The organism is Parabacteroides sp. AD58 (assembly GCF_023744375.2).
Lineage (GTDB): Bacteria > Bacteroidota > Bacteroidia > Bacteroidales > Tannerellaceae > Parabacteroides > Parabacteroides absconsus.
This window is the reverse complement of record NZ_CP146284.1, coordinates 3345071-3442500: the sequence shown is the minus strand read 5'-3', so window position 1 is coordinate 3442500 and position 97430 is coordinate 3345071. Positions and strand designations below refer to the sequence as shown.

The following is a 97430-nucleotide window of genomic DNA, read 5'->3' as shown; positions in this document are numbered from 1 at the left end:
TTCATTCATACCTCTACTTGATCCTTCGTTTTTTTCTTTCGGAATCTCTCGCTCCAGAAAGGAGGTGTTCCAGCCGCACCTTCCGGTACGGCTACCTTGTTACGACTTAGCCCCAGTCACCAGTTTTACCCTAGGCCGATCCTCACGGTTACGGACTTCAGGTACTCCCGGCTCCCATGGCTTGACGGGCGGTGTGTACAAGGCCCGGGAACGTATTCACCGCGCCATGGCTGATGCGCGATTACTAGCGAATCCAGCTTCACGGAGTCGAGTTGCAGACTCCGATCCGAACTGAGACGTGGTTTGGAGATTAGCTCCTTGTCGCCAAGTGGCTGCTCTTTGTCCACGCCATTGTAACACGTGTGTCGCCCCGGATGTAAGGGCCGTGCTGATTTGACGTCATCCCCGCCTTCCTCACAGCTTACGCTGGCAGTCCCGCTAGAGTCCTCAACTCTACTTGTTAGTAACTAACGGCAAGGGTTGCGCTCGTTATGGCACTTAAGCCGACACCTCACGGCACGAGCTGACGACAACCATGCAGCACCTCGCACATCGCTATTGCTAGAAAATCAGTTTCCTGATTCGTCGCTGTGCGTTCAAACCCGGGTAAGGTTCCTCGCGTATCATCGAATTAAACCACATGTTCCTCCGCTTGTGCGGGCCCCCGTCAATTCCTTTGAGTTTCACCGTTGCCGGCGTACTCCCCAGGTGGATTACTTAACGCTTTCGCTGTAGAGCTTACACTATATCGCAAACTCCTAGTAATCATCGTTTACTGCGTGGACTACCAGGGTATCTAATCCTGTTTGATACCCACGCTTTCGTGCTTCAGTGTCAGTTATGGCTTGGCAAGCTGCCTTCGCAATCGGAGTTCTGCGTGATATCTATGCATTTCACCGCTACACCACGCATTCCGCCTACCTCAAACATACTCAAGTCTCCCAGTATCAATGGCAATTTTATGGTTAAGCCACAAACTTTCACCGCTGACTTAAGAAACCACCTACGCACCCTTTAAACCCAATAAATCCGGATAACGCTCGCATCCTCCGTATTACCGCGGCTGCTGGCACGGAGTTAGCCGATGCTTATTCATACGGTACATACAAAAAACCACTCGTGGCTCACTTTATTCCCGTATAAAAGAAGTTTACAAACCATAGATCCTTCATCCTTCACGCGACTTGGCTGGTTCAGCCTCTCGGCCATTGACCAATATTCCTCACTGCTGCCTCCCGTAGGAGTTTGGTCCGTGTCTCAGTACCAATGTGGGGGACCTTCCTCTCAGAACCCCTATCCATCGTCGGTTTGGTGGGCCGTTACCCCGCCAACTGCCTAATGGAACGCATGCCTATCTATCAGCGATGAATCTTTAACAAATATTCCCATGCGGGACCCCTGTTTCATGGAGCATTAATTCATCTTTCGATGAGCTATTCTCCTCTGATAGGTAAGTTGCATACGCGTTACTCACCCGTGCGCCGGTCGCCGGCAGAGTATTGCTACTCCCCGATGCCCCTCGACTTGCATGTGTTAAGCCTGTCGCTAGCGTTCATCCTGAGCCAGGATCAAACTCTTCGTTGTTGAAATTGTTTTATGTCTTTGCTCAAGATTCCGTCTTTCCTTCAGGTTCAAGTATTATTGACGGTATTCATTCTAAATACTTGTACTACTGTTGTATATGTAATTTTCTCAAAGAACTCTTCTCAATCGGTTTCTTGCGAAACGTGGTGCAAAGGTAAGGATTTTTATTTTTATCTTCCAAATTTTTTCGAAGTTTTTTTCGATTTATTTTTTCGGAAGACCTCCGGGCGGACATCGGATATCTGCTTGGATTCTTCCAACCTCATCCTCTTTCCTCTCCGGGTCCTTAACCCGTTCCATCATGTTGTCTCACGCATCTCTCTCGATTGCGGGTGCAAAAGTACTGCTTTATAACATATCTTCCAAATGTTTTTGCTACTTTTTTCTATTTATTTTTCACCTTCCTTGATTGTCAGGATGTTATAAACACACTTTTTCTTCCCCGTTCTTTTGGCTTGACCCAAAAGAACCAAATTTGCTTTACGCCTTCTCCGTTAGGCCGGTCATTTTTCCCTTTTATTTTCCTCTCTTTCCTCTTATTTTTCCTTCCTTTAATTCTCAATTTTCAATCCTCCATTCTCAATTGACCAAAAGCCGGCGTGTTTTTATCATTTCTCGCCGGCTTTTCTCCAATATACGCCGGCTTTTTTCTATTTCCTGCCTACCTTCTAGAAACAAATGAACGGGAATCGATTTCGATCCTCGGCGGATTTAATTTCGATTCCCGTTTATCTTTCCCGGTATTCTTTCTTATATACCTTATAATAGCAATAGCTAATTTCTTTTTATACCCTTCACACATCTAGACATTTTATTAATAATCAATCACTTTCTGTGAAGGATGTGAAGATGAAAGCAATTTACTCCAGATCACTATCCTCTTCTCCCCCATACACTTCCAACAGATTCATTAATTCTTTAAATGCAGTGATTGAAATGGATTCTTGTTCGCCGGTTGGTGAGAGTAAGAGGAGTTCCTGCTTCCCTAAGAAGAAGGCTTCTTCGTAGATGTATTGGAAAAAAGGCTGATATCGCTGGAATCCTTTCAGGCTTTTCCCGGTCTTTATCCATTCCGTTACGTATTTATATTTAATGAAGCATGCCTGCGCCCGCTCTTTATCGGTTTTGTACCCATCGCCCCGATTGGGTAAGTGGGCATCGATCCGATATAAATAATCCAGGCGCTCCGGATTTTTCTTCCAGGCCTGATAGAAAAGGAGAATGGCTCCCTGCTCTTGTCCGTCTCGCCATAATGTTTCTCCCCGGGAAACCAATAACAGATTTACCCAGGCCGGAGCTGGTTGCATCAGTTGTTCTGCCTGCTTGAACAGACGAAAGGCCTGCTTCCGGTCGTAGGTCATTCCTAAAGCGGCTCCCAACAGCAGGGTGGTTTCAATATCTGTCGTATCACGACTATAGGCTTTTTCCAATAGAGGAATGGATTGTAATTGCCGGCCGGCATAATAACGGGAAGCAGCGGCATATTTCAGATTCAGAAAAGTAGAATCGCCTTCTTGTAACAAGAACTGATACAATGAATCGGCCTCATTGTAGGATTTATGCATGAAACAGGCCATCGCCTTACTTTTGATCAAGACCCGGTTGCCCGGATTATACTTGAGAGCGGTATCACACACCTGCACAGCTGTTTCTATATTCGCATCACCCAAACGAAGCAGACAGTTGACAAAGCCATTGGCTACACCTACATGTTCCCGGTTTGCCATGAAAGCATTATAATAACAGGCGGTAGCTGCCAGCAAAGAATCCATTTTCAAGTAACAATCGGCCAGCTGGCTATATACCAACGGATTGACTTGTGTAGTATCTTGCTGCTGAATCCACTTGTATTGCTTGATTGCTTGCGGATAGTTTCCTTCCATCGCATACAGGCGCGCCAGCTGATAGTTGGCATAAAAATTCGTACTGTCCTGCCGAAGTGTCTTTTGGAAAAACGAACGTGCCTCGCCTGTCTTTCCCATATTCATCGATACACGCGCCATCGCATTGATGGCTTCTACGGAAGTTGAATCCAATGCCAGGCAACGCTGATAAACCGGGTAAGCGGATTGATAGTCCAGGCATTCTTCCAATCGGCGTCCTTCCCGTAGCAATTGTTCCTGTTCGGTTAACGACTGACACCAGCTCTCCCAAGAGAAGAGTCCACACAAAACAAAAATATATACCAGCTGTCTCATAAGGCTTTTTCAATTTAGGTATGAAAGATCATCATTAAAGACGGAAACGGGATGTATCGACTTCTTTTTGTTTCTTTTCTTTATAACCACCGAAACGATACACGAAATGTATAGTCACACTCCGGTTATAAAAGGAGTTATCCATGTCCAGATATTGTCCTTTGAAACGGACTTCTGTTTTGGGATAACCGGTATTCAGCAGATCATTTCCCCGGATAGAGATGGAAGCTTTCTCATGGGCAAAGGTCCACTTGGCGGCAGCTTCCAGGTTAAACAACGGCTGGATATCGAACGTGCCTTGTATGGCAGCCGACTGATACCGGCCGTTTAATTCGAACGACACATGTTTTCCGACCTTGAATGTATTGTCGAGCCAAGTAACGAATACCCACTTCTTCCGGTTAAAGGGAATATCAAAATAATCATCACAACGCTGGTGCATCCGCATTCCCAAAGCATTGTATTTTGCCCGGTACCACGAACCAGCCGAAAAAGGAATATTGGCCACCACACCGTATTGACGCATGTAATCCCAGTTCTGCATTTTGTAAATCAAAGCCAGCCGATCGGACGCCTGATAAGGCGACTGCGTAAAGTAATCGTTTGTATGTTCGAAGAAGGCTGTCAAGAGATATTTCTGCTTCCAGATATACGTACCCGACAAGCCGTATTGATTGGCCGGACGTAAACCGGGTGTTCCGTGAATCTCGGAATAACCATCCAGATAACTGACAGCCGACTGCATCGACCAATAATCCGGATATGTCTTGTCTGACGATAAAGAGACTTGCAGCATGTGTTCCGGCTGAATCATCCAAAGGAACGAAGCCTGCGGATAAAAAGCCCATCGCCGGTAATTGCCCAATTCATAATATTCACCCGTTGTCGAAACAGAAAAGTGAGTGCCGTTTCCGAATTGCTTACCGAGCGATACATACAAATCTGCCGTATGTTCTTTCAGGTCGGAGTGCGTGTCTTGAGCATCTACAGCGCCCTGCACGTCCTGATAGACCTGATAATCCCGACTTCGGGCAAAATCATAAGACAAGCCATAACCCAAGGTCCAGTTTTCAGGTAAGGAATGCGACTGATCGGCATAAACCGTATATTTATCAATCTGCTGGCCACCGGATAGATTGAATGATTTCCGGCTGCCATCGGTATAATCCACCTGCATCTGCTGTGAATTGTCCATTCGATAAGCCGTATAATCACCGCCCAGCTCCAGACCAAAACCGGATGTATAGCGTAAAGAGACATTATGCAGTCGCTTATCGGTCTCTTTATTAAGCAAGCTTTCCTGGAAGTTCCCGGTTGTATAGGAATTTCCTTTATACGACGGCGTATAACTGCCGAAGTAAGATACATCCACCCGGTTCTTGTCATCCAAGTGATATTCGAAGGCTCCACGGAGATGATGTACCCATCCTTTTTCCCGGATTTCTTCCTCATTCCGGATATCATGGACTTGCCCTTGCAACATATGGCGCGAATACAAATCGATCTTCGTCATCTTCTTGTCGTTGGCTGTTCCATACATCACATCCACTGCCAGCTTGGGGGTTGTATAACGAAAGTTTGCATTCGCATTCCCGTCGTTGAAATACTGGTTCCGATAATCGGCCGAGACTTCACCGGAAAAGGAATGATCGGTTGCCTTCTTCAAGACGACATTGATGGCAGCCCCACGAACATGGTATTCAGGCGGCGCGCTATACATCACCTCGGCTTTTTCCACCCGATCGACCGGTGTATTCCGCAATAAGGTTTCCAATTGCGAAGCCGTCATGGTGGTGGGTTTTCCATTCAGTACGATGGTCAGAGACGAAGCTCCCGCCAACGACAATGTCCCGTCCTTCTCCGTAATCCCCGGCAGTTCGGCCAGAGCTTCGAAAGCATTGTTGACGATCCGTTGTTCTGCCAGAACCGACAAATCGTATCCTAATTTGCCGTCTTCCACCTGCACCAACGGGCGTTCGGCCGTAACGACCACTTCCTGCAAGGCACGGTCGTTTGCCGTTAAAGGGATGTCGCCGGTTTGTTCACTCGTGCCTGTCCATTCTTTAGGGGCATATGCCAAATGCTGCAAGACCAAGCGATAAGGAAATACCGCCGGATCAAAACAGAAAATACCCGTTGTGTCGGTCACGACGGCCCCGACAAACGTAGAATCCGAACGCTGTAACACTACCGATACGGCATCCAACGGTTTCCCGGCCTCATCCACCACACGCCCCGAAACCGTTTGTGCCTCTATCGCTCCGGCATAAACCAACAGCCAGCCGGCCACGATTCCCATCATCTTTCTTTTCATCTTCTTTCGTATTTAATCTGTAGCGAAAGTAGAAGTCGTTTTCCGAAGATTGGGTTATCAGTCTGTGATGTATTGTTATTTAGTGTTAGCAGGAATGCAGTTGGTTAATATCCGGAAAGTTGTATCTTTGTGCTCATGAGAATCTTCCTGGCACTTTTAATCATCGCTCTGGGCTGGATCATGCAAGGCTGTACGAATGAAACAGACCGTAACGCTATCCGGCAGATGGAACAGGCAGCTCCTTTGATGCAGTCTGATCCCGAGGCGGCTCATGTCCTGCTGGCAGATAGTGTTGCCCATCCGGAGTTGTTAAGTCCGGAGGTCAATGCCCGCTGGTGCCTGATGTTATGCCAACTGGCTGATTCGATTGGCACGCCGTTGCCCCTTATGGATGATTTGGATCGGGCCCGGTATTATTGGGAAAGGAAAGGGAATTCTCATAAACAAGCTTTAGCCAACTACTATCTGGGCAGGAAACTGAAGGAGGAAAAATTGATAAAACCAGCTTTGAAGATTCTATTGGATGCAGTCAAATTCTGCTCAGAAGGAAACGACATAGAGCTATTAGGTTTTATCTATACCTATATTGCAGAGTTATACTATGAGCAATATGATTTCCAGTTGGCAAAAGATAAGTTCTTAGAAGCTGCCTCTTATTTTGAGAAAGCGGGAAATAAAAGAAGTAAAGCTTTTGCCAAAGTAAATGCAGCCCACATGTATGCGGCAATGGATTCCATGCAGATTGCGTTTGCATATATGCACCAGGCGGATTCAGTCTTGTGTGCATTGGGAGATTCGAGCGATTTATCAACATTGTATAATAATTGGGGAAATATCTATGCGATGCAAGGCGAACTGGATATAGCCAAGGCATATTTACAGAAATCGATTGCTTACTGTCCGGAAGAATCGGCACATACATATTCCGCACTAGGCAGACTTTCTTTAGAAACAGATAGTATCGAACAAGCCGAACAGTATTTTGAAAAAGCGAAAGGACCAACAGAAAACCCTTATACGCATACCGAGTTATACTATCATTTGTCGGAATTAGAAGAAAAGAAAGGGAATATAAACCAAGCATTGGCCTATATGCGGCAATATGTAGATTCCACGAATGCGGATATATTGGCAAGAAAAGAGACGAATTTGCAGGAAGTAGAAACTTTGTTCGATCGCAAACAAATGATGCATGAGAACGCCAAGTTACATCAAAAGTCGAAAAGCATTCGTTCTTATCTGATAGGAAGCCTCTTCTTGTTACTTCTTCTTTCTGTATTTTACGTTTATCGCCTAGGTCGTAAAAACCGGCGAATTATCCAATTGACGGATGAATTGCAGGAGCAGAAAAGTCATTTACTTGAACAACAAATGGCGTTGGATAGTCTTTCCTGCCAACTAAAAGCTGTCCAACAAGACAATCAGGAAGAGCTGCGCCAGAAACAAAGTGAATACAATCAGAAAGCACAGGAAGTGGAACTACTAAAGCAGCAATATATTCAACAACGGCAATATTTACTACAGGAATCAACTATCTACAAGAAGATACAGAAATCAGTATCTACACCAAATCCCGATCATAAAGAACTACTGACTGACAAAGACTGGAAGGCTATTTATAAATGTATAGACACGATGTATCCCAGTCTGTCCGAACGTCTGGTTCTGGCCGGTATTACCCCAACCGAAAAGAAATATTGCTACCTGTCATTTTTCCAATTAGATTCCAAGCAAGAGGCTTTCCTGCTAAACGTAAACATTGATACACCCTATAAAAACCGCACGCGCATCCGCCAGAAGTTGAAAATAACCGGCTCGGAAGAGAAATTGTACGAACATTTAGCCTTATGGGGATAACTCGTTGATAACTAACCAATCTCAACGAAGAAAGAAGAATACGTTGTCCTGTATCTTTCTTTTAACTTCTTGATAATCAAATATACCTTGTCCTGTATAAAAGTACAGAAAACTTTGGCTGTATGCGGATAGAATTGTTCTTTTGTCTATGGTTTAAGCTATGTATAAGATGAAAAGGTTGATTAGAATGAAAAAAGTATTATTTCTTTTGTTGTTGATTTCTTCTTCTGTCTTTGCACAGAAAGTGGAGCATGGATTATTAGTAGGTGGAGGCGTCGGTTTCCCCATGCAAGACGGATCGGTATATAGTCCCGAACCTCGTTATGGCTATATTAATGACGTAAAAGGCAATGGAATGATCGGGTATCGATTCCGTTTCTTACCCCAGCAACAGTCGTTTATTGATTTGGATGCTACGATCGGATTCCAAGGAATGCAGGTCTATAAATACAAAGCTGCTCAACTTGGAGATATCGACAAAGTAAAACCCGGAGATTACGTTATTCCCCCCGGAGAAAGTTTTACTGATTTCATTATGCCCATTTCTGTAACTGCCACATGGAATTACCGGATTACGGATAAGTTTCATGCAGGTTTTGGTGCTGCACCAACGCTCTATGTACAACCTCAAACTGTATTTGATGTCAGTATTGTAGCTAAATTAGGGTATCGCATCAGCAAACGCTGTGAGTTAGGTCTATCTTACCAATATGGTTTATTGGATGTACTGAAACATTTTAATGTCGGACCGGCTATGGGACGACGTGGTCATTTTTCAGACCTGATGTTATCTGTTTACATTCCTTTCTCTATAAAATGAATCCATATACACTGATTTACCCGATGGCTTTGAAAGTAGTATAAAACCACGCTACATAGCGTTGGGTGTCGACGTAGTATTGCGTCGATGCCCGACGCAATATTGCGCTAACACTCGACGCAACGTTACGCTAACACCCGACGCACTATTGCGCTACCGGTTGACGCAACATTACGTTTACATATCATGCTCAATTTCGAACGATAAAATGTTTTTCAAGTATTACTAACTGAGATAGATAAAGAAAGTTTCTATCTTTGTGCCCATGAGAATCTTCCTGGCACTTTTAGTCATCATTCTGGGCTGGATCACGCAAGGCTGCACGAATGAAGCTGACCGCAACGCCATCCGGCAAATGGAACAGGCAGCACCTTTGATGCAGTCTGATCCTGAGGCGGCTCATGTCCTGTTGACAGACAGTGTTGCCCATCCGGAATTATTAAGCCCAGAAGTCAATGCCCGATGGTGCCTTATGCTATGCCAACTGGCCGATTCGATTGACACGCCGCTACCCTATGTGCCCCAAATGAAGCGGGCATACCAGTATGTGAAACGACACGGCACAGTAGATGAACAACTGCAAGCCGCCCTTTATTTAGGCCGTACCTATATGGACGATTTGGATCAGGAAGCCGCCTTGCGGACTTACACCGAAGCCCTGCAACAAAGTATTCTGGAAAATAAGCCGAACCAGTCGGGTTATATCTCCAGTTATATGGGCGATGTGTATCAGTTTCAAGGCATGTACCAGCAGGCTGTCGAGAAATACCTAACGGCTTCCCGTTATTTCCGGCAGGCCGGCAACTATCGAAGCCAAGGTATTGCATATATAGATGCCAGCCGGAATTATACATTACTAGACTCGCTGGATATCGCTTTGACGTATATGCTGCATGCAGATTCAATGATGGTTTTGTATGGTGATTCCATGGATCGGGCTGGAACATTGAATGGATTGGGGAATATCTATACGGAAAAAGGTTATTATCCGGAAGCTGAAATGTATTTAAAATCCGCAATTGATTGGGATAAAGCAGATGTAGCTCCCAGTTATTTAGCATTAGCAAAACTCGAACTGTTAAAACAGAATTATGTGCAGGCTCGTTTTTACTTGAAGCAGGCAAAGAGTCCTACTCATAACAAAGGTACAGCCATTGAAATACCTTATCAATCTTATTTAATTGAAAAACAAGAAGGAAATACCACAAAAGCATTAGCCGAACTGGAAAATTATGTTACCATATCTGATTCCATTTTATGGCTAAGAAACAATGCTGAAATAAATGGTTTGGAAGATAAATACGCATACACAAGAGTTCTTTCTGAGAACATGCATCTGCGGGAAGTCCGTTCAGATCAATTCAAACTCTTGATCATTGCTTTATTGATTATTTTATGTATGGCTTTAGCTTATCGATTATTGATTGTCCGCAAAAATCTGAAAATAGCCCAGCAAGCGGATGAATTGCAAGAGCAGAAAAGTCATTTGCTCGAACAACAAATGGCGTTGGATAGTCTTTCCCGCCAACTAAAAGCTGCCCAACAGGACAATCAGGAAGAGCTACGCCAGAAACAAAGTGAATACGATCAGAAAGCACAAGAAGTGGAAATGCTGAAGCAGCAATATATTCAACAACGGCAATATTTACTACAGGAATCAACTATTTATAAGAAGATACAGAAATCAGTATCTACACCAAATCCCGATCATAAAGAACTACTGACTGACAAAGACTGGAAAGCCCTTTATAAATGTATAGACACGATGTATCCCAGTCTGTCCGAACGTCTGGTTCTGGCCGGTATTACCCCGACCGAAAAGAAATATTGCTATCTGTCGTTTTTCCAATTAGACTCCAAACAAGAGGCTTTCCTGTTAAACGTCAACATTGATACACCGTATAAAAACCGCACGCGTATCCGCCAGAAGCTGAAAATAACCGGTTCGGAAGAGAAATTGCACGAACATTTAGCTTTATGGGGATAACTCGTTGATAACTAACCGATCTCAACAAAGAAAGAATAATACGCTGTCCTGCATCTTTTGTTTAACTCCTTGATAATCAAACACACCTTGTCCTGTATAAAAGTACAGAAAACTTTGGCTGTATGCGGATAGAATTGTTCTTTTGCCCATGATTTAAACAAATATGAATATGCATCAGATGAAAAGATTAGTTGCGTTAATAGTGGTTTGCTTTGTAACAACCTACCTTTCTGCACAGGAAAAAGGTATTGAGTTTACACCGAGAATAGGTTTCTCGATAGGAAATTCTGATATATCAAATGAATTAGGATTAAATCTTGGAGGGCAACTATCTGTTCCTATTAGCCAGCGCTTTTCAATCGATCCTGGTGTGTCATTTATATGTATGAAGTCCAGCACTGAAAATATGAATACATTATTAATTCCAGTTTATGCTTCCTACAAAATTCCTATCCAGCAAGTGAATTTGGATTTGAAAGTTGGACCTTGTGCCCAATTTACTCATTCTATGGATGTAGGCGGATCTGCAGAAATAGGAGTAGCATACCAGAAGTGGGTTATGGCAGTCAATGGATATTTTAATTTTATTGATGGCCAGAATCCATCAGTATTCAGTTTATCCTTCGGATATAAATTTTCTCTAAAATAATTTATTGGCTTTCTACACCATAAAAGGCAATAGAGGCCCAATATCTATTACCGCCGAAGAGAGAATGGAGTGAATATTTTCTATTTAAATAATTGTGCGTATGAAAAAAGTATTATTTCTTTTGTTGTTGATCTCTTCTTCAGTCTTTGCACAGAAAGTAGAACATGGTATTTTAGCCGGAGCCTCTTTAGGTTTCCCGCTGCAAGACAAAAATGAAACACCAGCTCCACCAGCAAATGATTTCTTCTTGTATAATAACGACCTCTTCGGCGGTGGTATGATCGGATATCGATTCCGTTTTTTACCCGAGCAAAAATCATTCTTCGATTTGGATCTTACTGCCGGATTCCAGAGCCTAGGAGCATTTAAATACAAACCGTATATGAACGGTGGAGATCCCAATAACGGATACGGTCACTTTGATGGAGAAGACATCAATGATTTCCTGTTGCCGATAGCCGTGACTGCTACTTGGAATTACCGGATTACAGACAAGTTCCATGCAGGTTTGGGAGTTGCTCCGAAACTTTATGTACAACCACATGCCGCCTTCGATTTATCGGTTGTCGCTAAAATGGGCTACCGGGTTTGCAAGCATTTCGAATTAGGACTATCTTACCAGTATGGTTGTCTGAATGTGATGAAACATTTCAATGATAGTAAATCACAAGGTCGTAAAGGACATTTATCAGACTTGATGTTATCCGTTTACATCCCTTTCTCTGTTAAATAACTCATGCATGGATGACACCGTAAAGAATTGACAATGGTCGATTGACAATTCTCAATTATAAAAAGGCACGGATTGCGCGGAAAACACGGTTTTAAATAATTATTATCCGTGTTAATCAGCGAAATCCGTGCCTAATTTCTTATTAGCAATAATTGTCTATTATCGTTCGTCAATTCTTCAATCTGTACAGATTCAGAGTGTAAACCTAGACTTCTTCCGTTCTTTTGGATCAAGCCAGAAAGAACGATGACACACGACTGTTATTTAGTGTTACCACGCTTCCAACCCTCGCCAAAAGCCGTTACATTTGTCGGCATGAAAATACAGATGCACTTGATTATCCTATTCGTGACCCTCTCTATCTTAGGGATCTTCTTTTTCCAAGGCTATTGGCTCTGGAACCAATATACCATGGAAAGCCGGCAGATGCACGAACGCATCGACCTGCTATTCAAGCAATCCATTGCCGAAGTACTGGCTATTCAAGTAGAAGACATGGGACGCGACACTTCGGCTACTGCCCGCCACGGGACACTCGAAATCGGTATCAGCGCCGACAGCCTGAGCCGTGCTCAAAGTCAGCCGGGCAGACGAGTAGTTCGCTATTACCGCAATACGATATTCAATCCGGAAGAAGGGAGCAACGATGCCCCACTGGTCTTTACCAAAGAATACTACAAGGAAAGTTACGACGCCTTGCGCCTGGCCGGAACAGCCGGTATCTTTGAGATGGTCAATACACTGAAGCCGATACAGATCAACCAGATTGACAGTGTGTGGGGTATTCATCTCCGGCAGGAAGGTATTCAGGCAGTACATTTTGTGGATGCATTGTTTGGCAGAGATACAGTCATCGACTCGTCCCGTCCGCTGAACCTCGAACCCAAACACCTCATCCCGACACAACGTATCAGTACATCCATGACTGAACAATTCGGATTGCAAGGTTATATTGTCAATGCAAACTGGATCATATATAAACAGATGATCTTCTCGTTTGCGGCCTCGCTTCTCTTTGTACTGATCACGTCGGCTTGCTATGCCTATCTGATCCGTACCATCTTACGACAGAAGACGGTGGCGCAAATCAAGAACGACTTTGTCAACAACATGACGCACGAGTTGAAAACACCCATTACCGTGACTTATTCAGCCATTGATGCCCTGCAGACATTCAACCTGGTAGAACAAAAGGAGAAACGCGAGGCCTATTTCAATCTGTGCAAGCAGCAGCTCAAGCATCTGACAGAGCTGGTGGAAAAGATCCTGAGCATGGCGGTTGACGAGCGGAAGAACTTCCGCCTGCAACGCGAAGTATTCCGTCTTGCTCCTCTCATCGAGCAACTGATACGTCCTTTGGAGCTGCGTACTTCCAAACCGGTCCATATCCGATTGACGGATGAAACTGAACCGACTGAAATAGATGCTGATCCGCTACACCTGAAACAGATGTTAGAGAACTTGCTGGATAATGCCGTCAAATATTCGGGTGAGGAAGTCCACATCGACATCTGTATCCGGCAGACGGCGAATGCGACTGAAATACGCGTCACAGACGACGGTATCGGTATTGCCCCCAGTCAGCAGGAACGCATCTTCGAACGCTTTTACCGCGTCGGGAACGGCGACAGACACGACGTGAAAGGTTTCGGCCTCGGACTGAGTTATGCCAAAGACATGGCCGAACGGCACGGAGGCAGCATCCACGTAGAAAGCCGCGAACACCACGGCAGTACATTCACCCTGATAATTCCTTTTAGACATGATACACGTATTACTGGCAGAAGATGAAATCGCCTTGGCCAAGATCATTAAAGACAGCCTCGAAAGCAGGGGCGAGTTTCAGATCAGTATCGCCTCCAACGGCGAAGAAGCCTTGAATCTGTTCCGGCAAGTCCGACCCGATGTGCTTGTTCTCGATGTGATGATGCCGCGCCTCGATGGTTTCAACCTCGCCAAGATGATCCGGCAGATCGACCGGCAAATTCCGATCCTGTTCCTGACTGCCCGCTCTTCCCTTGACGATTTAGTGACCGGATTCAAGTTAGGAGGTAACGATTACCTGAAGAAACCCTTCGAGATGGAAGAACTGATGGTGCGTATCCAGGCATTGGCGCACCGTCCCATCTCCGTACCCGAACGGGAGGAAGTCAAGGAATACGAAATCGGGCGATATCGTTTCCACGTAACTCATCAGACCTTGGAAATAGACGGACAGACCGAAACTCTTTCATTCCGCGAATGTGAAATCCTGCGGATGCTCTGCCAGCAGAAGAACGAAGTTCTGCAACGCCGTCCCGTCCTGCTGGAACTGTGGGGCGACGACAACTTCTTCAATGCCCGCAGCATGGACGTTTTCATCACCAAGCTCCGCAAGAAACTAAAAGCCGATCCCTCGGTACAGATTGTCAATATCCGGGGAATCGGCTACAAGCTAATTGTATAATCATTGATAAGCTATAATGTCACAACAAAGGTTGTCAACGAACGGGCCGGTGCCTGATAGGAAAGCACACCGTTACGGACCTTCACGGCAGGCAGGGCTTGGCAATCTTCCTCCTGACTGGTACGCCAAACTCGGACTTCCGGCTTGGCAGAACGGAACTTCTCCAAAGAGATCGTAGCCGTCTGTTCCTGGTCTGAGGTATTCAGCCAGGTAAAGACCAGTTCCTTTCCTGACGGAGAAACAGCTGCCAAAACTTGATCATGCCCTGACTCGATAAACGTATATCCTTGCTTGAAGAAACGGGTAATCTGCATCCGTACGTAGAAGTTCTTGATCGGTCGATATACCTGCGTCTGGAAATTTCCCCGCAATACACACCATTCATTATTATTCTCTTCCATGATCTGCCAGTCCAGCCAGGCTTGTGGACGCATGATCCGCATATCATCAAAGAGTTTCTGTACGAGTAGCAAATTACTTTCCAGTCCCGAGCCACCCGAAGGTCCAGTCTCCGACTGCCAGAACGGCTTTCCGGCACGGGCAACCAGTTCACGAACTTGCAAGCGTTCTTCATTCGTACCACTATAGGTATGCGTATTCAGCTGCCCCAGTTTTTCCCAAATATCACCGGCTTCTTCATATGCCTGCTGTACCTTGAGGAAATGATTCAGGTTCGTTTCATCGGAAGCCGAGATCACCGTCTTCAATCCCGATTCCTTCAACATCGGATACAACTTCCGGATAATCCGGATCTGCGTCTGCGGTTCAAAATGGCAACCTTCCTGCGAACCCTCAGCATACCAGTAATTCGAATACGATTCATTAAATGGTTCCAATGTCTTGAAATCTATCTGATAAGTATCCTTGTAATGCTTGCAAACATCAATCAGATATTGGCAAAACATCTCTTCATATTCCGGCTTCAGATTGTCTTTCGAAGGATCCGTATATCCTGCCGCGCAACCGCTCACCGTCATCCAATAAGGCGCTGAATTGGAAAAAGCCTCAAACACAGCATCCGGTCTTTTCTCCTTAATCTTGAGCAGGATCTTCCGTTGTGCCGCATCCGCATTCCAGTCATACGGAGCCTCAGGCGATGCCTTGAAACCTTCCATCTCTGCCCTTTTCCCCTTTCCTTTCACCATGTGTCCGTCGGCATGCGACGGATCATCTCCGCCTCCGATATTATACCGGAAGATGTTCATGTTCAACTGATCCGGTGAAGTCAGCATTTCCACAATCGAATCGACCTTTGCCTCATCCCATTTTCCCACCTGAGCAGCCCACCAGCATAACGAACTGCCCCAACCTTCTAGGGATTGATATGTCATTTCAGGCTGTAGTACTACTGTATCCTTCGGTTGCACCACATTCTCTGCCATACCATGTGAGCTGAACCAAGCCAGCCCCACCATCGCCATCACTAATTTTTTCATCTTACTATTATTAGATTTGTATATAGGCAAAGATAAAAAGGTTTTCGAAATAAATTCTTCACAGACAGCAGGTGTTTTACACCTCATACTTCATCTGATACCGCTTATAAAAGATAAAGGCCAAGATAAAACCAATCAAAGCAAATGGAATACCAACCAACGCTGTATATCGATAGTCATGTGTAACAACCAAACCTCCGGCATAGGCTCCAACCGCATTTCCTAAATTAAATGCCATCTGGACGCACGCTCCACCCAACATTTCTCCGCCAGGAGCGACCCGGATAATCAGTAATTGCTCCGGACTTGATACAGCAAACAGACCAGCCGTACACAGGATCATCAACAATACAGACATCCAAGGGTTGGACGCTAAGAAGAAAATAGCCAGCAAAGTCAGACAAATCCCAGCCTGCACAAACATTGTCACGCGACCAGGAGTATAACGGTCTGACATACGTCCGCTGATCAGATTTCCAGCTACCATACCAAAACCGGCCAAAACCATTAATGCCGAAATGCTACTATCCGAAAAACCGGAAACATGAGTTAGTAACGGACTAATATAACTATACCAGCAAAAAACACCGCCGTTGCCTAAAGCCGTTGCTCCCAAGAGAATCCACGGAGCTGGCTTGCGGAGAAAGCGGAATTGCCCCTTAAAGCCCGTATCCTGCAAACCTTCTACAAAAGGGACCCAACGACCGATATAATAGAGAACGATTACACCCCAAAAGGCCACCAACAAAAAGGTTACACGCCACGAAAGCATATGGCTCAATGAAGTTCCCAACGGCACGCCAAACAAATTGGCAACAGTCATTCCCGCAATCATAATGGAAACAGCTTCCGAACTCTTTCCTTTGTCTGCCAACTTCGAGGCAACAATCGAAGCCACTCCAAAATAAGCGCCATGAGGTAAGCCGGAAACAAAACGTCCTAACATCAGAATCCAATAATTAGGAGCCAGCGAAGCACACAGATTTCCGACGATAATCAGCGTCACCAAGGCCATCAAAATCTGTTTGAGTGGTCTTTTCCGAGCTAAGATTAAAACCGGAGCTCCACAACAAACACCTAAAGCGTATGCAGATATAAAATGTCCGGCTTTCGCAATGCTTATCCCGAAATCAGAAGCAACGTAAGGAAGTATTCCCATCATCGTAAATTCGGCTATACCCAGGGCCAATGTACCAAAAGCCAAAGCGATAAGACTCTTTTTCATCTTAATTTCTATCTTTATAACCTAAACAATAACTATCTCTCTTCTATTACAGTCAAATAAAGCCCATCAGACTTTTCTCCTTTTAAAGCCGCAAAATTACACTTATGTTCTTAAACACAAAATCAATCTTTCCTTGTTTTATCAACAATTAACGCATTGAGGGTAAAAGAACAAGATAGGACGTTTTAATAAAAATGTCCAACACACTAGCTTTAGCACAGCTGTCGAAAAGCTTTACCATATATGTCAAAAAGCTTTTTCATATATATCGAAAAGTTTTTCGACAATTGTCAAACAATTAATAGCCGGCGTCTGTTATATTAATTAGTAATAACTAAATTAATTCAATACCCGTATGAGTGCAGAATATGCTTTATTTAAGAATCCGAATCCGAATAAGGACGACGAAAAGACTACGCTCCATGCCAGAATTGTCGGAGGAACAGTGGTCGATACCGAACATATTATTGAAGAGCTGAAAGAGGCCTCGTCTTTCTCGCCGGGAGACATCAAAGGTTTGTTGCAGTCGCTGGCCGATTATCTGGTGCATCATCTGAAACAAGGTGATGAAGTGGATCTGGAAGGTATCGGGCATTTCAGCGTATCACTTTCTTGTTCGAAAAAAGCCGCAACCCCTAAAGAAATCCGGGCTGATGACATTCACTTCAAGGCTGTCAATTTCAGATGTTCCAAGAAAATAACCCAACGGTTAAAAGGAATGGAACTGAAACGCCGCCCGAATACCTCCGACAATCCGACTTACGACCAGAAAACCCGCTTAGCTAATATCCAAAAGTACCTGGAAACGCATGATTCCATCATGAGTTCACAGTGCATGGGTATCAATGCCTGCAGCCGCTACACGGCACTCAAAGACATAGATGAGCTGATCCGTGCGGGTGTCATCAAAAAAATTGGCCGGCAGAAAACGGCTATTTACATTTTATCCGACTCTACTTTATGAAATACGCGCATATTCTGTTTGGGCTTCTACTGGGATTGGTGGCGTCAACCGTCAATGCCCAATATCGTACTGATATGCTGGATGACAATTATCAGCAGCAGACTTTTGTAATGCCCGACGACTATGAGGGGAAAACGGTCTGCACGCTTGTCAGGAAAGCCCAGCCACAAGCAGGGCGAAAGGCCGTTCTGTATATCCATGGTTACAACGATTATTTCTTCCAGGCGCAACTGGGCGACAGTGTGATTGCACATGGATATAACTTCTATGCGCTCGACCTTCGCAAATACGGCCGTTCTCTGCTGTCTAACCAGGATGCTTTTTACTGCAAGAGCTTGAAAGAATATTTTGCGGATATAGATACAGCCATAGCCTGTATGCAAAAAGAAGGAAACCGGGAAATTATCCTGATGGGACATTCGACAGGCGGACTGATTTCGTCTTATTATCTGAAGTATCATCCACAAGCTCCTGTCTGCGGACTGGTGTTGAACAGTCCGTTTCTCGACTGGAATTTCGGCTGGTTCATGGAGTCGATCCTCATCCCGTCAGTATCATTCATCGGCAAGTATTTTCCGGACTGGATCATTCAAGGGACCAGTGGCGATGCTTCGTATGCCAAAAGTCTGTTGAAAGCATTCAAGGGTGAATGGATATTCGATACTTCACTAAAGATGCCGTTGGGCTATCCTAAAAAAGCCGGCTGGATAAGGGCCATTCATACAGCGCAGCAAGACATTCAGGAAAGCTGTGCCATCCAATGTCCTATCCTGCTGCTCTCTTCTACCCGGTCGTATCCGGAGACAGATGAATGGCACGATGAGTATATGTCTTCAGACATCGTCCTTTCGGTTGATGATATCCAAAAGTTCGGAAAGCGGCTGGGACCAAACGTAACGGCCAGGCAAATAGAAGGAGGCATTCACGACTTGATCCTGTCACCCAAACCGGCTCGCGACCATACATATCAGATTCTGTTCGGCTGGCTGGATTCGATAAAATAATTATCTTTGCCGCATGAGCATGAAAAGTATGAAAGGAAAATGGATCAAATACATTCCTCTGCTGGGGCTTTGTCTGCCGGTTTTCGGACAAGCCCAAGAGGAAATTGCCCAGGACGCAACCAGTTACCGGGCTGAATTGTTCGGTTCTTTAGCAACGGGCGACAATACCCCATTCTGGATGACGAGCAACCGGTACGGCATTGTTCCGCTGGAAGGGAATAATGCCTATTTAAAAGCCGGCGTATTTCACCAGCAACATTTCGGGAAAGGATTCAGATGGGGAGCCGGACTGGATCTGGTCGGTGTAACACCACGCGACAAACACGCGTATATCCATCAGCTCTATGCTGAAATCGGATATAAATGTATAGAAGTCAGCCTGGGAAGTAAAGAGCGTTATCTTTCTTTAGTAGATCCATTCCTAAGCAGTGGAGATATGATTTACTCGAACAATGCACGTCCGATTCCGGAGATGAACATCAGTATTCCCCGTTTCACGACCGTTCCGCTGACAAAAGGCTGGTTACAGTTTAAAGGGAACTTCAGTGTGGGCCGTTCGTTCGACAGTGATTATTTATCCGACCGCTATGCCGGGAAATACACGTTTGTGGAACACGTCTTATGGCATCAGAAGTCTGTTTACTTCCAGATAAGCGACACCCGCGGAGATTTTCCCCTTTCAGGAACAGTGGGTGTACAGCACATTGTTCAATGGGGCGGAACATCCACCAACCCGAAAATCGGAGAACAACCGCATTCCTTTAAAGACTTTGTTCGGATCGTGTTAGGAGCCAAAGGTGGAGGCGATGCTTCACTCTCGGATCAGATCAATGTTCTCGGGAGTCATCATATTTCTTTTGACTTCGGACTCAAGTATCAGGCTAAAGACTGGAGCCTGCGTGGCTATTACCAGCATTTGTGTTACGATAAATCAGGTATGGAATTCAAGAACGGAACCGACGGACTTTGGGGATTGGAATTAAACATCTCTACATTCCCGTGGTTAAAACAGTTTGTCTTCGAGTACGTCACCACCCGCAACCAAAGCGGACCGTTCCATTACATCTGGTTTGATCACGACAAACATCCTGGTCGAGGTGGCGGTGGCGATGATTATTATAATAACGGAGAGTATGTAACGGGGAATTCTTATTTCAACCGTTCAGTCGGTTCTCCGCTGCTGGTCTCACCCGAATACAATACAGATGGAGCACCCGGTTTTCAGAACAATCGTGTCCGCGACTTCCATTTCGGACTGAAAGGAGATTTTTCACCCCATGTCAGCTATCGTTTGCTGCTGACAGCCATGAATACGTGGGGAACAGGCACAGCGCCTCTACTCAAAAAGAGAGATGGCATTTCTCTTTTAGCCGATATCCAATATCAGCATCCCAAACTAAAAGGATGGCAATTCGGCGGTTCTGTCGGAGCTGATACAGGTGATGTATTTGGCAACTCAAGTACTGGCTTCAGCTTGAAAGTCAGCAAACGCGGATTATTGAAAGCCTACAAATAAAAAGCCTGGATTCATTTGAACTCAGGCCATAAATCTTCAGCTATGATCTGTTGTGTCTGATCAGCGATTACCTGTAATCCTTTGTGCGATGTATCCATGCCTTCAATCGAGATGGGTTCATGAATCACCATTTCCATAGCATGACGATGTAAATTCAGCGAACCGATCGGCAAAACCTGGAAAGGCCCGTTCAACGTAATCGGGACAATCTCTAAATGCTGGTCGGCAGCCATCTGGAAAGCACCTTTCTTAAAGCGGATCATTTTGCCCGTATAAGTACGTGACCCTTCCGGGAAAATAGCAATAGAAGCGCCCTTATGCAAACATCTCTCGGCTTCTAATACGGAGCGGGCCGCAGCCTTCGGAGTCGAATTATCTACAAAGATAAACCCGGCTGCCCGACAAGCCGTTCCGACAAATGGAATCTTTCCGATTCCGGCCTTCATCACCCATTTGATCGGAACACCCAAAAAACCATAAATCAGGAAAATATCAAATGCGCCCTGATGATTGGCCGCAAAAATATACGACTTTCCTGGCTGTAAATGCTCCCGACCACGGATTTTCACCGGACAAAGAGCCAGATAACAGGCCAGTCTCGACCATAACATACCCGGATAATAAGCAAATATCTTTTCTCCACCCAATAAACACCCAACAATTGTTGTCACCGCCGTCAGAATGGTCAGCACCACAAATACCGGAACGAAAAACAACCATGTGTACAAGACATAAAATAGACGCATCACCAAGAAATTTTGAATTACAGAGCAAAGATAGATGCTAATTTAAAAGGATTCATCATTTTTATTCTAAAATATTTTTTCAATCGGGTTATTATTGCTTTATTTGCAATAGAAAATGAATTTTATAAAACATCTATAACCATGAGCGGATTGATTAAAAATTTAGGAGTTATCGTACTCCTTATCGGTGTAGTTATATTAGCTGTTCCGTTTTTGACAGGTGGTATGACAAATGGTATTTTACTTACTGGTTTGGTAGTTATTATCTTAGGCTATCTGGGCCATATCGTAATCAACAAACGGGTAGAGTAAAACCTATTCTAAGTTAGAAATACCAAAGAGGGTGTACAATTTATACACTCTCTTTTTTATTTGGTCCAATTCCGTATAGCCTCCAGCAAAACTTCATTTTCTTCAGGCCGCTGGGTTGACAACCGGAAATAACGTTCATCCAGTGTCCGGAAATTGGAGGCATCACGAATCAGAATCCGCTTTTCCTTTAATAGATAGTCTTTCAGCTGAGACGCTTTCCGTCCTTCAGGCAGTCTATTCAGGAAAAAAGTAACTGCAGATGGATAAGATTCAATTCCCAACGACCGAATCTGCTCCTGCAGCCGATGCGTCTCATTCAGCCATTGTTCCAAGGGCAACACAAATTGTTCGGGATGCTGCAATATGTACTTTCCTACTTCAATCGCCAAGGCATTCACCGACCAAGGAATCAGATAGGCGGCAATCTGTCGAATCATTTCGGGAGAAGCCACCAGATATCCGATCCGCATACCCGGAATTTTATGAAGCTTGGAGATGGACTGCACGATGATCAGATTCGGATGAGTTTCCACCTCTTTTAAATCCAGCAAATACCCAGGATAAAAATCCGCGTAAACCTGATCAATCACAAATGTAGTCTGTGGGTTCCGCTCTATCAAATCCAACAGTCTCTCTCTGGTAATCAACCGACCGTCCGGATTATTCGGATTACATATCCAGCAAAAGTCCTGCTGACTCAAATCCATACACGAAAGATCCTGCTGATTCGGAAAAAACGTAAGTGTATGCTGATACAACCGGCAAGCATCTTCATACTCGGCAAACGACGGAACCACAATCAGCGAACGCGACTTCTGCCAGGCTTGGGCTATCAGATAAAAAGCCGTAATCGAACCATTTGTTACCAGTAAACGATCCGGGGCCAGCTGATGAGCTTCTGCAAGCATACGCTTCAACGAACCGGCATCAGGTTCCGGATAACGGGTAATTCGGTCAATGTTTGCCGCTAAATATGCTTTAAGAGGTTCTATTTCGGCTCCATACCAAACATTCGAACTGTAATTGATCAGCCGCTCACCGGCCGAACGATAGTAATCATCACCATGTCCAAACAACATATTCTTTCCTTTATGAGAGTTTATCCGACTGCAAAAGTACGAATCTTACGGTTCTTTCCTCTCGATTGCCTTATAAATTGTGTCTTGAATTCGTGTCCGGATATTTAAAGATGAAAGTTTATTATTACTTCTGTCCGGATATACCCGATTGCTCAGAAAGACATAAATCAGCTGATGATCCGGATCTACCCAAAAACAGGTTCCGGTAAAACCGGTATGCCCATAAACAGAAGGCGGAGCCAATGTACCACAAGGAGAAGCTTTTCCTCCCGTTGCCGGCTTGTCAAAACCTAACCCACGGCGACAAGTCGGACTTTTCGTCTGGGTAAACAAACGGACGGTTTCCGGACTTAATAATTGTTCCCCGCCATAAGTACCATCATTCAGATAGAGCTGCAAGATCTTAGCCAGGTCATTCGCATTCGAAAACAGGCCGGCATTTCCCGATACTCCTCCCTGAAAAGCCGCGGCTTCATCATGTACATAACCGCGAATCAGCTGATGCCTGACGACTTTGTCATATTCTGTCGGAACAATCTCCAGTGAATCCATCTTTTCCAACGGATTATATGTCGTATGCCAGGCACCCAACGGTCCTAATAAAGCCGATTCCAACAAATCATCCATCGGACGAAGCAGTTGTTTCTCTGTCATCATCTTGAGCAGGATAAAATTGATGCAACTGTATCGATACCGTTTAGGTCCCAATTTAGAACGCTTAATCATCTGAATGATGGTATCCTGAAAGGATGGCTTCAGATAAATCCCGTCTGCTACTTTCCACGTATATTCAGGAGCGGGTTTTGTAGCCACCAAATCGGGCTTAAATGAGCCCTTTTCCATAGCCTTCGTATAAAAATTAATACTGGGAACCAAGCCCGACTGATGGAACAATAATTCGCGTATGGTAATGTTGCTTTTATTGGAATCTTTCAATTCGGGAATATATGCTGATATTTTATCCGTCAGTTTAAACTTTTTCTCATCATAGGCTTTCATCACGGCCAATAAAGTCCCAGAAGCTTTTGATGCGGAAGCCAGATCATAGACAGACTCGGTCGTAACAGGTTGTTCCCGGTTATATTCATAAGAACCAAAGGCCCGATTATACACAACCCAGCCATCTTTAGCAACTAACAACTGACAACCCGGATAGGCCTTTGCCTTCAAACCTTCTTCAGCTATGGAAGTAATCTCAGCGAGGCGTTCGGCGTCCAGTCCGACAGCTTCTGGCTCATGGTAGCCCAAGCGGACTTTCTCTGTAAAGATTCCCGTACCCGCATAATATAAATCCGGAATAGAAACCGGTAGTTTCCCTTTTGCACCAATGCCTCCAAAAATGACCTGCGCCGCATACTGCTGAGCCAAGGGCGTTCCTTCATATCCCATCACAACCGCTTTCGCACTTTCAATAGATTTCTTATACGACTTGCAGAAATAAGGAATGGTAAAAAAGGCATACACCAGTTTTTTCTGCCGGGCCAGCGTTTGCAATGCCTGGCTTTCTGGAATTCGGACTGTATGAACGGCACAAATGATCAAATCATATTTGTTCAGCTTTCTATAAATCTGTTGGATTTTAGACGCACTGCTACTCCGCGTAATGGTAAAGAAATCAGCCTTCGCATATTTAGAGACAGTTTCCTCAAAATCGGAAGTAACACCACTACCTATAGAAAGAACAGCTATCTTCGTCTGATTGAGTTTCTTTAAAGGAAGTACGTCGTCTTCGTTTTTCAACAAAGTGATCGCTTCAGCATTCAGTTCCGCAGCCAACCAGGCGGCATGAGCCGTATTCAACCTGTCGGAAAGTCCAGGTAGCGAGATGGGCTTATAATGATTCAAACCGGCAACATATTTGTATTGCAAAATCTTCTTACACTTATCTTCAACCAGTTTCATAGGGATAACTCCACTCTCAATAGCTTCCTTGACTGCCTTATAATCAGAAATCGGAGCATAAGGTGCCAGAAGGATATCATTTCCGGCCAATAAGGCTTGAACACAAGGATTATCCGATTTGTCATTTCCTGCACCTTTCATGGCCAAAGCATCAGTAAAGCACAAGCCCTGAAAGCCGAGTTCACCTTGCAGCAAATCCGTTACAACTTTATCAGACAAAGAAGAAGGACGGTTCTTTCGCTTATCTAAGGATGGAATATAAAGATGAGCCGTCATCACTCCGGCAAAGCCTTTCTGTATATACTGCCTGAAAGGCAATAATTCAATGGAATCCAAGCGAGAGCGACTATGATATATTACTGGAAGTGTTTCATGTGAATCATCAGAAGTATCACCGTGGCCCGGAAAATGCTTAGCAACTGCCATAATACCGCCTTCCTCTAATCCGCTTGCATAGGCAATTCCTTTCTCCGCCACAGCCGCCGGATCTTCACCAAACGAACGGATGCCAATCACCGGATTATCTACATTACTGTTTACATCCAAATCGGGAGCAAAATTGATATGTATTCCCATTACCTTACACTGACGGGCAACTTCTTCACCGTATTTGCGGATCAACAGATTATCTTCTATCGCCCCCAACATCATATTCTTGGGAAAACGGGTGGTACCACTCAAACGCATTGACAATCCCCATTCTCCATCCAAAGAAACCAACAAAGGAACTTTAGAGGCAGCCTGCATCCGATTAGTCAGTTTTGCCTGTTCCTCAGGACTGCCTTTATGGAATAAAACACCTCCAATCTTCAGTTCATTCACATAACGCAACAGACGTTGCATATTTTGATTAGTTGTCTTCACATCAGCAATCACCATAAACAACTGGCCAATCCGTTCATCCATACTTAAGGAATTAAAAACAGAGTCCGTCCAAGCCGTCATCTTTTGCTGATCTACTTTCGTCAGCATTGTTGGCTGCTGACCAACCATCGAATAGGATATACTAAGCCAAACCAATATCAATACTATAATCCGTTTCATAAGTTATATACTCCGCCTTAAAAGTAACGAGAATCAAACACAAAAATAACGAAAATCAGTTTGAAAAGTAACGAAAACCGATTATAAACTTCGATGGCAAAAAAATCAGAGTCAAAAACAAAAGAAACTACGTAGCTATTTGGTTATCTCACAAAGAATTTGTTACTTTGCATCCGCTTTACGCAACGCTGGCAGGACAAGCAGCCTGTTAATTGCGTATATTATAAACAATTTTAAAAGACAATTAAAAATGGATTTAATTAAAATTGCAGAAGAAGCGTTCGCAACAAACAAAGAACATCCTTCATTCAAGAGTGGTGACACTGTAACCATCGCTTATCGTATTAAAGAAGGTAACAAGGAACGTATCCAGCAGTACAGAGGCGTTGTAATTCGCATCTCAGGTCACGGAAACAAGAAACGTTTTACAGTTCGTAAAATGTCTGAAAACGTAGGTGTAGAAAGAATTTTCCCGATCGAATCACCGTTCATCGAAAGCATCGTTGTAAACAAAGTAGGTCGTGTTCGTCGTGCAAAATTGTATTATCTGCGTGCTCTTACTGGAAAGAAAGCAAGAATCAAAGAAAAGAGAATGTAATCAATTCCACGATTCGACATACAAAAAGCCATCCGGTTTACCGGGTGGCTTTTTGTTGTTATAAACAGTATTAACAGCTCGAGACAAGTCGAGTAGAACTGATATCCATCAATAACAGAAAACAAAAAATGCAGGTCTCATGGCTTTAAACCAAGAAACCTGCATTCTATTTAATTAACCAACATCCAATAGACTAAGATGTGGTAGATAAATCTTATTCAGCAGCCTGTTGTTCTTCAGTTGCAGTTGTTGCTGCAGCTTCAGCAGCCGGAGCTTCTGTAGCAACAGTTGATTTCTTACGAGAACGGCGAGTTTTACCAGCTTTCTTAGCAGCTGCGTCCTTCTTCATGTTATCGTTGTAATCAACCAGTTCAATGAAGCACATGGCAGCGTTATCACCCAGACGGTTACCAGTCTTAATGATGCGAGTATATCCACCCGGACGATCACCAATCTTCTGAGAAATTTCCTTGAACAATTCAGTTACAGCATATTTGTCCTGCAAATTGCTAAATACCACACGTCTTGAGTGAGTTGTGTCCTCTTTAGACTTTGTGATCAGCGGTTCTACAAACTTACGAAGTGCTTTAGCTTTAGCTGTCGTAGTAAAGATTCTCTTATGTTTGATCAGAGAACAAGCCATATTCGAAAGCATCGCGTCACGGTGAGTGTTTGTACGACCTAAGTGATTTATTTTTCTATTATGTCTCATCGCTTATACTTACTCTTTATCTAATTTATATTTTGAGATATCCATACCGAAAGAAAGGTTCAAACTTTCCAGTAACTCATCAAGTTCGGTGAGTGACTTCTTACCGAAGTTCCGGAACTTCAACAAATCATTTTTGTTGAACTTGACTAATTCACCCAAAGTTTCAACATCGGCTGCTTTCAAACAGTTCAATGCACGAACTGAAAGATCCATATCAGACAGCTTGCTCTTCAGCAACTGACGCATATGAAGTACTTCTTCATCAAACTCTTCATTACCATCACTATCAACAGATTCAATAGCAATTTTCTCATCAGAGAATAACATAAAGTGATGAATCAGAATCTTGGCAGCTTCTTTCAAAGCTTCTTTTGGATGAATCGAACCATCCGTGGCTATTTCAAGAACCAACTTTTCGTAGTCCGTCTTTTGCTCAACACGGAAGTTTTCGATTGTATACTTAACATTACGGATCGGCGTATAGATAGAATCAATCGCAATTACATGAATGTCATCATCAGGTTTGCGATTTTCATCAGCCGGTACATAACCACGACCCTTATTTATCGTTAATTCAATCTGGAAACTTGCGTTCGGATCCAAATGACAAATAGTCAAGTCAGGGTTCAAAACTTCGAACCCTGTTAACTGTTTACCTATATCTCCGGCTTTGAACACTTCCGTACCCGAAACATTAATACTTACTTTTTCATTCTCAATGTCATCAACAATATGCTTAAACCGCACTTGCTTCAGGTTAAGGATAATGTTTGTTACGTCTTCAATTACTCCAGGAATAGTATCAAATTCATGATCTACACCATCGATTTTGATAGACGTAATAGCAAACCCCTCCAATGAAGACAAGAGAATACGGCGCAAGGCATTACCAATCGTAATACCATAGCCAGGCTCCAACGGACGAAACTCAAATTTTCCAAAGAAATCATCCGCTTCCAACATTAATACTTTATCGGGTTTTTGAAATGCTAATATCGCCATGGAATCAATTATTATTTAGAATACAATTCTACGATCAACTGTTCTTTAATATTTTCAGGGATATCAGCTCTTTCAGGCAAATGTAATAATTTACCACTCATTGAAGTCTGATCCCATTCAATCCAAGGATATTTGCTGTGATTGAAGCCAGCCAAAGCATCAGCAATAACTTCCAAAGACTTAGATTTCTCGCGAACTCCGATGATCTGACCCGGTTTTACTGAATAAGACGGGATGTTTACTACCTGTCCATCAACAGTAATATGACGGTGAGAAACCAACTGACGAGCAGCTGCTCTTGTCGGAGCAATTCCCAAACGGAATACTACATTATCCAAACGAACTTCAAGAAGCTGCAACAAAACTTCACCAGTAATACCCTTAGAGCGAGAAGCCTTTTCAAACAGATTTCTAAACTGCTTTTCTAATACACCGTAAGTATATTTAGCTTTCTGCTTCTCACGAAGCTGAATACCGTATTCAGAAGTTTTTCTTTTTCTTGAGTTACCATGCTGTCCAGGAGGATAATTTTTCTTAGAAAGAACTTTATCCGCACCGAAGATAGCCTCACCAAATTTACGGGCAATTCTTGTTTTAGGTCCAGTATATCTTGCCATTTTTCTATTATTTTAAATGTTCTAAAAGAACCTGGAACCGTGCAGCCGCGATTACAGAGAGGATAAGGTCTAAATGCAATCTATTCACAATTCCGGATTCCCTATTCAAGAAACTAAAGTTAATTATACTCTTCTCTTTTTAGGAGGACGACAACCATTGTGTGGCAGCGGAGTAACATCAATAATTTCAGTTACCTCAATACCTGCACCATGAATCGTTCTGATAGCAGATTCACGTCCGTTACCCGGTCCCTTAACATAAACCTTAACTTTACGTAAACCCAGATCGTAAGCTACTTTAGCACAATCCTGTGCTGCCATCTGTGCAGCATACGGAGTATTCTTTTTAGAGCTTCTAAATCCCATCTTACCAGCAGATGACCAGCTAATTACCTGACCTTCGCTATTGGCAAGAGATACGATAATGTTATTAAAAGAAGAATGAATGTGAGCCTGACCGTAAGCGTCAACTTTTACGTTTCTCTTCTTTGCTGCGACTGTTTTTTTTGCCATATCTCAACTCTTATTATTTAGTAGCTTTTTTCTTATTTGCAACAGTTTTCTTCTTACCCTTACGAGTACGAGAGTTATTCTTCGTCTTCTGACCTCTCAAAGGCAAGCCTAAACGATGACGAACACCTCTGTAGCAACCAATATCCATCAGACGCTTAATGTTCAGTTGCACTTCAGAACGCAAATCACCTTCAACCTTATATTCTGCTCCGATAATTTCACGTACTTTAGCAGCCTGATCATCTGTCCAATCCTGTACTTTTATATCGCGATCAATACCTGCTTTTGCCAAGATAGTGTTAGCAGCGCTACGACCAATACCATAAATGTATGTCAAAGCGATCTCACCTCTTTTATTCTGTGGCAAATCTACACCAACTATTCTTATAGCCATATTATTACCTAATTATTTTGCAAAAATAATAAAATTATCCCTGACGTACTTTATACTTCGGGTTTTTCTTGTTAATTACATATAAACGACCCTTTCTTCTAACGATTTTACATTCAGGGGTACGCTTCTTCAAAGATGCTCTTACTTTCATATCTAGTTCTTTTTATTTATATCTAAAAGCAATTCTACCTTTTGATAGATCATAAGGAGACATTTCAACTCTCACCTTATCGCCTGGAAGGATCTTAATATAATGCATTCTCATCTTTCCAGAAATGTGAGCAGTTATCTCATGTCCATTTTCCAATTCTACTCGAAACATTGCGTTCGACAATGCTTCAACTATTACTCCATCCTGTTCAATTGCTGACTGTTTAGCCATATAATAAAATAAAGATTAAATTGCGTTACTACCTAAAACTTCATCTATAAAATCAAATGAAGACAAAATCTGCGGACCTTCTGGTCGAATTGCAATACAATGTTCAAAATGAGCAGAGCACTTACGATCCTTTGTCCGGACAGTCCATCCGTCACGCTCAAAAACGACATTTTTACTTCCAAGGTTAATCATTGGCTCAATACAAATGCACATACCAGATTTCAAAAGTGGGCCGCATCCACGACGACCGTAATTGGGAACTTCTGGTTCCTCATGCATTCGCTTTCCTATACCATGACCAACTAATTCTCGTACTACAGAATAATTATGAGACTCACAATACGTTTGAACCGCATTACTGATATCACCAATTCGCTTTCCTTCAACTGCTGCTTGAATTCCAAGATATAAAGACTCCTTCGTTGTTTTCAAAAGATCTTTAACCTTCGGATCAACCTCGCCAACACAAAAAGTATAAGCAGAATCACCTACATAACCATTCAATATCGTACCACAATCAACAGATATAATATCTCCTTCTTGAAGAATTTTTGTTGAAGATGGTATGCCATGAACAACTTGCTCATTCACTGAAGCACAAATTGAATTTGGGAAACCACCATATCCTAAAAAAGCAGGAACAGCACCATGGTCTCTGATAAACTCTTCAGCGATTTTATCAAGTTGAAGCGTAGATATACCTGGAGCAACATGCTTACCAACCTCAGCTAGCGTTTTCCCCACCAACTGATTGGCCTCACGCATCAATTCTATTTCTTCATCTGTTTTTAAATAGATCATCGAAATTAATAAGCATTTACGCCTGAACGACCTTTAATTCTACCAGACTTTAACAATCCGTCATAATGACGCATCAACAAATGACTCTCTACTTGCTGTAATGTATCTAAGACTACACCAACAAGAATCAACAAAGAAGTACCACCAAAGAACTGTGAAAACGCCATACTCACACCTGCAAGACGAGCAAAAGCTGGCAATATTGCAACTACTGCCAAAAAGATTGCACCTGGCAATGTGATACGATCCATAATCGAATCCAAATAATCTTTGGTTTGTTTACCTGGCTTTACCCCCGGAATGAAACCATTGTTCCTTTTCAAATCATCAGACATCTGAGTCGGATTAATTGTGATGGCTGTATAAAAATAGGTAAACAGAATGATCAATACGGCAAATACGAAATTATACCAGAAACCTGTATTATCCATAAATGCAGCCCAGAAACCTGAACTCTCACCGGTATTAGAAAAACCAACAATAGAGATAGGAATAAACATGATAGCTTGCGCAAAGATGATCGGCATCACGTTTGCAGCATTCACCTTTAAAGGAATATACTGACGAGCTCCGCCGTATTGTTTATTTCCTATAATTCTCTTCGCATACTGTACGGGAACTTTTCTAGTTCCTTGAACCAAAAGGATAGCACCCGCAATCACAAATAACAAGAACAACATCTCGACCAAAAACATAACCAAACCTCCAGTCTTTTCACTTGTTCTTGAAATAAATTCCTGGAACAAGGAATGCGGAAGTCTAGCTATAATTCCGACAAGAATGATAAATGAAATACCATTACCAACGCCCTTATCAGTTATTCTCTCACCCAGCCAGAGGATAAACATACTTCCCGCAGCTAATATGATAGTTGACGAAATCGTAAACCATATTCCAGGAGGCAAAGATGCCCCTACTGCACGCAACTGTACGCTTAAGTTAACCAAATAAGTAGGTCCTTGGAATAACAAAATGGCCACCGTTAAATAACGTGTCCACTGATTGATTTTACGATGCCCGCTTTCTCCTTCCCTTTGCAATTTTTGAAAAGAAGGTACAGCGATGGCCATCAACTGCATAACAATAGAAGCAGAGATATATGGCATAATTCCCAATGCAAAAATGGAAGCATTAGAAAAGGCACCACCAGAAAACATATCCAATAATGCCAGCAAACCACCTTGTGTCTGTTCTTGTAAAGCGGTCAACGCCTTAGGATCAATACCTGGAAGTACTACAAAAGTACCAAAACGATATATTACCACTAATAAAAGAGTGGTGAGGATCCGATTTCTCAGATCCTCAATCTTCCAGATATTCTTTATTGTTTCAACAGCTCTCATAAATTAGAGTTTAACGACAGTTCCACCTACAGCTTGGATAGCAGCTTCGGCAGATTTTGAAAATGCATGAGCAGCAACTTCCAATTTAGCTGTCAAACTACCATTACCAAGAATTTTAACCAACTGAGATGATGAAATGAAGCCTGCATTTACTAACTCTTCGATTCCGATCTTACTCAAATTTTGAGCTTCTGCTAATTCTTGAAGAGTTGAAATATTGATAGCTTTATATTCTACACGGTTAATATTCTTGAAACCAAATTTAGGCAAACGTCTTTGAATTGGCATCTGACCACCTTCGAAACCGATCTTGTTCTTATAACCTGATCTTGACTTAGCTCCTTTATGACCTCTTGTTGAAGTACCACCCAAGCCAGAACCCGGACCACGTCCTATTCTTTTTCTAGTTTTAACAGAACCTGCAGCCGGCTTTAAATTTGATAAATTCATATCACAAATATTTTTTTGATCAATTATTATTTTTCAACTGAAACCAAATGTTTAACCTTCTCAACCATTCCCAAAATACAAGGATTAGCTTCGTGCTCAACAACATGATTCAGTTTTCTCAAACCCAGCGCATCCAAAGTTCTTTTTTGGTCTTTCGGGCAATGAATTCTACTTTTAATCTGCTTAATCTTAATAGTCGCCATAATTATTCCTCCCAATTAACCTCTAAATACTTTTTCAACTGAAACACCACGATTCTGTGCTACATCAAACGGACTTCTCAACTCTCCCAAAGCAGCTATAGTTGCTTTTACAAGGTTATGAGGATTTGAAGAACCCTTCGATTTTGCCAAAACGTCTGTAATTCCTACACTTTCAAGTACGGCACGCATGGCACCACCGGCCTTAACACCTGTACCATGAGATGCAGGCTTAATCAGAACCTGAGCACCACCGAATTTGGCTAATTGTTCATGAGGAATCGTTCCTTTATGAACAGGAACACGGATCAAATTTTTCTTAGCAGCTTCTACACCCTTAGCAATGGCTGTAGTTACTTCACCTGCTTTACCTAAGCCCCAGCCAACAATACCGTCTTCGTTTCCAACTACTACAATAGCAGCAAAACTAAAAGTACGTCCACCTTTTGTTACCTTGGTTACGCGGTTGATAGCAACCAATCTATCCTTCAACTCTAAGTCGTTGGTTGATTTAACTCTGTTATTAACTCCTGCCATTTCCATTAAAATTTAAGGCCGCCGTTTCGTGCAGCATCTGCTAATTCTTTAATTCTCCCGTGATACAGATATCCGTTACGATCGAAAACCACAGTCTGAACACCAGCTTCCTGTGCATTTTTTGCAATCAGTTCACCAACTTTTGCTGCAATTTCTTTCTTCGGAGCCTTTTCTTCCATCTTCAAAGATGAAGCAGAAGCTAAAGTCTTACCTGTAGTATCATCTATTACCTGTGCATAGATTTGCTTATTACTTCTAAACACAGTCAGGCGAGGACGTTCAGTTGTACCTGAAATTTTACCTCTTACACCTGCCTTTATCTTTAATCTTCTTTCTATCTTCGTTGTCATGATAATTTCAGTTTACGTAGATTACTTACCTGCTGATTTACCAGACTTTCTGCGAATTTCTTCACCCACAAACTTGATACCTTTACCTTTATAAGGTTCCGGCATACGGAATGAACGAATTTTTGCACAAATCTGACCCAATAATTGTTTATCAGCAGATTCAAGGATAATCAGAGGGTTCTTATTTCTCTCTGCCTTAGTCTCAACCTTCACCTCCTTAGGTAACAACATATAAATATTATGTGTATATCCTAAAGAAAGATCTAATAGCTGACCTGAGTTAGTTACACGGTAACCAACACCAACGAGCTCCAACTCTTTTTTGTATCCTTCAGATACGCCAACTACCATATTATGAATCAAAGCACGGTACAAACCATGTAAAGCACGATGATTCTTATCATCAGTCGGACGAGTCAAATGAACTACTCCATCTTCAATTGCAACTTGAATATCAGGATTTACAGCCTGTACAAGTTCACCTTTAGGACCCTTAACTGTTACAACATTATCCTTGATAGTAACTGTAACACCAGCCGGTACATGAATTGGTAATTTTCCTATTCTTGACATTCTTCTTCCTCCTAATTAATAGACATAACATAAAACTTCACCACCGATCTTCAGCTCACGAGCTTCCTTATCAGTCATAACACCCTTAGAAGTAGAAAGAACTGCAATACCCAATCCATTCAATACACGAGGCATATCTTTATAGCCAGTGTACTTACGCAAACCAGGAGTAGAAACTCTCTCAAGTTTCTTGATTGCATTTACTTTGTTTACAAGGTCATACTTCAAAGCAATTTTAATTGTACCTTGAGGACCATCTTCTACAAACTTAAAATTAAGAATGTAGCCCTTATCGAAAAGGATCTTAGTGATCTCTTTCTTTAAATTTGACGCCGGCACTTCAACTACTCTGTGCTTCGCTTTAATTGCATTACGCAATCTTGTCAAATAATCTGCAATAGGATCTGTCATATAATAATTAATTAAATTGATCCGGACACCCGGACAATATTTAAACTAAAAAAACTCTTACCAACTTGCTTTCTTTACACCCGGGATTAAACCTTGTGAAGCCATTTCACGCAACTGGATACGAGAAATACCGAACTGACGAACGTATCCTTTCGGACGGCCTGTAATTTTACAACGGTTATGTAAACGTACAGGAGAAGCGTTCTTCGGTAAAAGCTGCAAAGCATCATAATTACCTTCAGCTTTCAGCTGAGCACGCTTAGCTGCATACTTAGCAACTAACTTTGCTCTTTTTACCTCACGGGCTTTCATTGATTCCTTAGCCATAACTACTTAGTCTTTTTTTGCATTTTTAAAAGGCAAACCAAATTCTCTTAACAGAGCATAACCTTCTTCGTCTGTTTTAGCAGAGGTTACAAAGGTAATATTCATTCCCAATATTTTGGTAATATTATCGATATTAATTTCAGGGAAAATGATTTGTTCCTGAATACCGAGTGTATAATTACCACGTCCATCCAATTTACTTTCAATACCCTTGAAGTCACGGATTCGAGGAAGAGCGATACGAACTAATCTTTCCAAGAATTCATACATTTGCTCACGACGCAATGTAACCATCACACCAATAGGCATTTTTTTACGAAGCTTGAAGTTTGATACGTCCTTCTTAGAAACGGTTGCAACTGCTTTCTGACCAGTGATAGCAGTCAATTCACTGATGGCTACATCAATAATTTTCTTATCAGCAGTAGCCATACCTAAACCCTGATTGATTACTATTTTCTTCAACACAGGTACCTGCATAACAGACTTGTAACCGAACTCCTTCGTTAAAGCAGGAACAATTCTGTCCTGATATTCTTTTTTAAGACTGGCAGTATTGCTCATTACTTAATTTCCTCCCCTGATTTTTTTGAATAACGCACTAAAGCACCTTCTTCATTTGCTTTACGACCTATGCGTGTCGGCTTACCCGTTTTCGGATCAACGACATTCAAGTTTGATACATGAATAGGAGCTTCCTTCTTTTCGATTCCTCCTTGAGGATTTTTTGCATTAGGCTTGGTATGCTTAGATACCATATTAATACCTTCGACAACTGCACGGTTTTCTTTTACCATTACCTTCAGGACACGACCTGTTTTTCCTTTGTCTTCACCAGTATTAACAAAAACGATATCGCCTTTTTTGATATGTAATTTGCTCATTACTCTAAATTTTTCAACAATTAAAGTACCTCAGGTGCAAGTGAAACAATTTTCATGTTAGTTGCACGAAGCTCTCTGGCTACCGGACCAAAGATACGGCTACCACGAATATCTCCAGCACCATTTAACAATACACAGGCATTGTCATCAAAGCGGATATAAGAACCGTCAGCACGACGAATTTCTTTCTTAGTACGTACGATTACAGCTTTAGATACAGCTCCCTTCTTGATATCACTAGATGGGATTACACTCTTAATCGCTACTACGATCACATCACCAACAGTTGCATAACGCTTCTTTGTACCACCTAAAACGCGAATACATAAAGCTTCCTTTGCTCCACTGTTATCAGCTACTACTAATCTTGATTCTTGTTGTATCATGTTACTTAGCCCTTTCGATTATTTGAACTAATCTCCATCTTTTAGTTTTGCTCAATGGGCGAGTTTCCATAATTTTTACAGTATCGCCAACATTGCATTCATTCTTTTCATCGTGAGCATGATATTTTTTCGTCTTACTAACGAACTTACCATAAATGGGGTGTTTTTCCTTCCATTTAATAGCAACAGTGATGCTCTTATCCATCTTGTTGCTTGTAACCACGCCCGTTCTTTCTTTTCTTAAATTTCTAGTTTCCATCAGGCACAATTATTTGTTGTTAAGTTCTCTCTGGCGCAATTCAGTTTTCATGCGCGCAATCATCCTGCGTTGCTGCTTAATCTGTGCAGGATTTTCACTCGGAGTAATCGTGTGGTTGATTACTTTTTGTTCGTAAGCTGCCACTTCAGCGTTGATACGCTCAGTCAACTCCGCAGTGCTTAATTCTCTAATTTCTGCAATCTTCATAACAATTACGCATTTTGATTTTGCATATCATAATCACGTCTCACAACAAACTTAGTAGTTACCGGAAGTTTCTGAGCACCTAAGCGCAATGCTTCCTTAGCTACTTCAAAAGGAACACCTTCGACTTCGAAAATCATACGACCAGGTGTAACAGGAGCAACAAATCCTTCTGGATTACCTTTACCTTTACCCATACGTACATCAGCAGGCTTCTTAGTAATTGGCTTATCTGGGAAGATACGCACCCAAACCTGACCTTGACGCTGCATATAACGTGTTACTGCAATACGAGCAGCTTCAATCTGCCGTCCGGTAATCCATTTTGTATCTAATGATTTTATACCAAAAGATCCGAAAGTCAATTGGTTACCGCGCTGAGCATTACCCTTGGCACTTCCCTTTTGAGCTCTTCTGAACTTGGTTTTCTTTGGTTGTAACATTTCTTCTTAAATTCTAACGTTTAACGATTAGCTTTCTTTCTCTTGAAGTTCTTATCTCTGTTGCCACCGGCGTTTTCATTACGACGGCCAGATTCTTTAGATGTAGTAAATGAAGGAGCTAAATCTTTCTTTCCATAAACTTCACCACGACAAATCCAAACCTTAACACCAATCAAACCAACTTTTGTCAGAGCCTCTGCCAAAGCATAATCGATATCTGCTCTGAATGTGTGCAACGGAGTTCTACCTTCCTTATACATTTCAGAACGAGCCATTTCAGCACCATTCAAACGACCAGAAATCTGGATCTTGATACCTTCTGCACCCATTCTCATTGTTGAAGCAATAGCCATTTTGATAGCTCTACGATAAGCAATCTTACCTTCAAGCTGACGAGCGATGTTATTTGCAACAATTACAGCATCCAACTCAGGTCTCTTTACTTCAAAGATATTGATTTGTACTTCTTTATCAGTGATCTTCTTTAATTCCTCTTTCAACTTATCAACTTCCTGACCACCTTTTCCAATTATAATACCCGGACGAGAAGTACAAACAGTTATTGTTATTAACTTCAGTGTACGTTCAATAACAATACGAGATACACTAGCTTTTGCAAGACGGGCGTTCAAATATTTACGGATCTTGCTATCTTCTAATAAAGTATCTCCGTAATTTCTGCCGCCATACCAATTGGAATCCCAACCACGGATAATTCCTAAACGATTACTAACCGGATTAACTTTTTGTCCCATCTACAAATTAATTTTGAGTATCTTTTTTACTAAGTGTATCAACAAACAATGTTACATGGTTCGAACGTTTACGAATTCTGTAACCTCTACCTTGAGGAGCCGGACGCATTCTCTTCAATGTTGTTGCGCAATCAACACTAATTGAAGAGATGTACAATTCTCCAGCTTCTGCTTTACGTTCATTTTTCTGCTCCCAGTTGGCAATTGCTGAACGAAGCAATTTTTCTACTCTTGCTGCAGCTTCTTTGTTTGAAAACTTCAAAACACCAAGTGCACGGAATACTTCCATACCACGTACCATGTCAACTACCAAACGCATCTTACGAGGCGAAGTCGGCACATTACGCAATTTAGCGAAATACATGGTCTTTTGGGCTTCTTTTCTTGCTTCAGCTGATATTCTTTTTCTAGCACCCATTTTTCGATTCTTTTTTTTCAGTTTTAGGTTCCTGCTTTACCGATTATTTTTTCTTGTTACCGGCATGGCCACGGAAAGTACGCGTCGGTGAAAATTCACCTAACTTGTGACCAACCATGTTTTCGGTTACAAAAACAGGAATAAATTTATTTCCATTATGAACTGCAATAGTATGGCCTACAAAATCAGGCGAAATCATTGAAGCTCTTGCCCACGTTTTAACGACACTTTTCTTTCCTGACTCATTCATAGCCAGAACTTTCTTTTCAAGCTTAACGTTAATATACGGGCCTTTTTTTAATGATCGACTCATAGTTTACTTAATTAATCAGATTATTTCTTTCTTCTTTCAATAATATATTTTGAAGAATGCTTCTTCGGAGCTCTAGTCTTCAAGCCCTTAGCATATAAGCCATTTCTTGATCTAGGATGACCTCCTGATGCACGTCCTTCACCACCACCCATTGGGTGATCAACCGGGTTCATTACAACACCACGGTTGTGAGGACGACGACCTAACCATCTAGAACGACCGGCTTTACCTGATTTTTCAAGACCATGGTCTGAGTTACCTACTGCACCGATTGTAGCTTTACAAGCGGCAAGAATCTTTCTTGTTTCACCAGAAGGCATCTTAATAATTGCATAAGCACCTTCTTTAGAAGTCAGCTGAGCAAATGCTCCTGCAGAACGAACTAATTTAGCTCCCTGTCCAGGACGAAGCTCAATATTGTGAATAATTGTACCTACAGGAATATTTACCATTGGTAATGTATTCCCTACTTCAGGAGCTGCGTCAGATCCTGAAACCACTGTCTGGCCAACTTCCAATCCGTTCGGAGCAATGATATAACTCTTTGCGCCATCTGCGTAATACAACAATGCTATGCGTGAAGTACGATTTGGATCGTATTCGATAGCTTTAACTGTTGCAGGAATGCCATCTTTGTTTCTCTTGAAATCGATAATTCTGTACTTCTGCTTGTGACCACCACCGATATAACGCATTGTCATCTTACCAGTGTTGTTACGACCACCTGTACTTTTCTTACCTACTACAAGAGACTTCTCTGGTGTACTTGCAGTGATTTTATCAAATGCACCAATAACTTTGTGTCTCTGCCCCGGTGTTGTGGGCTTTAATTTACGTATTCCCATTTCTTTTTTTAGATATTACTAAAGAAATCAATTGTTTCTCCTTCTTTCAATGTTACGATTGCCTTCTTGAAAGCAGCTTGTTTACCGTTAATGATACCTGACTTTGTATAACGAGTTTTCAGCTTACCTGCGTAGTTGATGGTATTAACATCAACTACAGTTACATTATACAGGTCTTCTACTGCTTTCTTAATTTCAAGCTTATTGGCATCAGGAGAAACACGAAAACCATAACGATTAGCGAACTTTTCTGTAATTGCCGTCTGCTTTTCTGTTACAATAGGTTTAATAATAATTCCCATCTTTTATACTCCTTATGCGTTAAAAAGTTTTTCAATAGCTGCAACAGAGCTTTCTGTCAAAACCAAGTTTGCGGCATCAAGCACACTATAAGTATTGATGTCAGAAACAGTTACAACTTTTGCTTTCTGTAAATTTCGAGCTGACAAATATACAAAATTATTTTTCTCAGGGAAAACCATAAGAAGCTTTTTATCAGCCACTTTAAGGTTTTTAGTAATTGTTACGAATTCTTTTGTCTTAGGAGCTTCCATTGTAAAGTCTTCAACAACTACAATTGCACTATTTTTAGCCTTATAAGACAAAGCAGATTTACGAGCCAAACTCTTAACTTTCTTATTCAATTTGAATTCGTAATCACGAGGTTTAGGTCCAAACACACGACCACCACCTACTAAAACCGGAGAATTGATATCACCACGACGTGCACCTCCACCACCTTTCTGACGGATCAGCTTACGTGTACTACCTGATACTTCACTTCTTTCCTTTGATTTGTGAGTTCCCTGACGTTTATTTGCCAAAAACTGTTTTACATCCAGGTAAATAGCATGATCATTGGGCTCAATGCCGAAAATAGCATCGTTCAAAGTTACCTTTCTTCCGGTATCTTCTCCTTTAATATTAAATACGCTCAGTTCCATTACTTCTCAATTAAAACGATTGAACCTTTAGCACCTGGAACAGAACCTTTAACTAACAAAAGATTGTGTTCAGGCAATACTTTGATAACCTGTAAGTTCTGAACAGTAACACGTTCATTTCCTAACTGGCCACCCATGCGCATACCCTTGAATACTTTTGCAGGGTAAGAACAAGCACCAATAGAACCCGGCTTACGAGCACGATTGTGCTGACCGTGTGTCGTCTGACCAACACCACCAAATCCGTGACGTTTTACAACACCTTGGAAACCTTTACCCTTAGAAGTTCCGATTACATCAACGAAACCTGCACCTTCCAAGTAATCAACAGTGATAACATCACCCAACTTGTATTCAGTTTCAAAATTCTTGAACTCAGCCAAGTATCTCTTGGGGGTTACACCGGCTTTCTTAAAGTGACCCATTTCAGGCTGCGTTGTGTGTTTCTCTTTCTTATCTTCGAAACCCAACTGTACAGCTTCATAGCCATCATTTTCCAAAGTCTTGATCTGTGTAACTACACAAGGACCTACTTCGATAACAGTGCATGGAAGATTTTTTCCCTCGGCACTGAAAACGGATGTCATTCCGATTTTCTTTCCTAATAATCCTGGCATTTCACTAAAAATTTAAATACTTACACTTTAATTTCTACTTCAACTCCACTTGGCAATTCCAGTTTCATCAATGCATCAACTGTCTTTGCTGTTGAACTGTAGATGTCAATTAATCTCTTATAAGATGACAATTCGAACTGCTCACGAGACTTCTTGTTTACGAATGTAGAGCGGTTCACAGTAAAGATACGTTTGTGAGTAGGCAGAGGAATCGGTCCACTTACCACTGCACCAGTAGCCTTTACAGTCTTTACGATTTTCTCGGCAGACTTGTCTACCAGAGAATAATCATAAGACTTCAATTTAATTCTGATCTTTTGGCTCATATTTATATTGTATAATTCAAAATATTATTTGATCAAATCAGCACGTCCCTGTACTTCAGTTAATACTTGCTTAGCAATTGATGAAGAAACCTGAGCGTAGTGAGAGAACTGCATAGTAGATGTAGCACGACCTGATGTAATAGTACGCAAAGCAGTAACATACCCAAATGTTTCAGCCAATGGAACTTTAGCCTTTACAATACGTGCACCTGTGCGGCTAGTCTCCATACCTTCAACCTGACCACGACGTTTGTTCAAGTCACCAATTACATCACCCATGCTTTCTTCTGGAGTTACAACTTCCATCTGCATGATCGGCTCCATCAAAACAGGACCCGCTTTTTCTGATGCATTTTTAAATGCCTGGATCGCAGCAATTTCAAATGACAACTGGTCAGAGTCAACCGGGTGGAATGATCCATCAATCAAAGTTACCTTCAATTTATCCAACGGATAACCAGCCAAAACACCATTCTTCATTGCTTTTTCAAAACCTTTCTGTACAGAAGGGATAAATTCCTTAGGAATATTTCCACCTTTTACTTCATCTATAAACTGAAGCGTTCCTTCAAAGTTTTCATCTGCCGGTTCAAGACGCACGATAATATCAGCGAACTTACCACGACCACCAGACTGCTTCTTATAAACTTCACGCAACTCAACAGGTTTTGTAATTGCTTCCTTATAAGTAACCTGAGGTTTACCTTGATTACATTCTACTTTGAATTCACGACGCAAACGGTCGATAATGATATCCAAGTGCAACTCACCCATTCCGCTGATCACAGTCTGACCTGTTTCTTCGTTAGTCTGAACTCGGAATGTCGGGTCTTCTTCTGCCAACTTAGCCAATCCCATTCCTAACTTATCCAAGTCTTTCTGAGTTTTCGGCTCAACGGCAATACCAATTACTGGTTCAGGGAATTCCATTGATTCTAATGTAATCGGATGGTTTTCATCACACAAAGTATCACCCGTACGAATATCTTTGAAACCAACTCCAGCACCTATATCACCACAACCGATAACTTCCATCGGGTTCTGCTTATTTGAATGCATCTGGAACAAACGAGAGATACGCTCTTTCTTACCAGAACGTGTATTCAACACATAAGATCCAGCTACCATCTGACCTGAATAAACACGGAAGAAGCACAAACGACCTACATACGGATCCGTCGCAATCTTAAATGCAAGTGCTGTTAAAGGTTCTTCGAACAAAGGCTTACGGATAACGATCTTTTCCGGATCTCTAGGATCAGTACCTTCGATAGCCGGAGTATCTTCAGGACTTGGCAAATAAGCACAAACCGCATCCAACAAAGTCTGCACACCTTTATTTTTGAATGAAGATCCACAAATCATCGGGTTGATCTGCATAGACAATGTTCCTTTACGGATAGCGGCTTTGATCTCAGCTTCTGTAATTGTTGAAGGATCATCAAAGTATTTCTCCATCAAAGCATCATCACACTCAGCTAATGTTTCAAGCATTTTGTCTCTCCATTCTTCAGCTTCCGCAACTAAGTCTGCTGGAATTTCTTCAACAGAATATTCAGCACCCATAGTTTCGTCATGCCAAAAAACAGCTTTCATTTTAACCAGGTCAACTACACCCTTAAAGTTCTCTTCAGCTCCGATAGGAATTTGGATAGCACAAGGAGTTGCTCCTAATACATCTTTTACCTGACGAACTACTTCAAAGAAATTTGCACCAGAACGGTCCATCTTATTAACATAACCAATTCTTGGTACTTTATATTTATCAGCCTGGCGCCATACTGTTTCAGACTGAGGTTCCACACCACCTACAGCACAGAAAGCAGCTACAGCTCCATCCAAGATACGCAACGAACGTTCAACTTCCACTGTAAAGTCCACGTGCCCCGGAGTATCAATCAAATTGATTTTATACTTATTATTTTCATAATTCCAGAAAGTAGTGGTAGCAGCAGAAGTGATAGTAATACCACGTTCTTGTTCCTGCTCCATCCAGTCCATTGTAGCAGCACCATCGTGAACTTCACCAATTTTATGTGTCAGTCCCGTATAGAAAAGAATACGTTCAGAAGTCGTAGTCTTTCCAGCATCGATGTGCGCCATGATACCGATGTTTCTTGTGAACACCAATTGCTTATCGTTGTTTGCCATATTCTTTCTAAGCCTTATTATAATTAAAATCTAAAGTGAGCAAATGCACGGTTAGCTTCAGCCATACGATGCATATCTTCTTTTCTCTTGAATGCACCACCCTGATTATTGAATGCATCTATAATTTCTGCACACAACTTATCAGACATAGTTTTACCACCACGCTTATGAGCGAAGATGATCAGATTCTTCATAGAGATTGATTCTTTACGATCCGGGCGGATCTCAGTAGGTACCTGGAATGTAGCTCCACCAACACGACGTGATTTTACTTCCACCTGAGGGGTAATGTTATCTAATGCAGCTTTCCAGATTTCAAGTGCAGACTTTTCTTCATTCGGCATTTTTGCCTTAACTGATTCTAATGCGGTATAGAAAATTTCAAAAGCAGTATTCTTCTTACCGTCATACATCAAATGGTTAACGAATTTCGTTACCTTAACATCACCAAAGACAGGATCTGGCAATACCTGTCTTTTTTTGGGTTTTGCTTTTCTCATTTGTTTTAATAAATTTCGTTTCTTTCTTTGGTTGCCTTTAATTTGTCTTCAACGGTTCCGCCGAACCATTTACTCAACCTATAGCCTATCCAAATACTCAAACCAGCTTTAATACTTAATTTAAATTCTCAGTTTGAAAGGGGATAATTACTTCTTACCTTTTGCAGCAGGCGCAGCTCCTGGTTTAGGACGCTTAGCTCCGTATTTTGAACGACGCTGAGTACGACCATTCACTCCAGCAGTATCCAAAGTACCACGAACAATATGATAACGAACACCCGGCAGATCCTTTACACGACCACCACGAACCAAAACGATTGAGTGTTCCTGCAGGTTATGACCTTCACCTGGAATGTAAGAGTTTACTTCTTTACCATTTGTCAAACGTACTCTCGCTACTTTACGCATTGCTGAGTTAGGCTTCTTCGGTGTAGTAGTGTAAACACGAACACAAACACCACGTCTCTGAGGACATGAATCCAATGCAGGTGATTTACCTTTTTCCACCAAAGTTTCCCTTCCTTTTCTAACTAATTGCTGAATTGTAGGCATTTCTTTTCTTTTTAAAACTTTGAATGTATAATTATTTATTTATTACCTTGTTCTGCAGAAGAGCTTCACGTTATTCATTATAGTTCAACGCATTCCATAATCTCCTCTTCTAAAACGCTGCAAAGGTAGTATTTTATTCTCACTTAATATAATACAGGTATAGCTATTTTTTATTATTTAATATTTATTCAGATACTATAAGGGAATAAAAGGTTAGAAATATCCATAAGGAAAACAAATTATCCATTAAATTATCTCTTTATTATAGCATAAACTATACTAAGTCAAGGTTTTAAGTAAAAAGGGTTAACTTAATTCTCTAAGCTAACCCTTTTTCTTTCTAAAACGGCGGCTACCTACTCTCCCACTGTTACGCAGTACCATCGGCGTGACGAGGCTTAACTTCTCTGTTCGGAATGGGAAGAGGTGGATCCCTCGTGCTATAACCACCTTAATTTCTTTATTTAAATCTTTTGAACCTGCCGTACATCCCGTAAAGTCTTCCGGAAGACCTTTTCTGCTTCGTAACTATCAATCCTTTTTCCGATAAGAAAGTTTCGGGCTATTAGTACTGCTCGGCTTCGCCATTACTGACCTTACACCTGCAGCCTATCAACGTCATCGTCTTTGACGACCCTCCTAAGGAAATCTTATCTTGAGGTTGGCTTCGTACTTAGATGCTTTCAGCACTTATCCTTTCCAGACTTAGATACCCGGCGGTGCACCTGGCGGTACAACCGGTAAACCAGAGGTCTGTCCAACACGGTCCTCTCGTACTAGTGTCAGATCCCCGCAAATTTCCTGCGCCCACGATAGATAGAGACCGAACTGTCTCACGACGTTCTGAACCCAGCTCGCGTGCCACTTTAATGGGCGAACAGCCCAACCCTTGGGACCTTCTCCAGCCCCAGGATGTGACGAGCCGACATCGAGGTGCCAAACCCCTCCGTCGATATGAGCTCTTGGGAGGGATCAGCCTGTTATCCCCGGAGTACCTTTTATCCTTTGAGCGATGGCCCTTCCATACGGAACCACCGGATCACTATGCTCTAGTTTCCTACCTGATCGACTTGTTTGTCTCCCAGTCAAGCACCCTTATGCCATTACACTCTGCGACCGGTTACCAATCGGTCTGAGGGTACCTTTAGAAGCCTCCGTTACGCTTTTGGAGGCGACCACCCCAGTCAAACTACCCACCATACAGTGTCCTCGCTTTCCGCAAGTTAGAACTCAAACAATCAAAGGGCCGTATTTCAACGGCGGCTCCACTAATACTGGCGTACCAGATTCATAGCCTCCGGCCTATCCTACACATCAATTGCCCAAATTCAATGTAAAGCTATAGTAAAGGTTCACGGGGTCTTTTCGTCCCATCGCGGGTAATCGGCATCTTCACCGATACTACAATTTCACCGAGCTCACGGTTGAGACAGTGCCCAGATCGTTACACCATTCGTGCAGGTCGGAACTTACCCGACAAGGAATTTCGCTACCTTAGGACCGTTATAGTTACGGCCGCCGTTTACTGGGGCTTCAATTCAAGCCTTCGCTTGCGCTGAGCTCTCCTCTTAACCTTCCAGCACCGGGCAGGTGTCAGGCTGTATACTTCATGTTAACTATTTCGCACAGCCATGTGTTTTTGTTAAACAGTCGCCTGGGCCTATTCTCTGCGGCCGATCTTCCGATCGGCGTCCTTTATCCCGAAGTTACAGGACCATTTTGCCTAGTTCCTTAACCGTGACTCACTCGAGCGCCTCAGTATTTTCAACCCAACTACGTGTGTCCGTTTGTGGTACGGGTACTTCAATGATTATGTTTAGCGGATTTTCTCGGGAGCCTGGTTACGTCCATGTTGGATTGCACCGGGGTGCGTTCCATACTGTCAGGTTCGGATCTCTCTGCGGATTTGCCTACAGAGATCTGCTCCTACACCCTTCAACCGGCTATTCCGTCAGCCGGCAGGACTGTCACTTCTCCGTCTCCACGTCACTCATTAAAGCAGTAACGGAATATTAACCGTTTCTTCCATCGGCCTCGCCGTTCGGCTTATCCTTAGGTCCCGACTTACCCTGATCCGATTAACGTTGATCAGGAAACCTTAGTCTTTCGGCGAGGAGGTTTCTCACCTCCTTTATCGTTACTTATACCTACATTTGCTTTTCCGGAAGCTCCAACGGAGGTCATCCTCCATCTTCGACGCCGCCGGAATGCTCCCCTACCAATCTTTAAAGATTCCACTGCTTCGGTAAATGCTTTATGCCCGATTATTATCCATGCCAAATTCCTCGACTAGTGAGCTGTTACGCACTCTTTAAATGAATGGCTGCTTCCAAGCCAACATCCTAGCTGTCTTTGCAATCTGACTTCGTTTTCTCAACTTAAGCATTATTTCGGGACCTTAGCAGGTGGTCTGGATTCTTCTCCTCTCGGACATGGACCTTAGCACCCATGCCCTCACTCCATGGAATCATATAATACGCATTCGGAGTTTGTCTGGACTTGATAGGCGGTGAAGCCCTCGCATCCAATCAGTCGCTCTACCTCATATTATACTTCGCACAGGCTGCACCTAAATGCATTTCGGGGAGTACGAGCTATCTCCAAGTTTGATTAGCCTTTCACCCCTACCCTCATCTCATTGGAACACTTTTCAACGTATAACCATTCGGACCTCCAGGTGGTGTTACCCAACCTTCATCCTGGACAAGGGTAGATCACTTGGTTTCGCGTCTACTCACAGTGACTTGACGCCCTTTTCAGACTCGCTTTCGCTTCGGATTCGTACCTGAAGTACTTAACCTTGCCACTGAAAGTAACTCGTAGGTTCATTATGCAAAAGGCACGCCGTCACAGCTTACGCTGCTCCGACCGCTTGTAGGCAGACGGGTTCAGGGTCTATTTCACTCCTCTGTTCGAGGTTCTTTTCACCTTTCCTTCACAGTACTGGTTCGCTATCGGTCTCTCGGGAGTATTTAGCCTTACGGGATGAGCCCCGCTGCTTCGCGCAGAATTCCTCGTGCTCCGCGTTACTCAGGATACCACTAGGCTTCGGCCTTGAGTCGTGTACCGGGCTGTCACCGTCTCTGGCCCATCTTTCCAGATGGTTCTACTTCAAGGCTGTCTTGCCACGTCGTGGTCCTACTACCCCGGCTTTGCCTAGACAAAACCGGTTTGGGCTTTTCCGCGTTCGCTCGCCACTACTTGCGGAATCACATTTTGTTTTCTTCTCCTACGGGTACTTAGATGTTTCAGTTCCCCGCGTTTGCCCCTTATTTCAAGGTGACAGGCCTTCAACCTGCCGGGTTGCCCCATTCGGATATCCCGGAATCAAGGATTATTTGCATCTCCCCCGGGCTTTTCGCAGCTTATCACGTCCTTCTTCGCCTCCGAGAGCCAAGGCATCCACCGTCTGCCCTTACTTACTTTCTTTATCTGGCACTTTACGCGCCGGATTGATATTTACTAAGCTTGCTCTTCTTTTTTACTTTACTGAATGTACAACATGTCAAAGATCTTTCTGAATTGAAAATTGAAAATGGAGAATTGAAAATTGTTTTTCTTTTTTCCCTTTCCAGCATCAATTCTACTCTGTGGAGAATAACGGATTCGAACCGTTGACCCTCTGCGTGCAAAGCAGATGCTCTAGCCAGCTGAGCTAATCCCCCATGTGAGTTTTTTAGTTTCTTAGTTTTTTAGTTTGTGAGTTTTTCTGTCTGTCGACAAACTTGAAAACTTACGAACTGAAGAACTTAAAGACTTACATCGTAGTCCCAGGCAGAGTTGAACTGCCGACCTCTACATTATCAGTGTAGCGCTCTAACCAACTGAGCTATAGGACTGTCAACTTTGCCGGTTTCCCAGCTTCATCTTTTCTCTCTTTTCATCTATCTTTTTTCATATCCAACCTGTAGTACAAGGTATTCTTCATTTATACCTTTACTTGATCCTTCGTTTTTTTCTTTCGGAATCTCTCGCTCCAGAAAGGAGGTGTTCCAGCCGCACCTTCCGGTACGGCTACCTTGTTACGACTTAGCCCCAGTCACCAGTTTTACCCTAGGCCGATCCTCGCGGTTACGGACTTCAGGTACTCCCGGCTCCCATGGCTTGACGGGCGGTGTGTACAAGGCCCGGGAACGTATTCACCGCGCCATGGCTGATGCGCGATTACTAGCGAATCCAGCTTCACGGAGTCGAGTTGCAGACTCCGATCCGAACTGAGACGTGGTTTGGAGATTAGCTCCTTGTCACCAAGTGGCTGCTCTTTGTCCACGCCATTGTAACACGTGTGTCGCCCCGGATGTAAGGGCCGTGCTGATTTGACGTCATCCCCGCCTTCCTCACAGCTTACGCTGGCAGTCCCGCTAGAGTCCTCAACTTTACTTGTTAGTAACTAACGGCAAGGGTTGCGCTCGTTATGGCACTTAAGCCGACACCTCACGGCACGAGCTGACGACAACCATGTAGCACCTCGCACATCGCTATTGCTAGAAAATCAGTTTCCTGATTCGTCGCTGTGCGTTCAAACCCGGGTAAGGTTCCTCGCGTATCATCGAATTAAACCACATGTTCCTCCGCTTGTGCGGGCCCCGTCAATTCCTTTGAGTTTCACCGTTGCCGGCGTACTCCCCAGGTGGATTACTTAACGCTTTCGCTGTAGAGCTTACACTATATCGCAAACTCCTAGTAATCATCGTTTACTGCGTGGACTACCAGGGTATCTAATCCTGTTTGATACCCACGCTTTCGTGCTTCAGTGTCAGTTATGGCTTGGCAAGCTGCCTTCGCAATCGGAGTTCTGCGTGATATCTATGCATTTCACCGCTACACCACGCATTCCGCCTACCTCAAACATACTCAAGTCTCCCAGTATCAATGGCAATTTTATGGTTAAGCCACAAACTTTCACCGCTGACTTAAGAAACCACCTACGCACCCTTTAAACCCAATAAATCCGGATAACGCTCGCATCCTCCGTATTACCGCGGCTGCTGGCACGGAGTTAGCCGATGCTTATTCATACGGTACATACAAAAAACCACTCGTGGCTCACTTTATTCCCGTATAAAAGAAGTTTACAAACCATAGATCCTTCATCCTTCACGCGACTTGGCTGGTTCAGCCTCTCGGCCATTGACCAATATTCCTCACTGCTGCCTCCCGTAGGAGTTTGGTCCGTGTCTCAGTACCAATGTGGGGGACCTTCCTCTCAGAACCCCTATCCATCGTCGGTTTGGTGGGCCGTTACCCCGCCAACTGCCTAATGGAACGCATGCCTATCTATCAGCGATGAATCTTTAACAAATATTCCCATGCGGGACCCCTGTTTTATGGAGCATTAATTCATCTTTCGATGAGCTATTCTCCTCTGATAGGTAAGTTGCATACGCGTTACTCACCCGTGCGCCGGTCGCCGGCGGAGTATTGCTACTCCCCGCTGCCCCTCGACTTGCATGTGTTAAGCCTGTCGCTAGCGTTCATCCTGAGCCAGGATCAAACTCTTCGTTGTTGAAATTGTTTTATGTCTTTGCTCAAGATTCCGTTTTTTTCTTCAGGTTCAAGTATTATTGACGGTATTCATTCTAAATACTTGTACTACTGTTGTATATGTAATTTTCTCAAAGAACTCTTCTCAATCGGTTTCTTGCGAAACGTGGTGCAAAGATAAGGATTTTTATTTTTATCTTCCAAATTTTTTTCGAAGTTTTTTTCGATTTATTTTTTTGGAAGACCTCCGGGCGGATTCGGATATCTGCTTGGATTCTTCCAACCTCATCCTCTTTCCTCTCCGGGTCCTTAGCCCCTCTCCATCATGTCGTCTCACGCATCTCTCTCGATTGCGGGTGCAAAAGTACTGCTTTATAACATATCCTCCAAATGTTTTTGCCACTTTTTTCCAATTATTTTTTGCCTTTCCTGATTGTCAGATATTTATAAATACACTTTTTCTTCTTTTATTTGGAATTACTTTCCTCCGTTCTTTTGGCTTGACCCAAAAGAACCAAAAAGTCAAGGCTACACTTGAGAAGGCTACAAATTCGCTTCACTCCGCTAAAATCCCGGATAACTCGCGCTTCGCGCTCAGACAGCCGGGATTTCTTTACGCTCCGCTCGCAATTTGCTTTACGCCTTCTTCGTTAGGCCGGTCCTTTCTCACTCTTGCTTTCCGTTCTTCCCTTTTATTTTTCTTCCTTTCCTCTTATTTTTTCTCTCTTTAATTCTCAATTTTCAATCCTCCATTTTCAATTGACCAAAAGCCGGCGTGTTTTTATCATTTCACGCCGGCTTTTCAACAAAAGACGCCGGCTTTTTTCTCTTTCCTGCCTACCTTTTTAAATGAAATAAACGGGAATCGATTTCGATCCTCGTTGGATCTGTTTTCAATTCCCGTTTATCTTGGTTGGTATTCTTCTATTATATACCCATTATTACCATAGGCGATTTTTCTTTATACCCTTCACACACCTACTCATTCAGCTCATAGTCAATCACTTTCTGTGAAGGGCGTGAAGACGAGAGCAATTTACTCAACAGGCTCACCAAAAAGGGTAGCCGACGATGCTCTAACAATCTTTACATGGATAAACTGTCCGACATGAAAATTCTTCTTATCAAAGATGACTACTTTATTCTGGCTGGTACGCCCATATAGCTGTTCACGCGACCGCTTAGAAAAGCCTTCGATCAAGACTTCAAATACTTTTCCTATGTCGCGCAAATTACTTTCTTCCGACAATTTATTTTGCAGATCAATCATCTCCTGCAACCGACGGACCTTCACCTCTTCCGGAACATCGTCTGTCAAATGCTTTGCAGCATAGGTTCCCGGCCGTTCTGAATACTTAAATAAATATGCACTATCATAGCCCACCTCACGCATCAGAGAAAGAGTCTCCTGGAAATCTTCCTCCGTCTCAGAATGGAAGCCACAGAATAAATCCGTTGATATGGCACATTCAGGCAATATTCTTCGGATAGCAGCAATTCGATCCAAATACCATTCGCGGGTATACTTACGATTCATGACTTTTAAGATCTTGGAACTGCCAGACTGCGCCGGTAAATGAATATACTGACATATATTAGGATACTTGGCAATCACATACAATGTCTCATCACTCATATCTTTTGGATGAGACGTTACAAAACGAATCCGCATCTGAGGTGCTTCCAAAGCAACCTTTTCCAATAATGACGAGAAATTCACACGCTCACCATCCTGCTCATATAAATAAGAGTTTACATTCTGCCCCAACAAAGTTACTTCTTTAAAGCCTTTATCACGCATGTCACGAATTTCATTCAAAATACTGTTGACTTCGCGACTACGTTCCCGACCACGAGTATAAGGAACAATACAATACGAACAGAAATTATTACATCCACGCATAATAGAGACGAAACCAGAAATATGAACTCCCGGCAATTTCAGAGGCATTACATCTTTATAAGTTTCCTGCATAGAAAGTTCTACATTCATTACCTTTTCCCCATTTTCAGCAGCCGCTATCAAATTAGGCAAATCCATATACGAATCCGGCCCTGCCACCAAATCAACATGATGGTTAGCTATCAGATCTTCTTTGACACGCTCGGCCATACAACCCAGCACGCCCACTAACAGATGCTTCTTTTTTCGCTTCAGAGACTGGAAATACTGCAAACGCCCCAATACTTTCTGTTCTGCATTGTCACGGACAGAACACGTATTGACAAAAATAGCATCAGCATCCTGAATGTCATCCGTCATTTCATAGCCAGCCATTTGCATAACCGATGCGACAACTTCACTATCAGCTACATTCATCTGGCAACCATACGTTTCGATAAATAGCTTCTTTTCATCCTTTTCAGCAGCAGATTTTAAGTCCGCGCCATTTTCTTTCTTTTCCATGTAAAAACAATTAATATTTAAAATATGTGAAATACGAAATTTTATTACAAATATATTTGCACGGTACAAAAACAAGCATTACATTTGCAATACGAAAAACGTAAATTTTTTCATAGTTAAGGTTTTGGTTTGAGTAAGGGTGGCTGTGAAGTTACCCTTATTCGTTTTATATAGGTTACTTTCACTTTATTACTCCAAAACAGAATATCATTCATAAATTCGCCTATTTAAAATTTTCTACGTATATTTGGGAGTGCAAATATAATCAAAAGTTATGGATAATTGGGGAGAAGTCATTTACATTGTCTTAATAACAGCCTTTGTAGCACAAGGCTTACTAACTGTTGTCAAAAAAAGTCTGACAAAGACAGATGATATTTTACCACCCAATCCACCACAAGACAAATCCCTGATGACAGATCCAGAGAATCCAAGCCCTCAGATGAATGAGACTACGTTCCCTCCAGAAAAATCTCTTTTGGAAACAATTTTCCATGAAAAAGAAAGAGAAGAGACTGTTATCAGACAGAATAAAAAGAAAAGAGGCAATAAAAGGCAACCTCATTTACAATCGGCCAATACAACAAAAACGGAACCAATGCCCCCAATAACGGATACGAGCATTGAACCAGAAACGCCGTTGGCAGACATTGCTCCCCTAAAAAATGCAGATGATTTAAAACGAGCTATTATATATGCTGAAATATTAAATAGGAAATACAGCTGATTATCGACGTCTGTTACCGTTATTTTTGTAAGTTTGCAAACAAATTTAGAATATTACCTAAAATATAAATATCATGGCTTTAAAATTTATCACAGCAGAAGAAGCTGCTGCCTATGTACACCACAACGACAACGTCGGATTCAGTGGTTTTACACCTGCGGGATGTCCGAAAGTAGTTCCGGGTGCTATCGCTAAAAAAGCAATCGAAGAACATGAAAAAGGGAATCCTTTCAAAATCGGTATGTTTACAGGTGCTTCTACCGGAGACAAACTGGATGGAGAACTGGCTCGTGCCAATGCCATCAAATTCCGTACACCGTATCAGTCGAATAAAGACTTGCGTGCTGCTTTGAATGCACACCAGGCAGAATATTTCGATATGCACTTGTCTGAATTGGCACAAGATTTACGTTATGGCTTCCTGGGTAAAATTGACGTTGCCATTGTAGAAGCTGCCGATGTAACTGAAGACGGTGAAATTGTTCCGACATGTGGTGTAGGTATTCTACCAACCATCTGCCGTATGGCTGACCGAATTATCGTTGAATTAAACGACAAACACCCGAAGGAAATTCGTGGTATGCACGATATTTATGAACCGGCTGATCCTCCTTATCGCCGTGAAATCCCAGTATTCACTCCATCTGACCGTATTGGTCTACCCTATGTAAAGGTAGATCCGGCTAAGATCGTCGGCATCGTTAAAACAAGCGAACCAAATGAAGGTAAACCTTTTGCTCCGCTGGATGATGTTACTTTGGCCATCGGTAAGAATGTTGCCGACTTCCTAGTAAGTGAAATCCGTGCCGGCCGTCTGCCTAAAGAATTTGTTCCGGTACAGAGTGGTGTAGGTAACGTAGCCAATGCGGTATTGGGTTGCATGGGTGAAAACGAAGAAATCCCAGCATTTAATGTATATACCGAAGTTATTCAGGATGCTGTAATCAAATTAATGAAAGAAGGACGTGTTAAATTTGCCAGCGGCTGTTCTTTGTCTGTCAGCAACGAAGTAATTCAAGATATCTATAGCCATCTTGACTTCTTCAAAGATAAGATTTTGTTACGTCCTCAAGAAATCTCTAACAATCCGGAAGTTGCCCGCCGCTTAGGTTTGATTGCCATGAATACCGCTTTGGAAGCTGATATCTTTGGTAATGTTAACTCTACTCACGTATTAGGCACGAAGATGATGAACGGTATTGGTGGTTCTGGAGACTTTACCCGTTCAGCCATGTTGTCAATCTTTACAACTCCATCTACAGCCAAAGGTGGAAAGATCAGTTCATTCGTTCCGATGGTTTCTCACCTGGATCACAGCGAGCACTCTGTTAAGATTATCATTACAGAATACGGTGTAGCTGACCTGCGTGGCAAGTCACCTATCCAACGCGCCCGTTGCATTATCGACAACTGCGTTCATCCGGATTATCGTCCGTTATTAAATGAATACCTGGCAATGGGTATCAAAGGACAGACCCCACAGAACTTGAAGTGCTGCTTTGCTTTCCATGAAGAGTTTGCCAAGAGCGGTGATATGCACAATGTAAAATGGGAAGAATATAATAAGTAAGCCATTGTATGAACTGAAACAATAGCTTATTGACCAAAAGAGGGTGTGTCGTAATACGCGATTCACCCTCTTTTCTTTATCAACGATAAGAGCGTAGTTAACTTTTTCAGGCAGCGATATTCTGAAGATAATCTCGATTATTTTGTTCCCAATAGCTTAAATGAGCGGTAATAAGGCCGTAAAGGTGTTTAATTGGCCAATTTATACCCTCTTTATTCATCTTGGTACACATCTTTTTTATATTGAAGGCGATGGCCAGGAAGGAAAAGTCCATGAGAACCTTGTCCTTTCCAAAATGACGGAAGCGCTTGTAGTTCATGTTGAATTTTATCTGTCCAAATACAGCTTCCGGTTCTATGCACCTTTGCCCTCTGTGTTTCAGCCCTTCTTCGGAACAGAGAAGTTCCCGGGCTTTCTGTTTGTATATCCAGAGTCGGTGATTCAGTTCTATCGTCCTGTTTCCTTTAGCTTTAAAACACAGACATCTTAACGGACATCCTTCGCATCTGACAGCCCTATACCTGGCATATTCGACTACATATCCGGATTCGGTTTTCGTATGCCTGGTGCCTGCCCTCTGCATCTTTTGTCCCATTGGACAGACACAGTAATCCTGTTCTTCATTGTAGAAAAAGTTTTCGGCTTTATATAATCCGCAAAACGAAATGTTTCGACTTTTGGGAACGAAACGTTCTTTTTCCCAAAACGAAACGTTCTTTTTTTCGCACCCCTACCCCCCTACCCTGCCCTTTTCCACTTAATTTCTCACTTCTAATTATTACTAAGAAATTTGGTAATCTCGCCAAAAATCGCTACATTTGTATAGTATAAATTGGTGTGTTGTGCACTCTCTCACACATACTAAAGCACTATCAAATTTCATTTTCTTAAAACATTTTCGACCGGCTTACGCCGGTATTTATAATAACACGAACGGTGTTCGGAAATCATCCGAACACCGTTCTTTCGTTTTAGTCGCTTCGCTCCACGCTTTGGCGCTTTGCGCTTACAACACTTCGCGAATCGCTTTATACGCTTCCACGCTTTCCGCCCGAACGAGTTTGCCGCAGAAGGCCAGACGCGAGCCGATATTCGCATACGTATACGAAGCATCGTAATGCGCATCCGCATTCGACACACCGCCATACGCGTACGCATAGACGTACCCGCGATAGACCACACGGATGGCTGCGGTACTTATCCAGTATTTATCGCAATAATATGTACTGGACGAGCCGTTAGCTGTTCCTACCGGTACGATATCCATGTATTTACCATGGGCAACACCTGTTATCCACTGGTCACTGGTCGTTTTACCCTTCACCCAACGCACCGTGCCGTCCGGCATCCAAATACGCCATTTACCTTGGTTGCCACTATCGTTGGGTAAATCAACACCGTCCATCATCTCGTACTTATGGCCGTAGATGTCCTCATAGCCCAGACAACTGATATTGTTTACCTGAGTCACGGTCGGAGAACCATACTCGTCCTGGCCACGATACCAAGCGTACTGGTGGATAGAACCGTCCACGATGGAATTCGTGATCTTGTCGTTTATTTTATACGCTTCGTCATAACCGATCGTATCCTGCATACCATAACCGGCTGTACCGCCCGTGATACGATTGTTCGTATGCTGACCGCCTCCGCACTGTTCCTGGCTGTCACGACGGCCATATCTTGCGTAAAACAAGTTCGCTATACGGGAGTGCATCAACGCGTCTATCTGTTGCATACCGCGCTGAACCGAGTAATAATGAAAGTCGATCCAGTTCATGCTGGCCGTCGTGGAATTACCCGTTATGCATGAACGCAATTTGCTACCTACCACGCTACTGCCTACTACCGCACAAAGATGTTCCTCGTTGGCCACCCAATCGGGCTCCATATCCTCGATCTTGTCGGAGTTGGAAAGTACGACCTTGTCGAACTCGGCCGTGTTCAAGATCGAGAAGTGCAAGGCCGTGGCGTCCTCCGGAACATCCGATATCAAGTACATGCCGGCCTCGAACTTCAGACCGATCGTAGGGACCACGATGGTTTTGACCACGTTTCCGGAGCCGTCAACAAATAGACTGCCGACCAAACCCGTACCGGGAACACTCGGAAAACGTACACGCTTATAGCCTTGTACATCCACCTTGCAGACTGAATAGGTCTTGTCCGTGCTATAAGAATCCTTCAACGTGGGTTTGCCACTCAAAAGTTTGCGCTCTGTAAGGAAACCGCCCTGCGTGTCTTTGATGTCGTCCAACGTCAGCACCGTCACATCCGGAACAGGAGGCATATCGTCAGGGCCGTTGGAACTGTAACAGCTGTAATATTTCTCGTTCAGGTAGTCATTGACACCTTTCGACCAAAAGAACGGTTCGTACATCATCCAGTCGCCCTCGCTGCTGTCAAGTTTGGCTGCGCTGCCATCGTAGTATTTATTACTGCTGGTATCATCCAACGGACAATAGGTCATCTCGCCGTCCGGATTGTTCACGTCAACCGTCTGGCCCGCCATCTCCACTTTACGGCTCGTGGGCTTTTTCGTCACCTTGGCAAGCACACGGTGGCGCTTCTTGAGGATCGCCGCCACGTGGGCATTCATGACGTAAGTATTGCCATACTTATAACCGGTCTCGTTGTCCGGGTTGGAAATGTTGGCATCGTCCGGAGCGCTTTCGTCCGACTCGATGATGCTGTAGGCCGGTTGTACGATCTCCAGTTCCGGATACCGCTCACGATACCGGTCGGCCTGTTCGTCATCCATGTACTTTGTCAGGCAGAGCCTGCCACGCAATCCGGAATGACGGTTGTCTATCGCTCCGGTGGAGGTATAGGTACCATAATCGTAGTATTTCCCGAGCAGCCTGCCGTCATCCTCCATATCGATGTCAAGGACAAAACGCTCCAGTTTACCGCTACCGTTCAACTTGGCCTGATGAAGACGTTCCAGCATGGCAAACCCGTCAATGCCCGGACAACCCATGAACCGGTAGCCTCGCACGTTACCGATGCCATCCAGTACCAATCCGCTCTCTGCCAACCTGGGAAGATATTCCAGAAACAGTTCCTCTATCGTTTCCGGCAAGCATAACTGCACAACAGGCGCACCGGTGGCAAGTTTCACGCGGGTAAGCCCCGTGCCTCTCACGTCCAGCTTCTTCAACCGTCCCTGCCAGCTCAAGTCCAAGGTCGTCACGTTGCCGTTATCGCCATTCCGTGCCAGCAGGTTGTTGCGCATATTAAGCTCTTCCAGAAGAAGCATGCCGTTCGTAGAGGCCATGAATGAACCGTTACGATAACCGCTGGCTTTCTCCACGCTCATGTCAAGTTTAACCAATGAGGTAAGCAAGCCGAAATTGAATCCGATGGCGAACGCGTCCTCATGCCACACCAGCTCCTTGATTTTGGCCGCGCCGATAATCTTCAGCGGGTCGTTCTCACCGAAGGCACGGGCCAGCTGCAGGGAGTGGAGCACGTCCGCATCCACCACGCCGCTGTCGGCCTGAACGCCGTTGCTGGTGGAAAGCTGCACACGGTACGGGATGGTCAGCCGGTACTGCATCGGCTTCAGTTTGTATGCCTTGTCCAGCGATGCCGTACTCTGGTAGAACTGGGCGCCCAGCGTAGAGACATAACCGTACTCCACCTGCTTCAGGTCATACCTGCGCTGGATGAAATAGTTACGGTGAGCTTTCAACGAACCCTTCAGACCGTAGATCTGCGGATACGTCTGTTTGGCACCGTCAGCCCCCACCGGCATCTCGTTCAGGAACGGATACACATACTTGAAGATGCCTGATTTGTTGTACAGCCGGCTGCACCACTTCTTCATCTGCTCGGTGTCGAAATGGTCAACGGCCTTCTGGATGCTGAAGGCACTCATGAAGCTGGTACCGCCGTTCACACCCCTGGTCATCACTTCTTCCAGCAGATTGCCCATATTGCCCAGTATCAGGTTCCACAGCCAGCTGTTGTGTCCCTGCATCACATAGGCCCCGTCTCGCTTCGTCTGCCGGTTGTCGTCATACTTCCCGGTCAGGAACGACTTGTTGTCCGAACCCAGCTGGCAGTCACCGTCGTAATAGGTTATCCACCACATCACGCCGTCCCATGTCCGCACCAGCATGTTTTTCGCCAGCTGGTCCACACCCAGGTTGAACTGTACATACAGGTAGTAGGCGGCCAGGTTGGGAAGGTTGAAATACTTCCCGGCTTCCGCCTTGAAGGTCGGGCTCGCCCATTTGGCCGTCGGGAACTTGTTGCCGTCATCCTCATAGTCCACCCCGTCAAAGGTGTGCGTCTCCTTGTTATAGGCCAGATTCTTGCCGGCAGGCGTTTCCCTCACGCATTTATAGAGGAAACTCATCATGCGGTCAAGCGCCTTGTACATCTTGTCGTACTTGTCACCGGTGCCCAGGTGTTCCTTGATGTTCGGTTCTTCTTCGGCATCGCCTCCGCCATCGTTCCAGAACACGTCTTTCGGATGGTTGAACTCGAAACCGCCGTCAAAGTTGAAATCCATGAAGTCCGTATGGTCGGGCTCCGTGGACGGCAGCCAGCGGAACAGGCACAGGTCGTTCGAGTTGTTCAACGTCTCGATGCAGATGGGCAGGTATTCCTTCGGCCGGTCGCCGTTCGCCTGCAGGTAGTTCAGCGTATCACCGGTCCCCCACTGTTCTTCGCCGATGGTCTTGTCCTGGCCGAATATCGGGTAGCTGTCGCTCTTCTCGTTGTTCATGTTGTACTGGCCGTAGTAGGTCAGATCCTCATCCACACTCTTTGCCACAAACAGGTCACAGGGCAAGCCGTCAATGGCCGAGCGTATGTCTTCCTTGCACGTATCCGCATGGTCGGCGGCATACTGCTGGGCAGGGGTCAGGATACCCATTTCCTTCATGCCGTCATGGATGAACTTCGCGCCACCGGTGTTGGTGGTCATGGAGGAGTCCGAAAAGTCACACTTCGCACAGGCGAGTTTTGCCCCCACCGAGTTGTCCCGCAGTCGGAACAGGTTCTTCTTACCCTCCGTAGCTGTCGGGTTGCTCTGCTGCCCGTTACCGTCTATCTCGCCGTAGCTCATCCGTGCCGTGTAACCGCTGGCTGTCTTCTGGAAGTAGAAGCGTAGGTTCTTGCGGGCATAGTTCACCGAACTGGTACCCTGGATACGCAGATAAATGTCACGGGCTATCCAGTCCAGCGCCCGGTTCTCACCGTTGTAGAATCTAACTTCCCGGCACAGCTTGTTGGCCTTCTTGTTGTTCAGCTGGGCCAGCGCATCCATCACGTTCAGCGTGTCGCTCTCGCTTGGCACCTCACTGCCCACGCTGCCCGTGCCTATCAGTACCAGGATCGAGTTCCGCCGCTTCTTCATCAGTCCCATCAGCTTCTCCATGCTCACCGTGTCCCCCTCGTTCAGCACGCGGTTGTCCTCATCCAGCGAGCGCACGCCCGGTTCCCCGTCGGCATCCTCCAGATGATTGCGGTCCACGATGTAGTTGTTAAGCACCTCGTCCGAGGTCAGCGCCTTGTTATAGATGCGCACGCTCTTCACGTTCAGGTCAGCCCCCTCCGATTTAAACTCCAGCTGGCTCCGGATGTCGAAGTTCACCTTGTCCAGCCACTTCGAGGCGGCCGACTCCTCCCCGTTCACATAGAAGCCGATCAGCGTCCGCTGCTCGTTGGTCTCCACGTCCGGGTAGAACACGTAAGTGATACGGATATTCTTACCGGGTTCAAACTTCGTACCCACCGAGTCCTCATAGCGCAGGACCTGACCGGCATCCATCGCCTCCGTCACCACGCCGGTAAGGAACTTCGCCTCCTCCGGGGTCACCACCAGCCCGTAACGGTTGCCGTTTTGCAGGGTGCCCAGACAGGTGATCAGCTCCGCGTCGGTGTCAGTCACGTTGGCCGTGCTGTATTCTATCTCCAACGTCATGCCCACGTCGCGGATGGCAAAACCCTCGGGCTTGTCCGCCTCATTGAACGGGCGGTACCCTCCGTCGGCGGTCAGGGTCATGCCCGCACCGCCGGCCAGCAGCAGGCGGTCCTTGTGCCAGCCGCTTCCTGCGCCGTATTCGTTCACGCTCCACAGCACATCACGGAATTCCATCCGTTTGTCCCCGCTCACCCAGCTTTCCGGGTTGTTTTCCGTGTTGCTTCGCCCGAAGGCATCGAACGTGCACACGGCATCCGGTGCCAGCGTGGCTTCAATGTCGGGGTGCGATGTGGTGTTCACCTGCACCTCAAGCACGGCATCACCGCACGACACACGGTAATCCAGCGGTTCCACGTTCACGTTCGTCCGCCCGTAGCTGCCGGTCTCACCGCGCTGCAGCAGGTCTTCCTTCACCACACTGCCCCGGCTGGTCACTTTCACACGGGCCGTGTACGCATCCCTGTCATAGCCGGCATACGTGAAGTTCCACGCCGTGAACTGCTCTGCCTCCAGTACGGGGTGCTTCCAGTCACGCTGGAACCCCGCTGCCCGGTGGTTGAACATCATGCCGGCATAGGCCGTCACACCTTCCCCGGCTTTCAGCAGGGTCAGGTAGTGTATCTCGCTCACCACGCCGGAGTTCTCGTGCAGCGCATAGGCTTCCACCACGTTCATGCCCTCCCGCATTTCACTCAGCGCAACGGTGACGTTCTTCTGCTGGACACCGGAACCGGCTGACAGGCCAAGCGTATAGGGCTGCCCGCCGTTGATACGGTAGTAGATGTTCTTCTCGCCACTCGTTCCCTTAGCTGTAAATGGGATGTTCACGTCGTTCCGGTATCCCCCATCAGCCAGTCCGTTCCCAACCGAATAAGTGGTACTTAGTTCCATAGCCACCATCGTCACCCTGGCGGTAGCGGTTTTCATCAGCGTACCGCCATCATAACCGGCCTGCGCCTCCACCTGCACGGTGTAGGTCGTGGCATCCTTCAGGTAAGGCGACGCGTCAAAAGTATAGCTCTGACCGGCCGTAACGCCGACAAACTCCGCATCCTGGAATTCCGAAAGGACCGTGGAGCCACGTTTTACGACCACCTTGGCCTTCAGGTCGCTGTAGCCACTCACCTCGCCGCCACCGGCCGTGCCCACGCCAACGGCATATCTCACCACGAAACCGGTACCCAACGACAAATACTGGGAAGCGGGCAAGGAGGAACCCGAAGCATCGGTCAGGTCTATATTCACCACCACCTTGTCATCGTCGCTATACTTGGAAAAGCGCACCTCCCTGTCGCTTTCTCCCCCTTCGCTATCCTTCTGCGTGACTGTCATCACGTACTGAGTGCCGTCCTCGCTGTCCGTCACGTCGATATTCGTCACGGTACCCACCAGCGAGGCGAACACCGCGCCGCTCGTGGGGGCTTTCGTCTCACCGGCGGCCAGCTCCTCCGTAGGGGTGGCCTTGTCATCAATACTTTTGATATAGTTCTCCACCAACCGGCCGCTCACCGGAAGATTACCCGTGGATTCGTCACCGGACCAATCGGTCTTCTGCATATCCAGACCGTCCTCGTCATACACTTTTTTCGCCATATCGTTATTCTTTAAAAGTTATTTCATCAGTTTCCAGCCATCCGTTCGGCTCCAGGGTTTGTCACCGCGCCAAAAGCCCGCGCCGAAACAGCTCCGGATGGCTTGCCAAACCAGCCTGGCCCCTATATAGACCGTCGCCACCACCCGTTCGCCTACACGGATGGCCGTCACTTCTTTGTTTCCAACACTTATCATACCTATTCCTCCTCGTAAATCAGGTAAATGGTCTTGCCGTCCTTTTCCGGGAGACTTTCAAACTCCTCCTCACTCATCTCCTTATGTTTGTAGCCTTGGGCTATCGCATCCTCGGCCTTCTTCGCGGCCGCCTCCGCCTTTGCCGCCGATTCACCCGCCGTTTGAATGGCCTTTTTTGTCTCCTGGGTGGCCGCTTCCATTTCGGGAGCCAATCCCTCCACCCTTTCAGCGGCCTTGATCGCCCGGGCCGCCGCGTCATCGGCTGGCTTGCTCAATAAGGTGATCGGGACGTTCACCAGTTTGTCACCTTTCTGTCCCGGCAGGGATTTGACCCCGCTCAGCGAGCCGACCGTCTCAAGGGATTCGACACTCTTCGATTCCGCCTTGACCGCCTCCAAAACCTGGGCGATATCCGATTCTGTCAGTGCCATATCAAACCCCTCCCTCTATCAGTTCATAAACCTGGCCGTAACCGCCGGCCGTCAGGCTCTCGCCGCATACCTCCTTGATAAGCGTACCCTCCTCGGTGGTGATCTCCAGGATTCCACCGCCCTGGATGATACGCTGGCACAGGACGTAAGCCTTGAACTTCTCATCACGGCCTACCGGTTTGTCTTTTCCGTAATTGAACAGGGCCTCCGCCACGGCGGTGGCGATGTTGTCGCCGCCAAGCTCGTTCCCGTCAAAGCCCCTGAATCTCCTGTTTAAGTCAACTTTCATATCTCTTTGGTTTTAAATGTTTATTCCCCTGTATAGCCGACAATGATGCCGCCCCTCACGATAAGTCTTATTTTGTCAAGGTCGGGATTCTGGGCGGCACCATCCCCCCAGTTCACACCCTCGTTATACACGTATGTACCGTCGGAATTGCGACTCTTGATGTACCGGAACCCTTTCGATGCGCAAACATCACTTGTCAATCCGTTACCGGTATCCCTTACATCTACCGGACCCACAAAGAACCCGGCATAGGTCATACCGCTGGCCGGATAGGTTAAGGAGCCTATCGATGCGTATATAGCGGCCCCACCGGATGTCGCCCCGACTGATTTTACGCCAAACCGACCACTGGTAGCGCCATTGAAGGCCACGTCCACGATCCCCTCCGTCGAGGAACTCGAGACTCCCAGTTTCAAACTCCGGGAATCGTTTCCGAAATAATCGCGGCTCTTCCAATACAGACGGCCGGAATCGATGGTAAAGCCGCCGATCTTACCGCCGCTCGCCTTGACAGTACCGCTGATGTTCGCGTTCCGGGTCTCGATACTCCCGTCCGTGAGGACCTTGAAATAGCCGTTAGCCGTAACAAGCCCCTCCAGTTTGATTTGGTCGGCTTTAATGGTAACACCGGAAACAAGATTGCCGAACTCGTCACGCTTGACATAGACATTCAGTTCCGCCTTCTTTACAAGCCCGTTGCTTGTAACGCCCTCAGCGAACAGCTTGGAAAAATTGGCGGTAGTCACCAACCCGGATTTATTCCGCAATTCCCCGTTCTCATCGAAATGGACAGAAATCAGCCTGTTATATTTGGCCGTCGTGATAATGGAGGATGCCTCCAGCACATTGCCGTCCTTATCGAAATTCGCCGCCGCGATTCGGATCATCTTCTCCGACTGGTCGAAGAACGTGGCATACTTGTACGCCAGGGCATCCGTCCGGTCTGTCGAGAACACCAACAAGGACACTTGGATAACACCCGTGAACGACAGCTTGAAGTCACCGGTCCCGTTCCACAGCCCGGAATGGTTGAATACCTTCTCCCCACCGACCGGCAAATCACCGTCGTAAGCGAACATGTTGAAATTCTCGTATCCGTTCTTGTTGGAATTGACAAACTCGATACGCAGGTGTCCGGCCTCGATCACCTTGTAATGGAAGGACAGGTAGACATAGCCCGGAATGCGAAGCCCGTCCCCGTTCAACTCCTTGAAATCGGGAATCGTGCGGAAATCCCCGTTCTTCTGCATGATATAACTGTTCGTTATCCTGACGTAAGGAACCTTGCCGGTCTTTACGACCTCCACGTTGCCGTTCTCGCTCGATGCTAACAGTTTGTTACCGGCAAGAATCCACTTGCCGCCGAAAGTCAGGAACGCGGCCTTGTACCCACTTATCCATTTACTCATCCCCTCGGTAAACGTGGTGTTATCGAAAAAGCTCTGCTCCTCCCTCACCTCGTCACGCAGACCCTCCACGGCTGATTGTATCTTACCCTCCGTAATTTCAAATTTCGTCAGGATATCCTCGCCGGTCATGAGGACGAACGTACCTTTCAAATATACGTTGTCGCCATAGAGACCGTTCCCGTGTGGTTGGCTATTCGCCGGGAAAGCACTGTCCTTGATACCGTCAAGATTACCCACCCGGCAGCGCAAACAGCCGTTGAAGTTTTTCGCCATCACGCCATCCAGTATGTCAACACGTGGCTGGCCGTCCTCGGTAGCTGCTATGCTGATCAGGTTCTGCCGGAGCGGGTTTTCCGTGTTACCCATAAGTACACACTCATCGCCCGCCTTCGGTTCCGTCCCACCAAACTCCCTCTGGGGTACCGTTATCCCTTCCGCATCGCCTTCCGACACTTCCACCCAGTAACCCCGAATCTCCGCCCCCGTAAAAACGGCACAGCGCATCAGGTCGTGCGCCACGAACGTGTTCTCTTGCTCAAAGGAGATGCGGTAATTGTTGCCCTCCTTGGCCACGGTCTTGATCTTACCGTTGGCGGCGGAGACAACCAGCTGCCCCCTTACGCTGCGTACCGTTTCTATGAGCAGCTCCAGAGCCACCAACGTCTGCCGGATGGTCGCCTTGTCTATCGTGAGATTACTCAGCCCCGTTATTTTATCTATCCATATCTGCCAGCCCTCACCGAACATACCGTCCACGAAACGGGTGCTCCGGAGCAGTTCCCGGATGACCGCCGTCAGAAACTCGGCGTTCCCGTCACCGTCAACATTGCCTCCGGATTCCCCGGCTTTGTAATCCCCAAAATAAGCCCCTTTCAAAAAACCGATCACCTCGGCCGCGGTATCCCGATGGCGTTTGCTCAGGAACTCCCTTTGGCTTCTTTTCGCAGAGAAAAGGTTGTTGTCCGTGGGCAGAGTGTTGTCGAAGCTCCGGATGATGTCCGGGAGCCCGGAACTTTCGGCCTTGGCTTTCGTATAGCTTTTTAGTTCCCCTATGCTGTCGTTTACCCTGTCGAATTTCGATACCTGCAGGGCGTCGCTGATCTCCAGGTCCATCTCCCCGGGAAGGTTCACCTTACGCGTGATCTTCGTAATGCGGCTCCTGCGGTAACCGTCTTTCGGGAAATACTCCGAGCTCTCCATTTTTACGCGCCGGCCGACAAACAGCTCGGCCTCCTGCTGCTCGATCCACACATGGTCGGTCGGAGCTTTGTAAGCGGCGATATCCAGCCAGTGGTCCTTGTTATAGTCATCGACGGCTTTCTGGAACTCCTCCTCTGCCAGCCGGTAATACTTATCCGGCATCCGGATGTTCCAAAGGACATAGGTGTCCCCGGCCTTCGGAACGAGCTTGCCGCCCGGAAGCTGCGTGTCGTCGCCGTAAGGCCAGATCGTGATGATCTCAAACTCACGGGTGGCGCTATCGAAGTTTACCTCGAAATAATGATCGTCCCCCTCTCCCAGCCCGGAAAGGTCACCGCTCTGGAAGGAGACGCGTTTCGTCTCACCGGCCAGTTCATAATCGTTAGGATCGAAATCCATCCCGCCATCCTTGAAGTAATAGACGGTAAAGGTCTTACCCTCCTCATTCGTCACCTCCTCACTGCGGACACTGCTTACCGTTCCCACCCGCCGAGGATAGATACCGCTGAAGGCGGCCTGCTCGTAGTGGTCATAGATACCGTACTCGTCCACGCCCACCTCCACGTACTTCTTTTTTCCGGGGAGCATCAGACGGGGGCTGCCGTACTTCTCGGCATCGATGTTCCGGCTGCTCCCGATCGGAAAAAGGCGCGTGTAAAACTTCGCCGTATTACTCGTATCCCGCTCCAGGGAGGTCAGCCCCTTGCCGTATCCCAACGTGATCTCCTCGCCGTGTTCGCAACGGCACACGTTCACCGTCTGGCCCTCGACCCACCATTCGGCCTTGCCTCCCACCTTGCCGGCGATCTCCTTCAAAGCCTGGTCGCAGTACATACCTTCATAGTCGATCACGATAAGATCGGTACCGTCCACCTGCCCGACTTTCCAGTCGGTAATGTTACCCATGCCGTCGTTGATGGCCTTCACTACCATCGCCACATGATCCCGCGGCGTGGCCGTCAATGTAAACAGGGGATTGGTGTCGCCGTCCGTTGTTTCCAGCACAAGAAAACGCCTGATCAGGCTCTCGATACCGTACAGCTTCAGGTTATACTCCCACTCACTCCCGCTTTTCTCTTTCGGGGTGTACCGCTCCGTCAGCCAGTACCGCTCGCCCATGTAGTCCGTGAAGTCGCCTACATCAAGGGGGATATGGGCATAATGCGTGAAGGAGAGCGCCAGCACGTTGTCGCCCTGCACCTCCTTGCTCTGCGTCGAACTGTCACTTGCAGCCACGTCCGCACGCTTGGCCCCGGCTTTATCGTATATCGTTAGAAGCATATTCGAATCGTCTTTGAATGGTTATATAATCGGTACCGGCTCGCGGAACTTCACCTTGAATTTCCCGGCGTGGACCCCTTCCTTCCACAAATAGGTCAGTGGGGTGAACTTCGGACTGTCCGTGTATTTCACGTGTAGGGTCAGATCAAGCTGGGGAAACGCAATGTCGAGCCACCCGTCCTTCCCTTTCTTCAGAAAATTGATGAACGCGAAGTATTTCCGCAGCCATCCCTCCTTTGTCTTGTTATACAGGGCAAAGTGCAGCGTCACGTCACGCGCCTCGTTCCTCGGGGTAAGGACCGCGCTGTATTTCTCCCCGTCCTCCTCCCGTATGTCCACGGCCGTCTCCTTCTTCGTCTTGCTCGGGGTCAGGATCGCCGAGAGGTTATCCATGCCACCGCGCCGGTCCTCCACCAGGAACACGCCGTATTCCGTCCAGATGTCCGTGCCGTTCACCAGCACCAGCCCGCCCAATATATCTGCCATGTCATTTCACTTTTAGTCCGTCACGTATCATTTTCTTTATCTCATCCTTTATCTCGCCCAGGTGGCCGGCGCTCACACCGGTGTTCTCGGCTATCCGGGCCAGGTGGCCCTCGGCCGTGTCCATCTTCTCCGACACGCTCTCCAGCCGGTCGTCCATGCTCGACCAATGTTGCAAACCGCCGGTAAACATCCCCTCCAGCTTCGTGCCCTGGTCATACGTCATGGCCGTGTAGCCGCCCGCTTTCGCGCTTTGACTGGTGCCGCCGGCTTCGGTCTTGTCGTAGCCCGTGGCCGCCGCCAGGTTGTCACGCAGGGCAAGGGCTTCATCCATATACTGCATGTACTCTTCCATCAGTGCGTTCCGTTCCGCCTCGGTCAGTTCGTTGTCCTCCATGGCCTTGCCGAACTTCTCCCACCAGCCTTTCAATTTCTCGCTATACAGCTCGCCTATCTTGTTACTCAGCATGGCTTTCATAAAGTACTCGGATATATCCTCCGCCGCATCCTTGGCACCGTACTTCATGTTCATCAGGTTGTCGATGAAGCTGCTGTACATACCATCGAATGAAATGCCCGTCAGCCCTTCATACAGCTGGTCGGTCAGTTCCTCCAGCTTGCCGGCCTGGTCTATGTAGTCATCCAGCTTCTCGGTCAGTCGCCCGCCATAGCCGCCCTTACCGGTATTCTGTATCTGCGTCCACATGTCCACATTGCTGCGCAGCGCCTTCATCTCCTCCGGGCTCAGGCTCCACAGGTTCCCGTCCCACTGGCGGCCAATCTGTCCGCTCAGTTTGTCTATCTGTGCCTGGCTGAAACCACCCCAGTAGTAGTTCCACGAATGGTGGCTTTTGCTGTAGCGTGCCTGTTCCTGCGCTATCTGCAGATAGTTTGCATTCGTCTCTTTCTGGTATTTGTAAGCATCCCGGTAAGCTTCCACCGATTTAGTCCCCTTGCTTGCCTTGATGGTATCGGTCAGGTCCTCAATGGAGGTCTGCAGTTTCTCGTTCCGGTCTGTAAGGCGGTCTATAGCCGCCTGCACTTCCCTGGCGTTTCCGTCGATGCCGAACAGTTTGTTGAAACCTCCGAAAGACACCGTGTTCAGCAATCCCCCGATACCTTTCACAAGGGAACCGCCTATCTGTTTGAACAGGTCTCCGCTGAGGATATTGTCGAGTATTCCGGTTGTCGCATTGAAAATGGTGTCTATCAATGATGAGATAATCGGGCCAATACCGTCTTTCAGCAAATCCAGTATGGAGAGAATGGCCGATATGATCTGCCCGATGACTCCGGCACTTGACAGGGTCTCGGACATCCGGCTGATGGCATCACCGACCTTGCCTCCGATATTCAGTTTTGACAGACCGGTAAGCATATTCTGGATTCCTTCAAATGATCCCTGCAAGGTTCCGCTTGCAAAGCCGTGCAATCCGTTGGATACCATGTTCAACCCGTCAACCGTGTCCCGGGAGGCACTTTTCACCTCCCCGGCAAGCACCTTCATTTCAGAGGTGGCGTTCAGGTATTCTTCGTCAGCTGAAGCACTGGACGATTGGGCCGTTTGAAGAGCGATTTTGGTACGTTCTATTTCTGCCTGGTTACCGCTTTCAAGAGCCTTGTTGTAATCGGTCTGCGCCGCTTTTAACCGGGCGAATGCCGCTTCCTGCTGCAGTTCCGCATTTTGCACACGTGTTACGGCATCCCCCAAAGCGTGCATCTGCGTTTGTAACCGGGCAAAATCCAATGTGCCGTTACCACCGGGAAGCATGCTTTGAATACGTTCAATGGCATCGTAGACGACCTGCTGGTCTGCGGCTCCCGTTTTTTTGAACTCATCCGTCTTGACATACTGTTTAAGCTCGCCAAGCAGGTTCTTCATCTGGTCTGCAAGCAGGCCTGTCAAATCCCCGAATGCTGCTCCCCAGTCTATCTTTTGGGTCAGAGCTTCCATATCCACTTTATGCACAGCCGCATCACGCTGTTTCTCCAAAGTCAGCCTTTCACCCTGGGACTGTGCCTTGCGGATTTTCTCGGCATATTCTTCAGCGATGGCCAGTTTCTGTTGCTGGAAGGTCCCGTATTCCTTCAGATAGTCACGCATGGCTTCCGCCTCTTCCCTGTACACGTCCGCCTCCGCTTTTTTCCGGGACGCGGTGTTTGAGGCACGGGCTTTTTCAAGTTCATCCTGTTGCTCCCGGGTAAGTCCGTTATCTCCGGTGGAAAGACCGGCTTCCTTGTTCTCACGCTTCCAGTCGGCTTCCTGCCGGTTTATCTCTTCTTTCCGGGCGTTATAGTCATATTCGATTTGTGCCAGTTTCTTTTCGGTACCGGCTTGCATACGGTCTATCTCTTCCTTCCGGTTCTCGGCCTGCAGGGCGGCAAGATCCTGCGCCAGCCTGCGCTCTGTGGCAAGCCGTTGCTTGGCTTCCGCTTCCGGATTCTTCCCGGACTGTTCGGGGTCGGTATGTCCGCCGATATTTCCTTTTTTGGCTGCTTCTGCCGCTTTCTTTACCTCTTCCTCCGCTTTTTTCAGATAACCGTCGCGTTTGTTTTCGGCATTTTTCAACAGTATGTCATAAGCTTCCTGATCATGTTTCTTAATGGCAGCCTGTGCGTCATAGAACTGCCCGGATTCTGCCATGCTTGACTGCATGATATATTGTCCCCATTTCCCGAAAAAACCCATGGCGCTTTCCGCCTCTTCCGGTTTCTGCGCCTTGATTTTATTCACCTCTTCATCGGCTTCTGCAGCTTTTTTTACAAGGTTCTGGACATTGGCCTGGTGCAGCAGAACCTGTACATAGTCCTCGCTCTTTTGGATAAGGGTATCATACCATTCGGAAAGTGTTTTATAATACCCGAAAGATTCCCCGTACTTGCGGTTCAGTTCTTCTACCTTCGCCTTTTCCTGTTCCTTGCTGCCGGTGAAGTTCTTTATTTCATCGATGACCGATTTCAGTTCGAAGCGGGTACGCACCATCTGGGCACGGCCGTCCTTCTCTATCTCGGTCATTTCCTTGAGTGATATGTTGAATTCATCCACGCCTTTTTTGGCACTGAACAGGTTTTTCGTCCAATCCCAGATTTCATCACCGTACATTACCAGCAGCATGATGCCGGTGGTCATGGCCGTCTGCCAGGAAAAGAGCGAGGACAGGACCTGTTTCCATACCGGTGTGCCTTTCTTGCCTGACTTCTGCAGCTCATCATATTCCTTACGGGCACGGGCCAGTTCGTCCGTAAAAATCGGCAGGTTGTTGGATATGGCCAGAAAGAACATCTGCGGTCCCATGGCCAAAGAAGGCATTTCACGTGCCATCTGCTGGATGCTGTTGTGAAGCCCGTTGAACTGGCGCTGTGCATTGGGCATGTCTGCAGGGGTGACCTGCACGGATTCCGATTCCTCCTGCAGCAGTTTCAGTTTGCCGCGCAATTCCTCAAGCTGCTTCTCCAGTGCATGGATCTGCGCGATATTGGCACTCTGGTCCAGATTGGGGGCAGCCGTCTCCCCGGCAAGGCGCAGCCTTTCCAGTTCAGCCTCCAGCAGCCTGACGGTATTACGCAGTTCCAGCGCCTCACGCTCGGCCTTGTTCATGCCGGGCGTGAGTTTGTCCTTCATCAAAAATTCAACTTCTACAGGTTTGCTCATTCCAGTTTGCTTTGAAAAAATCCTACTATATCGTTCGCTTCATCCTCGGCGCTGTGTTCCGGTCTGGGAGCACCGTTTCCGCCGCCTTGCTTTTTCCGCACATACCGCGGTGCGTCGTTCAGCATCATGATCAGCGTCTGGTAATTCACACCGTCCAGAATGTAGTCCACACTCCAGCCCGTTGCACTCGCTATCTGCCACACGAAGCCGAAAGGGCTATGGGAACCCTCATACCGGGTTCTTAACTCCCCTTCCTTGCCTGGCTCAGTCTCGGAGTCATCGGGTTCGCCCGCGCTGTCGAGCTGATAATACGCATAAAATCCTTCGTGCCCATCAGACGCTCGAATGTCCGGAACATAGCCGTCAGATAGCGCCACTCCACAAAGTTCCGCAGCACCCATGCCGTCACCCCGATACCCACGTGCCGCGACACGTAGCCCCGACATACCGTATAGGCCAGCAGACGGCTCACGGCCTTGCCATGCTCCGCCACAAAGGCCAGTTCCTCGGCCTTGTCCTTCGGTTGCCAGTCGGGTTTGATACCCATCTTCAGATATTCCCTGGCCAACAATATCTGACCCCGCAGTCTCGGACGCTTCATCGTCACACGTACCTCCACCGGGCGTTTCAGCCACGGAAACTTCCACCTTTTAAGAGGAACGGACACGCCACTGTCAAGCAGCGCGTCCGCACACTCCATCTCTATCAGTTGTTCCAGCCGGTCAGCCATACGTTAGCCCTCCTCGCTTTGGAGCGATGCTGCAGCCGCGGCTTCCGCCGGCGGCAGCTTGTACTGCCCCCACTCGTCCGGTATTGCTTCCGTATCGAACACGCCGTAAGGCTGCGAACCGTCCTCCGGCATCGCCACTTCGAGCGTAACCTCTATCTTGGAGGTTTCTGTAAGGGTCAGCTTGCCTGCAGGATTGGAAAGCAGCGTGGCGTTGGGAATCAGTACGCTCTGTCCGGACACGAGGGAGAGTTCCCATGGTCCCTGCATGACAAGCACCTCCGACGGGGCTGTCCAGCCGATCGGAGTTTTCTTTTCCGAATCTTCTTTCTTATAATGCAGGCTGCCGCCAAGCAGTTTGTGCAGGTTCGAATAGTTCATCTGGATAACGTTAAATGTCGGGGCGATGCCGCCGTTACTCTGTGGGATGACCAGCACCGGGGCACCCTGCACCTGTTCGGCCTCGATCTTCGCGGCCTCGGGTTTCTTGCCGCCCAGGTCAAACGAGTTCTTTTCAATATACCCGATTGTGAAATCCTTATACTTTACGGCTCCTATGCCGTACATAAAATTCTTGTTCATCTTTTTTTCAGTTTCATTGTTAATAACATACCGACAAGCAAGCCGGCAACCATTCCCCAAGTAAACACCCGCACCGGGTTCGGAGGACGTTTTTCCTCCGTTTGAACGTCATTTGAAATTTCGTTCTTGGTCTCGCTACGGATGCGCGCCAGCTCTTCTTCATACCATAGCACCAGCTGCTGCAGACTGTCACACGAGGCTTCGGCCACGATGTTCCCGCTGTCGTCGCTGCCTACGGTCAGATTCGCCTGTCCACTCTTCCCGCGATACACCGCCCCTTCAGGAAGTTTACGGAGGCTGTCCGCCGGTATAGTCAGCTTCACCGAACTCGCCGGTACCCCCGCCATCACCAGTCCCGCCCGTCGACTTCCGCTCGCGCTGTCGGCGCTTGCCGTTTCCGTCCGGACTTCCCGGTTCATGCTCTTTCGGTGACTCGCGCAACCTGTCAAGCACAGGGCAATCGTCACGATGAGGACAGTTCCCGGCTGTATCAATAGCTTTTCTAAGACGGGCCATCTCACGTGTATTGCGGGCCAGTTCTTTCTTTGTTTCACAAAATTCATCTTTCAGAGGTTTTACAATATTCTCCATCAAAATGCGGGTGGCATGTTCGGCGTTATCTATGCGCATAGCCTCTGCACCGGCCTCAGCCTTCATCGCTTCCGCTTTCGCTTTTCTCACAGTAGCCCGCAAGGAGCCAATGGTCGCCACCGTACCAACCAGGCCGCCGCCAAGGATAATGTTCATAAATTCGCTCAAGTCCATACCACCCGGTTTTATTATTGATTAATACCTATTTCTTTCAACCATTCCTGCACATCGAAACTCGGACAGGCTTTCGCTGCCAGTTCGTTGTGTCCTACAATGCGTACATCAGGAAATTTCCGGTGAAAATCCTTCACATACTTCTCCAGTGTCTTTTTCTGACAGCCAGTGCGGGTGTCTTTCGGGGTCTTACCGTCTTTTTCCACGCCTCCGGCATACACGATGTGACGGCTCACACTGTTATATCCCTTGGCTCCGTTGGTCACTTCCCAAGGGTCCACCTGTGCATCCTCATTGTTTTCTACCAGACGTTCCACGCCTCCGTTCAGGTGGAACAGGTCGGTATAGCCAACCTGCTTCCATCCTCTTCCTCCCTGGGCAACCGGAGATGTATGCCATTTGCGGATGTCCGCAGATGAAACCTCACGTCCCTCCGGAGTTGCCGTACAGTGTATTACCAGATATTTCAACTTTGCCATAATCATCATGCTTGATAGCCGCTCATCATTACCACTCCGGCATCCTCTTTCTTGGGCATGCAGATGAAGTAATGGCGGAAGTTAATCAGGTTACGCTGGTTCAACGGGTCGTTCTTTGACTCGGAATAATACATCTTGGTAGAGCCTGTTGCCTTGAAAACCCGCTGTTTGTAGAAGGCAAACGAACACGGGAATTCACCGGCTTCTGCCGTTGCACCCAATGCCTTTTTCACTCCGGCTGTAGTATAAAGCGGATTGTTGCCGTACTCATAGATTTCAAAGCCGTACAGGTTGCCTACCTTGCCGCTGTTGCGGTCAATGTTGTACTGCTCGCGGAATGCCTGGCTGGTCAGCAGCAGGTCATTCACATGGTCGGGGCAAAGCACCAGTCTGCGGCCGTCTGACGGCACGCGCAGGTTGTCAAGGGCACGCTTCATTTCCACAAGGTCATTCACGGTAAGGCGCAGACGGTTTGTGGCCGGATCTTTCTCGCCGGTAGTCTTAAGCACCGGGGTCGTTGCCGTATTCTTGTTCGCGCAAAGGGCATGGGCCGCCTTGGTGAACTTCGCATCATTGATACTGTTGGCATGACCTTCCTTTACACGGGCGGTCTTGTCATAGCTGATGGCATAAAGTTCGTCATCCGTAATCGGCGTGGCCTTGGTCTGGAATTTGTCAAGCTTGATGGCGATGTCCTTGTCTTCCAAAGCCTGTACGTCAATCGGGTAGGTCTTGTTGTTAATCAAGACGTCCGGATCCACCCCTACCTCTACCAGATGAATCACATCGTTGTTCACGATACTGCTTTGGTCGGGAATTCCTGACAGCCACGTGCCTTCCAGCCCGGCACGGAGTACCTTGACAAGCTCGCCCGTCCAGATTTCCGTATAAACCCCTTCACGGAGTATTGAAGCGCTCTGCGGAGCCATGCCCATGAAGGCTGCCACCGCATTCATTCCCACAGCTCCGGCTGCAGGAGAGAATCCCAGCACGGAAGCACACACGGCACCTGTCAGCGTATTGAACAGGAGTGCCGTCAAAAGCATTACAATTTTTCCCATTGTCTTCATTTTAAAGGTTTTCAAATTTCACAGGTCATTCCATATTCGGCCTTGTACAGACGCTTGTACTCCTCCGGGTTCTGCTCACGCATTTCAAGCAGTGCGTCACTCGGGACATCGCTCAGCTTGGCATAGGTGGACGGCTGTGCCTGCTGCTTGCCACCCTGGTAACTCAGCACGGTGGAGATCTTCACCTGGGGTTGCATGGCATCAAGCACATTCTTCAGCTCGTCGGATCCAACCTTCTTGCCCAGTTCGATAAACTGTGCCTTCTTGTCTTCCCCCAGTCGTTTCTCCGCTACGGCCTTTTCCACAAGACCGGTAATGCGGGCCAGGGTCAGCTTCCCGTTTTCATCTTTCAGAGAGTCATTCTCAGCCTTGGCCGCTTTCAGGTCATTCAATGCCCGGGTTACATCAGCCTCCGTCGCCGTTTCCGGCAGCCCCAATTGAAGGGCCAAAAGTTTCAGTTCCATTTCTTCTTCTGTTTTTTGATTATTGATTGATGGCAAGGGACATTCCCCGTCCCTTCCCAAAGTGATTTGTTTACCGTCTTTCATCAATATGATGGCATCATCGTTAGAACCAACGTCCACCAGAGAGACCTCGTACAGTTTACTCTTGGTCACGGTCGGACAAGTCTGTCCCGGCAGTAGATGTTCGGGCTGTTCGCTCAGTTCCAGGATATCTATGCCGGCACTTACCATTCTCAGGCTGCCGAACTCAAATTGTTTCTTACACCTCTTACTGAGGTCGGTCGCCTCGTCAAACACGGGTTCACCGGTCACCTCGCCGTCTTCCACCCGGATATCCTTCACATAACCGATCACGCTACCGCGCTGGTGCATGTACAGCAGTACCGGATTCCGGCAGTACTGCTCCACACTCATGCCCGATGTCAGCACGCGGCTTCCGTAACTGTTCAGGCTGTCATTTGAAATTCTTACACGTTTACTCATTTTTCCATGCCACGCCTTTGTGCGTTGGCTCTGCAATATTACGGAGCACTCGCAGGGCCGCCAAAAATGTGTGCAACGGTTGCACACTTCTATGAAACCGTTACACATTATTTTGGCGGCAAACCGATAAGCGGACAACTTTGCGAACAAATCGGGCAGGTGTACAGTCATTCCAATACCTGCCGTTCAAACCTATATTCTTTATAATATGACAAAGGCAGAAATCGAAAAGAAGAAATCGCTCGCACGCTCACTATTCCTCTCCGGAATGGAGCAAACGGAAATAGCGGAAAAGGTGGACGTGTCTCGTGTCACCATATCCAAATGGTGTACCTCCGAAGGGTGGAAAGAAGCAAGGGCGGCAAAGAACGTCACCCGGCCGGAACTGGTGAACAAGCTTCTGCTCACCATCGACACGCTTATCACACAAGTGAACTCGTCGGATGACCCCACATTGATAGCCGGGCTGGGCGACAAGCTGGCAAAACTGTCGGCGGTCATCGAGAAGCTCGACAAGAAGGCCAATGTGGTGGATGCCATCGAAGTGTTCATGGCATTTTCCAAATGGATCGAATACCGCTCGACAATCGACCCGGATGTGACCCCGGAATTGGTAAAGGCCATCAACAAGTACCAGGACCTGTACATAACCGAACAGATGGGCATAAAATAACAAGGGCATGGCAACAGCAGCGGAAAAGAAACAGGCATACGAACAGTGGAAAGAACACTGCAAAAGGGTACAGTCCATTACGGATACGGCGCTGCTCGCAGGCGAGACACCGGCACAAAGGGACAGGCGCATTCTGCGGCTGCAGGGTAACTATGCCGCATTCTGCGAATATTACTTTCCCCACTTCCTCACCTTGCGTGACAAGACTACCGGGGAAGCCATACGCACCATTCACAATGCACCGTTCCACAATGCGGCAGCGGCCAAAGTAAGGGGTACGCCCAACCTGAAGGCGGTATTCATGTGGCCGCGCGGTCATGCCAAGTCCACTCACATGGACATCTTCGTCCCATTATGGCTCATGTTCCAACCAAAGCGGCTCATCAATTTCATGGTGGTGGTCGGCAAAAGCGAAGACTCTGCCACACGTCTGCTGGGCGATATTCAGGCGGAACTGGAACACAACCAGCGCATCATTGCCGACTTCGGCAAGCAGCAGGGGAATGCCTCCTGGCAGGATGGGGAGTTCAAGGCTGCCAACGGGGTGAAATTCCTGGCTTGCGGACGCGGACAGTCTCCGCGTGGTCTGCGCGACCGGGAAGCACGCCCGGACTACATCGTCATCGATGACTTGGATGACGACGAACTGTGCCGCAATGAGAAACGGGTGCATGACATTACAGACTGGGTGAAAGAAGCCCTTTTTGGTGCACTGGATGTGGGCCGGGGACGCTTTATCATGGTCGGGAACCTCATTTCTAAAAACTCGGTGCTGGCCAATCTCACCAAGACAAAAGGGGTACATGTATCCGTCATCAAGGCAATAGACAAGAACGGAGAACCGGTATGGCGCGAAAAATGGACGAAAGAGGAGGCGCAGGAATACAGGGATTTCGTAGGCTACCGGGCATGGGAAAAGGAGATGATGCACAACCCCATCGTGGACGGCACTATCTTCCGGGCAGACTGGATTCGTTACAAGAAACTGCCCAGACTGTCCAAGTATGAAATGCTGGTCTGCTATACCGACCCCTCTTTCAAATCGACCACTTCAAACGACTACAAGGCTTGCCGCCTTTGGGGCAAGATTGGGAAGGAACTGCACCTTATAGACTGTTACGTCCGGCAGGATACCGTTTCCGGAATGGTACGGTGGCTTTACGACCTCTACGAGCGTACACGCGATACGGCAGCCGTCCAGTTCTTTATGGAAGCGAACTTCATGCAGGATGTCATTCTGGATGAGTTTGAGGCAGAAGGAAATCTGCGTGGATACCAACTGCCCATCATGCCGGACAAACGAAAGAAGCCGGACAAGCTCCAGCGCATCGAAGCGGTGTCACCATTATGGGAACGCGGTTTCGTATTCTACAATGAGAAGTTGAAAGAATCGCCGGATATGCAGACCGGAATCGAACAGACCTTGGCTCTGGAGCGTGGCAGCCGTATTCACGATGATGCACCGGATGCCGACGAGGGAGCCATCTGGATGCTGCAGCGCAATTCAAGACAGGAGAGTTTTCAACCGGTGTTCGGCAAAAGGCCGACCGCCAAAAATATATGGTAACATGATACAACTGATTAAAAGAATGATTTTTGCATGGCGCTATAAACGTGCCGTTGCCCGTGCTTGCAAGTATGCCAAGCTCTACGGAAGAAAATACTACGTCCTGTATATGGGCGGCAAACTGAAAGTTGTCCCCAAAAGGAATATCTGCGAACTGATTCACCGCCACCGTTTCCGCAAGGGAACCACTATCCGGGATATAGAAAAAATGGCATTATTCATCACTAAATAATAAGGTCATGTTCATTACAGAAGAAGATTACAAAGTTGTCATCGGCGACAACGCATTGAAGGTCATCTCCCAGGTAAGCCCGGAAAACCGTACCAATGCAGAAGCGGAAGCCCGGGAAGAAATTGCCGGTTATCTACGGCCGAAATACGACTGTACGGCCATTTTCTCTGCACAGGATGAACACCGGAACCGGCTCATTGTCATGTACACCTGCGACATTTCACTTTACCACATGAGCGCAGCCATGCCACAAAAGATGGGAAGCGAGATACGCAAGGAACGATATGAACGGGCCATCAAGTGGCTTGAAGGCGTACAGGCCGGAAAAATTGTCCCTGATTTGCCCCTGGCTGTCGGAGAAGATGGGCTTCCGTCCGGAAATTCACTTGTTTACAGCTGTCAGAAGCAGCTTCATCATAACTGGTAGGACTATGGATATTAAAGACTTTTTCAGCGGTATGTTTTCCAGTAAACCGAAAAACGTACTGCAAACGCCATACGGCAATTTTAATCTGGCCAAGGGGAAAGACATCAAGCGGGTGCAGAAAATGGTCATCGACCTGCAGCGCACCACCGATGCACTCACCCGGAAGGACATCAAGAACTGGCGCGATGCCTGGCAGTCGGCCATCAATGTGGACAGCCCCAGCCGCCAGCGCCTGTACGACATCTACCGGGACGCGGAAATAGATCTTCACCTCTCCGGATGCGTGGAGCAGCGCAGAGGGTTTGTCATGGCACGCTCTTTCAAAATCGTAGACGTGAAAGGGGATGAGAACGAGGAGGCGGTACACTTCTTCGACCAATCCTGGTTCAAACAGCTCATGCGATATGCGCTCGATTCCATCTACTGGGGACATTCGCTCATCGAATTGGGCGACCTTTGCACTGACGGCGACGGCTGCATCTGTTATTCGGATGTGAAGCTTATTCCGCGTAAGCATGTCATTCCTGAATATGGGCGTGTCATAACCGACCTCGGACAGGACTGGACTACAGGTATAGACTACCGCCAGCCGCCTTTTTCGGACTGGCTCATTGAGGCCGGCAGACCTGACGACCTCGGGCTGTATCTCAAGGCAGCTTCACAGACTATCCCCAAAAAGAATATGCTGGCTTTTTGGGATACCTTCGGGGAAATATTCGGAATGCCCATGCGTATAGCACGCACCACCTCGCGCGACCAGAAAGAAATCGACCGCCTTGATAAGATGCTGCGTGAAGCCGGAACCGCTCTCTCCATGGTGGCAGGAATGGAAACCGAAATCGAATTTGTGGAAAGCGGCAAGGGAGATGCATTCAATGTCTATGACAAGCGCATCGATCGGGCCAATTCCGAACTGTCAAAGCTTATCATCGGACAAACGATGACCATTGAGGACGGAAGCAGCCTCTCACAGTCTGAAACGCATCTTGAAGTGTTCCAGAACCTCGTGGAAAGTGACTGCGACATGCTGCGGGATATAGTGAACAACCAACTCATTCCGCGCATGGTTCGTCACGGTTTTCCTGTCAAGGGACTGCGTTTTGATTGGGACTACTCCATTGACTACACTCCCGAACAGCAGAAAGCCTACGAAGAAATGGTACTGCAGCACTACAAGGTGAAGCCACAGTACTTTGAGGAAAAATACGGCATTCCGTGCGAGGAGAAGGAACCGAAGGAAGAGCCGGACCCGGCAGATCCGAAAAAGAAGAAAGACGACAAACAGGCTGGAACGCTATCCCGTTTTTTCGACTGAGCCCCGAGGATTATTCGGGGCTGCATCTACGCTACAGTTCATTGCTTGGCAATCATACCCTCCAACTCTCAAAAGAGGACGAGGCAAAATTGATGCGTGACAAGCTTACAGAGATGTTCGACCGCATGATGAAAGCCCTGTTCCGGGAGCAGGGGGCAAACCTTGAAATCAACATACTGGCTTCAGAAGAGGCGCAGGACTTTATAGAGACGCACGCCTCCGTCCTGGACTCTTCATTCCGGCAGGTGGAGATGTCCGAGGCCATGCGAGGGCGCCTGCAGAGGTCGGATTATATATTCTCAGGCCTAAAGACGTTCCATGAACTGAACGAAGCCTTCCCCTCCCTGCTGGATGAGAACGGCAATCGAAAAACGTTCGAACGCTTTTTGAACGATGTCCGGAAGATAGACGAAACCTATAATCGGGGCTACCTCCGGGCAGAGTACAACTTTGTGCAGGCTTCGGCGACTATGGCCGCCAAGTGGGAACGGTTCGCAGAAGACGGGGACCGCTACAACCTCCAGTACCGGACGGCCGGGGATGGCAAGGTTCGCCCGGAACATGCCGAACTGCATGGGGTAACACGACCTATGGCAGACCCCTTTTGGGAAGAGTATTTCCCGCCAAATGGATGGAACTGCAGGTGCACCGTAGTCCAGGTACGAAAATCCAAATATCCGGAAACGCCCTACGATGAGGCAATGGCATTGGGCGAGTCAGCCCTTCAAAGGGACACCAAAGGCATCTTCCGGTTCAACCCGGGAAAAGAACAGAAGACCATGCCGGATTACAACCCATACACCATCAAAAGGTGCAGGGATTGTGATATGGCCAAAGGGAAACTTAAACTGGCCTTCGTTCCGGACAACGAGCTGTGCGCCGCCTGCAAAATACTGCAAAAATGCGCCGGAGACCGGGAAAAGTCCGCACGAGCTATCGAACGTATCCATTATCTGCATGAAATGGAGCCTCTACTTCAAAAGAAAGTGGAAAAGAACATAAATGGCAAGGACTTGAATATCGGCTTTACCAAAGAGGGCAACAAGCACTTGTTCTCCGACACATTCGGACGGACACGCATCGTTTCCAAGGAGGACTTGAAGAACCTGGATTCACACCTTGAACGTGCCGAATATGTGGATGATTCCGCATTGACTCACCCAAGGACGGACAATGTGGAACACTTCTTCTACTTCAAAGTTAAAATCAATGGAAAATGGGTAAGGCTTAATGTTGCCAAAGAAGTAACAAGAAGGGATAACGGTTATATCCGCATAAAATACTTTTTATACTCAGTAAATGATATAATAGTAGAATAAAAAAAACAAAAGCACCAAGGGCGACACTTTGGACTAAAACGCCTGCTCGTCATTCCCTCAATGCTTCTGTGTTTGCAAATATACAAAACATTTTTTAATCCAATTGCTTATGAACAAGATTCTTTCATTTTTGAAACAAAGTAACCGCTACAAACACCTGGTAGGCGGTTTTATCGTGGGGCTGCCAGCCCTGACACCGTACGCGGCCTTATACGCAGCCGCCATCGCAGCCTCCTCGCTGGAGCTCAAAGACAAGCTCCGGGGCGGTCGTTGGGACTGGACGGACTGGACACTCACCGTGACCGGAGGAGCAATCGCTGCATTGATTTTCCTCGTTATCTAACAAGGGGACTGGCTTTTATCCGTACCTTTGCACCCCGGTGGAGCTTCCTGATAGTCCGTGTGGTCTATCGCGGGTACAACAATGCGAATGCGAATGGCGGCGTGTCGAATGCGAATGCGAATAACGATGCATCGAACTCGAACACGAATGTCGGCTCCCGTCTGGAAATCTAACAATCGGCGTACAACACCGGGGACGTGTCCCCTACCGTGGTGCCGAGGGAAGCAAGCCACAGCAAAAGCGCACAGGTGCGGAAAGCTGAAAAATCACGCGTCGGGTGGAGTTTGGTAGGCTCAAGTCAGCTCGAAGAAGTCAGACCCGGGGAAAGGAAGGCCCTTATCTTCCGTTTGTAAAACAATCAAAAAAAACGATGCTATAATGCACAGGCAAGGATATATAGTGGAAGAGATTGCCGATTATTCCAATATGGCGGAATCGTTCAACCAGGTCCTCCGTGGCTCCAAACGAAAAAAAAGCCGCCAGGGACGTTACCTGCTTGCGCACAGGGAAGAGGTGCTTCAGGAACTTACCGGAAAAATCAAGACGGGTACATTCACCGTCAAGGATTACCGGGAGAGGGAAATCGTGGAGGGTGGAAAAATGCGACGTATCCAGATACTCACCATGAAGGACCGCATCGCCGTCCACGCAATCATGGCCGTAGTGGACAGGCACCTGAAGAAACGGTTCATCCGTACCACCTCAGCCAGCATCAAGAACCGCGGCATGCACGACCTCATGGAGTACATACGCCGCGACATGAAAGAAGACCCGGAAGGAACACGCTACTGCTACAAATTCGACATCTCCAAGTTCTATGAGAGCGTGGGGCAGGATTTCGTAATGTATTGTGTCCGGAGGGTATTCAAGGACAAGAAACTCATCGCCATGCTTGACAACTTCGTAAGGCTCATGCCGCAAGGAATCAGCATCGGGCTGAGGTCGTCGCAAGGGTTGGGCAACCTGCTCCTGTCTGTTTTTTTAGACCATTATTTAAAGGACAAGTACGGCGTCCGCCATTTCTACCGCTATTGCGATGACGGCGTGGTACTCGGTGACGCGAAATCAGAATTGTGGAAGATTCGTGATGCCGTCCACTTCCAGGTCACACAAATCGGGCTTACCGTAAAGCCTAATGAACGTGTATTCCCGGTGGACGAGGGCATAGACTTCTTGGGATATGTCATATACCCCGACCATGTGCGCCTACGCAAGCGCATCAAACAGAAGTTCGCCCGAAAAATGCACGAGGTCAAATCGAGGAAAAGAAGGCGTGAACTGGTCGCTTCCTTCTATGGGATGGCCAAGCACGCCGACTGCAATATGTTGTTTAATAAATTAACAGGCAAAAAAATGAGATCATTTAAAGACTTGAACGTTTCCTACAAGCCGGAAGACGGCAAGAAACGTTTTCCCGGCTCCGTGGTAAGCATCCGGGAATTAGTGAACTTACCCATCATCGTGAAGGACTTCGAGACCGGCATCCGCACCGAACAAGGCGAGGACCGCTGTATCGTAGCCATCGAGATGAATGGCGAGGCCAAGAAGTTCTTCACCAACTCGGAAGAGATGAAGAACATCCTCGCGCAAGTGAGTGAAATGCCGGACGGATTTCCGTTTGAGACCATCATTCGGACGGAAACTTTCGGCAAAGGTAGAACCAAGTATGTATTCAGCTGATGAAAAAAGTGGAAGGAAACATCGGGGTACGGTTGCTTGAATGCATAAACCCCATTAAAAACAAATGGCGTGTCCGATGGGACGTGCAGCCGGGAGAGAACGGATCGGCCACCTACATGGAAGAGGAGTTCGACCATCGACCCACCGAAGACGAGATACGCTCCACGGTCATAACATGGCACAACCGGGAAACCGACAAGGATATCCTATCAGGTTTCACCTACGAGAATGTCCCGGTATGGTTGTCAAGCGAGAACCAGTTCAACTACAAGGCAGCCTACGACCTTGCCGTGCAAACAGCAGGGGCGACTCTTCCGGTCGTGTTCAAATTCGGGACGGACACCGAACCGGTCTATCGCGAGTTTGCTACACTGGAAGACCTGACAGACTTCTATACGAAAGCCATGCAGCATATCCAAAACACGCTGGCCGACGGATGGAAAAAGAAAGATGTATTTGATTTGTCGCTATATGCGGTAGATTAAAAAAAGCCTTCGGGGGTAAGGCTGTAAAAAAAGCCCCCGGCCTGTTAAAACAGTCGTCTCACTTACTATTAAACACAACGCACCCAAATGGAGCGCGGCCGGGGGCAATGCCCTCATGCCACCCCATTTGGGTGTTTTCGTTGTTGTTTAATAAGTGAGACAGTGCAAAAGTACTAATTTTTGTTGAATATGAAAGTAATTGAGATACTGAAATTGAATAAAGGAATGCTGAAAACATGCCGGAAAGTGGGAATCCGGATGGAAGACGTACAGTATATCGAACTATACAATGACTACAACAGGCTGTTGGACGAAGGCGAAAAGGTTTCCTACATCGTGGCAGTACTGGCCGAACGTTATAATGTTTGCGAGCGAAAGGTATACACGCTCATCAAACGGCTGCAAAGCGACTGTAACCCGTTTGCAGTGTAATGGGACAGCCTCCCCATTGAAGAGGGATAACGGCGCGGTACCTTTGCAGGGTATCAAAACGACACACCATGAACAAGTATTATCAAATCCTGAAAAAGGTACTTGCCGACGGCAAGACACAAAAAGGCAGAAAAGGCGAAAGCCGTTACCTACTGAACGAGACGGTAACGCTGTCCCCTGCGGAACTGCTCGATATTTTCGAGGGACACAATATCGCACGGAAAAAGCTCAGAAGCGAACTGTCGCTCTTCATGAGCGGGGAAAGACAGGTTGAGAAATACCGGGAAGCCGGGATAAACTGGTGGGACTACTGCGGCTCCATCCTCGTGAACTCCTACCCTACCTATTTCGAGAAGCTGCCACCTCTGATTGGCAAAATCAACCGGGAAAAACGAAGCAGCAAGAACTACGTGCTGTTCCTCGGTTCGACCGGCACGGAAAGCAACCAGGCACCATGCCTCAGCCTCGTACAGTTCCAGATCGAACAAGGCGAACTGGTCCTGACGGCCTACCAGCGTAGCTCGGACGCCAACCTCGGATTACCGGCGGACATCTATCACCTGTACCTTATATCCCGGCAAATAGAACTACCCCTGAAATCCATCACAATCAACCTCGGCAACGTGCATATTTACGAGAACAACGTCACACGCACACAAGAACTGCTTGCCGGAAATCCTAACGTAAAATTCGAATTGAACGTATGAAAAAGACGTATCTGTCAGCCCCGCTGCCATTCGTGGGCCAAAAGCGCATGTTCGCACGCAAGTTTATGAAAGTATTGGAACAATATCCGGAAAGCACGGTATTCGTTGACCTTTTCGGCGGTTCCGGCCTGTTATCACACATCACCAAACGATGCAAGCCGGAAGCCACGGTCATATACAACGATTTCGACAATTACCACAAGCGGTTGGAAAACATCCCAAGGACAAACCGGCTGATCGCCGACCTGCGTGCCATGGTAGGGAATTCCGTTCCACGGCACAAGACCATAACCGGAGAACTGCGTGAGCGCATCTTCAGCCGTATCCTCCAAGAGGAGCACGAGACCGGTTACGTGGACTTCATCACCCTGTCCTCCTCTTTGATGTTCTCCATGAAATATAAACTGAACGTACCGGAGATGCGGAAGGAAGCCCTTTATAACAACATCCGGAAAGCGGACTATCCGGAGTGCACGGATTATCTGGAGGGGCTGGAAATCGTCTCCTGCGATTACAAGGAGCTGTTCAACCGGTACAAAAACACGCCGGGCGTGGTGTTCCTGGTGGACCCGCCGTACCTTTCCACCGACGTGGGTACTTACAATATGAGTTGGCGTATGTCGGATTACCTCGACGTGCTGAACGTGCTATCCGGGCATCCGTTCGTCTATTTCACCTCAAACAAATCCTCCATCCTGGAGCTGTGCGAATGGATCGGGAAAAACAAAAATATCGGCAACCCGTTCGAGGGATGTACCCGGATGGAGTTCAACGCCCACATAAACTACAGCTCATCCTACACGGACATGATGCTGTTCAAAAAAGAGGCTGCCTGACGGCGTTTCTTTGCCCCCTGTTGAAATAGAAAGCCTCCGGCGGTAATTTGTCCGCCGGAGGCTTTACTGTCTGAACATGGCCGTTTATCGAAGCCGTTTGAAGGCCACGCACGAATACACCTCGATATTTTCCACGATCTCCTCGTGGTTGTGGTTCGTCTGGCTCTCCACAAGGTCAAATGCCATGAAAGTATCGCCATCCATGCACGAGAGCCGCTCATGTATCAGTTCCGGCAGGTCAAACACCTCCAACGCCTCTTCCTTGAACGGACTGCCCTCGTTGGCTGCACCGGCCCAGTCCGTCACGATATGCAGTTTCACTTCCGGTTCGGCCCGATATTCCACCCCGTCCACAATCGCGTTCCAGCGTATCGGGCAGAACTCCACGAATACGGCAGGGCGTTCCCAATTCTCCTCCTGCTCGATAAACTCCACATTGTGGTTCCACAGGTCGATGTGTTTTATCAAGCCTCCGCCCACCTCCTTCAGCTCCTTGCAGAGCATATTATAAAGTTCCTTTCTCATTTCCGTCTTATATCAAATTCAACATTGAAATATTCCGTTATATTCTCCTCTATGATTTCACGGACAGCCTTCTCCACTTCGGGAGAAACCCCCAAGAAACGCCTTCGGGGAATCTTGATCATGCTGCCCTCCTTTTTCAACGCCATGAACTTCCAGAACTCCGCCTCGCCGGTCAGCTGCACGGTACGTTTGTCCTTGCGTTTCTCTCCATTCTTCCTGCGCCCGAAAGAACCGGTCGCCTCGTAGTATTTATGCCAAAAGTAACGCTTCATCTTTTTTGTCACCCTTATCTCCCCGCCGTCATTGTGGATGGCCGCATACGGAAGGTCGGTGTAAAACGTGATGCTGTTCTCCGTGGTCCGGCTGGAAACGCTCCGCCTGAGCCGGCCGGTATCTATCAAAATAGAACCTCCGGGACGTGTCGGGCTTTTACGCCGCTGCCATGCCTCGGAGAAAAAAGCCTGACGCTCAAAATTACGGTCGAACTCATCTGTCATCTCCACCCGGATATCCTGCAGGATCCGGGCGATTATCTTCTGCACGTCCTTGTTCATAGTCATCGTCATTAAAGAGTAAAAGCTGGCGGGTCTCCTCGTCAGCTATTTTCTTGCTCGCATCCGCGCTCGCGTTGAGTATATTGTAGAATGTACGTTCGGTAACGGCATATACAGGATATACGTACCGCCGCCAGATCTCACGGTTCGGTACACCGCGTTTGGCATATTGGTCGTATATCCTGTTTATCTCCTCCACACGTTTCTCATAACTTACTCCGCGTCGCTTTGCCATCGCTTACTCCTTCTTTGGATTATATGGTTGAATGTCCAGTTCCATCTTCGCGCTCACTATCACCCGGCCGCTGCCGCCACACTGGGGACAAGCCTCCTCGGTAATATTCACTTTCTTTTTTCTGAAAATCCGGGAAGGAAGTTCGGTCGTTCTCTGTATGACACCCGTGCCGTGACAAGCACGGCACAGGGCTACTTTTGGGGTCTTCTCTACGTTATGTTTCATGCGGCATCCTCCTTTTTCGGTTCAACATAGAATGTCTCGTCCTGGGCCACCTGTATGCCACACTTGGCCATCTGCGGAGCCATCTCTTCGGTGTCACGGTCCGCAAGCAGCTTGTCCTTGGCAATCTCCTCCGTCTGGCGCACGTAACCGGGAAGAAACTCCTTGACAAGCTGCAACGCACTCGCCCACGTGAAGCCTTTCAAGGTTTTCAACTTTGGCGTTCCGGTACGGAAACCGATAACGCCGTGCGCCATCTCAAGGCTCTTTTTCTTGGAGAACAATTCTGCCTGGTTCTCGGTGGCATAGGCCTGCAAGGTGTCGAACGCCTTTTCCTTCTCTCCTTCCAGCTCTGCCAGTTTGTTAGCGTACTTCTCACGGATCTTCGCGCACTGAAGCTCGATGTCCGCCGTAATCTTCGCACTCTGCGCATCTGCCTTCGCATAATTTGCAAACGCTTCGTCGGCGGCCTCCCTGGTCACGCCGGTAATGATCACTTTCTTTTCTCTTTTTGCCATTGTAACAAATTTTGATGGTTAATCACTGATTATTTTCTCATCCTTCAAAAGCAAGGCAAACGCCCTGTCTCTTTCAGCCTTTGTCTCAAACTTCTTATACGTCTTCCAACTTCCATTCCGGCCTGTACAAAACTTAATCCTCGGGGAAGGATAATCGTCCTTACGGATTATCTGGAAACCGGCATTAACCAGCTTGTTCTGATCGTCAATTCCCATACTAATCCTCCTCGCTATAATCTGGCGTTTCCAACTCGCTTTCCAACAGGGCTTCCTCATATTTCTCATAAGACCACTCGTTCAGCCTGTTGAAAAACTCTTCCCGATCATCCCGATCCATTTCCGGGAACACGTCAAGTATCTGGTTCTTGACATTCTCAAGCAGCTCCTTGAATCTCTTATCCATATCCGTCAATTTTTAGGGGCTTTGGTGTCTATGAACATATAGGTCACCGCCGCCGGTTGTTTTACTTCCTCTTTCTTTTTTTCCTTGAGCCCGCCCTTGCGCCGGATAGAGCGCAGCTTTACAGCCAGTTGTTCCAGTTCGTCCGAAGAGATTTGACTGAACGTCTTTCCCGCAATCCGAGGATTCCGGCAGAAGTCATTGACACGCGCCCAGTCCGAAGTGTCGATTCCCATTTTTTGCATGAGTCTCAAACACACGCTGCGCCAATATTTAAGCTCCTCCTGCATCTTCTGACGACGCTCGTCCACACCGGCCAATTTCTCCAATCCCTCACAACAGGTCTTATATTCAAGCCTCGTCATTTCACGAAGACTGTCTGTCCGGTTCCATGTATACTGCAACACGATGGACTTCTTGAACTCTTCCCGGTCTCCGTTGAACGGCAGCTTGTTGAACAAAGCGTAAAACCGGGCGAAATTGGTTACTTCCTGTGCCATATCATTTGCCATTAAGAATCATTTCACATTCCGTTGATTTGGTACTGACACGATAAATTATCTTATCCGGTTTCACTGATTTACCTTTGTATTCAGCCTCGATTTGTCCGGCATATATCTTTTTGAACTCATCACCCATCTTAGAAAGTATTTCCTTATTGTACTCCCCGCAAAATCCTATGCGTGAGGAGTGGGTTTCACGAATTATTCCTCTATATACCGTAGCGGTCAACGTTATCACCACGACACCGGTTTCCATTTTTATTTTTCCCATATCGGCCATTTTTATTCAAACAATACTTTAATGCCGCATGAACTCGCCACGTCAAGTTCCAGCTTCGCGCCTTTACTCAGTTCCCAGTCCTTCAGCATATAGATATACTCACAATCCAGAAGTAGGGCGATATCCGCCCGCATGTGCTCTCTCCAATGGGCCTCATCCGGCAGCCCGTTCTTAAAAGGATTGACCGGGGAAAAGCCCATATTTCTCAAATTCTGTTCCGCATTGGCAAACGCACCCTTGCGCTCGTCAATGTTGTAGTGGGCTATTGCCCCGCTGATGTAAACCTTGTCTTTTTCCATCGTTTCTTTTTTTAGTTGTTTGCTTCTTTTGAATCTTTCCGGCAGTACTATCGTCCAGTTGCAGTTCCGACAACACTCGCCCTCCTGTCTCACAGGAACGGGGCTATTGCCCGGTTCCGTAAATCTCCTGCCACAAATGCAGCAGATCTTCGTCTCACTTTTTTCCATATCGTCACACTATTTCAAATTGCACCTTAAAATCATATTCCTTGCAAAGCCGCCGTATCTGGACCACAATCAAAGGGGTGCTACCGTAGGGGCAAAATATCACCCGTTCCCTGGTAGAACACCGAAAGCCTTTCCGACGCAATTTATACAGAAGATTCTTGCGTCTCATCTTCAGCTTGTCCATAATTACAGGTTATTACTCGTTTGAATGATCCCTTCTTCCCATACTACGTAATAACTGCCGGCCTCACCGATGGCACGGCCTTGACAATACGCCTTATAACCAACCACCCGGATCTTCATATCGCAGATATAACGCAAACGGATCGCACCGCCTCCCATCGGCTGGCTCTTCTTTTCCTGGCTGATCCAGATGAAGCACTTTTTCGGGAAACGCTTCATCAAGGCTACCGCATCCGGATACTCCCATTCCGACACCTGATACGAATCCACGATGATAAACTTCGGGGACTTCGGCTTCTTCAATCGGTCTATCAGTTCCTCATAGGTCTCGTCCACAACCACACGGAACTTACCTTGTACCTCGTTCATCTTCAAATATTCCATACGGCGCTGGAATGTCTGGTTCACGCCCTCTTCATAGCTCAAGTACAACACAAGGCCGTATTTGCACAGTTCCTTGCCAAGCTGCATCACAAAGCTGCTCTTTCCGCTGGCACTGGCACCGCTAATGAACCAGGAGGCGTTCTCCGCAGGGAACCCGAAAGGCTTGTTCCATTTCTCGCCCCACGGCAACGTCACCCATTTCTTGGCGGCTATGTCTTTCGGACTATATGCTCGTTTCATTGCGCGGTCATTTTTAGCTTCTCAATCTCCGTATACACCCGTCTCAGACCTCCACGTGTCTTGCGTACAATCTGCGCTATATCCGCACCTGCCGGGGCATTTACTTTAGCCACCGTCCGAGCTTGGGCATTCAAAAACGCCTCACGCTCCTTGCCGTCATCAGGTGTCACCTTGCTGTAACGGTCTCCATAACGGCTCAACATCTCGGTATAGCCCACTTTCTTACATTCTATCGAACGGTTGATCTTTTCTTTCAAACCATCCGCACCCATCATATACCAGGCACAACTGCGTTCGGTGGCATTCCACAAAGCCTTCAGCTCAAGGAACGCCTCATACTGCAAATCCCCGGCCTCGTCCAAAATAATAAGCGGATTCTCAATGGAACGGAGGTAATAAGTCAAATCCTCGTATACATCGCTATATTTACCTTTGGCATCCACTCCGAACTCCGCAGCTATCTTACGCACCAGCTTCAGCTTAGTCTTCACCTGCGAGCAGTCGATATACACGGCATTCTTGTGGTTCTGCACATAATACCTTGCGGTAAAAGTCTTTCCGATGTTTGGAATGTCGCATAGGATAGCCGACAGGCTCGACTGCTGGGAGAACTCCAGCTGGGCGGTTATATACTCGAACGTGGCGGTCTTGGCAACCTTCCACTCCATATCGGCACGGAGGCTCACACCCAAACGACGGGCTATACTTATCCAGTTGGCATCACTAAGAGCCTTGTCCGTCTGTCCGTTCTTAATGGCACTGTACACCGATGTGCTGATGCCAAGGGAAGCGGCGTGTTTGGCGTCACTCGGATAGTTCGCACGGTTGGCGGCTACCGCTCCCAAAATCTTCTGTTTTTGCGCTTCTGTAATCATAATTCAAACGCTGTTATAATGTTATTCTAATCGTATTCTTACATATCTCCAATAGCCATTGCCGCCATATTGGTCGGCTGCCATTCGTAAGCTTCATCGGGTTCTTCAGGAACAGGTGCCGTAGGTAATACAAGGCTTTCCGTTTCCTCATCTTCTTCCTCACGTTGGACCGGTGCCACACCTACCTGACCGATAGCGTTATCACGTACCCATTTGTCAAAGTGACTCATTATCTTTGCCTGTTCCGTATAAGCTGCCTTATCTTCTTCGGTCTGTTCCGCCATTACACGGCTATAAGTCACAACCGGGCGCACCTTGTCGATATAGCGGTCATTCTGATACAGGAACACATCAGTCGGTTTGCCTTCCTCATCCGGCAAATAGAAAGCCGTCACCTTGCGGTTATTAGGCTCCAACTTCTCAAGAACCTCCGGACCGCTCAGCCACCAGTCAGCGTACGCCACACGTACCGTACTGTTCCGTCTCACGCTTGTTTCCACCCTCTCGCCGATATAACGGCTCAGGGTCAGTTTGTCAAGCGGGCGCAGAGTCGGGTTGATCCTCGCCACAAGCACGTCCCAGCGGGTCATGCCCGGATATTTCTTCTGGTTGGGGTGCAGCGTGTTGTTCCATTCAGCACAATCCCTGCGGTCATCTGCCACAAGTTCCTCAAACGTATAATATTTCCTATCCTCGTAGGTATGGTTCCCACTGTCGCTGATTTTCTTCTGATCCACACGCCGTGCCCCTTTACCGTACCAACGACCCACCCCTTCATGGTTCTTATGGGCGATGGTAGTCTTGAACGCACCGTTCAACGGCTCAGCATATTTGTCCTGAGAGTTCAACGGTGCACAAAAACGCACAAACTTGAACACCTCACCGGCTTTCAGGAAGCCCTCCTTGTACTTGCTCATCAAATGCTGCTCCACCTCGATACCGGCAGGCATCCCCCACCCGTTACGCTCAATCAGGCGGAACATATCCCGGAAACAGGCAACCACAAGGGCTTCGTCTTTATCACGGCCGTAAGCAAGCCCCACACGGCACTGGCTTACCACATCGTAGGCATAATAAGCATGTACGTATTCACCACCCTTCATGCGACGCGGAAGATCCACGTCATCCATCGTAATCTGGGACAAGGAGAACTCCCCACTGTGGCGGTGCATGTGTGGCATTTGCTCGTGGTAGAATTCCGACCACCCACGACGCTTTTTCTCTATGAGTACCTGGTTGGCCGGCTTGTTCAAGATGTTGCGAATGGTACTTTCGCTCAGTTCTTTCGGATCACCGTTCTTATCCGTAAAATCGTTATGGTTGAATATTTCCCCGGTTTCCAAATCCCATACCTCCAACTCACCGCACACAAAGGAGATATACATCTCGTGTACGTCACTGCCATAAGGCTGGTTCGGCAGCACCGTGATGCTCAGCACGAGACGCTCGGTCTTGTAATCCACTTTCCTTGCGCACTGGTTACCGAACTTTCCACTGATAAGGCACTCATAACCGTACTGCTTGTACTCGTTCACCTTCTTTCGGAAACGCAAGGTACTCACCGGCAGATCATGCCCAAACTCTTCGCGCAGCGTCTCAATGGTAGTAGCCATCATGCTCCAATCATACTTCTCTCCCATTAACTTTCGATAATCACGACTACGATTGTACAACTTGATACAAGTATTCAGCACTGAAGCATTTATCGCATACTTTCTGGCAAGCTCATCAGAAGCCTTATCGCTGGACTGCCGGGCAGCCCAATCCATAAAGAAAGCGACGGCAGCCTGATCAAGTTCGTAATTCGATATTATCCAGCCACGCAAAAGAATAACGGCACCACCAGGATGTTTTTCATTTACTTGATCTTGATATTCTGTTGGAAGGCTATCGACAACAACCAAAGCGTAATTTCCCTTTCCACCACCGGAGCGAGCCATCTTCAGCCTGTTGCGTGCAGCAAGTTGACGGCAGTAATCCTGTGTCAAAATACCGTCAGCCTCAAGCTCACGTACCGATATGCAAAGTTTGTTATCGAAAAATTCCATACTCACACCTCCTTATTTCAATGCGGCCGCAAAATTTTGGATGCTGTTTATATTGGAAAATGTCACATTATCATAATGTCTCACCTCTTCCCCTTTATAAGTCACCACACCCGTGCTGTCGTTTTTACTGATCTCCAACAACGCGCCATTCGGAAAATATTGGCGTATCACGTTATCATGGTCGTGTAGTGTCTCCATAACCGGAGCCACCGCCATAACAATACCACCACGCTCACGGGCGGCCTTCTGGATCCTACGGATGGTATCCGTATCCTGTTCAAAACGCAGGGCTTTCCAAACTGTCACGTTGCTTACGTTGAAAGCCTTCGCCAAAAACTGACGATCCTCACTTGTTACATGAATATACTTCTTCATATTCCACTTATTTATAATACATTTTAACACCTTTGTAGAGTACAGGGAATCGAACCCTGACGCAAACAACCAGTACCCCATGTGTCTTTCCACACCGCCACCCATCTCTTAATGCCGCACGGGTTGTCAGCCATGTTATTTCAGATTTTCCTTTATGTATTCCTTATCTTCTTTCCACAAGGGCAAATCCATCTCCAGTTTCATGCGTGTCACTTTCTTTTGTCCGACAAGTTTCACCGCCTGTTTATAGAAGTCCGTATCCTCGTAGGCACACGCTTTGCCAATTAGAAATTCTGCCACCTCCTCGATGAGTGCCTGCTTTTGCTTATCCTGCAACTCAAAATTTACAGCTCTCGCATGAACATCACGCAGCACACTGCTGCCTCCGTGCTTCTTAAAATCCTTGCAGAACTCGTCCTTATCCATTGAGGTGTTCATATATACTGCATGGATGTAATCAAACTCTTCTGATGTGGGAACAACGCCTGCCCGTTCCATAAATTCCTTCTGTGTCATAATCTCACTTTTTTTATTGTTATTACTCTGCGTTTTCAACCTTGAAAGAAAAGCCCTGATCTGTCAGCACCTGCTTTACAAAATCCAAATCGTGTTTATCAACCGGGAAAAATACAGCTTGACAATCCACACTGGGATAAGACTTGATAGCAGTCTTCGTTGTCACTTTCTTAACCAATCCATAAAGAAGTTCGGCTGTTTCAACCGTTGCTTGCGCTATAATTACTTTCGCTTTCATTTTCTCACTTATTTAAATTCGTTTATAATCGGTTTCAAACTCACGCCGTAGCAGCTCATCAAGCGCCGAATAAGATTCTTTACATAAAAATCAGGTGCGGAAAACACAATCCCGGTCTCTTCAGTGTATCTGAAACTGATACCGTCCATCATCAACACGTAAGCTACTTTGTGCTTCACGCTTTGTGTCTGCCATTCTTTGATTTCTTCGTTCATTTTCTTTAAGTGCTAAAATTCGTTATTCTCGACCCTTTTTTGTATCTTTGGCCGCTCGTTAATTTCTTAACTCGATGCAAATATAATACGCATTTGCGAATAAACAAAGTTTTAAGAGTTAAATTATTCGCATTTGCGAAAAATAGATTCAATGATGAGTATAAACGAACGTTTAAAGACCATTATCGAAGAACAATATAATGGCAATAAAAGAGCCTTTTCTATGGCGATAGGAGTAACACCTACTGTCATTGAAAATGTAGTTGGTAGCCGTCAAGGAAAGCCCTCATTTGATGTACTTGAAAAAATATGCGCAAATGCGAATATTTCACCTGATTGGTTATTAATGAATAGGGGAAAGATGCTTTACACATCCCCACAAGACAGTTCTGTTACCACCAAAAGCCAGGCAGCTTCTGCCAATTTATCTCCAGATATGCTCACAGAACTTCTCAACCGTATCACAGAACAAGCAGCTGAAATAGGCCGTCTCAAAGAACAAATTCGCCAAATGAATCTTGAAAAAGGGAAACCTGCATCGGATGCGTACACTTCTGGAGATGCAAATGTAGGGTAGAGCGCACTTTTACCATCCGGAGAACATGAAACGTTACCCTGCGGATACCCCTAATCATACCTTCAGGTTCCCCTCCCTCGGTATTTCCCCTCCATCTACCCCATATAATCACCCCAAAAGAACTGATAATCCGTTATATAATAATGTGCAATTTTTGTAGGTGGTGGTTTTTAGGGTGGGTGTATCGAGGCTTATTTTACATCTATCATTCAAAAAACCATATTTTACCACACAGCCAACTACCCCATCTCAAAACCGTGTTTTGTCACTCCAAATACAAAAATCTGTCACTCCAAACTGTCACTCCAAGTGTCACCCCAAAGGGACAATCGTCCCTTTGGGGCACAAAAAAAGGAGACCATAAGTCTCCCCTACAAGAATAACTGCCGAATGGTGATTTTCTTTCGTTCTAATGCCATTCTAATCTATTCACCTATCTCCCCTCCTACTCCCTGAAATAAGCGTAGATTGCTTGATTATAGCCCTTTTAGTGCATACTGTACCATTACCGGACAGACCAGCATGTAACAAATAATTCTTGGTCGCACCCACCTGTTCCGCCGTCAAAACCGTATAAACAGCCGAAATACTACTAAAATACCAATCTCTTCGCTTTGTTCCGTCTATTCCGTGCGTCAAATGCACATGTACAACCTTTGCCATATCACTATATTTTATAGTGCAAATATACTAAATAATCATTATATGGAATATTTTAGAAATATATAATCCAAAACAAGGCATAAAAAAAGCGGCCTACAACCGCTATCTTCCTCTCCTGCTTACACACCATGTAAACTTCATGTAAGCCCATTTAAAGCAATCGCCAAACCGATGCAACCAAAACAGCCCTCCACGTAAACAGAAATTAAACCTGCGTAAACGTTTCGTTTTGCGGGAGTTCCTTCTATCCTTCCCCGTAACCTATTGTATTATAAAGCGATGTGTTGTTTTATTCAATATATCGTTTTATACGCTTCGTTCTGTGCCCCGTATTTAAAAGGATTCGGTTTAAATCTTGGCCGCTGCTCCATGTGGAAATAATTGTATTTGACGTATGCTTCCATCCCGTTTTCCGACATAAAGTGGTAATTCTCTTCTGATCCGTAACCGGAATCAGCAACCACCGTATGAGCCAACTGGCCGTATCTGTCGGCAAAGGACTTCAGGAAGGGAATCATCGTCAAGGTGTCAGTCGGATTCGGGAAAAGAGAATAATCGATAATGAATTGATTTTCCGTAGCAATCTGAAGATTATATCCGGGTTTTGTCTGACCGTTGCGCATGGCATCCTCCTTCATTCTCATAAAGGTGGCCTCTTTGTCTGTCTTGGAATAAGAGTTGCGGTCCTGAAGATTGTCCAGATGGTTATTGTATTCCTGAAGCTTATCTCTATGTGCTTCCAGTTCTTTCAGCTGCCTGCGTTTCTTTCTCAGTGCAGATTTCTGCTCTTTCGTGGATGGTTCTGAAGCCTGTTCAAGGGCATTGCGTAATTCTCCTGCCATTTCTGTCAGCATGGAAGGGGAAAACTCAATTTCCTCGTTGTTTTCCGAAGCTTTTTCCTGAGCGATGACGTCATCTATTTGGCTTAACAAAACACTGATTTTCTTCATCAGTCGTTCACGGTTTCGCTCAACGCTCTTCCGCCATACAAAAGTATATTTGTTGGCCTTGGACTCAATCTTTGTTCCGTCAATATATTCCACATTCAGACTGATGAAACCTTTGGATGAAAGCAGAAGTACGGTTTGGGTAAACACTTCGTTAATTTCCTTCTTCACCCGGTTACGGAAACGGTTGATAGTAATGAAGTCCGGTTTCTCATAACCGGCTAACCATATGTAATGGATATCACGACGAAGATGCTTTTCTATTTTCCGGCAGGAGTATATATTGTTCATATAGGCATACAAGATAACCTTTAGCATCATCTTGGGATGGTAAGGACTACGGCCGTATTCTTTGTATAACTTCCTGAAACCTTCAAGATTCAGGCTTTCAACCAAAGCGTCAACCATGCGTACAGGATCGTTTTCTGCAATATCTTCATCGATTCTTTGCGGAAAAAGTACCGTTTGGTTGGGAGTGTATGGACGAAAATGTATCTTTGTCATATGTGTAAATCTTTATGCTTAAAGATACAAAATCTTTAGGTAATAACAAAGCCCCAGCTTGTGAAAGTCGGGGCTTTGTGCTAAAAAAGAAGGTGT

101 protein-coding genes, 2 tRNA genes, 4 rRNA genes and 2 pseudogenes are annotated in these 97430 nt (G+C 46.4%); 27 read left to right on the top strand and 82 right to left on the bottom strand.

Features of this window, described 5'->3' with window-relative positions:
- Nucleotides 1-57: 57 nt before the first annotated feature.
- The 3 genes from NEE14_RS14570 to NEE14_RS14560 form a co-directional block, all read right to left on the bottom strand.
- Nucleotides 58-1584, bottom strand: a 16S ribosomal RNA gene (locus NEE14_RS14570).
- Between the two features lie 860 nt (nucleotides 1585-2444).
- Nucleotides 2445-3782 (bottom strand): tetratricopeptide repeat protein, encoded by a 1338-nt coding sequence (locus NEE14_RS14565; protein ID WP_251967321.1) that lies wholly within the window; start codon nucleotides 3780-3782, stop codon nucleotides 2445-2447.
- A 34-nt stretch (nucleotides 3783-3816) separates the two neighbouring features.
- Nucleotides 3817-6096: an outer membrane beta-barrel family protein gene (locus NEE14_RS14560; RefSeq protein WP_251967320.1), complete on the bottom strand. Its 2280-nt coding sequence runs from the start codon at nucleotides 6094-6096 to the stop codon at nucleotides 3817-3819.
- A 135-nt stretch (nucleotides 6097-6231) separates the two neighbouring features.
- On the opposite strand from NEE14_RS14560, the gene NEE14_RS14555 reads away from it, so the two are divergent.
- From NEE14_RS14555 to NEE14_RS14525, 7 genes are all read left to right on the top strand, one after another.
- Nucleotides 6232-7953 (top strand): hypothetical protein, encoded by a 1722-nt coding sequence (locus NEE14_RS14555; RefSeq protein ID WP_338578747.1) that lies wholly within the window; start codon nucleotides 6232-6234, stop codon nucleotides 7951-7953.
- A gap of 187 nt (nucleotides 7954-8140) precedes the next feature.
- Nucleotides 8141-8773 (top strand): hypothetical protein, encoded by a 633-nt coding sequence (locus NEE14_RS14550; protein WP_251967318.1) that lies wholly within the window; start codon nucleotides 8141-8143, stop codon nucleotides 8771-8773.
- Between the two features lie 259 nt (nucleotides 8774-9032).
- Nucleotides 9033-10760 carry a hypothetical protein gene (locus NEE14_RS14545; protein WP_338578746.1) on the top strand — a complete coding sequence of 576 codons (1728 nt, stop codon included), beginning with the start codon at nucleotides 9033-9035 and terminating at the stop codon, nucleotides 10758-10760.
- 178 nt (nucleotides 10761-10938) lie between these two features.
- Nucleotides 10939-11409, top strand: coding sequence for a porin family protein (locus tag NEE14_RS14540; RefSeq protein ID WP_251967316.1), 471 nt, complete (start codon nucleotides 10939-10941; stop codon nucleotides 11407-11409).
- A 100-nt stretch (nucleotides 11410-11509) separates the two neighbouring features.
- Entirely contained in the window at nucleotides 11510-12142 is a 633-nt protein-coding gene (locus tag NEE14_RS14535) for a hypothetical protein (protein WP_251967315.1), read from the top strand.
- A 315-nt stretch (nucleotides 12143-12457) separates the two neighbouring features.
- Nucleotides 12458-13933 carry a sensor histidine kinase gene (locus NEE14_RS14530; protein WP_251967314.1) on the top strand — a complete coding sequence of 492 codons (1476 nt, stop codon included), beginning with the start codon at nucleotides 12458-12460 and terminating at the stop codon, nucleotides 13931-13933.
- Nucleotides 13905-14588, top strand: a complete 684-nt coding sequence (locus NEE14_RS14525; RefSeq protein ID WP_251967313.1) for a response regulator transcription factor — start codon at nucleotides 13905-13907, stop codon at nucleotides 14586-14588. The genes NEE14_RS14530 and NEE14_RS14525 overlap by 29 nt, the downstream gene beginning before the upstream one ends.
- 11 nt (nucleotides 14589-14599) lie before the next feature.
- On the opposite strand, the gene NEE14_RS14520 is transcribed toward NEE14_RS14525, so the two are convergent.
- Nucleotides 14600-16024 carry a glycoside hydrolase family 30 protein gene (locus tag NEE14_RS14520; protein WP_251967312.1) on the bottom strand — a complete coding sequence of 475 codons (1425 nt, stop codon included), beginning with the start codon at nucleotides 16022-16024 and terminating at the stop codon, nucleotides 14600-14602.
- 76 nt (nucleotides 16025-16100) lie between these two features.
- Nucleotides 16101-17249: an MFS transporter AraJ gene (araJ, locus tag NEE14_RS14515; RefSeq protein WP_251967311.1), complete on the bottom strand. Its 1149-nt coding sequence runs from the start codon at nucleotides 17247-17249 to the stop codon at nucleotides 16101-16103.
- Nucleotides 17250-17604: 355 nt separating this feature from the next.
- On the opposite strand from araJ, the gene NEE14_RS14510 reads away from it, so the two are divergent.
- Genes NEE14_RS14510 through NEE14_RS14500 form a run of 3 tightly spaced genes read left to right on the top strand, consistent with a single transcriptional unit; the run spans nucleotide 17605 to nucleotide 20733 of the window.
- A complete protein-coding gene (locus tag NEE14_RS14510; RefSeq protein ID WP_251967310.1) occupies nucleotides 17605-18213 on the top strand; it encodes an HU family DNA-binding protein in 609 nt (202 codons plus the stop codon).
- On the top strand, nucleotides 18210-19217 hold the full coding sequence (locus NEE14_RS14505; RefSeq protein WP_251967309.1) for an alpha/beta hydrolase: 1008 nt from the start codon (nucleotides 18210-18212) through the stop codon (nucleotides 19215-19217). Before NEE14_RS14510 ends, NEE14_RS14505 begins: the two co-directional genes overlap by 4 nt.
- Nucleotides 19218-19230: 13 nt before the next feature.
- Nucleotides 19231-20733, top strand: coding sequence for a capsule assembly Wzi family protein (locus tag NEE14_RS14500; protein WP_251967308.1), 1503 nt, complete (start codon nucleotides 19231-19233; stop codon nucleotides 20731-20733).
- A gap of 11 nt (nucleotides 20734-20744) precedes the next feature.
- Here the strand turns inward: NEE14_RS14500 and NEE14_RS14495 are convergent, their stop codons facing one another.
- The gene (locus tag NEE14_RS14495; protein ID WP_251967307.1) at nucleotides 20745-21479 is read right to left on the bottom strand and encodes a lysophospholipid acyltransferase family protein; all 735 of its coding nucleotides are present in this window, start codon (nucleotides 21477-21479) and stop codon (nucleotides 20745-20747) included.
- A 12-nt stretch (nucleotides 21480-21491) separates the two neighbouring features.
- Here NEE14_RS14495 and NEE14_RS14490 point away from each other — a divergent pair, with 12 nt between their 5' ends.
- On the top strand, nucleotides 21492-21791 hold the full coding sequence (locus tag NEE14_RS14490) for a hypothetical protein (RefSeq protein WP_251967306.1): 300 nt from the start codon (nucleotides 21492-21494) through the stop codon (nucleotides 21789-21791).
- 56 nt (nucleotides 21792-21847) lie between these two features.
- Here NEE14_RS14490 and NEE14_RS14485 read toward each other — a convergent pair whose 3' ends face one another.
- Both NEE14_RS14485 and NEE14_RS14480 read right to left on the bottom strand, forming a co-directional pair.
- Nucleotides 21848-22870, bottom strand: a complete 1023-nt coding sequence (locus NEE14_RS14485; protein ID WP_251967305.1) for an aminotransferase class I/II-fold pyridoxal phosphate-dependent enzyme — start codon at nucleotides 22868-22870, stop codon at nucleotides 21848-21850.
- Between the two features lie 45 nt (nucleotides 22871-22915).
- Nucleotides 22916-25816 carry a glycoside hydrolase family 3 N-terminal domain-containing protein gene (locus tag NEE14_RS14480; protein WP_251967304.1) on the bottom strand — a complete coding sequence of 967 codons (2901 nt, stop codon included), beginning with the start codon at nucleotides 25814-25816 and terminating at the stop codon, nucleotides 22916-22918.
- A gap of 250 nt (nucleotides 25817-26066) precedes the next feature.
- On the opposite strand from NEE14_RS14480, the gene rplS reads away from it, so the two are divergent.
- Nucleotides 26067-26414, top strand: coding sequence for a 50S ribosomal protein L19 (rplS, locus tag NEE14_RS14475; RefSeq protein WP_251967303.1), 348 nt, complete (start codon nucleotides 26067-26069; stop codon nucleotides 26412-26414).
- A gap of 214 nt (nucleotides 26415-26628) precedes the next feature.
- On the opposite strand, the gene rplQ is transcribed toward rplS, so the two are convergent.
- From rplQ to miaB, 39 genes are all read right to left on the bottom strand, one after another.
- Nucleotides 26629-27126, bottom strand: a complete 498-nt coding sequence (gene rplQ, locus NEE14_RS14470) for a 50S ribosomal protein L17 (RefSeq protein WP_251967302.1) — start codon at nucleotides 27124-27126, stop codon at nucleotides 26629-26631.
- Between the two features lie 9 nt (nucleotides 27127-27135).
- A complete protein-coding gene (locus NEE14_RS14465; RefSeq protein WP_251967301.1) occupies nucleotides 27136-28128 on the bottom strand; it encodes a DNA-directed RNA polymerase subunit alpha in 993 nt (330 codons plus the stop codon).
- A gap of 11 nt (nucleotides 28129-28139) precedes the next feature.
- Entirely contained in the window at nucleotides 28140-28745 is a 606-nt protein-coding gene (rpsD, locus tag NEE14_RS14460) for a 30S ribosomal protein S4 (RefSeq protein WP_251967300.1), read from the bottom strand.
- 123 nt (nucleotides 28746-28868) lie between these two features.
- Nucleotides 28869-29258 (bottom strand): 30S ribosomal protein S11, encoded by a 390-nt coding sequence (gene rpsK, locus NEE14_RS14455; RefSeq protein ID WP_022457112.1) that lies wholly within the window; start codon nucleotides 29256-29258, stop codon nucleotides 28869-28871.
- 13 nt (nucleotides 29259-29271) lie between these two features.
- On the bottom strand, nucleotides 29272-29652 hold the full coding sequence (gene rpsM, locus NEE14_RS14450; RefSeq protein WP_251967299.1) for a 30S ribosomal protein S13: 381 nt from the start codon (nucleotides 29650-29652) through the stop codon (nucleotides 29272-29274).
- A gap of 34 nt (nucleotides 29653-29686) precedes the next feature.
- Complete coding sequence (gene ykgO / locus NEE14_RS14445; RefSeq protein ID WP_022457110.1) at nucleotides 29687-29803, bottom strand: type B 50S ribosomal protein L36; 117 nt, start codon at nucleotides 29801-29803, stop codon at nucleotides 29687-29689.
- Between the two features lie 12 nt (nucleotides 29804-29815).
- Nucleotides 29816-30034, bottom strand: a complete 219-nt coding sequence (gene infA, locus NEE14_RS14440; RefSeq protein ID WP_005634776.1) for a translation initiation factor IF-1 — start codon at nucleotides 30032-30034, stop codon at nucleotides 29816-29818.
- 15 nt (nucleotides 30035-30049) lie between these two features.
- The gene (gene map / locus NEE14_RS14435) at nucleotides 30050-30835 is read right to left on the bottom strand and encodes a type I methionyl aminopeptidase (protein ID WP_251967298.1); all 786 of its coding nucleotides are present in this window, start codon (nucleotides 30833-30835) and stop codon (nucleotides 30050-30052) included.
- Nucleotides 30836-30840: 5 nt separating this feature from the next.
- The gene (secY, locus tag NEE14_RS14430; RefSeq protein WP_251967297.1) at nucleotides 30841-32178 is read right to left on the bottom strand and encodes a preprotein translocase subunit SecY; all 1338 of its coding nucleotides are present in this window, start codon (nucleotides 32176-32178) and stop codon (nucleotides 30841-30843) included.
- Between the two features lie 3 nt (nucleotides 32179-32181).
- On the bottom strand, nucleotides 32182-32628 hold the full coding sequence (rplO, locus tag NEE14_RS14425) for a 50S ribosomal protein L15 (protein ID WP_251967296.1): 447 nt from the start codon (nucleotides 32626-32628) through the stop codon (nucleotides 32182-32184).
- Nucleotides 32629-32654: 26 nt separating this feature from the next.
- Nucleotides 32655-32831 (bottom strand): 50S ribosomal protein L30, encoded by a 177-nt coding sequence (gene rpmD, locus NEE14_RS14420; protein WP_251967295.1) that lies wholly within the window; start codon nucleotides 32829-32831, stop codon nucleotides 32655-32657.
- Nucleotides 32832-32846: 15 nt separating this feature from the next.
- Complete coding sequence (gene rpsE / locus NEE14_RS14415) at nucleotides 32847-33365, bottom strand: 30S ribosomal protein S5 (protein ID WP_251967294.1); 519 nt, start codon at nucleotides 33363-33365, stop codon at nucleotides 32847-32849.
- Between the two features lie 5 nt (nucleotides 33366-33370).
- Nucleotides 33371-33715 (bottom strand): 50S ribosomal protein L18, encoded by a 345-nt coding sequence (gene rplR / locus NEE14_RS14410; RefSeq protein WP_251967293.1) that lies wholly within the window; start codon nucleotides 33713-33715, stop codon nucleotides 33371-33373.
- A gap of 21 nt (nucleotides 33716-33736) precedes the next feature.
- A complete protein-coding gene (rplF, locus tag NEE14_RS14405; protein ID WP_251967292.1) occupies nucleotides 33737-34288 on the bottom strand; it encodes a 50S ribosomal protein L6 in 552 nt (183 codons plus the stop codon).
- Between the two features lie 15 nt (nucleotides 34289-34303).
- On the bottom strand, nucleotides 34304-34699 hold the full coding sequence (rpsH, locus tag NEE14_RS14400) for a 30S ribosomal protein S8 (RefSeq protein ID WP_022457102.1): 396 nt from the start codon (nucleotides 34697-34699) through the stop codon (nucleotides 34304-34306).
- A gap of 57 nt (nucleotides 34700-34756) precedes the next feature.
- Complete coding sequence (gene rpsN / locus NEE14_RS14395; protein ID WP_251967291.1) at nucleotides 34757-35026, bottom strand: 30S ribosomal protein S14; 270 nt, start codon at nucleotides 35024-35026, stop codon at nucleotides 34757-34759.
- Nucleotides 35027-35032: 6 nt separating this feature from the next.
- The gene (gene rplE, locus NEE14_RS14390) at nucleotides 35033-35590 is read right to left on the bottom strand and encodes a 50S ribosomal protein L5 (protein ID WP_022457100.1); all 558 of its coding nucleotides are present in this window, start codon (nucleotides 35588-35590) and stop codon (nucleotides 35033-35035) included.
- A complete protein-coding gene (rplX, locus tag NEE14_RS14385) occupies nucleotides 35590-35910 on the bottom strand; it encodes a 50S ribosomal protein L24 (RefSeq protein ID WP_251967290.1) in 321 nt (106 codons plus the stop codon). Before rplX ends, rplE begins: the two co-directional genes overlap by 1 nt.
- Before the next feature lie 20 nt (nucleotides 35911-35930).
- Nucleotides 35931-36296, bottom strand: coding sequence for a 50S ribosomal protein L14 (gene rplN, locus NEE14_RS14380; protein ID WP_251967289.1), 366 nt, complete (start codon nucleotides 36294-36296; stop codon nucleotides 35931-35933).
- 1 nt (nucleotide 36297) lies between these two features.
- Nucleotides 36298-36555 carry a 30S ribosomal protein S17 gene (rpsQ, locus tag NEE14_RS14375; RefSeq protein WP_251967288.1) on the bottom strand — a complete coding sequence of 86 codons (258 nt, stop codon included), beginning with the start codon at nucleotides 36553-36555 and terminating at the stop codon, nucleotides 36298-36300.
- A gap of 9 nt (nucleotides 36556-36564) precedes the next feature.
- Nucleotides 36565-36762, bottom strand: coding sequence for a 50S ribosomal protein L29 (gene rpmC, locus NEE14_RS14370; RefSeq protein ID WP_251967287.1), 198 nt, complete (start codon nucleotides 36760-36762; stop codon nucleotides 36565-36567).
- A 5-nt stretch (nucleotides 36763-36767) separates the two neighbouring features.
- Nucleotides 36768-37202 (bottom strand): 50S ribosomal protein L16, encoded by a 435-nt coding sequence (gene rplP, locus NEE14_RS14365; protein WP_022457095.1) that lies wholly within the window; start codon nucleotides 37200-37202, stop codon nucleotides 36768-36770.
- 20 nt (nucleotides 37203-37222) lie between these two features.
- Nucleotides 37223-37957 (bottom strand): 30S ribosomal protein S3, encoded by a 735-nt coding sequence (rpsC, locus tag NEE14_RS14360; protein ID WP_251967286.1) that lies wholly within the window; start codon nucleotides 37955-37957, stop codon nucleotides 37223-37225.
- A gap of 7 nt (nucleotides 37958-37964) precedes the next feature.
- Nucleotides 37965-38375: a 50S ribosomal protein L22 gene (gene rplV / locus NEE14_RS14355; protein WP_251967285.1), complete on the bottom strand. Its 411-nt coding sequence runs from the start codon at nucleotides 38373-38375 to the stop codon at nucleotides 37965-37967.
- Between the two features lie 43 nt (nucleotides 38376-38418).
- On the bottom strand, nucleotides 38419-38688 hold the full coding sequence (gene rpsS / locus NEE14_RS14350) for a 30S ribosomal protein S19 (RefSeq protein ID WP_022457092.1): 270 nt from the start codon (nucleotides 38686-38688) through the stop codon (nucleotides 38419-38421).
- A gap of 20 nt (nucleotides 38689-38708) precedes the next feature.
- Nucleotides 38709-39533, bottom strand: a complete 825-nt coding sequence (rplB, locus tag NEE14_RS14345) for a 50S ribosomal protein L2 (protein WP_251967284.1) — start codon at nucleotides 39531-39533, stop codon at nucleotides 38709-38711.
- Nucleotides 39534-39541: 8 nt separating this feature from the next.
- The gene (gene rplW / locus NEE14_RS14340; protein ID WP_251967283.1) at nucleotides 39542-39835 is read right to left on the bottom strand and encodes a 50S ribosomal protein L23; all 294 of its coding nucleotides are present in this window, start codon (nucleotides 39833-39835) and stop codon (nucleotides 39542-39544) included.
- A 12-nt stretch (nucleotides 39836-39847) separates the two neighbouring features.
- On the bottom strand, nucleotides 39848-40477 hold the full coding sequence (gene rplD / locus NEE14_RS14335) for a 50S ribosomal protein L4 (RefSeq protein ID WP_251967282.1): 630 nt from the start codon (nucleotides 40475-40477) through the stop codon (nucleotides 39848-39850).
- Nucleotides 40477-41094, bottom strand: coding sequence for a 50S ribosomal protein L3 (gene rplC / locus NEE14_RS14330; protein WP_022457088.1), 618 nt, complete (start codon nucleotides 41092-41094; stop codon nucleotides 40477-40479). Before rplC ends, rplD begins: the two co-directional genes overlap by 1 nt.
- A 20-nt stretch (nucleotides 41095-41114) precedes the next feature.
- Nucleotides 41115-41420, bottom strand: coding sequence for a 30S ribosomal protein S10 (rpsJ, locus tag NEE14_RS14325; RefSeq protein ID WP_005634728.1), 306 nt, complete (start codon nucleotides 41418-41420; stop codon nucleotides 41115-41117).
- Nucleotides 41421-41444: 24 nt separating this feature from the next.
- Nucleotides 41445-43571 carry an elongation factor G gene (gene fusA, locus NEE14_RS14320; protein WP_251967281.1) on the bottom strand — a complete coding sequence of 709 codons (2127 nt, stop codon included), beginning with the start codon at nucleotides 43569-43571 and terminating at the stop codon, nucleotides 41445-41447.
- A gap of 23 nt (nucleotides 43572-43594) precedes the next feature.
- Nucleotides 43595-44071 (bottom strand): 30S ribosomal protein S7, encoded by a 477-nt coding sequence (gene rpsG / locus NEE14_RS14315; RefSeq protein ID WP_251967280.1) that lies wholly within the window; start codon nucleotides 44069-44071, stop codon nucleotides 43595-43597.
- A gap of 147 nt (nucleotides 44072-44218) precedes the next feature.
- Complete coding sequence (gene rpsL / locus NEE14_RS14310; RefSeq protein ID WP_022454561.1) at nucleotides 44219-44623, bottom strand: 30S ribosomal protein S12; 405 nt, start codon at nucleotides 44621-44623, stop codon at nucleotides 44219-44221.
- A gap of 343 nt (nucleotides 44624-44966) precedes the next feature.
- Nucleotides 44967-45077 (bottom strand): 5S ribosomal RNA (gene rrf / locus NEE14_RS14305).
- 92 nt (nucleotides 45078-45169) lie between these two features.
- Nucleotides 45170-48052 (bottom strand): 23S ribosomal RNA (locus NEE14_RS14300).
- 162 nt (nucleotides 48053-48214) lie between these two features.
- Nucleotides 48215-48288, bottom strand: a tRNA-Ala gene (locus NEE14_RS14295).
- Between the two features lie 100 nt (nucleotides 48289-48388).
- A tRNA-Ile gene (locus NEE14_RS14290) sits at nucleotides 48389-48462 on the bottom strand.
- 141 nt (nucleotides 48463-48603) lie between these two features.
- Nucleotides 48604-50129: ribosomal RNA gene (locus NEE14_RS14285) — 16S ribosomal RNA — on the bottom strand.
- Together the 16S, 23S and 5S rRNA genes with 2 tRNA genes alongside form the textbook arrangement of a ribosomal RNA operon.
- A gap of 1014 nt (nucleotides 50130-51143) precedes the next feature.
- A complete protein-coding gene (gene miaB, locus NEE14_RS14280; RefSeq protein WP_251968780.1) occupies nucleotides 51144-52514 on the bottom strand; it encodes a tRNA (N6-isopentenyl adenosine(37)-C2)-methylthiotransferase MiaB in 1371 nt (456 codons plus the stop codon).
- Between the two features lie 274 nt (nucleotides 52515-52788).
- On the opposite strand from miaB, the gene NEE14_RS14275 reads away from it, so the two are divergent.
- Nucleotides 52789-53241: a hypothetical protein gene (locus tag NEE14_RS14275; protein ID WP_251968781.1), complete on the top strand. Its 453-nt coding sequence runs from the start codon at nucleotides 52789-52791 to the stop codon at nucleotides 53239-53241.
- 73 nt (nucleotides 53242-53314) lie between these two features.
- Nucleotides 53315-54811 (top strand): acetyl-CoA hydrolase/transferase family protein, encoded by a 1497-nt coding sequence (locus tag NEE14_RS14270; protein WP_251968782.1) that lies wholly within the window; start codon nucleotides 53315-53317, stop codon nucleotides 54809-54811.
- 106 nt (nucleotides 54812-54917) lie between these two features.
- Here NEE14_RS14270 and NEE14_RS14265 read toward each other — a convergent pair.
- The 16 genes and pseudogenes from NEE14_RS14265 to NEE14_RS14190 form a co-directional block, all read right to left on the bottom strand.
- A pseudogene (locus NEE14_RS14265) lies at nucleotides 54918-55460 on the bottom strand (transposase); the annotation flags it as partial.
- Nucleotides 55461-55817: 357 nt separating this feature from the next.
- Complete coding sequence (locus tag NEE14_RS14260; RefSeq protein WP_251968593.1) at nucleotides 55818-62339, bottom strand: hypothetical protein; 6522 nt, start codon at nucleotides 62337-62339, stop codon at nucleotides 55818-55820.
- Nucleotides 62340-62357: 18 nt separating this feature from the next.
- On the bottom strand, nucleotides 62358-62534 hold the full coding sequence (locus NEE14_RS14255) for an MFS transporter (protein ID WP_251968592.1): 177 nt from the start codon (nucleotides 62532-62534) through the stop codon (nucleotides 62358-62360).
- Between the two features lie 2 nt (nucleotides 62535-62536).
- Entirely contained in the window at nucleotides 62537-62965 is a 429-nt protein-coding gene (locus NEE14_RS14250) for a hypothetical protein (protein ID WP_008778315.1), read from the bottom strand.
- Between the two features lies 1 nt (nucleotide 62966).
- On the bottom strand, nucleotides 62967-63254 hold the full coding sequence (locus NEE14_RS14245) for a hypothetical protein (RefSeq protein ID WP_008674652.1): 288 nt from the start codon (nucleotides 63252-63254) through the stop codon (nucleotides 62967-62969).
- A gap of 20 nt (nucleotides 63255-63274) precedes the next feature.
- Nucleotides 63275-67144, bottom strand: coding sequence for a hypothetical protein (locus NEE14_RS14240; protein ID WP_251968591.1), 3870 nt, complete (start codon nucleotides 67142-67144; stop codon nucleotides 63275-63277).
- Between the two features lie 21 nt (nucleotides 67145-67165).
- On the bottom strand, nucleotides 67166-67630 hold the full coding sequence (locus NEE14_RS14235) for a hypothetical protein (protein WP_008778313.1): 465 nt from the start codon (nucleotides 67628-67630) through the stop codon (nucleotides 67166-67168).
- A 1-nt stretch (nucleotide 67631) separates the two neighbouring features.
- Nucleotides 67632-71279: a viral A-type inclusion protein gene (locus tag NEE14_RS14230; RefSeq protein WP_251968590.1), complete on the bottom strand. Its 3648-nt coding sequence runs from the start codon at nucleotides 71277-71279 to the stop codon at nucleotides 67632-67634.
- Entirely contained in the window at nucleotides 71276-71482 is a 207-nt protein-coding gene (locus tag NEE14_RS14225; protein ID WP_008778311.1) for a hypothetical protein, read from the bottom strand. Before NEE14_RS14225 ends, NEE14_RS14230 begins: the two co-directional genes overlap by 4 nt.
- Before the next feature lie 38 nt (nucleotides 71483-71520).
- Entirely contained in the window at nucleotides 71521-72009 is a 489-nt protein-coding gene (locus NEE14_RS14220; RefSeq protein WP_118027173.1) for a hypothetical protein, read from the bottom strand.
- 3 nt (nucleotides 72010-72012) lie between these two features.
- A complete protein-coding gene (locus NEE14_RS14215; RefSeq protein ID WP_005798256.1) occupies nucleotides 72013-72588 on the bottom strand; it encodes a hypothetical protein in 576 nt (191 codons plus the stop codon).
- The gene (locus NEE14_RS14210) at nucleotides 72585-72860 is read right to left on the bottom strand and encodes a hypothetical protein (RefSeq protein ID WP_008778309.1); all 276 of its coding nucleotides are present in this window, start codon (nucleotides 72858-72860) and stop codon (nucleotides 72585-72587) included. The genes NEE14_RS14215 and NEE14_RS14210 overlap by 4 nt, the downstream gene beginning before the upstream one ends.
- Nucleotides 72861-72876: 16 nt before the next feature.
- Nucleotides 72877-73353 carry a hypothetical protein gene (locus tag NEE14_RS14205; protein ID WP_008778308.1) on the bottom strand — a complete coding sequence of 159 codons (477 nt, stop codon included), beginning with the start codon at nucleotides 73351-73353 and terminating at the stop codon, nucleotides 72877-72879.
- 14 nt (nucleotides 73354-73367) lie between these two features.
- Nucleotides 73368-73832, bottom strand: coding sequence for an N-acetylmuramoyl-L-alanine amidase (locus tag NEE14_RS14200; RefSeq protein WP_251968589.1), 465 nt, complete (start codon nucleotides 73830-73832; stop codon nucleotides 73368-73370).
- 5 nt (nucleotides 73833-73837) lie between these two features.
- On the bottom strand, nucleotides 73838-74878 hold the full coding sequence (locus NEE14_RS14195) for a hypothetical protein (RefSeq protein WP_171030726.1): 1041 nt from the start codon (nucleotides 74876-74878) through the stop codon (nucleotides 73838-73840).
- A 35-nt stretch (nucleotides 74879-74913) separates the two neighbouring features.
- Nucleotides 74914-75849, bottom strand: a complete 936-nt coding sequence (locus tag NEE14_RS14190) for a peptidase (RefSeq protein WP_032934379.1) — start codon at nucleotides 75847-75849, stop codon at nucleotides 74914-74916.
- Between the two features lie 208 nt (nucleotides 75850-76057).
- On the opposite strand from NEE14_RS14190, the gene NEE14_RS14185 reads away from it, so the two are divergent.
- The 12 genes from NEE14_RS14185 to NEE14_RS14130 all read left to right on the top strand — a co-directional run bounded on the left by NEE14_RS14185 (nucleotide 76058) and on the right by NEE14_RS14130 (nucleotide 85865).
- A complete protein-coding gene (locus tag NEE14_RS14185; protein WP_008675577.1) occupies nucleotides 76058-76522 on the top strand; it encodes a terminase gpP N-terminus-related DNA-binding protein in 465 nt (154 codons plus the stop codon).
- A 7-nt stretch (nucleotides 76523-76529) separates the two neighbouring features.
- Nucleotides 76530-78089 (top strand): hypothetical protein, encoded by a 1560-nt coding sequence (locus NEE14_RS14180; RefSeq protein ID WP_008675575.1) that lies wholly within the window; start codon nucleotides 76530-76532, stop codon nucleotides 78087-78089.
- A gap of 1 nt (nucleotide 78090) precedes the next feature.
- Entirely contained in the window at nucleotides 78091-78321 is a 231-nt protein-coding gene (locus NEE14_RS14175; protein ID WP_005798272.1) for a hypothetical protein, read from the top strand.
- A 7-nt stretch (nucleotides 78322-78328) separates the two neighbouring features.
- Nucleotides 78329-78748 (top strand): phage protein Gp36 family protein, encoded by a 420-nt coding sequence (locus NEE14_RS14170; RefSeq protein ID WP_008675573.1) that lies wholly within the window; start codon nucleotides 78329-78331, stop codon nucleotides 78746-78748.
- Nucleotides 78749-78752: 4 nt separating this feature from the next.
- On the top strand, nucleotides 78753-80063 hold the full coding sequence (locus tag NEE14_RS14165) for a phage portal protein family protein (RefSeq protein ID WP_032934368.1): 1311 nt from the start codon (nucleotides 78753-78755) through the stop codon (nucleotides 80061-80063).
- Between the two features lie 113 nt (nucleotides 80064-80176).
- Nucleotides 80177-81382, top strand: coding sequence for a phage minor head protein (locus tag NEE14_RS14160; RefSeq protein WP_008675569.1), 1206 nt, complete (start codon nucleotides 80177-80179; stop codon nucleotides 81380-81382).
- Nucleotides 81383-81491: 109 nt separating this feature from the next.
- Nucleotides 81492-81725 (top strand): hypothetical protein, encoded by a 234-nt coding sequence (locus NEE14_RS14155; RefSeq protein WP_008675568.1) that lies wholly within the window; start codon nucleotides 81492-81494, stop codon nucleotides 81723-81725.
- 378 nt (nucleotides 81726-82103) lie between these two features.
- Nucleotides 82104-83405, top strand: coding sequence for a reverse transcriptase domain-containing protein (locus tag NEE14_RS14150; protein WP_032934366.1), 1302 nt, complete (start codon nucleotides 82104-82106; stop codon nucleotides 83403-83405).
- The gene (locus NEE14_RS14145; RefSeq protein WP_008675559.1) at nucleotides 83405-83890 is read left to right on the top strand and encodes a hypothetical protein; all 486 of its coding nucleotides are present in this window, start codon (nucleotides 83405-83407) and stop codon (nucleotides 83888-83890) included. Before NEE14_RS14150 ends, NEE14_RS14145 begins: the two co-directional genes overlap by 1 nt.
- Nucleotides 83891-84079: 189 nt before the next feature.
- Nucleotides 84080-84322 carry a helix-turn-helix domain-containing protein gene (locus NEE14_RS14140; RefSeq protein ID WP_008778303.1) on the top strand — a complete coding sequence of 81 codons (243 nt, stop codon included), beginning with the start codon at nucleotides 84080-84082 and terminating at the stop codon, nucleotides 84320-84322.
- Between the two features lie 68 nt (nucleotides 84323-84390).
- Entirely contained in the window at nucleotides 84391-85029 is a 639-nt protein-coding gene (locus NEE14_RS14135) for a thymidylate synthase (RefSeq protein ID WP_008675554.1), read from the top strand.
- Nucleotides 85026-85865, top strand: a complete 840-nt coding sequence (locus NEE14_RS14130) for a DNA adenine methylase (protein ID WP_008675552.1) — start codon at nucleotides 85026-85028, stop codon at nucleotides 85863-85865. The genes NEE14_RS14135 and NEE14_RS14130 overlap by 4 nt, the downstream gene beginning before the upstream one ends.
- 84 nt (nucleotides 85866-85949) lie before the next feature.
- On the opposite strand, the gene NEE14_RS14125 is transcribed toward NEE14_RS14130, so the two are convergent.
- The 17 genes from NEE14_RS14125 to NEE14_RS14045 form a co-directional block, all read right to left on the bottom strand.
- Nucleotides 85950-86390 carry a hypothetical protein gene (locus NEE14_RS14125; RefSeq protein WP_008675551.1) on the bottom strand — a complete coding sequence of 147 codons (441 nt, stop codon included), beginning with the start codon at nucleotides 86388-86390 and terminating at the stop codon, nucleotides 85950-85952.
- Entirely contained in the window at nucleotides 86387-86944 is a 558-nt protein-coding gene (locus NEE14_RS14120; protein WP_195341874.1) for a phage virion morphogenesis protein, read from the bottom strand. Before NEE14_RS14120 ends, NEE14_RS14125 begins: the two co-directional genes overlap by 4 nt.
- A complete protein-coding gene (locus tag NEE14_RS14115) occupies nucleotides 86877-87179 on the bottom strand; it encodes a hypothetical protein (protein ID WP_008675547.1) in 303 nt (100 codons plus the stop codon). The genes NEE14_RS14120 and NEE14_RS14115 overlap by 68 nt, the downstream gene beginning before the upstream one ends.
- A gap of 3 nt (nucleotides 87180-87182) precedes the next feature.
- The gene (locus tag NEE14_RS14110) at nucleotides 87183-87404 is read right to left on the bottom strand and encodes a hypothetical protein (protein ID WP_251968588.1); all 222 of its coding nucleotides are present in this window, start codon (nucleotides 87402-87404) and stop codon (nucleotides 87183-87185) included.
- Complete coding sequence (locus NEE14_RS14105) at nucleotides 87401-87919, bottom strand: host-nuclease inhibitor Gam family protein (protein WP_146348589.1); 519 nt, start codon at nucleotides 87917-87919, stop codon at nucleotides 87401-87403. Before NEE14_RS14105 ends, NEE14_RS14110 begins: the two co-directional genes overlap by 4 nt.
- Before the next feature lie 18 nt (nucleotides 87920-87937).
- The gene (locus NEE14_RS14100) at nucleotides 87938-88135 is read right to left on the bottom strand and encodes a hypothetical protein (protein WP_146348590.1); all 198 of its coding nucleotides are present in this window, start codon (nucleotides 88133-88135) and stop codon (nucleotides 87938-87940) included.
- Nucleotide 88136: 1 nt separating this feature from the next.
- Nucleotides 88137-88322, bottom strand: coding sequence for a hypothetical protein (locus tag NEE14_RS14095; RefSeq protein WP_251968587.1), 186 nt, complete (start codon nucleotides 88320-88322; stop codon nucleotides 88137-88139).
- Nucleotides 88323-88327: 5 nt separating this feature from the next.
- Nucleotides 88328-88819 (bottom strand): hypothetical protein, encoded by a 492-nt coding sequence (locus NEE14_RS14090; protein WP_075966845.1) that lies wholly within the window; start codon nucleotides 88817-88819, stop codon nucleotides 88328-88330.
- Between the two features lies 1 nt (nucleotide 88820).
- Nucleotides 88821-89093 carry a hypothetical protein gene (locus NEE14_RS14085; protein WP_146348593.1) on the bottom strand — a complete coding sequence of 91 codons (273 nt, stop codon included), beginning with the start codon at nucleotides 89091-89093 and terminating at the stop codon, nucleotides 88821-88823.
- Nucleotides 89094-89104: 11 nt separating this feature from the next.
- On the bottom strand, nucleotides 89105-89401 hold the full coding sequence (locus NEE14_RS14080; RefSeq protein WP_032934364.1) for a DUF4406 domain-containing protein: 297 nt from the start codon (nucleotides 89399-89401) through the stop codon (nucleotides 89105-89107).
- Between the two features lie 354 nt (nucleotides 89402-89755).
- A complete protein-coding gene (locus NEE14_RS14075; protein WP_072546188.1) occupies nucleotides 89756-90376 on the bottom strand; it encodes an AAA family ATPase in 621 nt (206 codons plus the stop codon).
- A complete protein-coding gene (locus NEE14_RS14070) occupies nucleotides 90373-91251 on the bottom strand; it encodes an AAA family ATPase (protein ID WP_251968586.1) in 879 nt (292 codons plus the stop codon). Before NEE14_RS14070 ends, NEE14_RS14075 begins: the two co-directional genes overlap by 4 nt.
- Before the next feature lie 38 nt (nucleotides 91252-91289).
- Nucleotides 91290-93299 (bottom strand): hypothetical protein, encoded by a 2010-nt coding sequence (locus tag NEE14_RS14065; protein ID WP_251968585.1) that lies wholly within the window; start codon nucleotides 93297-93299, stop codon nucleotides 91290-91292.
- 12 nt (nucleotides 93300-93311) lie between these two features.
- Entirely contained in the window at nucleotides 93312-93674 is a 363-nt protein-coding gene (locus NEE14_RS14060; RefSeq protein WP_251968584.1) for a hypothetical protein, read from the bottom strand.
- Between the two features lie 135 nt (nucleotides 93675-93809).
- Nucleotides 93810-94190 (bottom strand): hypothetical protein, encoded by a 381-nt coding sequence (locus NEE14_RS14055; RefSeq protein WP_146348599.1) that lies wholly within the window; start codon nucleotides 94188-94190, stop codon nucleotides 93810-93812.
- Nucleotides 94191-94212: 22 nt separating this feature from the next.
- Nucleotides 94213-94428, bottom strand: coding sequence for a DNA-directed RNA polymerase subunit beta (locus tag NEE14_RS14050; protein WP_251968583.1), 216 nt, complete (start codon nucleotides 94426-94428; stop codon nucleotides 94213-94215).
- Between the two features lie 8 nt (nucleotides 94429-94436).
- Nucleotides 94437-94643, bottom strand: coding sequence for a hypothetical protein (locus NEE14_RS14045; protein ID WP_008620891.1), 207 nt, complete (start codon nucleotides 94641-94643; stop codon nucleotides 94437-94439).
- A gap of 154 nt (nucleotides 94644-94797) precedes the next feature.
- Here NEE14_RS14045 and NEE14_RS14040 point away from each other — a divergent pair, with 154 nt between their 5' ends.
- Nucleotides 94798-95220 carry a helix-turn-helix domain-containing protein gene (locus NEE14_RS14040; protein ID WP_251968582.1) on the top strand — a complete coding sequence of 141 codons (423 nt, stop codon included), beginning with the start codon at nucleotides 94798-94800 and terminating at the stop codon, nucleotides 95218-95220.
- 429 nt (nucleotides 95221-95649) lie between these two features.
- Here NEE14_RS14040 and NEE14_RS14035 read toward each other — a convergent pair whose 3' ends face one another.
- Both NEE14_RS14035 and NEE14_RS14030 read right to left on the bottom strand, forming a co-directional pair.
- Nucleotides 95650-95883 carry a hypothetical protein gene (locus NEE14_RS14035; RefSeq protein ID WP_251968581.1) on the bottom strand — a complete coding sequence of 78 codons (234 nt, stop codon included), beginning with the start codon at nucleotides 95881-95883 and terminating at the stop codon, nucleotides 95650-95652.
- Between the two features lie 332 nt (nucleotides 95884-96215).
- Nucleotides 96216-97334: pseudogene (locus tag NEE14_RS14030) on the bottom strand (IS1182 family transposase); the annotation flags it as partial.
- Nucleotides 97335-97430: the final 96 nt, after the last annotated feature.

Excerpts from the sequence above, each read along its gene's own strand:
- NEE14_RS14565 (WP_251967321.1), bottom strand. The coding sequence starts at position 3,782 with ATGAGACAGCTGGTATATATTTTTGTTTTGTGTGGACTCTTCTCTTGG.
- NEE14_RS14560 (WP_251967320.1), bottom strand. The coding sequence starts at position 6,096 with ATGAAAAGAAAGATGATGGGAATCGTGGCCGGCTGGCTGTTGGTTTAT.
- NEE14_RS14555 (WP_338578747.1), top strand. The coding sequence starts at position 6,232 with ATGAGAATCTTCCTGGCACTTTTAATCATCGCTCTGGGCTGGATCATG.
- NEE14_RS14550 (WP_251967318.1), top strand. The coding sequence starts at position 8,141 with ATGAAAAAAGTATTATTTCTTTTGTTGTTGATTTCTTCTTCTGTCTTT.
- NEE14_RS14540 (WP_251967316.1), top strand. The coding sequence starts at position 10,939 with ATGAAAAGATTAGTTGCGTTAATAGTGGTTTGCTTTGTAACAACCTAC.
- NEE14_RS14535 (WP_251967315.1), top strand. The coding sequence starts at position 11,510 with ATGAAAAAAGTATTATTTCTTTTGTTGTTGATCTCTTCTTCAGTCTTT.
- NEE14_RS14530 (WP_251967314.1), top strand. The coding sequence starts at position 12,458 with ATGAAAATACAGATGCACTTGATTATCCTATTCGTGACCCTCTCTATC.
- NEE14_RS14525 (WP_251967313.1), top strand. The coding sequence starts at position 13,905 with ATGATACACGTATTACTGGCAGAAGATGAAATCGCCTTGGCCAAGATC.
- NEE14_RS14520 (WP_251967312.1), bottom strand. The coding sequence starts at position 16,024 with ATGAAAAAATTAGTGATGGCGATGGTGGGGCTGGCTTGGTTCAGCTCA.
- araJ (WP_251967311.1), bottom strand. The coding sequence starts at position 17,249 with ATGAAAAAGAGTCTTATCGCTTTGGCTTTTGGTACATTGGCCCTGGGT.
- NEE14_RS14510 (WP_251967310.1), top strand. The coding sequence starts at position 17,605 with ATGAGTGCAGAATATGCTTTATTTAAGAATCCGAATCCGAATAAGGAC.
- NEE14_RS14505 (WP_251967309.1), top strand. The coding sequence starts at position 18,210 with ATGAAATACGCGCATATTCTGTTTGGGCTTCTACTGGGATTGGTGGCG.
- NEE14_RS14500 (WP_251967308.1), top strand. The coding sequence starts at position 19,231 with ATGAGCATGAAAAGTATGAAAGGAAAATGGATCAAATACATTCCTCTG.
- NEE14_RS14495 (WP_251967307.1), bottom strand. The coding sequence starts at position 21,479 with ATGCGTCTATTTTATGTCTTGTACACATGGTTGTTTTTCGTTCCGGTA.
- NEE14_RS14485 (WP_251967305.1), bottom strand. The coding sequence starts at position 22,870 with ATGTTGTTTGGACATGGTGATGATTACTATCGTTCGGCCGGTGAGCGG.
- NEE14_RS14480 (WP_251967304.1), bottom strand. The coding sequence starts at position 25,816 with ATGAAACGGATTATAGTATTGATATTGGTTTGGCTTAGTATATCCTAT.
- rplS (WP_251967303.1), top strand. The coding sequence starts at position 26,067 with ATGGATTTAATTAAAATTGCAGAAGAAGCGTTCGCAACAAACAAAGAA.
- rplQ (WP_251967302.1), bottom strand. The coding sequence starts at position 27,126 with ATGAGACATAATAGAAAAATAAATCACTTAGGTCGTACAAACACTCAC.
- NEE14_RS14465 (WP_251967301.1), bottom strand. The coding sequence starts at position 28,128 with ATGGCGATATTAGCATTTCAAAAACCCGATAAAGTATTAATGTTGGAA.
- rpsD (WP_251967300.1), bottom strand. The coding sequence starts at position 28,745 with ATGGCAAGATATACTGGACCTAAAACAAGAATTGCCCGTAAATTTGGT.
- rpsK (WP_022457112.1), bottom strand. The coding sequence starts at position 29,258 with ATGGCAAAAAAAACAGTCGCAGCAAAGAAGAGAAACGTAAAAGTTGAC.
- rpsM (WP_251967299.1), bottom strand. The coding sequence starts at position 29,652 with ATGGCTATAAGAATAGTTGGTGTAGATTTGCCACAGAATAAAAGAGGT.
- ykgO (WP_022457110.1), bottom strand. The coding sequence starts at position 29,803 with ATGAAAGTAAGAGCATCTTTGAAGAAGCGTACCCCTGAATGTAAAATC.
- infA (WP_005634776.1), bottom strand. The coding sequence starts at position 30,034 with ATGGCTAAACAGTCAGCAATTGAACAGGATGGAGTAATAGTTGAAGCA.
- map (WP_251967298.1), bottom strand. The coding sequence starts at position 30,835 with ATGATCTATTTAAAAACAGATGAAGAAATAGAATTGATGCGTGAGGCC.
- secY (WP_251967297.1), bottom strand. The coding sequence starts at position 32,178 with ATGAGAGCTGTTGAAACAATAAAGAATATCTGGAAGATTGAGGATCTG.
- rplO (WP_251967296.1), bottom strand. The coding sequence starts at position 32,628 with ATGAATTTATCAAATTTAAAGCCGGCTGCAGGTTCTGTTAAAACTAGA.
- rpmD (WP_251967295.1), bottom strand. The coding sequence starts at position 32,831 with ATGGCGACTATTAAGATTAAGCAGATTAAAAGTAGAATTCATTGCCCG.
- rpsE (WP_251967294.1), bottom strand. The coding sequence starts at position 33,365 with ATGGCAGGAGTTAATAACAGAGTTAAATCAACCAACGACTTAGAGTTG.
- rplR (WP_251967293.1), bottom strand. The coding sequence starts at position 33,715 with ATGACAACGAAGATAGAAAGAAGATTAAAGATAAAGGCAGGTGTAAGA.
- rplF (WP_251967292.1), bottom strand. The coding sequence starts at position 34,288 with ATGTCAAGAATAGGAAAATTACCAATTCATGTACCGGCTGGTGTTACA.
- rpsH (WP_022457102.1), bottom strand. The coding sequence starts at position 34,699 with ATGACAGATCCTATTGCAGATTATTTGACAAGATTGCGTAATGCAATT.
- rpsN (WP_251967291.1), bottom strand. The coding sequence starts at position 35,026 with ATGGCTAAGGAATCAATGAAAGCCCGTGAGGTAAAAAGAGCAAAGTTA.
- rplE (WP_022457100.1), bottom strand. The coding sequence starts at position 35,590 with ATGAGCAATACTGCCAGTCTTAAAAAAGAATATCAGGACAGAATTGTT.
- rplX (WP_251967290.1), bottom strand. The coding sequence starts at position 35,910 with ATGAGCAAATTACATATCAAAAAAGGCGATATCGTTTTTGTTAATACT.
- rplN (WP_251967289.1), bottom strand. The coding sequence starts at position 36,296 with ATGATACAACAAGAATCAAGATTAGTAGTAGCTGATAACAGTGGAGCA.
- rpsQ (WP_251967288.1), bottom strand. The coding sequence starts at position 36,555 with ATGGAAACTAGAAATTTAAGAAAAGAAAGAACGGGCGTGGTTACAAGC.
- rpmC (WP_251967287.1), bottom strand. The coding sequence starts at position 36,762 with ATGAAGATTGCAGAAATTAGAGAATTAAGCACTGCGGAGTTGACTGAG.
- rplP (WP_022457095.1), bottom strand. The coding sequence starts at position 37,202 with ATGTTACAACCAAAGAAAACCAAGTTCAGAAGAGCTCAAAAGGGAAGT.
- rpsC (WP_251967286.1), bottom strand. The coding sequence starts at position 37,957 with ATGGGACAAAAAGTTAATCCGGTTAGTAATCGTTTAGGAATTATCCGT.
- rplV (WP_251967285.1), bottom strand. The coding sequence starts at position 38,375 with ATGGGTGCTAGAAAAAGAATATCAGCTGAAGCAAGAAAAGAAGCCCAA.
- rpsS (WP_022457092.1), bottom strand. The coding sequence starts at position 38,688 with ATGAGTCGATCATTAAAAAAAGGCCCGTATATTAACGTTAAGCTTGAA.
- rplB (WP_251967284.1), bottom strand. The coding sequence starts at position 39,533 with ATGGGAATACGTAAATTAAAGCCCACAACACCGGGGCAGAGACACAAA.
- rplW (WP_251967283.1), bottom strand. The coding sequence starts at position 39,835 with ATGGGAATTATTATTAAACCTATTGTAACAGAAAAGCAGACGGCAATT.
- rplD (WP_251967282.1), bottom strand. The coding sequence starts at position 40,477 with ATGGAACTGAGCGTATTTAATATTAAAGGAGAAGATACCGGAAGAAAG.
- rplC (WP_022457088.1), bottom strand. The coding sequence starts at position 41,094 with ATGCCAGGATTATTAGGAAAGAAAATCGGAATGACATCCGTTTTCAGT.
- rpsJ (WP_005634728.1), bottom strand. The coding sequence starts at position 41,420 with ATGAGCCAAAAGATCAGAATTAAATTGAAGTCTTATGATTATTCTCTG.
- fusA (WP_251967281.1), bottom strand. The coding sequence starts at position 43,571 with ATGGCAAACAACGATAAGCAATTGGTGTTCACAAGAAACATCGGTATC.
- rpsG (WP_251967280.1), bottom strand. The coding sequence starts at position 44,071 with ATGAGAAAAGCAAAACCCAAAAAAAGACAGGTATTGCCAGATCCTGTC.
- rpsL (WP_022454561.1), bottom strand. The coding sequence starts at position 44,623 with ATGCCTACAATTCAGCAATTAGTTAGAAAAGGAAGGGAAACTTTGGTG.
- miaB (WP_251968780.1), bottom strand. The coding sequence starts at position 52,514 with ATGGAAAAGAAAGAAAATGGCGCGGACTTAAAATCTGCTGCTGAAAAG.
- NEE14_RS14275 (WP_251968781.1), top strand. The coding sequence starts at position 52,789 with ATGGATAATTGGGGAGAAGTCATTTACATTGTCTTAATAACAGCCTTT.
- NEE14_RS14270 (WP_251968782.1), top strand. The coding sequence starts at position 53,315 with ATGGCTTTAAAATTTATCACAGCAGAAGAAGCTGCTGCCTATGTACAC.
- NEE14_RS14260 (WP_251968593.1), bottom strand. The coding sequence starts at position 62,339 with ATGGCGAAAAAAGTGTATGACGAGGACGGTCTGGATATGCAGAAGACC.
- NEE14_RS14255 (WP_251968592.1), bottom strand. The coding sequence starts at position 62,534 with ATGATAAGTGTTGGAAACAAAGAAGTGACGGCCATCCGTGTAGGCGAA.
- NEE14_RS14250 (WP_008778315.1), bottom strand. The coding sequence starts at position 62,965 with ATGGCACTGACAGAATCGGATATCGCCCAGGTTTTGGAGGCGGTCAAG.
- NEE14_RS14245 (WP_008674652.1), bottom strand. The coding sequence starts at position 63,254 with ATGAAAGTTGACTTAAACAGGAGATTCAGGGGCTTTGACGGGAACGAG.
- NEE14_RS14240 (WP_251968591.1), bottom strand. The coding sequence starts at position 67,144 with ATGCTTCTAACGATATACGATAAAGCCGGGGCCAAGCGTGCGGACGTG.
- NEE14_RS14235 (WP_008778313.1), bottom strand. The coding sequence starts at position 67,630 with ATGGCAGATATATTGGGCGGGCTGGTGCTGGTGAACGGCACGGACATC.
- NEE14_RS14230 (WP_251968590.1), bottom strand. The coding sequence starts at position 71,279 with ATGAGCAAACCTGTAGAAGTTGAATTTTTGATGAAGGACAAACTCACG.
- NEE14_RS14220 (WP_118027173.1), bottom strand. The coding sequence starts at position 72,009 with ATGGCTGACCGGCTGGAACAACTGATAGAGATGGAGTGTGCGGACGCG.
- NEE14_RS14215 (WP_005798256.1), bottom strand. The coding sequence starts at position 72,588 with ATGAACAAGAATTTTATGTACGGCATAGGAGCCGTAAAGTATAAGGAT.
- NEE14_RS14205 (WP_008778308.1), bottom strand. The coding sequence starts at position 73,353 with ATGGACTTGAGCGAATTTATGAACATTATCCTTGGCGGCGGCCTGGTT.
- NEE14_RS14200 (WP_251968589.1), bottom strand. The coding sequence starts at position 73,832 with ATGGCAAAGTTGAAATATCTGGTAATACACTGTACGGCAACTCCGGAG.
- NEE14_RS14195 (WP_171030726.1), bottom strand. The coding sequence starts at position 74,878 with ATGCTTTTGACGGCACTCCTGTTCAATACGCTGACAGGTGCCGTGTGT.
- NEE14_RS14190 (WP_032934379.1), bottom strand. The coding sequence starts at position 75,849 with ATGAGTAAACGTGTAAGAATTTCAAATGACAGCCTGAACAGTTACGGA.
- NEE14_RS14185 (WP_008675577.1), top strand. The coding sequence starts at position 76,058 with ATGACAAAGGCAGAAATCGAAAAGAAGAAATCGCTCGCACGCTCACTA.
- NEE14_RS14180 (WP_008675575.1), top strand. The coding sequence starts at position 76,530 with ATGGCAACAGCAGCGGAAAAGAAACAGGCATACGAACAGTGGAAAGAA.
- NEE14_RS14175 (WP_005798272.1), top strand. The coding sequence starts at position 78,091 with ATGATACAACTGATTAAAAGAATGATTTTTGCATGGCGCTATAAACGT.
- NEE14_RS14170 (WP_008675573.1), top strand. The coding sequence starts at position 78,329 with ATGTTCATTACAGAAGAAGATTACAAAGTTGTCATCGGCGACAACGCA.
- NEE14_RS14165 (WP_032934368.1), top strand. The coding sequence starts at position 78,753 with ATGGATATTAAAGACTTTTTCAGCGGTATGTTTTCCAGTAAACCGAAA.
- NEE14_RS14160 (WP_008675569.1), top strand. The coding sequence starts at position 80,177 with ATGTTCGACCGCATGATGAAAGCCCTGTTCCGGGAGCAGGGGGCAAAC.
- NEE14_RS14155 (WP_008675568.1), top strand. The coding sequence starts at position 81,492 with ATGAACAAGATTCTTTCATTTTTGAAACAAAGTAACCGCTACAAACAC.
- NEE14_RS14150 (WP_032934366.1), top strand. The coding sequence starts at position 82,104 with ATGCACAGGCAAGGATATATAGTGGAAGAGATTGCCGATTATTCCAAT.
- NEE14_RS14145 (WP_008675559.1), top strand. The coding sequence starts at position 83,405 with ATGAAAAAAGTGGAAGGAAACATCGGGGTACGGTTGCTTGAATGCATA.
- NEE14_RS14140 (WP_008778303.1), top strand. The coding sequence starts at position 84,080 with ATGAAAGTAATTGAGATACTGAAATTGAATAAAGGAATGCTGAAAACA.
- NEE14_RS14135 (WP_008675554.1), top strand. The coding sequence starts at position 84,391 with ATGAACAAGTATTATCAAATCCTGAAAAAGGTACTTGCCGACGGCAAG.
- NEE14_RS14130 (WP_008675552.1), top strand. The coding sequence starts at position 85,026 with ATGAAAAAGACGTATCTGTCAGCCCCGCTGCCATTCGTGGGCCAAAAG.
- NEE14_RS14125 (WP_008675551.1), bottom strand. The coding sequence starts at position 86,390 with ATGAGAAAGGAACTTTATAATATGCTCTGCAAGGAGCTGAAGGAGGTG.
- NEE14_RS14120 (WP_195341874.1), bottom strand. The coding sequence starts at position 86,944 with ATGAACAAGGACGTGCAGAAGATAATCGCCCGGATCCTGCAGGATATC.
- NEE14_RS14115 (WP_008675547.1), bottom strand. The coding sequence starts at position 87,179 with ATGGCAAAGCGACGCGGAGTAAGTTATGAGAAACGTGTGGAGGAGATA.
- NEE14_RS14110 (WP_251968588.1), bottom strand. The coding sequence starts at position 87,404 with ATGAAACATAACGTAGAGAAGACCCCAAAAGTAGCCCTGTGCCGTGCT.
- NEE14_RS14105 (WP_146348589.1), bottom strand. The coding sequence starts at position 87,919 with ATGGCAAAAAGAGAAAAGAAAGTGATCATTACCGGCGTGACCAGGGAG.
- NEE14_RS14100 (WP_146348590.1), bottom strand. The coding sequence starts at position 88,135 with ATGGGAATTGACGATCAGAACAAGCTGGTTAATGCCGGTTTCCAGATA.
- NEE14_RS14095 (WP_251968587.1), bottom strand. The coding sequence starts at position 88,322 with ATGGATAAGAGATTCAAGGAGCTGCTTGAGAATGTCAAGAACCAGATA.
- NEE14_RS14090 (WP_075966845.1), bottom strand. The coding sequence starts at position 88,819 with ATGGCACAGGAAGTAACCAATTTCGCCCGGTTTTACGCTTTGTTCAAC.
- NEE14_RS14085 (WP_146348593.1), bottom strand. The coding sequence starts at position 89,093 with ATGGGAAAAATAAAAATGGAAACCGGTGTCGTGGTGATAACGTTGACC.
- NEE14_RS14080 (WP_032934364.1), bottom strand. The coding sequence starts at position 89,401 with ATGGAAAAAGACAAGGTTTACATCAGCGGGGCAATAGCCCACTACAAC.
- NEE14_RS14075 (WP_072546188.1), bottom strand. The coding sequence starts at position 90,376 with ATGAAACGAGCATATAGTCCGAAAGACATAGCCGCCAAGAAATGGGTG.
- NEE14_RS14070 (WP_251968586.1), bottom strand. The coding sequence starts at position 91,251 with ATGATTACAGAAGCGCAAAAACAGAAGATTTTGGGAGCGGTAGCCGCC.
- NEE14_RS14065 (WP_251968585.1), bottom strand. The coding sequence starts at position 93,299 with ATGGAATTTTTCGATAACAAACTTTGCATATCGGTACGTGAGCTTGAG.
- NEE14_RS14060 (WP_251968584.1), bottom strand. The coding sequence starts at position 93,674 with ATGAAGAAGTATATTCATGTAACAAGTGAGGATCGTCAGTTTTTGGCG.
- NEE14_RS14055 (WP_146348599.1), bottom strand. The coding sequence starts at position 94,190 with ATGACACAGAAGGAATTTATGGAACGGGCAGGCGTTGTTCCCACATCA.
- NEE14_RS14050 (WP_251968583.1), bottom strand. The coding sequence starts at position 94,428 with ATGAAAGCGAAAGTAATTATAGCGCAAGCAACGGTTGAAACAGCCGAA.
- NEE14_RS14045 (WP_008620891.1), bottom strand. The coding sequence starts at position 94,643 with ATGAACGAAGAAATCAAAGAATGGCAGACACAAAGCGTGAAGCACAAA.
- NEE14_RS14040 (WP_251968582.1), top strand. The coding sequence starts at position 94,798 with ATGAGTATAAACGAACGTTTAAAGACCATTATCGAAGAACAATATAAT.
- NEE14_RS14035 (WP_251968581.1), bottom strand. The coding sequence starts at position 95,883 with ATGGCAAAGGTTGTACATGTGCATTTGACGCACGGAATAGACGGAACA.